The sequence below is a fragment of the Pseudoxanthomonas winnipegensis genome, from assembly GCF_030322905.1.
GTDB classification, from domain to species: Bacteria; Pseudomonadota; Gammaproteobacteria; order Xanthomonadales; family Xanthomonadaceae; genus Pseudoxanthomonas_A; species Pseudoxanthomonas_A winnipegensis.
This window is the reverse complement of sequence record NZ_CP095475.1, coordinates 1-112978: the sequence shown is the minus strand read 5'-3', so window position 1 is coordinate 112978 and position 112978 is coordinate 1. Positions and strand designations below refer to the sequence as shown.

Genomic DNA, 112978 nt, shown 5'->3' with positions numbered 1-112978 from the left:
CCGCGCCGAGAAGCCGTGCTGCTCGTAGTACACCGTGGCGTTGGCCACGATCTTGGACAGCCCCGGGATGGTGTCGGTGCCGGGGGTGTTGTCGTTGGGGTCCGGATCGATCGAGGAGGCGGTGTAGCTGATGTTGAGCTGAGTGCCGAAGCCGGACAGCGCATCGCTGATCAGCCCGCCCGACAGCGCGGTGGACAGCTCGGCGCCACGCATGTAGCCGCCCTTGCCGTTGGCCCAGGTGTTGAAGTTGCCGATGTTGGAGATCGGCTGGGTGCCGTCCGGATCGGGCGTGTAGCCGCTGAAGTCCCAGGTCAGGTTCTGCCGGTAGATGTAGGTCTGCAGGTTCTTGCGGAACAGCGCCAGGCCCACGTAACTGCCCTCGCCGAAGTACTTCTCGAAGGACAGGTCGAAGGCCATCGCCCGGTACGGCTCCAGCCGCGGGTTGCCGCCGCTGCCCGACCAGCGGCCGGCCTCGGCGCCGCTGTCGATCACGCCGGCGCCGGCATCGGCGCTGAGGTAATTGATCGGCGGGCGCATCATCACCTTGGCCGCCGAGGCGCGGATCAGCCAGCCTTCGCCGAAGTCGAAGATCAGGTTCACGCTGGGCAGGAAGTCGCTGTACTGCGTGCCCAGCGTCAGCGGCGTGATCTGCGAGGTGTTGGAGGCGTTGAAGCCGGTGGAGGACTGGTCGGTGGTGATGTACTGCATGCCGGCGTTGCCGCGCACGCGGATGCGGTCGGTCAGGTCCATGTCGAGGTTGGCGCGCACGTAGTAGGTGTTGACCTTTTCCTCGACGGTGAAGTCCTTGCGCTGGTCGTCATTGGATTCGCTCAGCACCACGTCGTAGTAGCGGTCCATCAGCGCCCACGGGTTGAACGCCAGCACGTTGCCCATGCCGGTGAAGTCCAGCGACACCGGCGCGTCCAGCAGCGAAGGATCGACCCGCTGCGGCACCTCGCCCGGCAGGAAGGCGAAGTACACCTCGGCCGACTTCTCCTTGGTGCGCTTGTTGAGGTTGACGCCGACATCGACGCTGCGCACCACGGCGTTGTCCAGCTCATGATTGAAGTTGAAGCGGCCGGCCTTGATGGTGTCCTTCTGCCGCGAGTTCTCCAGGCGCCCGTCGTGGTTGTAGTGCTGTGGATCCCACAGATAGACGGCATTGGGATCGGCCATGTCCGGCAGGGCGAACTGCGAATAGCCCGGCGAGGTCTTCAGGTCGAAGTCGATCGACTGGCCGTCCAGGCGCCCGGCGTACAGCTCCAGCGCGGACTGGTCGCGCTTGGCGCGCGAATAGCTCAGGTCGGCGGTGAGCGTGCTGGCCTGGCCGAGCTTGAAGACGTTGTTCCAGCCGACCGAGAACAGCTTGTCCTGGCGCCGGTTGCTGTCGTTGCGCACCAGCGGCTGCACGTTGTTCAAGGTGCCGCTGGTCACCACCGGACGGCCGTCCTTGTCGGTGGTGGCGGCGTTGGAGAAGCTCACGCCCTGCCCGTTCTCGCCGACGAACCACGGGTCGTTGTTCCACATCGTCCCGTGCATCACCTCGTCCTGGTCGAACTTGGAGTAGTACAGGTCCAGGATCGAGTGGAAGCGGTCGTTGGGCTTGAACTCGAACACGCCCATCACGCCATCGCGCTGCAGGTCGCGCGACTTGATCCAGCCCTCGGCGCCTTCCAGCGTGATCGCGTTGGCCGGGCGCCCGGCCTGCGGCGGATCGCCCCAGTCCACGCCGTCCAGGTCCGCCCACCACCACGACTTGTAGTGCTGCTCCTGGAAGGGCGAGTTGAGCCGCGCCACGCCCAGGGCCACGCCCATGGTGTCGCCCGCGAACTGGTCCACGTACGAGGCGCTGGCGCGATAGCCGCGCTCCTTGCCATCGTCGCTGAGCTTGCCCAGCGAGTTGTACTCGCCCTGCCCGCCGAACACGATGCGGCGCTCGGACAGGTCCAGCGGGCGGATGGTCTGCAGGTCGACCGTGCCGGACAGGCCCTGGCCGATCAGCGCCGCGTCCGGGGTCTTGTAGACGGTGACCGCGTTGATCAGCTCGGACGGGTACTGGTCGAATTCCACGCCGCGGCTGTCGCCGGTGCTGACCTGTTCGCGCCCGTTGAGCAGGGTGCCGGCGAACTGCTCGGACATGCCGCGGATGTTGATCACCTGCGCGCGGCCGTCCACGCGCTGGGTGGCCAGGCCGGGCAGGCGCGAGAGCGAATCGGCGATGGACACATCGGGCAGCTTGCCCAGGTCCTCGGCCGAGATGGTCTCCACGATCGAGGTCGCTTCGGCCTTCTTCTCCACCGCGTTGGCGATGGCCGCGCGGATGCCGGTGACCTTGACGCTGTCCAGGGTCTTGGCGTCCTGCGTCTGGCTTGCAGGGGCCGGATCGGTCTGCTGGGCCTGCGCCTGCAGCGCCAGCAGCGCCAGGCAACAGGCGCTGGCCAGACGGCGAACGACGGGCATGCGACGGGCGGAGGCGCACGGCCCCCGTGATGGAGTGGACGTCATCTTCATTGCCCTCCCAGGCGTCTGACAGGCGCCGTGATACGGCCATCTGCCAAAGCGTGTCAATCGATTGCACGCCTTGAAGCAATCGATTGCACGTGCGCCACGCCAGAACGCCGCCGACACACGCCGCGCGATGCGGATCTTGCGCGGCGCAGCATGTCATTGGCGCAGGCTTGAGGCAGGTTGTGGGGCCGTCGATGAGGCCACGCGGCATGAACCGGCAGTCGTTTCGCGCAGGCCTGCCCGGCCTGTTCCTCGCCTTCGCCCTGTGCGCCACTGCGTCGGAGCCGGCGCCGCTACAGGTACAGGCGTGGCTGACCACGCACGATCACCGCCAGGCGCTGGCGCCGATGGCGCCCATCGCGCTGGGCGCGCCGGTGGCGCTGCCGATCGCGATCGAGGTCCAGGCCGATGCGCCGCGCCAGGCGATGGTCGGCTTCGGTGCCTCGATCACCGATGCCTCCGCGCAGGTGCTGCAGCAGCTGCCGGCGCCCGCGCGCGAGGCGCTGCTGCGCGAGCTGTTCGGCCGCCAGGACGACGGGCTGGGCCTGGGCTTCACCCGGCTGACCATCGGCGCCTCGGATTTCTCGCGCCATCATTATTCGCTGGACGACACGCCGGACGATGCGCCCGATCCGCAGCTGGCGCACTTCTCCATCGCGCCCAATCTGGGCGATGTAGTGCCGGTGACGCGCGCGGCGCTGGCGATCAATCCGCAGCTCAAGGTCATGGCCTCGCCGTGGAGCGCGCCGGCGTGGATGAAGTCCAACCGCAGCCTGGTGCGCGGCACGCTCGACCAGGCGGCCTACGACGCGTTCGCCCGCTATCTGCTGCGCTATGTCGACGCCTACGCACAGCAAGGCATCCCGATCTGGGCGCTGACCGTGCAGAACGAGCCGGACTTCGAGCCCAAGGACTATCCCGGCATGCGCCTCAACGCGCCGGCGCGGGCGCGCTTCATCGGCGAGCACCTCGGCCCGCTGCTGGCGGCGCGCGGCCAGGCGGCGCCGCTGCTGTTCGACTGGGACCACAACTGGGACAAGCCCGAGGAACCGCTGGCCGTGCTGCGCGATGCCAAGGCCAACCGCTACATCGCCGCGGTGGCCTGGCATTGCTACGGCGGCACGCCCGACGCGCAGTCCAGGGTGCAGCAGGCCTTCCCCGACAAGGACGTCTACCTGACCGAGTGTTCGGGCGGCGACTGGGAGCCGCTGCGCAGCGGCGGCCTGACCCTGCAGGCGCGCCGCCTGATCATCGAATCGGTGCGCCACGGCGCGCGCGGCGTGCTGTTCTGGAACCTGGTGCTGGACCAGGACGGCGGCCCGCACGCGGGCGGCTGCGACACCTGCCGCGGCGTGGTCGACGTCGACACCCGCAGCGGCGCGGTCACCCGCACCGACGAGTACTACGCGCTGGCCCATGCCAGCCGCTTCGTGCGGCCCGGCGCGCGGCGCGTGGAGTCCAGCGGCGAGATGGACGGCGTGGACAATGTGGCCTTCGTCAACGCCGACGGGGGACGCGTGCTGGTGGTCACCAACAGTGCGCAGGCGCCGCGCACGTTCTCGGTGCGCGAGGGCGCGGTCGGCTTCCACGCCACCTTGCCCGCGCGCACCCTGGCGACCTTCACCTGGGCGCCGGCGCGCTAGGGCCTGTCCCCAGCCTCAGCGCAGGTGCGTGTCGAGCCAGTCCAGCACGCGCTGCTGGACGTCGCGGCCGGCGGCCTGCTCGGTGAACCAGTGCGGCCCGCGCGGATAGGTCACCATCTCCACCGGCGTGCCATGGAACTTGAGCGCGCGATAGAACATCTGTCCCTGGCTCAGCGGCACGCGCGCGTCGGCCTCGCCGTGCAGGATCAGCACCGGCGCGCTCACCCGGTCCACGTAGCGGATCGGCGAATGCGCGTCGTACTCGGCGCGGTGGGTCACCGGGTCGCCGAAGTAGCCCGGCGCGTAGGTCGGCACGTCAGTGGTCAAGGCCGCCGCGCCGATGTCGATCACGCCCGCGCCGACGATGGCGGTCTTGAAGCGCCTGGACTGGGTCACCGCCCAGGCCGACATGTAGCCGCCGTAGCTCCAGCCGCCGATGCCTAGGCGCTGCGGGTCGATCACGCCTTCGCGTTCGAGCATGTCCACGCCGTCGAGCAGGTCCTGGAAGTCGGCGCCGCCCCAGTCGTGGCGGACCAGCTCGGTGAAGGCGTGGCCCTGCCCTTCCGAGCCGCGCGGATTGGGCAGGAACACGGCATAGCCGCGCGTGGACAGCAGCTGCGCCCAGTCGTGCCAGGAGCCCATCCAGCCCGACCACCAGGCCTCGGCCGGACCACCGTGCACCTGGACCAGCGTGGGCAGCGGCGTGCCGGCCTTCCAGCCGGGCGGGGTGAGCAGCACGCCGGTGATGCGGCGGCCGTCCTTGGAGGACGTCCACGCCAGTTCGCGCACCTGGCCATGCGCCCAGCCGGCGACCTGCGGATTGGTATCGGTGCGCGCGGTGAGCTTGCCGCCGTCCAGGGTCCACACCTCGGCCGGCTGGGCGTCGCGCAGGCCGATGAAGGCGGTGCGGCCGGTGCGCGCGGTGCTGAAGCTGGGATAGGCGATCTGCGGCGTGGCCAGCGTGCGCCATGCGCCGGTGGCGGCATCGACGCGCAGGAATTCGCCGCGCACGCCGTGCAGCCCCTGCGCGATCAGCGTGCGGCTGTCCTGCCAGCGCGCCAGCCACAGCGTGCCGGGCCAGTCCTCGGCCAGCGCCACGCGCTTGCCGCTGGCCAGCTCGTGCGCGTACACCGTGGCGACCATGCCGTAGGGCGCGATGCGGCCGTACAGCAGCCGGGCTCCGTCTGGCGAGAACTGCAGCGGGAACGCCGAGGCCATCGGCTCCAGCGGCGGGCTGAGCGCGCCATCGGCCAGCGACAGCAGCACCACGCGCGACCGGTACCAGTAGCCGTTCAGCGTGGTGTCGTCGGACACGCGCAGCGCCAGCGTGCGGCCGTCCGGCGCCCAGGCCACGTCCTGCACCTGCAGGCCGGGCGGGCTCAGCACGCGCGCCTCACCGCCGGCCAGGTCCTGCACCCACAGGCGCTTGAACAGGCGCGGATGATCGACCTCGACCGCATCGTCCTTGGCGGCGATGCGCGCCTGCATGGCCGGCGAGGGCGGATCGATCGCCAGATACGCCAGCCGCGTGCCGTCGGCCGACAGCGCGAAGCTGGCGACGTCGCTGGCCGCGCGGGTCAGCGCCTGCGCCTGGCGGCCTTCGGCATCGACGCGCCAGACCTGCGTGGCCGCGGGCTTGGGCGCCGCCTCGGCGCCGGGCAAGGCGCGATCGGACAGGAACAGGAGCTGGCGCCCGTCGGCCGACCACTGCGGTGCGCTGTCGTCGGCCTTGCCCGCGCCGTCCAGCGGCCGCGGCGCGGCCTTGCCGGTCGCGGCGATCAGCTGCAGCTGCCGGTGCGCGGGCTTGCCATCGCCCTGCGGCGTGGCCACGCCGTAGGCGATGCGCGCGCCGTCCGGGCTGATCTGCGGATCGCCCACCTGCGCCAGCGCGACGAAGTCGGCCGGCGTCGGCAGATGCGGGGACGCGGGCGTCTGCGCCCCCGCCGACATCCCGCCCATGCCGCAGCACACGGCCAACAGGCAGCTCAACACGATCCGCTTCATGCGGCGCTCTCCTGCGAGGAAGAAACCAGATGGCGGCGCAGCCAGGCCGCGCCCGTGGCCACCGCCGCGCGCGCCTGCTCGGACACGGCCATGGCCTCGACGAAACTATGCGGTGCGCCCAGGTAGCGGCGCAGCTCGACCTGGCCACCGGCCTCGCGCAGACGCTGGGCCATGAGGACGCTCTGCTCGCCCAGCACGTCGCGGTCGCCGTAGAGCAGCAGGGCCGGCGGCAGGCCGTGCAGGTCGGCGCGCAGCGGCTGCGCCAGGGGATCGTCGTTGCTCATCGCGTCGGGGCCGAGGTAGCTGGTCCAGAATTCTTCCATCTCGGCCACGGTCAGCAGATCCTCCGGGGTGCCCAGGCGCGCCGCGGCGGCGGAGATGCGGGTATCGAAGGCCCCGTAATTGAGCAGCAGCGCCCGCACGCCGGACAAGGCCTGCGCCTGGCGCAGCCGCAGCGCGGTGGCGACGGCCAGATTGCCGCCGGCCGAGTCGCCGCCCAGCGCCAGCTGCCCGGCGTCGATGCCCAGCGTTGCGGCCTGCGCGCGCAGCCAGGCCAGCGCGGCCACGCACTGCTGCAGCGCCAGCGGATAGCGATGCTCGGGCGAGAGCGCGTAATCGATCGCGACCACCACCACGCCGGCCTCGTGCGCGTAGGTGCGCAGCAGCCGGTCGTGCGTGTCGATGCTGAACATGCACCAGCCGCCGCCGTGGAGATAGAACAGGGCCGGTGCGTTCTTCGGTGCGGTGGCCGGGCGCAGCACGCGCACGCGGAATGCCTGGCCTTCGGCTTCCAGCCCATGGTCTTCGACGTGCTGCATCGCCGGGCCGCCCGCGCACCAGGGCGCACGCACCTGCGCGGCGATCTCGCGTCGCTGTGGCCAGTCCAGCGCGCGGCCTGCGCGCAGGCGCGCGCCCTCACCGCTAACGTCCTCGACGAAACGACGCAGCTGCGGATCCAGCGCATCCAGCGAGGCGCTCATGCGGCGCCTCCATGTTCGCGCGCGGCGAAGTCGCGCATCCACGCCACCAGCGTGTCCTCGCCGCCGGCGCTCAGCCCGGCCAGGATCTGGGCGAAGTCGTGGCGGGCCTCGTCCTGGCCCAGCTTGAAGGTCGAATGCCGGGCCACGATGCGGCCGCGCAGCGCGGTCACCCCGAGCGCCAGACGCGCATAGCGCTCGCCCATCTCCTCCAGCGCCCAGGCGCGCGCGCGCCCGGCTTCCATCTGCGTGACCAGGGCGTCGAGTTCGGCCGCGATGTCCTGCGGCGCCTCGCTTAAGGTGACCTCCAGCTGGAACACCGCCGCGGCGTAGTTCCAGGTGGGCGCCTGGGTGCGATCGTCCAGCCAGCTCGGCGAGACATAGGCCTGCGGACCCAGCACCAGCGCGGTGGCCCGCGGATCGCGCGCCAGGCGCGCCACGTGCGGATTGCGCCTGGCCAGGTGGCCCATCAGGCCGATCAGTTCGCCGGCCTCGTCTAGCTGCGCGCGCAGCGGCAGCGGGCTGAAGCAGGCATCCTCGCCGCCGGCCGACACCAGCCAGGCCAGCGGCCGGGTGGCGAGCAGGCGCAGCAGGTCGTTGCTGTCGCGCGCGGCGAAGCGGCTGTCGCGGGCATGTCCCATCAGTGTGTGTCCTTGCCGGATTCAGAAGCGGCCACCGACACCGGCGGCCAGCGGTCGCGCCAGGGCGCGGCCGATTCGAGCTGCAGGGCCAGGGCCAGCAGCAGCGGTTCCTGGCCGCGATCGGCGGCGAACTGCACGCCGATCGGCAGGCCGTCCTCGCCGTGGGCCAGCGGCAGGCTGATGGCCGGCGTGCCGGCCAGGTTCTGCAGCGGCGTGTAGCCCATCCAATCGAACATGCCGCCGAACACGGCGGCGAAATCGCCGTCCGGCGCGAAGCTGCCGATCAGCGGCGGCGGCGCGCGCAGGGTCGGCGTCAGCAGCACGTCGTAGCGCGCGTGGAAGGCCTTGAACGCGGCCGGCAGCGCGGCCAGCACCGCATAGGCGCGCTCCAGCTCGGCCACGCCGCAGTGGGCGCGGTTCCAGTCGGACAGGCCGACGGTGAACGGCTCCAGCGCCGTGCGCGCGCCGGCCGCGCCGAAGGCGATCTCGGCCAGGTCCAGCGCATCGGCGCCCAGGTGCGACCACAGCGTCATCGCCGCCTCGAACACCTGCGCGCCGCACAGCGGCAGCGAGGCGAGCTCGACCCGATGTCCCAGCGACTCGCACAGCGCCGCCGCCTGCGCCAGCGCCGCGGCGACCTGCGCATCGGGCGCCACGCCCTGCAGCGTCTCGGCCGCCAGCGCGATGCGCAGCGGACGCGCCAGCGGCGCGGTGACTGGCGCCGGGCGATCCGGATGCAGCGCGGCGAAGGCCCAGGCGCTGTCGCGCACGCTGCGCGACATCAGGCTGTCGGCGACGATCAGGTCCTCGATCGGATGGCGCGCCCGCACGCGCACCGTGGTCCCACGGCCGGGCTTGAGGCCTACCACCCCGCAGGCCGAGGCGGGGATGCGGATCGAACCGGCGCCGTCGCTGCCGTGCGCCAGCGGCACCACGCCCGCGGCCAGCGCCGCGCCGGCGCCGCCGCTGGAGCCACCGGGCGAATGCCTCAGCGACCACGGGTTGCGCGTGACCGGGCCGAGCAGCGGTTCGGTCACGCCCATCAGGCCGAACTCCGGCATGGCGCTCTTGCCCAGCGCGACCAGGCCCGCGTCGGCGCAGCGTTGCGCGAACGCGTGCTGGTCGCTGGCCGGCACGCCGGTGCGGCTGCGCGAACCGCCGCGGGTCGGCATGCCGATCACGCGCAGCGAGTCCTTGGGCAGCCACGGCACGCCGCGCATCGGCGCGTCGGCGTCGGGACGCGACAGCGTGGCGGCCTGCGCCAGCGCGCGCGCGAAATCGGTGTGGCTCAGCGCGCCCAGCGCCGGCTCGAAGTGCTGCGCGCGGGCGATCGCGGCGGCGGTCAGTTCGGCCGGCGACAGCTCGCCGCGCGCCAGCAGTGCGGCCTGGTCGTGCGCGTCGAGGCGTCCCAGCGACAAGGCCTGGGATAGGGGAACTTGCGGGAAGGACATCAGGATTCCGATGCGTGCACGGCGGCATGCGCCAGGCGCCGGGCGCGGCGCTGGCCGTAGAAGACATAGACGAGCGCGCCGGCCAGGACATAGCCGGCCAGGATCAGCGCGGCCAGCGGATCGCCGCGACGCACCTGCTGGACCATGTCGCCCAGCACCGGCGCCATCATGGTCAGACACAGCACGATGCCCAGCACCGGCACAGTGCCGATCCAGGCCTTGCCGATCCACACCCCGCCCAGCGGCACGCGGAAGCCGCCGCGCAGCTCCGGCCGCGCCGAACGCAGCCACATCACCGCGATGCACACCACGATGAAGGCCGAGGCGATGCCGAGGCAGATCAGGTCGCCGAGCACGCCGATCGGCAGCAGCGCCGCCAGCACCGCGGCGATCACGCCGAAGGTCAGATTGCCCAGCCACGGCGTGCGCCGGGTGCGATGCACGCGCGCGAACAGCCCCGGCAGCAGCCCATCGCGACCGATGTTCACCGCCACGCGCGACACGCCATAGCCATTGGCCAGCAGCACCGAGCCCAGGCCGGTGAGCGCGCCGATCTTGATCAGCACCGCGAACCACGGCCAGCCCATGCGATCCACCGCCAGCGCGACCGGATCGGGCACGCCCAGCTCGCGGAACGGCACGATCCCGGTCAGCACCGCGCCGGCGGCGACATACAGCAGCGTGCACACCACCAGCGAGCCGAGGATGCCGAAGGGCACATCGCGGCGCGGGTTGCGCGTCTCCGAGGCCGCCATCGACACGGTCTCGAAGCCCAGATAGGCGAAGAACAGCATCGCCGCCGCGCGCAGCACGCCCGGCCAGCCGTAGGCGAAGCCGCCTTCGTTGGCGGGCAGGAACGGCTGCCAGTGCGCGCTGTCCACGTAGCGCGCCCCGACCGCGATGAAGGACACCAGCACGCCCACCTTGATGACCACCAGCACCGCATTGACCAGCGCCGACTGGCTGACCCCGGCGATCAGCACGCAGGCCGCCGCCAGCACCGCCAGCGCGGCCACCAGGTTGAGGCCGCCGCTGTTCGCCAGCACGGTATGGCCGTCCTGCTGCAGCGCCGTGATGGTGGAGGTGGCCAGCCACGCCGGCACGCGCACGCCGATATCGCCGAGCAGGCTGGTGAGATACCCCGCGAAGCCCGCCGCCACCGCCGAGGCCGACAGCACGTATTCCAGGATCACCATCCAGCCCAGCGCCCACGCGCAGCCCTCGCCCAGGGTCACGTAGCAATAGCTGTAGGCCGAGCCGGACACCGGGATCACCGAGGACAGCTCGGCATAGCACAGCCCGGTGAACCCGCAGGCCAGCGCGGCCAGCACGAAGGACAGCAGCACCGCCGGCCCGGCGAAGCTCGCCGCGGCCTCGCCGGTCATCACATAGATGCCGGCGCCGAGGATGTTGGCGATGCCGAGGATCAGCAGACTGCCGGCGCCGAGCTTGCGCTGCAGGCCGGCGCGTTCGGTGTCGGCCACCACGACGTCGATCGACTTGCGGTGCAGGGCTTGGCGCCAGCGATCCAGCGGGCGGGAGGCGTCAGCCATGGCGGGGATCCTGGGTGTCATGGGGCGTGCGTGCACCATCGCGCGCATCGAGGGCAAAGGAGGCGGACATGGCGTGGAGGCTCAGGCGGCGCATCGATGCGATCCGGGCCGAAGCGCCGCAACGCGGCGACGCATCGACCCGCCGGCGGCTCAGTACTTCCAGTGCACCGTCATGCCGACGGTGCGCGGCCGCACGATGCCCTGGCCGATGCCGTTGACCTCGGCCACCTCGCGGGTGATGCCGCGCTTGTCGGTCAGGTTGGTGCTCCACAGGCTGACCTCGGTGCTGCCGAAGGTCATGCTGTAGCGCAGATCGAACAGGTTGTAGTTGCCCTGCACGTTGGGCGTCATCCCCGGCACGGCCGAGTTGAGATCGCTGATGCCCTTGGACAGGTACTGGTGCGACAGCGACAGGGTCGGGTCGTAGGCCGCATCGAAGTGGTAGCGCAGCGTGTTGTTGATCGACCAGTCGGCCGAGCCCGGCAGCTGCGAGCCGGCCGGCGCGGTGCCGTAGTAGAGGATGAACAGATCCTGGTCCAGACGCGCGTGCTGCCAGGTCACGCTGCCGGCCCATTCGAACTGGTCGGTCGGTCGCCACTGGGTGGACAGCTCGATGCCGCGGCTATAGGCCTTGCCGCCGTTGGCCGCGTAGTTGTAGAAGTCCGGCGTCTGCAGGCGCAGCTGGATGTCCTTCCAGTCCACGTAGAAGGCGGTGGCGTCGAGCAGGAAGCGGCCGCCGGCCCAGCTGGTGCGCGTGCCCAGCTCGTAGTTGACCAGGCTGTCGGACTTGGAGCCGGACGGAATCGGATAGGCGCTCAACCCGCTGGTGTTGGGCGTGCCGAAGCGGAAGCCCTCCGAGACCAGGCCGTAGAACATGACCGTCTCATTGGGCGTGTAGGACAGCGCGACCTTGGGGTTGAAGCCGTCCTCCTTGGTCTGCGACGGGGTGACGATCGGATTGCCCGGATAGGTGGAGAAGCCGACCTGGGTCGAGCGCGAATCGACCTTGGTGCGGAACAGGCGGCCGCCGAGGGTGAGCTTCCACTCCGGAGTGAAGGAGAACGACCCTTCGCCGAACAGCGCCGCCTCCGAGCCCGACAGGTGGGTGTAGTACGCATTGAAGATGCGGCCGTCCGGCGCGATCACCGCACCGGCGCCCGGGCCGTACAGCGAGGACTGGTCGAAGGCCGCGGCCGCCCCGTCGGCGCCGATGGTCTCGTACAGGTCCTTGCTGGTGTCGAAGTACATGCCGCCGACCAGCCATTCGAAGCGGCTGCCCTTGTCCGAGGCCAGGCGCACTTCGAGGCTCTTGCCGGTGCTCTCGCCGCCCGAATAGATCGACAGCGGGCTGGTCAGGTCCAGATCCAGATCGGCGTTGTAGGCGCCGCGGATGGGCGTGTAGTCGAAGCGCCAGTCCTGCTTCTTCTTCTGGTAGGCCAGCAGCGCGGTCAGCGTCATGCCGTCCAGGTCCTGGTCCAGGCGCAGGCTGTGCACGGCGACCTTGGTGTTGGTGTATTCGGGCACCGCGGTCTTGCGGGTCAGGTCGGCCAGGCCCTTGATCTGGTAGGCGTTGTCGTCCGAGTCGGTGTTCTGCAGCAGGCTCAGCCACGACAGCGTGGTGCCCTGCGCCGGGGTCAGCACCGCAGAGAAGCGCCCGCCGGCCAGCGTGGTGGTGTTGGCGCCCTGCTTGCCGGTGCCGATGTTGTCCAGGTAGCCCGGATCGTCGCGATACTGGGCCACGGCGCGGAACGCCAGCAGGTCCTGCTTGACCGGCACGTTGACCATCGCCTTGGCGCCGAAGCCGACATCGGCGTTCCTGGTCTGGCTGACGGTGGCCTCGGCCGCCGCGTCGAAGCCGCTCGTGTCGGCCACGTTGGCGATGTAGTTGATCGCGCCGCCCATCGAGGCCGAGCCGAACAGCGTGCCCTGCGGGCCGCGCAGCACCTCGACGCGGTTGAGATCGAAGGTGTCGATGTCGGGCACCACGATGGTCCAGCCCGGCTCGGTCAGCGGCACCTCGTTGAGGAAGAAGCCGGTGGTGGCCTGGCCCTGCACATTGCCCGCGCTGGTGGCGATGCCGCGCATCACCACCTGCGACACGCCCGGCTGATAGCTGTTGAACACCACGCCGGGCGTGCGCTGGATGTAGTCGGACAGGCTCTGCGCGCCCAGCGCGTCCAGTTCGGCCGCGGTGACGGCGCTGACCGAGCCGGCGATCTCGCGCACCGACTCGTTGCGCTTGCCGGCGGTGACGACGACGGTGTTGAGGTCCTTGGTCTGCGGCGCGGCCGCGCTGTCGCCGTCCTGGGCGAAGGCCGGCGCGGCGCCGGAGGCGGCGATGCCGAGCAGACAGGCGGCGCGCACGGCGCGGGAGAGAGCGGTGATCGGCAACGACTTCATGGCGGACGGTCCCCTTTGGACGGTTGGCGGGTTGGCGGAACCTCCGATGTCCCCCTGATGGCCAGCGCGACCTCCCCATCGCCTGGCAGCGAACTCCTGCTCGGGATCAGTAGTAGGTGAAATCCCGAACCGCGTCCAGCAGAAACCACGGGGCGCATCACGCCCTCAATCGATTGATCTGAAAAGGAATTTATTCCGCACACGCCGCAGGAACGGCGGGTTACCATCGGCAATAACGCAGGATCTGCAGTCCCGGCCCGCCAATTGCGCACATCGTGCAGCGCGGCGCTTGGCCCCAACGCCCCAAGAAGCCCGCCATGTCAGCCAAAGCGCCCGATCGCACCGACCTGAAGATCCTCGACGTCCTGCAGCAGGATGCACGGATCACCAACCAGGCCCTGGCCGACCGGGTGGCGCTGTCGCCCAGCGCCTGCCTGGCGCGGGTGCGGGCGCTGGAGCAGCGCGGCCTGATCCGCAGCTACCGCGCCCACGTGGCGGTCGACCGGATCCGCTCGGCGACCATCGTGCTGGCGCAGGTCACCTTCAAGCAGCACGCCCTGGACGAGTTCACCGAGTTCGACCGCCGCATCCTGGACATGCCCGAGGTGGTCGAGGCCAGCCGCGTCTCAGGCTCATACGACTACCTGCTGCGCGTGATCGTGCACGACGTGCACCACTGGAAGGACATCGCGCGCGGCCTGCTGGGCGGCGACTACGGCGTGGAGAAGATCGTCTCCCACTTCCTGATGGACGAGGTCAAGCCGTTCTCCGGCTACCCGCTCACGCGAGACGCACCGCGCGGCTGACTCACACCGATCAGGTGCCGCCGAACAGGCTGAAAAGCAGCCCTGCCAGCGAGGCGAGCCATGAGATGCCCACGTAGAACCGCAGCTCCCTCGACGTGAGCGCCCAGGCGAACCAGTCCAGCGTCACCAGAGCTCGCCATCCCTCCAGCGTGTCCGCGCCGTCCAGGAACACGACCCAGAAGGAGAAGACCGAATAGAGCGCAAAAAAGAGGATGGCCATGGCGTCGCGAGTCCCTGTGCGTAAGGGGGCATCGCCCCTGCGGCATCCTGCCACAGGATTCGCCGACACCTCGCCGGCAATCAATCAGCGGCAGGCGCGTCTTCGTCCTGCGCATCGCCCGCGTCCATCCACATCGCGCCCCACACGTGGCCATCCGGGTCGCAGAAATCGCGGCCGTACATGGTGCCGTGGTCCTCGACCGGATTGATGTCGGTCGTGCCGCCATGACGGCCGGCCGCCTCGGCCATCGCATCCACCTCCTGGCGCGAGGCGCAGGAGATGTTCAACGCCACCTCGCTCGAGGTGCTCGGCGGGATCGGCCGCGTGGTGAACGTCGCCCAGCGCGCATGGGTCAGCAGCATCACGCTGATGGTCTCGCTCCACTCCATCAGCGCCGCCGTGGGGTCGGCGAACTTCGCGCTGGGCATGAAACCGACGGCCGTGTAGAACGCCCTGGACGCCTCCAGATCGGCGACGGGCAGGCTGATGGTGATGGTCTTGGTCACACGTAGCTCCAGGGGTCCGGGAACGGATTGGCCGGACAGCCGACCATAACGCGTCGGCTTGGCGACGCGCCAGGCGCCGACGCAGAACGAAACGGCGGATTCGTAGAGCGCCGCAGGGCCGACCGACCCATGCCGCCACTGCGCATGAGCGCCCTCGGCGGCCAGAGCCTGCCGAAGGAGAAAGCCACGGGCTGATAGGCCTCCCACGCGGGCTGCCAGCGCGTATGCCCCTTCCGCATCCGATGCTCGATCACGAGCGCGACCACAACCTGTTCGAGCGCGGGAATCCGCGGCGCATGCACCGCACAGCGGATCTCACGCATGAAGCCGTCGTCCTGCAGCAGGCGGGTGGCGCCAGCGGCCGGATCCCTCGCCGCGAAGTGGACGTTGCCGAGCTGCATCATGCGCAGCGCCCCCGCGCACATCGGACACGGCTCCACCGTCACGAAGAGCCGGGCCGCGCGCCGATCCAGCGTCGCCGGGACACCGGCGAAGGCCTCCATCTCGGCATGCGCTAAACGGTGGCTCGAGATCGCGTTCCCACCCCTGGAAACGATCGTGCCAGCCCCGTCCGTGACCACCGCGCCAATCGGCGCAGCGTCCCGCCTGAGGTACGAGTCAACGGCAAGTCCGAATGCGTCTTGCCAGGCGATCGGCAGCGATGACCAGCTTGACTTCATGTGCCTCCCACTCTTGCAGATAAGGCGACTCGCGCACCGGATGCTGCTCCACCGAAGTCCTGGACGTTTGACGCAAACGCTGGCCGGAGAATGTCCCCAATAAGAAGGGCCGACACAGAAATCGCGTAGTCGAAGACCACTAAGGGCATGGAGGGCCAAGCCAATCAACCGCCTAGAGAAATCGTCTGGTTGAACGCAGCTAGAAGCCCAGCGCCAAGATGCCGAAGACCACGCCGAATGTTATGCACATTCTTACGTGACGATCGATGACCTTAAGTACCTCTGCGTGCCCTGGGAGCTGATCATCAAGGCTGGAGTGCGCATACCTCCTCACACGCAGGAGGATGAGCGCATTGACGGCGAGCAGTGCCGGCACGATCCACCAAAACTCAGCGAGTTTTGGGAGATATCTCAAAAGCAGCAACCCGACCCCCATAATGAGGTATGCAGAAGTAGAGGCGATGAACTGCCTGGGTTTGCCCAACCTCGTCCATGCGTCCTGCATGGTTCTCAGCTTGGTGATCTTGTTCTGGTCGCCCGCTGCTCGCTCGATAAAAGCAGGAGAGTCGACTCTGAGGAAACACCCCGTTAGAAATATCAGGCCAAACGTCGTACACAGAAGGCCAAGAGCAATAGTTACCATGATTTCCCCAATGTGCGTGACAACAATAAAGTTGGCTGTCTCACAAAATTTGGCCATTTGGACAAATTTTTCGAGTAAAGAGCAACGAATCCCCTTGACCGCAATTAGCAGAACAACAGCAAAAGGTCCAGATAGGTATGGACAATCCATCCAGACTTAAACGAGCGTGAGTCTCGCTGGTTTCAGATCTATCAAGAACAGATTCGGTTCCAAGAACTCTTAGCTGCCTCCATGCATGACCTCTTCCGCGATCCTTTGCGCCTCCTGGATGGAAAGACCTTCGAAGTAGTGCGTGGCGAGCGGGTGAGCGCTTGGCTCCAACTCAAGGTAGGGCCTCAATCCACCGTTCCGAGGTCGAACCTTCGTCTTGAGGTTCATCGTGTCCGGATAGTAGGGAAGGCGGTTGCTGAACCAGCCGAAGTAGCTGTCAGACTCGTCGTGCTCTCCCCACGTGGACGTGTATCTCGCAAAACTCTCTTCGCTGAGTGAAACCCACACACCCCAGAGAAAGGGTTCTTCCACGCCATGAATCGGCAACTCCAGGACAACGCGGGCGAAGTAGTCGGTTCCTTCAGGGCTGTCTATCTCGCACAGGTCATCGGTGAGTGTGGCGAGCGACTCCTTGTCTCGCTCCGAGAGAACGTCGTAGTGCATCGGAGCCTTGTACCCAAAACTCGGTGATCCCTCATGCCGTTTACCGCAACAGGAGCAGGTGAATTCGAAGATGGCGACCATGTCTGTAGTTAGCCAATACCTAGGTTAGGCCTAGCCGCTGAGCGGTCTTGGCTCAGATGCATTTTCCGGCACTACACCGCCAAAGATAGCGACGAAGAGTGCTTGGGCCCCGCCCGCTACTCCATGGCTTGGAAGAATTTCTGTGTGCTACCCCCGCCCATAAGTCTGAAGCATATGCGACTCGATGCCTGGCGAACCAGTCACTTCCCAGAAAGAAAGGCCAGGGCCACCGACTCAACGCTTCAAGCTGTTCGAACGATAGAAATCATCCAGGGCATTGGGCGAATCGATCAGTACCTTCGCTAGGCCGATGCCGGCGAACATGCTCCGGTAGCGGCTGCGGTTGGCTCTTGTCGCGCCGACGATGTGACGGATCATGTCCCACTTCACGCTGTCCTGTCCGCCCGCCAACGCGCCGCGACGATCGCGCTCGAACCAGCAACGGCGAAAGTAGCGGTAAAGGCTTGTCACCGTGGGAACGTCGAGCAGGATGAGCCCGGTGGCCCTCTCCAACCGTTGCGGAAGCAACCGGGAGTAATTGCCGTCCACCACCCAGTGCGAGTCGGAGACCGCCGCATCGTGAAGCGCCACAAACTCCTCGAACGGCCGGGGAACCCAGTCGGTTTCGGGAAGGTGATGGAGCTGATCGAGGTGGACGACCTTCAGGTTCCGCGCACGACCTATCGCCTCCGCCAGCGTGGACTTGCCGCTGTTGGAGGGTCCCATGATGCAGATCCGTGGCCCCAACGCATCCAGCGTCATGGCGCGGGAACGAGCACGAGAGGGCCATTCGCCTCGGCAGGCCAGTTAGATTTCAGCGCGTGAAGCTGCCCAAAGATCGGCATCTTGTTTACACCGAACCGTATCGCGAAGCGGCATCACGCCGGATGCGCTGCCAGATCTCAAGCCGAGCACTGCAGCGCGAGGCGCAAATCCCTGACGGTCGCCCAGGTCTTTGTATCCACGGTGCCAGTCGCCGTGACCTTATAGCTTCCGCAATCGCTGTTGTCGGGCAGCGGATTGAGCTCGCAGGTGCCGCTGTAAGTGAACTTGCTCGTCTTACCGCGCGACAGCGTTTCCGCGGTGCAAGGCCCGAGCACTTTGACGAACACTTCGTTGGTGGCCTTGATGTGGCCGATAAGGGCCGCGTCGTCCTGGGAGAGATCGGCGCCGCTTGCTGCGCTCGAGAACGCGGCGCAAGCCAGCAGGCCTGCGATGAAGACTTGACGGGCTTTCATGAGGGCCGACACCGCGTGGACTCCGTCCGGAGCATCGCGGCGATTGTTCGGCTGGGAAGATGGAGCCGTCAAGATCATTTCCGCCCTGCAAGCACGATTTTTCTTGCCTCATCGGCGCTGGAAATTCCGCGGCTGCGCGAATATGTCCGCCGCGTCCGCATATGGCTTGTGCAACAAGACGCAGGCATCGCAGGACAAGGACAGCCATCGCTCGTCAAAGCGGATCAGGATGCGCCTGGGCGAGGACCGGCCTGCGCCGCTCCGGCGGTGATACTTTTGATCCAATCCTGGTAATGGCTCAGGCGCACGTTGCAGGTGATCTGGCCATACCGCCCTGGCGTCCTGATGCCGCTCTGCGGGTCCGACCACGAGGTCAGTCCGGCCAGTCGCCAGTCGTTCCCGGCCTGGAGCAGGACCGGACCGCCGCTGTCGCCGCTTCCCGAGCCGCCCTCGAGCGGCAGCGCTGCCGATGGCGGATCGAACATGTAGCAGAGCCAGCGGCCGTCGGCGCTGGTGACCTTGTTGTAGGCGCGACGAAGTTCGGTGCGATGCGGGCTGCTGAATGCGTAGCCCTTGATCCCGTTGCCCGTGGCGCCGGCGCCCAGGATCTTGATGGTCTGGCCGAACTCGTCCTCGCCTACGTTGAGCGCGACGGGCGTGACGTCGGTAACGGGGTGCGCCAGCTTGATCAGTGCGATGTCATCGGAGGAGGAGAGCACCACGCGGAACAGGGTCCAGTCCCAGGTCGCCAGCGCCTGGTCGAGCAACGCCTGCGACGGCTTCCTGTAACCAGGATGGACCACGAGGCGTTCGACCTCCCTGGGCGTCCCGTTCAAGGTCACCTGCTTGATCTCGGTCTGCCACATGACCGCATGGGCGGCGGTCACCACCCATTGCGGCGCGATCAGGACGCCATGTCCTTCGCCAGGCAGGTCGACCAGGGCCGGGAATTCCGACGCCGCGACGCGATACTTCGCATCGTCCACATCGTCGCGTATGACGATCGCGCCCGCGCCGAAGGGCACGGCGAGCAGTGCGAGCAGCAGAATGCGGAGCATGGTGCAGGTCCTTGTTGGTGGTCTCATCCGTTTCTTTCCCTGGCCTTTTGCCGGGCGACAACGAGCGCCGCGACAATCAAATACGCGAGTGCCGCGGCCAGCACGAGGGCGCCGTCTCCGAGAAACCACAGTTCGCCCTGCCCGCCGCGGGCAAGCGTGAGGGCCAGCGGCGCGGCGGCCCACAGGAACAGGGCCACGACCGACGCGGCGATCGCGGTCAGCGCCCAGAACAGGACGCGGCACAGCCAACGCCAGCGATACGCGCGCTCCCTCATGACCAAGGCAGCGGACTCAGTGAAGCCGCACCACCGGTGCCACCAGGACCGCCCACAGCGCCAGCACCGCCAGGAAGTTCACGGTGAACACCAGCCCGCGCAGGCGCAGGTTGGGGATGAAGATCTGCACAAGGCTGTGCAGCACGCGCCCGGCGACGAACAGCCAGGCCAGGCCGACCACCAAAGGCCCCGTCGTACCCTGCATCAGTAGCAGCACACAGGCGACATGGAAGAACAGCGGCCACTCGAACTGGTTGGAGAGGTTGGCGCTGATGCGCGGCTCCAGCTGCGCGAAGGGGTTGCCGCCGTCGCGCGCGCGGCCGATGCCCCACACGGCCGGTGCGCGCGCCACGGTCAGGGCGACGTAGAGCAGGGCGGCCAGCGCGACATGCGCGGCCATCGGCGGGATCAGCGTGGGTGTCATCGGCGATGCGTCCTTGTCCTGGGGCGGTCGTGCGGCGCGGCCGGTTTGCGCTAGGACTTCGGCTGCGCCGCCGCCCAATCCTGCGCCTGCTGCATCACGCGCAGGACGTTACCACTCCAGATATCGGCGATCTGCTGTTCGCTATAGCCCTTGCGCAGCAGCCAGGCGGTGATCTTCGGCAGGTCGGCGACATCCTCCATGCCGGGCAGCCCGCCGCCGCCGTCCCAGTCCATGCCGATGCCCACGTGTTCGGGGCCGATCAGCTTGAGCACATGCTCCAGATGCGCGAAGAAGTCGTCCAGCGTGGCGTGCCTGACCGGGTACTTGGCATCCAGCGCCTTCAGGTCGGCGGCCAGGCGCACGCCGTCGGCCGTCTTCATGCCCGCCTCGCCGCCGTACTTGTCCTGCAGCGCCTGCTCGGCGGCCTTGCGCTCGGGCGTGGCGCCGGTGTCGATCAGATAGCCCTGGTAGGAGTTCATCTGGATCACGCCACCGTGCGCGGCCAGCACCTTCAGGCGCGCGTCGTCGATGTTGCGCGGATGGTCGTGCACGGCGCGCGCGCCGCTGTGCGAGAGCAGGATCGGCACCGGCGAGAGCGCGATCAGCTGGTCGAACACCTCGTCCGAGGCATGCGACTGGTCGATGACGATGCCGAGCCTCTGCGCGGCCTGCACCAGCTGCCGGCCCGCCGGGCTCAGGCCATGCCACTCGGGCCCCTTGGGGTCGGTGGCCGAGTCGGCGAACTCGTTGTTGATGAAGTGCACCGTGCTCATCAGGCGCAACCCCTGCCCGTAGTAGAACGACAGCAGCGTGGGGTCGGCCGCCAGCGGGCTGGCGTTCTCCATGCTGATGTAGACCACGCGCTTGCCCTGCGCCTTGATGCGCGCCGCGTCGGCCGGGGTGGTCGCTTCGGCGAACTGCTGCGGGTGCGCGGCCAGCATCTCGCGGATCTGCGACAGGCGCCTGAGGCCGGCGTCGCGATCCTCCAGATGCGCCCTGGCGCTGCGATCGCCCTGGTCGGTATAGATGGCCCAGAAGCCGCCATCCAGCGCGCCGGCCTGCATGCGCGGCAGGTCCACCTGCGACAGCGCGTTGCCCGGATGCGCGGCCAGGAGGTCGAAGTCCGGCCGCGGGAAGTTGGCCGGCGTGTCCAGGTGCGAATCCAGCGTCAGCAGCCTGCTCTGCAGCGCCTTCGCGCGCGCCAGCTCCTGCGGGCTGAACTCGATGGCGTGTGCGGCCGACAGCGGCAGCAGGGCGAGCAGGCAGGCGGACAACAGCGATGAGCGGGCCATGGCAGAGGTGCGTTGCGGCGGAAGCGGCCAACGCTAGCAGCGTCGCGCTGGACGAACCAGCGCGACGTGGAGGATCACGGCCCGGCGTGCGCCGGTGCCGGCGCCGAGCCCGAGGCAGGCGCCGATGCCGCACCGGCTGCGGTGGGCAGCTGCGTCTGCATCCAGTCCAGCACGCGCCGCAGGATGTCGCGGCGCAGCGCCTGCTCCTGCGGCCAATGCGTGGTACGCGGGTACAGCGTCAGCTCGGCCGGGGTGCCGTTGAAGCGCAGCGCGCGGTAGAACGCCTCGCCCTGGAAGGTCGGCACGCGCTCGTCGGCCTGGCCGTGCAGCACCAGTACCGGCACGTGGACGTCGTTGGCCGCGCGCAGCGGCGAGCGCGCATCCAGCAGCGCGCGGCGATCGAGCGGGTTGCCGTCGAAGTAGCCGGGCAGGAAGTCCAGCACATCGGTGGTCAGGGCCATGGTGTACAGGTCGGTCACGCCGGCGCCGACGATCGCGGTGCGGAAGCGGTCGCTGTGGCCGACCGCCCACGCCGCCAGGTAGCCGCCGTAGCTCCAGCCGCCGATCGCCAGGCGCTGCGGGTCGGCGATGCCCTGCGCGACCACCAGGTCCACACCATCGAGCACGTCCTGGAAGTCGCCGCCGCCCCAGTCGCTGCGGATCGCCTCGGTGAACGCCGCCCCCTGCCCTTCCGAACCGCGCGGGTTGGGCAGCAGCACCGCGTAACCGTGCGAAGCCAGCATCTGCGCCCAGTCGTGCCAGGAGCCCAGCCAGCCCGACCACCAGGCCCAGGCCGGGCCACCGTGGATCTGCACCAGCGTCGGCAGCGGGCCGTCGGCCGGGGTCCAGCCCGGGGGCAGCACGACCTCGCCATGGACCGTGCGGCCGTCATGCGTGTTGTGCCAGGTCAGGGTCTGCAGGCGGCCCAGCGACCAGCCGGCCACCTGCGGATTGGTGTCGGTCAGCGCGCGGGCTCGGCGACCGCGCAGCAGCCAGACCTCGGACGGCTGATGGGTGCCCTGGCCGAGGAACGCCACGGTCCCGTCGTGGGCCAGGCTGAAGGCCTGCCAGGGCGCCTGCACCTGCGCCAGCGGCTTCCAACGGCCATCGCAGGCGCCGGCCTGGAGAAACTGCGCGTCCATGCCCTGCAGGCCCTGCACCACCACGGTGTGCGCATCGCGCCAGCGTCCGCCCCACGGCGTGCCCGGCCAGCCTGGCGCGACCTCGCAGACGCGGTCGTCGGCCAGCGTGCGCACCACCAGCCGATAGGCCATCTTCGAGGCCGATTGCTCGCGGTAGAGCAGGCGCGTGCCGTCGGGCGACCACTGCGCCGCCTCGCCGCCGACGGTGCCGGGCAGGGTCTTGAGCAGGCGGCCATCGCCGGCATCGACGATCACCAGCCGCGCGCGGTTCCAGTGCTCGTTCAAGCCCGGCCGGTCGGCCACCCGCAGCGCCAGGCGCCGGCCGTCGGGCGCCCACGACAGTGCCGAGACCTCCTGCTGCGGCGGGCTGACCGCCACCGGCGCGCCGTCGGGCAGGCGCTTGACCCAGGCCTGGTTGAATTCGCGCGGGTGGTCCACCTCGATCGCGTCGTCGCCGGCCTTGGTGCGCGCCTTCTGCTGCGCCGACGGCGCCTGGCGCGCCAGCCAGGCGATGGACTGGCCGTCGGGCGACCAGGCGAAGTCGGAAAGCCCGCCGGGCGCATCGCTGAGCCGCTGCGCCGCCGCACCCGGCGCATCGACGACCCAGAGCTGCTGCTTCGGCGCGTCGTCCTCGCCTTCGGCCTTGTCGGCGGACGGCGCCGCCACCGGCACCGGCGCCGCGCCCGGCGGCTTGCGATCGGACAGGAAGGCCAGCCGGCGCCCGTCCGGCGACCAGCGCGGGTGGTTCTCGCTGGCGGCCTCCGGCGCGTCCACCTGCCACGACGGCGCGCCGTCGACCCCGACCACCCGCACGCGGTCCTTGGGCGGCTTGCGCGCAGGCCCCGGGGTGGCCACCACATAGGCCACCGCCTTGCCGTCCGGAGCGATCTGCGGGTCGTCGACCTCCTTCAGCGCCACCACGTCGGCCGGCATGATCGGCCGCCCGGACTGGGCAGCGGCCACCGGTATCGCCGCCAGCAGCGCCAGGCAGGCCGTGGCCCGCCACGCCATCGCGGTGGACATGCTCAGAAATCCAGCTTGAGGTTGAGCGCGACGGTGCGCGGCGCGCCGATCGCGAACTCGTTGAAACCGCCCTGCCAGTAGTTGCGGTCGAACACGTTGTCCACGCCCAGGCGGAGCGTCGTCGGGTGGCCGCCCCAGCGCGTGGCGTAGCTGCCGCCCAGGTCGGTCACCGCATAGCCCTTGGCGTAGACCGTGGCCTGCGATGCGACGTTGTTGTAGACGGCGGTCTGTCCGTACCACTTCATGCTGGCATAGGCGGCCAGGCCCGGCACCGCGTCGAAGGCATAGCTGGCATCCGCAGTGGCGCTGAAGCGCGGCGTGCCGGCGAGCTGGCGGCCGACCAGCCACGGCGTGCCGGTCTTGTCGTAGGTCGCATCCATCCAGATCGCCGAGGTACCGACCTCGAACTGCGGGGTGAAGTGGTAGCGCGCTTCCAGCTCCAGGCCGTCGTAGCGCAGGTTGCCGTCCTGCACGTAGACGTTGGCGGCGTTGGCGTATTCGGCACCGCGGTTGATCCGGAACAGCGCCGCGCCCGTGGTCAACGCGCCGGTCTCGAGCTTGTAGCCCAGCTCGTACTGGTCGCTCTGGATCGGCCCGAGCTGCTGGCCCGCGTTGGCATACCAGCTGCCCACGGTCGTGCCCTGTTCCAGCGACTCCACGTAGCTCAGGTACAGGGTCGAGTCGGGGGTGGGCTTGAACATCAGCGCCACCGTCGGCGTCCACACCGGCTTGCGGTAGCGCACGCTCACATCGGTGGTGTCCCAGGTGTAGGCCACCTGGCGGTAGCTGTTGAAGCGCGCGCCCAGCAGCGCCGACCAGCGATCGCTGAAGTGGATCGTGTCGCTGCCGAAGACGGCGAACTGCTCGGTCTGCGAGTACAGGAACATGTTGTGCGTGACGGCGGCGGCGGTCCAGGCCAGCCGCACCCGGTCGGCCAGGCGCGCGCTGCCGATCACCGCCCACGAGCCGATGTTGCCGTCGCCCAGGTCCAGCTTCATCAGCTGCCAGGATGCGCCCACGACCAGATCGTGGCGCAGGGGACCGGTGTCCGCGCTGCCCTGCACCAGCCCCTGGATGAAGCGGAAATCCCAGGCGTCCTTGCCGTCGAACGCCCAGTCGTCGTAGCGCCCATCGGGGCCGTCCAGTTCGAAGTACTCCTGCTTGAGCCGGTAGTGGTCGCGCAGCTCGCCGGCGCTGAGCGTGGCGCTCCAGTTGGGCGCGAAGTCCCAGCGCAGGCTGGAGGTGAGCATCGAAAAGGTGTTGTAGTTCAGCGTCGCCGGCGAGGAATAGTTGGTTCGGCCGGTCACGCCCTTGGGCAGGTACTTCAGGGCGTAGGCCCAGGGGTAGAAGTACGGCGTCGGCTCGTCGATGCGGCGGTCCTGGTAGAGCGCATCGACCGACAGCACCAGATCCGGGGCGATCTTGTACTGCAGCGCGACGGCGGCGTCGCGGTGGATCTCGCCGCCGGAATAGAAGCTGCCGGCCTCGTGCGTGGCATTCAGTCGGTAGCCGAAGCGGCCGTCGTCGCCGGACTGTCCGCCGTAGTCCACATGCGCGCCGAACACCGCGTCGGTGCGGTAGAACAGGTCCACGCTGGCCACATCGCCCGCCGGCTTCTTGGTGACGTAGTTGACGATGCCGCCGGGCTGGCCGAAGCCGTACATGAAACCGCTGGCGCCCTTGAGGATCTGCACCTGGTCCATCATCTCCAGCGGCAGGTTCACGCCGAACAGCGCGGTCGGCATGCCGTTGACCTTCATGCTGTCCTCGAAGCTCAGCGGCAGGCCACGCACGACCAGGCGCGAGGACCAGCCGTTGTAGTCGCTGCCGGCGCTGCGCGAGACGCTGGCGTCGCGCGCGAACACGTCCAGCAGCGAGACCGGCTGGTACTTCTCCAGCTGCTGCGCATCGACGCTGTTGACCGAGAACGGTGTGTCCACCGCGGCCTTGTCGCCCAGCGCGCCGTTGCCTTCGCTTTCGCGCTTGCCCTTGACCTGCAGCTTGTCGAGTTCCTTGACGTCCTTGCCGTCGGTGGTGGATTGGGCGGCCGCCGGCGACGCCGACAGGGCAAGCAGCAGCGCGACAGCCAGCGGGCTGCAGACGAGGGCGGGGAGGCGCGAGGACAGGGAACGACGGGCGGCGGACATGGAGGTCTCCGGGACAGGCAGGCGTGGAGGGACAGGCCGCCACCTCGTCCCCGATCAGGAGACAAGCGGCAGCGGCGCGGGAGGCGGGTGTTGAAACAGGTGGCAGTCGAGGTCCGGCCATGAAGGCCGCGGCAATCGGCGGATCGGTCCCCTTACGCCGCCGACCGCTCCGGTCAGCGGGGATCCGCCTGCGGTCCCTGCACGCACATGGTCTGCGTAAAAACGGCGTGATCGCAATGCAGCATTTCTATCGAATGCATCAGGTCAGCTAATGGATTTCCCGCTGATCCCGAGCCGGTCCAGGGTCCTGGCCTGGCTCGTCTCCATGCGCAGCAGCAGCCAGCGCACCAGCTGCTCGAGCGCCGAGCCGGCGCGCATCGGCGCCAGCGACATCATCCGGTAGTGCGCGCTCGGGACCGGCACCACGCAGCAGGCCGGCACCAGCTGCCGCGACTGCAGCATGCGCTCGACGCTGACCGAGCGCGCCATCGCCAGGCCGTCGCCGTACATCGCGGCCTGGTAGGCCAGATACGCCAGGTTGAAGCGCTGTTCGGCGGTGATCTTCCACGCATCGGCGCAGCGCGCACCGCCCCCTTCGAACCACTCGCGCCACTCGGCGCCCTGGCGCTCGCCTTCCTGCCAGACGTTGTCGTCGTGCAGCGCCAGCACCTCGCGTCCGCTGGTGCAGGTCTCCAGGCGGGAGAGCGTGGCCGGCGAGCACACCGGGAAAATCAGTTCGCGGAAGCTGGCCAGCTGGTGCAGGCCGCTGACCTGCACGTGCGAGTAGCCGATCACCAGGTCGACCCGCTGGTCCTCCATCCAGTAGACGTCCGGCGCGACCATCTCGGCGCGGATGTGCACTTCCAGGCCCGGGCTGCCGCGGTACAGGTCGGGCAGATTGGGCATCAGCCATTCGATGGCCAGGGTCGGCGGGCAGGCGACCACCAGGGTCTGCTGGCGCAGGCGCCCGATCTGCACCAGCGCCTCGTTGACCGTGCCGGAAGCATCGTTGAACGCGGCCAGCAGCACCTCGCCGGCCCGGGTCAGGGAGATGCGGCGGTTGTGGCGCTCGAACAGGGGCACGCCCAGGCGCGCCTCCAGCCGCAGCACGCGCTGGCTGACCGCGCCCTGGGTCACGCTCAGCGCGGAGGCGGCCTGGGTGATGCTGCCCGCGCGCGCGGCCGCGCGGAAAAACCAGAGATCGGACAGCAGCTGGCTGTCCAGCCGCTGCAAAGCAGGTTGGCACCCCTCAAGCGATGGTGTGGACACGCAGCGGCCCCGGATCTGGGTCGCGTACCGCCTCCCCCACGGTCGCCCCCAGGGCCGCATCATGCAGAGCCGACGCGCCGGCGCGCAAGGCACCGCGCGGGCGTCGGCGAGTGGCCTGAGCACGGCGATCCATCCCCTGCACGTTCGGCCGAAGCGCCGCGCGGCGTCGATCTCCCCAGGTTGCACGGCACGGGCCCAGGTGGTTCACTCGGCCCCTCGCCTGGCTGGATGCCACCCTGGGGCCAGCAGCGACCTACCGCTGTGTGAGGATTGCCCGCCCCCATGCGCCTTGCCGCTTCGATCCTTCCCCTGCTGGCGGCCTGCGTGGCATTGCCGGCCTGTTCGCGGGCCCCGCTGTCCGCGCCTTCCAAGGAGGAACCCGCCGTGACCACCGCCCCCCCTTCCGCCGCCGCCACGCCGCCCCCGCAGGCGGGTGCCGTCCTGCAGCGCGTGCTCGACCTGATCCAGGGCAGCCATGCGCTGGCGGATCTGACCCAGGCACGGGTCGAGCAGACGATGGGCATCCGCCTGGAGCGCGCGCGCGACGGCAGCGCCCGCTACGGCGTCGGTGCCGCGCTGGACCCGCCGTGGTCCTACACGATCGAACTGGACGCCACGGCCCCGGATGCGGCCAAGTTCGCGTTCAACTTCACGCCGGCCTCGGCGGACGCGGCGATGACCCCGGTCTGCCAGCTGGACTACGACGCCTTCGGCCAGCGGCTCGAGGCGCTGGGCTTCACCCGCACCCCCTACAACGCCGAGCACGGGCGCCTGGTCAAGGAATGGTTCGACAAGCCGGGCCTGCGGGTGAGCGTCTATCCGCAGGGTGAGTCGGACGGCGCCGCCGAGCATCGCTGCGTACGCACGGTGACCATCCAATAAGGACCCGGGCGTGCCGACGTGCCTCGGACAAAGGCGGGCCGACCCTACAACGCACTCTCCAGGTCGCCTGATATGCCTGTGGTTGGGCCGGCAATGCGTTCGGCCGGGATTGGGCTCGCCGAGGTACCCGAGTGCGGCCGACGCGACCGGCACTTTGAGCCCCATCAACTAGGAGCTGCATCGCCATGCGATTCCACAACCTGATCCCCAAGATCTTCTACGACCGGCTGGAGGATGGGCTGGCCTTCTTCGTCGATGCGCTGGGCTTTGCGGTGCTGTACCAGGACGCGGACATGGCGGTGGTCGCGCGCGACGGGGCCAAGGCCTACCTGGTGGAGAACGCCGAGTGGGCGGCCAAGGACCGGCCCGAACTGGGCATCGAGGTCGACGACATCGAGGCGGTGCACGCCGAGCTGGCCGCGCGCGCGCCGCAGCGGCTGCACCCCAACCTGCCCACGGTGCGACTGCAGCCATGGGGCGCGCGGGAATTCGCGATGCTCGACCCGAGCACGGTGTGCGTGGTCTTCCGTCAGTGGCCCAAGGCCTGAGGCGCTTGGGCCCGCGCCGCTAGAACACCCGGCAGAACACCGCCTTGAGGTAGCGCGATTCCTGCACGTGGGCCATGAAGGGATGGTCCGGGCCGGCGCCGGCGACCTTGAGGATCTGGATGGTGCGGCCGGAGAAGTAGGCCGCGCGGCGCAACATGTCCAGGAACTGCTCCTCGCTCACCAGCCCGGTGCACGAGAACGTGGCGAACAGCCCGCCGGGCTTGACCACGCCCAGCGCGAGCTTGTTCATGTCCAGGTACTTCTTCAGCGCGGCGATGACCTGCTCGCGGTCGCGCGTCATCTTGGCCGGGTCCAGGATCACCACGTCATAGGCATCGCCGCGCGCGGCCGCATCGCGCAGGTAAGGGAAGATGTCGGCCTGCACGAACTTGGGCTTGACGTTGTTCAGGCGCGCATTGCCCTTGGCGATGGCGATCACGTCCTGGTCGATGTCCACGCCCAGCACCTCGCTGGCCCCGCGCGCGGCGGCGTACACGGCGAAGCCGCCGGTGTTGCAGCACAGGTCGAGCACGGTCTTGCCTTCTACGTGCTGGCTCAGCCACTGGCGGTTCTCGCGCTGGTCGGCGAAGAAGCCGGTCTTGTGCGCGCCGGCCGGGTCGGCGCGGAACTTCACGCCGTACTCGGTGATGACCTCGCTCTCGGTGCCCGAGGTGCTGTGGAAGTCGAAGCTCTCCTGCTTCTGCACGTGCTCGTCGGCGAAGCTGTGGAAGCGGCAGCCCGGGAACTGCGCGCGCAGCGCGTCGAAGATCCACTCGCGATGGCGGAACATGCCGGCGGCGAAGAACTCCACCACGATCAGGTCGCCATAGCGGTCCACCACCAGGCCGGACAGGCCATCGCCCTCGGCATGCACCACGCGCCAGGCGTCGGTGGTCTCGTCCAGCCTGAGCACCTCGCGGCGCAGGGACACGGCCTGGGCGATCTTGTCGTGGAACCAGGCCGCATCGACCTGCACGTCCGGATCGGTCTCCAGGATGCGCACGGCGATGCGCGAATGGCCGTTGTAGAAGCCGCGCCCCACCCAGTCGCCGTCCACGCCGAACACATCGACGATGGTGCCCGGCTTGGGCTTCTGCGGCGGCTTGTCCACCAGTTTCTGGAAGATCCACGGATGGCTGGAACGCCAGGCGTTCTTCAGGCGGACGGCAGGATTGGGCATGTTCATCGGCCTATTGTAGAAGGCCGGGCACCTGTAGAGCGGAGCTTGCTCCGCTGGGCCTTCCCGATGATCCGGCTCAAAAGCAGCGGAGCGAGCTCTGCTCTACAAGGGGTCGCGGGCTGATTGGGAGAGGCGGCGGCGCTTACGGCAGCGCACTCGTCCCGGCTGCCGGAACACTGCGGTCCCCGCATGCCGGCTGCGGCGCTTTGCCCCGCCCTGCCCGGGGGGCCACAATGGCGTGCTTGGTCGCCGCCAGCCGCTGCCCCCGCCTCGATGCCCGGGCCGCCTTCGCCACCGGCGGCGTCACCCGTGCAGTCGCCCCCGCGCCTGCTGCCCCTGTCACTGCAAGAGAGACAACGCCCGCAATGTCCAGCACGCCCAAGATCCTGTACACGCTGACCGACGAAGCCCCGTTCCTGGCCACGCAGTCGTTCCTGCCCATCGTCGACGCCTACACCGACACCGCCGGCATCGTGGTCGAGACCCGCGATATCTCGCTGGCCGGGCGCATCCTGGCGCAGTTCCCCGACCTGCTGAGCGATGCGCAGAAGGTCTCCGACGACCTGACCGAACTGGGCGCGCTGGCCACCACGCCCGAAGCCAACATCATCAAGCTGCCCAACATCTCCGCCTCGGTGCCGCAGCTCAAGGCCGCGATCAAGGAGCTGCAGGACCAGGGCTATCCGCTGCCGGCCTACCCCGACGAGCCCAAGACCGACGCGGAGAAGGACGCCAAGGCGCGCTACGACCGGGTCAAGGGCAGCGCGGTCAACCCGGTGCTGCGCGAGGGCAACTCCGACCGCCGCGCGCCGCTGTCGGTGAAGAACTACGCCCGCAAGCACCCGCACCGCATGGGCAAGTGGTCTTCCGATTCGAAGACCCATGTGGCGCACATGGAGTCCGGCGACTTCTACGGCAGCGAGCGTTCGGCCACGCTGGGCGCGGCCGGCGCGCTGAAGATCACCTTCGTCGGCGCCGATGGCAGCAGCACGGTGCTCAAGGACAAGGTGGCGGTGAAGCAAGGCGAGGTGGTCGATGCCTCGGTGCTCAGCCGCAAGGCGCTGGCCAGCTTCATCGATGCGCAGATCGAGGATGCCAAGGCCAAGGGCGTGCTGTTCTCGGTGCATCTGAAGGCCACGATGATGAAGGTCTCCGACCCGGTGCTGTTCGGCATCGTGGTGGGCGAGTTCTACAAGGACGTGCTGGCCAAGCACGGCGAGGCGCTCAAGTCGGTGGGCTTCGACCCCAACAACGGCATCGGCGACCTGTACGCGGTGATCGGCAAGCTGCCGGCCGAGCAGGCCGAGGCGATCAAGGCCGACGTGGAGGCCGAGTACGCCAAGCGCCCGGCGCTGGCGATGGTCAACTCCGACAAGGGCATCACCAACCTGCACGTGCCCAGCGACGTGATCATCGACGCCTCGATGCCGGCGATGATCCGCGACAGCGGCAAGATGTGGAACGCCAAGGGCGAGCTGCAGGACACCAAGGCCGTGATCCCCGACCGCAGCTATGCCGGCGTGTACCAAGTGGTGATCGAGGACTGCAAGACGCACGGCGCGTTCGACCCGGCCACCATGGGCAGCGTGCCCAACGTCGGCCTGATGGCGCAGAAGGCCGAGGAATACGGCAGCCACGACAAGACCTTCGTCATCTCCGGCGACGGCAAGGTGGTGGTGACCGACGATGCCGGCGCGACGGTGTTCGAACACGCGGTGGAAGCCGGCGATGTGTGGCGCATGTGCTGCACCCGCGACGCGCCGATCCAGGACTGGGTCAAGCTGGCCGTCACCCGCGCGCGCCTGAGCGGCACGCCGGCGGTGTTCTGGCTGGATCCGCAGCGCGCGCACGACGCGCAGCTGATCGCCAAGGTCGAGAAGTACCTCAAGGACCACGACACCACCGGCCTGGACATCCGCATCCTCTCGCCGGTGGAGGCCACCGCGCTGTCGCTGGAACGCATCCGCAAGGGCGAGGACACCATCTCGGTCACCGGCAACGTGCTGCGCGACTACCTCACCGACCTGTTCCCGATCATGGAGCTGGGCACCAGCGCCAAGATGCTCTCCATCGTGCCGCTGATGGCCGGCGGCGGGCTGTTCGAGACCGGCGCCGGCGGCAGCGCGCCCAAGCATGTGCAGCAGTTCGTCGAAGAGGGCTACCTGCGCTGGGATTCGCTGGGCGAGTTCCTGGCGCTGGCCGCCTCGCTGGAGCACCTGGGCCAGACCTACGACAACCCCGCGGCGCTGACCCTGGCCAAGGCGCTGGACGTGGCCAACGGCCAGTTCCTGGACAGCAACAAGTCGCCGGCGCGCAAGGTCGGCGAGATCGACAACCGCGGCAGCCACTTCTACCTGGCCCTGTACTGGGCCCAGGCCCTGGCCGCGCAGGACGAGCATGCCGAGCTGAAGGCCAAGTTCGCCCCGCTGGCCAAGGCGCTGGCCGAGCAGGAGGCCACCATCGTGGCCGAGCTCAACGGTGCCCAGGGCCGTCCGCAGGACATCGGCGGTTACTACCACCCGGACCTCACCAAGTGCGCCGCGGCGATGCGCCCGAGCAAGACCTTCAACGACGCGCTGGCCAAGCTCGGCAAATAAGCCCCCTCAACGCTTGACCCGACGGGCCGCCTGCCGCAAAGCAGGCGGCCCGTCTGCGTTTGCGGCCGTCCTCAGCGGAACCCGGTGAGCGGTGCGTTCGCGCGCGCCGACTGGGCCTGCTTGCGCGCCAGGCGCCGCGCGCGCTTGATCCTGCGGGCGCGCTGCGCGGCGGTGTCCTGCGTGGGCTCGACGCCCGCCAGGGAGCGGGCCAGCTCCACATCGACGATATGCCCGTGGTGGAACAGCAGGGCCTTGAACAGGTTCATATCGGCATCTCCACTTGAGTGGAATCGACAATAGGCGCAGGCTCAGGCCCCGAGAAGCGAAGCTTTCGCAAGCGAGTCTTGAATCCAGCTCAAGGGAAGTTCCATGTCGCGTCCCCCGCTGCACGCCCTGCAGGGCTTCGTCATCGCCGCGCGCTTGGGCAACCTCTCGCGTGCCGCCGACGCGATGCATCTGACGGTCAGCGCGCTCAGTCATCAGATGCGCGGCCTCGAGCAGCGCCTGGGCTACCGCCTGCTAGAACGGCACGCACGCGGCGTACGCGTGACCGGGGACGGCCAGCGCCTGCTCGATCGCATCGGCCCGCACCTGGATGCCATCGCCCAGGCCTTCACGCCCTACGCGGCGCGGCGCGAGGACGTGCTGACACTGAGCATCACGCCCTCCATGGCGTCGGCCTGGCTGGTGCCACGGCTGAGCGGATTCCTGGCGCTGCATCCCAAGATCGAGGTCAACCTGCTGTCGAGCGAGGCGCTGGTGGACTTCGCCCGCGAGCCGCAGATCGACGCGGCGCTGCGCATCGGCCACGGCGTCTGGCCCGAAGTGATGGCCGAACCCCTGTTCGAGGAATGGCTCACGCCCATGGCCAGCCCCGCGCTGATCCGGCGCATGGGCGGCAAGCGCCGGCCGCTGGTCGAATGGCCGCTGCTCGGCGACCCGGACGGCGAGTGGGAGCGCTGGTTCGCGCAGGAGGGCCTGACACCGCCTGCGCGCTACGTGGCCGTGCTCAACAGCTCCGAATCGCACCATCGCGCCGCCATGGACGGCGTGGGCGTGGCCCTGGGCCGGATCACGCGTGCGCGGCTGCTGCTGGAGTCGGGCGATCTGGTACCGCTGTCGACGCGGCGGCTGAAGACCGCCTGGTCGCATTATCTCGTCTATCCGGAACGTTCCGCCCACCACAGCGGTTTCCTCGCCTTCCGCGACTGGCTGCGCGGCCAGGCGCAGGAGCACGCGCAACAGACGCAGACGATGCCGGGCAGAACGACGACGGCGAGCGCCGCGCTTCAGCGACGCCGCCGCTGAAGCCGGCATGCGCGTGCAGCAGCGCGGTCAGCCGCGCGCGGGCGCGACGCGTTCCAGCGCGTCGATGTCGCCGGCGACGATCCTGTCCAGGTGCGCGGTGATGTGCGCGACCGGCCAGTCCCACCAGGCGATGGCCTCCAGCCGGGCGACCTGCTCGGGCGCGAAGCGCGCCTTGATCGGCCGCGCGGGGTTACCGCCGACGATGGTGTAGGCCGGCACGTCGGCGGTGACCACCGCGCGCGCCGAGACGATCGCGCCGTTGCCGATGCGCACGCCCGGCATGATCAGGGCCTCGTAGCCGATCCACACGTCGTGGCCGATCACCGTGTCGCCCTTGTACGGCAGCTCGCCCGGTTGCGGCATCACCGCCTCCCAGCCGTGGCCGAAGATCTGGAAGGGATAGGTCGAGATGCCGGACAGCTTGTGGTTGGCGCCGTTCATGATGAACTTCGCGCCGCGCGCGATCGCGCAGAACCTGCCGATCACCAGCCGGTCGCCGATGAAGGGAAAGTGGTAGAGCACGTTGCGCTCGAAGCCTTCGGAGTCTTCCGGGTCGTCGTAATAGGTGTACTCGCCGATCTCGATCAGCGGGTTGCGCACGGTGTTGCGGATGAAGCACACCTGGGGAAAGCCCTGCATCGGATGCGGGGTCTCGGGACTGGGGCCGTGCATGCGGCATGCCTCGTCATCGAAGGAGGGCGCCGATGGTAACCAGTGGCGGGAGGCGAGGCGGTCAGCCGCGCGGAGGCTTCCTGGCGGGCGCTTTCTTGGCCGTGGCCTTCTTTGCCGGCGCCTGCTTGGCCGCCTTCGGCTTGGGCAGGGGCAAGGCTTCGGCGGTGGCGCGCAGCAGGCGCCGCAGCGCGTCGGTGTCCTCCAGCGCATCGGCCAGCAGGTAATGCGGCTTGGCGCCCGGGTACGGCGGCTGTTCGATCACCTCATGCAGCAGGCCCCGGCCGGGCGCGGTCGGCTTGAGGAAGACCTGGTTGTCGCACACCAGCGCGACCACCTTGCCGTCCAGGTACAACGCGTACTCGCCGAACATCTTCTTCGATTCCAATGCCGCGCCCAGCCCGGCCTGGGCGTGCACGTAGTCGATGAAGTCCGCGTCGGTTGCCATGGGTGTCCTCAAGCTTCTTCAGGGAATGCCGTTGCCGCCATGGGCACGATAGCCGGCCCGCGTCTCCAGGCGTGCGATCCAGGCATCGACGGCCGGCAGCACCGGTCGCGCCATCGGCGTCATCCGCCAGCGGTTGGCCGACAGCCCCAGCACGATGTCGGCCAGGGTGAAGTCCGCGCCGGCGACGAAGGCGCCGGTCGTGGCCAGCTGCGCGTCCAGCAGGCCCATCAGCCGGTTCCAGGCCGAGATGCTGGCCTCCACCGCGCTGGCGTCCTGGGTCAGCGGCGTGCGCCGCACCAGCGCCATGAAGGCCGGACGCCACGCGCCGTTGAGCTCGGTGGCCTGCCAGTCCATCCACTGTTCCACCCGCGCCCGCGCCAGGGGTTCGGCGGGCAGCAGGTCGTGACGCCGCTGGCGCGCGGCCAGGTAGCGGCAGACGGTGTTGGATTCCCACAGTACCGCGCTGCCATCGATCAGCACCGGCACCAGGCCGTTGGGATTGAGCGCACGCAGCGCGTCCGCATCGCCGGGGCCGTCCATCGCGTCATGCGCCAGCGCCAGGTCCAGCTCGGCCGCCAGCCACAGCACCTTGCGCACGTTGATCGAGGTGGGCTTGCCGAGCAGTTTCAACATGGCGTCGCTTCAGTCGCTGGCGATATGCCAGCACACGCCGGCCAGGTCGATCATGTGCACTTCGCGGCCCCAGGGGAAGTCGGTCGGCGTGCCGAGGCGGAAGCCGGGAAAGCGCTGCTCCAATCCGCGCCCGGCCATCTCGCCCCACCATGCATCCACGTCGGGCACGACCACGCGCAGCATCAGGTTGTGGGCGACATGGTCGTCGTGGAAGTCCTGCAGGATGAAGGACACCGGGCCGCTGCGGAATCCGCACACATCGCCGGCCTCCCAGTCCTCGACGAAGTCCAGCGCGGCGAACAGGCGCCGGCTGGCGGCGAAATCCGCGCCGCCCGGGACGAAGGGCTGCAACGCGGTCAAGGTGGTGGCCTGCATGTTCGGCTCCGGTCAGGTCGTGGGTAGGGGGATTCCCGCGGCATCCTTGACGGTGCGCAGGACGAAGCTGGAGTTGACGTCGGCCACGCCGGCCTGGGCCAGCAGCCGGTCCAGCAGGAAGCGCGAGAAGTGGTCCAGGTCGCGCACCAGGATGTGCAGCAGATAGTCCATGTCGCCGGTCAGCGCATGGCAGGCGACGACCTCGTCCCAGCTGGTCACGGCGGTGGCGAAGCGCTCGATCGCCGGCTGGTCGTGCTGGGCCAGCTGGACGCGCACGAAGGCCTGCAGGCCCAGGCCCAGCGCGCGCGCCTCCAGCCTGGCGCCGTAGCCGGCGATGATGCCGGCCGCCTCCAGGCGCTGGATGCGACGCAGGCAGGCCGAGGGCGACAGGTTGATGCGCGCGGCCAGCTCGGCGTTGCTGGCGCGGCCGTCGGTCTGCAACAGGGCCAGCAGACGAAGATCCGTGCGATCGAGCGGGCTTGGTACGTCCATTTGTCGCGTCGCAACATGCAATGACGCAACAAGATTGCGCCATGCGAGCTGGATCCTGCAACTTTCGCAAGCCCGTTGCGCGCGCTTGCCGGTAGCGTGGGAGCCTGCCTTTGCTGCCCCCAGGAGACCGCCATGGACACCACGCCGCGCCGCGTCGAGAACCAGCTCACCGACAAGGGCTATGTGCCGGTCTACACCACGGCCGTGGTCGAGCAGCCCTGGGCCAGCTACAGCGCCGCCGATCACCGGACCTGGGGCCAGCTGTTCGGACGCCAGCGCGCGCTGCTGGTGGGCCGCGCATGCGATGAGTTCCTCGCCGCTCAGGATGCGATGGGCCTGAGCGCGGACGAGATCCCGCGCTTCGACGATCTCAACGTGGTGCTGGGCGCGGCCACCGGCTGGAAGCTGGTGGGCGTGGAGGGCCTGCTGCCGGAGCTGGACTTCTTCGAGCACCTGGCGCACCGGCGCTTCCCGGTGACCTGGTGGATCCGGCGGCCCGAGCAGATCGACTACATCGCCGAGCCGGACCTGTTCCACGACCTGTTCGGCCATGTGCCGCTGCTGATGAACCCGCTGTTCGCCGACTACATGCAGGCCTACGGGCGCGGCGGGGTCAAGGCGCATGGCATCGGCCCGCAGGCGCTGGTCAGCCTGACCCGGCTGTACTGGTACACGGTGGAGTTCGGCCTGATCGACACGCCGCAAGGCCTGCGCATCTACGGCGCCGGCATCGTCTCCTCGAAGGGCGAGTCGCTGTACTGCCTGGAGTCGGCCGCGCCCAACCGGATCGGCTTCGACCTGACGCGGGTGATGCGCACGCGCTACCGCATCGACGACTACCAGAAGACCTACTTCGTCATCGACAGCTTCGAACAGCTGATCCAGGCCACCGCGCCGGACTTCACCCCGCTCTACGCCGAGCTCGAGCACGCCGAGGCGCTGCCCGCCGGGCGCGTGCTGGACCGGGATCGCGTGTTCCAGCGCGGCACCGGTGAGGGCTGGGCCGACGGCGGGGACGTGTGAGGCGCGGCGACGCGGGGAAGATGTCGCCACGCTAAGCTCGCCGCATCGGTCCCGGAGGGCGTGGCGATGAAGCGATGGATGCTGCTGCTGGCGTTGTGCTGCGGTGGCGCGGCCGATGCGACCTCGATCGTCCACCTGCCGCTCTCCGAGATCCTGGCCAAGTCCGATCACGTCATCGTCGGCCGCGTCGTCGAGGTGGACATGATCGATGGTCAGGGACGGCCGGTCATCGATCTGGAGGCGCGCACTGGGCCGGGATTCGCGAACCTCATCCGCTATCGCGTGCACGTCGAGGACGTCATGCAGACCAATGCGGCGCGCGTGCCGGCGGTGCTGGTGATCCAAGAATGGCCCGGCTGGATCATGACGCTCGGCGGCATGAAGACATCGGTCACCGGCAAGCAGTTCGTGTTCCTGCTCAGCGGCGCCGATTTCCATCCCACCAATGCGGCGCAGTTCCGCTATCGGCTGGATTCGCAGGAGTGGAAGGACCTGAGCCCATCGCCTTGAGCTTCGCGGCACGTGTCGCGTCCGCGCGACGGCGCGCCATCCGCGGGGGTTAGCATCCGGGCCTGATCATTGGGCAAGGGAAACGGCGATGCGTTGGATGCAGGTCCTGCTGTTGCTGCTCGCGGCGGTCTCGGCGCAGGCCGCCGAGCGGCCTTCGGCCGAAACCCCCGAAGAGCTCAGACACCGGATCCTGCTGTGGCCGGGTGGCACCGGGCCGGGCTCGGAAGGCGCGCCGGCGCAGCCGACCATCGTCGACCACAGCGATGATCCGGCGGTGCCGGACCGCTCCATCCGCGGCATCCGCGCGCCGTACATGATCGTCTACCGGCCGGCGCATCCGAACGGCAGTGCGCTGCTGGTGGTGCCCGGCGGCGGCTATGCGCACATCGTGATCGACAACGAGGGCACCTCGCTGGTGCCGGCCTTCGCCGACCGGGCCGGCATCACCCTGTTCGTGCTGCGCTACCGGCTGCCGGACGAGGGTCATGTCGATGGCCGCGACGCGCCGCTGGCCGATGCGCAGCGCGCGCTGCGCCTGATCCGGGCGCATGCGAAGCAGGACGGCCTGGACCCGGCGCGCGTGGGGGTGATGGGCTTCTCGGCCGGTGGCCATGTCGCGGCCAGTCTGTCCACGCGCTTCGACGATGCGGTGTACGCGCCGGTGGATGCGGCCGACCGCCTCAGCGCGCGCCCGGACTTCGCGCTGCTGATCTATCCGGTGATCGACATGGGCAATGCGATCGGCCATACCGGCTCGCGCAAGCGCCTGTTGGGGCCGCATCCGGATGCGCGGCTGGTGCACGACTACTCCATGCAGAACCGCGTGAGCGCGCGCACGCCGCCGACCTTTCTGCTGGCCGCGCAGGACGACGACGTGGTGCCGGTGCAGAACACGCTGGTGTACGAACAGGCGCTGCTCGGTGCCGGCGTGTCGAGCGAATTGCACATCTTCCCCAAGGGCGGCCACGGCTTCGGCGTGCGCCGCATCCAGGGCCTGACCCTGGCCACTTGGCCGCGGCTGGCGGTGGACTGGATGGCCTGGCAGACGGCGCAGGCACCAGCGCGCTGAGAAAAGCTTTTGGCCCCCTCCCTTTCGCCGCAGGCGAAGGGGAGGGATGGGGAGGGGTCGCTCTTCGCGGGGAGCCTTGGGCGCTGGAGATTCACCGCGAAGAGCACCCCCTCCCAACCTCCCCCTTGCGCTGCGCGCAAAGGGGAGGGGCAGGTCTTGCGAACTGGCGCACCTCGCATGTGGCAGGCGCCGTCCACCTCTCGCACCACGCGCGCTTTTGGCCCCCTCCCTTTCGCCGCAGGCGAAGGGGAGGGATGGGGAGGGGTCGCTCTTCGCGGCGAGCCTTGGGCGCTGGAGATGCATCGCGAAGAGCACCCCCTCCCAGCCTCCCCCTTGCGCTGCGCGCAAAGGGGAGGGGCAGGTCTTGCGAACTGGCGCACTTCACATCTCGCGCTGGTGGGGAGAGGTGCAAACAACGTGTCGGGTCGCGCGCGCCTTCGCGCGTGGCCTGCGGGTGAGGCGGTAGGCTGGTGGGCCCCTGCGTCGCTTCGGTTGTGCTTCTTGAATTTCTCTGCGCTTTATCCCGCCTTCCTGTTCGATATGGATGGCACGCTGCTGACTTCGATCGCCGCCGCCGAGCGCGTGTGGACGCGCTGGGCGCTGCGGCATGGCCTGGACCCGGCCACCTTCGTGCCGACCATCCACGGCGCGCGGGCCATCGACACCATCGCCGGCCTCGGCCTGCCGGGCGTGGATGCGCAGGCCGAGGCGGAAGGCATCACCCGCGATGAGATCGCAGACGTCGAGGGCGTCGCGCCCATCGCCGGCGCAGCGGCGTTCATCGCGGGCCTGCCGGCCACGCGCTGGGCGGTGGTGACCTCGGCGCCGCGGGCGTTGGCGCTGCGCCGCATGCAGGCCGCCGGCCTGGCGCCGCCGGCGGTGCTGGTCACCGCCGAGGACGTGGTCCACGGCAAGCCCGATCCGGCCGGCTATCGCCTGGCCGCCGCGCGGCTGGGCGTGGCCGCCGAGGACTGCCTGGTGTTCGAGGACGCGCCGGCCGGCATCGCCGCGGCCGAGGCCGCCGGCGCGGACGTGCTGGTGATCCAGGCCGCGCATGCGCATCCGCTGGAGACGCCGCACCGGCAGGTGCGCGACTACCTCGCGCTCCAGGCGCGCGTGACGCCCGACGGCCTGCAGTTGCTGGACGCCGGCTGACGCGCCACGCCGCCACCGGGTCGCCCTAACCCGGCGTTCACGGTGCTGACCGGAGGATCCTGCGAACCCCGTTCCTGTTCTGAACAGGGGATCTGCCGGATACGACCGATGCGCCCCAATGCCGATGAGCTGTTCGACGAACTGGCCCAGCTTGACCTGACCCTGGACGCGATCGCCGCCTGCGCCGGCGGCGCCAACCTGGCCTTGCAGCAGGCGCTCCAGCGCCATGTGCGCAGCCTGCGCATCTTCCTGGACATGGACGCGGCGGCGGTGCTGCATGACGTCGCCGAGGCGGCCCAGCGTCTGCTCGAAGCGAACGAGCCGCGCGTGCTGGAAACCGCCCAGCGCGACCTCGCCCGCATGCGCGCCCTGATGGACGCGATGCTGCGTCGGCAGGCAGCGCAGGCGACGGCCGCCTGACGCGTAGAAGCTGCCGTACGGCCTTCGCGCGATGGTCGCGTTTGGCTCATCGGGAAAGCCTCATCGCCGGCCGCTGTCCCAAAGACCAAAGCAGGGGCTCTTCCCTGTAGAGCGGAGCTTGCTCCGCTGGGGCCTTCCCCACGAACCGAACGAAGAGCAGCGGAGTCCCCAAGAGGGGATTGCCACAAGCTCCGCTCTACATGTCGGCTGCTGGGAGCTTCGAGGAGACCGTTGCGCCACGTCCACGATGGCTAGTGCGTGGTATCGCGCAGGTCCTGACCCAGGCGGCGATAGAGGGTGCTGCGGCTGATGCCGAGCTTGCGCGCGGCGCGGGTGACGTTGCCGTCGCAGTCGGCCAGGGCCTGGCGCATCGCGGCTTCGGCCAGGGCGTCCAGGTCCTGCGCGCTGGCCGGGGCGGCGAGCGCGGTCGGGGCGATGGGCAGCGCCGGACGCTGGATGTGCAGATAGGAGGGCAGCATGTCCGCGCCGATGGTCTCGCCCGGTTCGCTGAGCGCCACCAGGGTGCGCAGGCAGGCGCTGAGCTGGCGCAGATTGCCGGGCCAGTCGTAGCTGGCCAGCAGGGCGTGGGCGTCGTCGGTCAGGCGCCGGCCCTGGCCCAGGCGCTGCCAGAGCGCGTGCACCAGCCCGGCGCGATCGCCGTGTTCGGCCAGCGCGGGGATGCGCACGGTGTGATGGGCGATGCGGTAGTACAGGTCGGGGCGGAAGCGGCCCTCGGCGATGGCCTGGTCCAGCTCGCGGTGGGTGGCGCAGATCAGGGCGAAGTCCAGCTTGACCGGCTTGCCGCCGCCCAGCGGCAGCAGCTCGCGCTCCTGCAGGACGCGCAGCAGCCGCGGCTGCAGGGCCAGCGGCATGTCGCCGATCTCGTCCAGGAACAGCACTCCGCCATCGGCCTGGCGCAGCAGGCCGGGGTTGCCGTGCTTGCGCGCGCCGGTGAAGGCGCCGTCCTCGTAGCCGAACAGTTCGGCCTCGATCAGGCCTTCGGGCAGGGCCGCGCAGTTGACCGCGACGAAGGGCCGGCCCGCGCGCGCGCAGCGGCGATGCAGTTCGCGTGCGAAGACTTCCTTGCCGGTGCCGGTCTGGCCCTGCACCAGCACCGGCAGGCCGGCATCGAGCACGCGCCGGGCGCGCGCCAGTGCGGCGTCCTGCTCGGCGTCGAACAACGGCGCGTCGCTGGCCTGCGGGTCGACGGCGGCCGAGACGGTGATCGGCGGCCGCGCGGCCGGGCGCCGGGCACGGGCCTGGCCGTCCTCGACGCGGCCGTGCAGCGCGCGGCCCTGGCGGTCGAGCAGCACGCCGTCGTCGCGCAGCCGGCTGGGCGCGTCGGCGAACAGGCCGGTGTAGGAAGCACGGCCCAGTTCGCCGCGCTCCAGGCCGAACAGCTGCAGGCCGGCCTGGTTGGCGGCCACCAGCTTGCCGTTGCGGAAGGCCAGCAGGCCCTCGCGCGCGGTGCCCAGCAGCGCCGGGTCGCGGTGCAGGCGCAGCAGCTCGGCATCGGGGATGCCGTCGTCGAAGTAGCGATGCTCGATGCTGGCCACCGCCATCCGCGCCAGCCCCAGCGCGTGCATGTGCGAGACGCGCGCATCGCCGGAGATATCCAGCACGCCGATGCGCGTGCCGTAGGGGTCGAAGATCGGCGTGGCCGAGCAGCTCAAGATGCCGTGCGGTGCCAGGTAGTGCTCGCCGCCGTGGACGACCACCGGGCGGCCTTCGACGATGGCCGTGCCGATGGCGTTGGTGCCGACCTGGGCCTCGTTCCAGCAGGCGCCTGGCATCAGCGCCACGCGGCCGGCGCGGTCGAGGAAGCTGGCGCTGCCCTCGGCATCGAGGATCCAGCCGTCCTCGTCGGTGAGGATGACGATGCTGCCGGTGGCCGCCGCGTCGGAGGACAGCAGCTCCAGCTCGGCGCGCGCCAGGCGCCAGAGCTTTTCGTGGCGCTCGCGCATCTCGCTCAGGCGGGCGGCGCTGACCGGCTCGATCTGCGGCGCGCCCTGCGCCGGCAGGCCCAGGCGCTGGCAGCGCACCCAGGAGCGCAGGATGGTGTCGGGCACCTTGCCCACCGGCGCGCCGCCGTGTTCGAAGAACGCGCGGCGCGCGGCCCCCAGGGCGCGATCCGAAGCAGTCAGCGGCTGTGCCATTCCCAACTCCTCAAGGTGTCGCATTTTGCGACAGCGCAACGGGGCGCTGTCCCAATAAACATCACAGCGCGTCGACGCTTGCAACGGGCAGACGTGGTGCGCCGCAACAGCCGCGGGGCATGACCCTCGGCCCGCCGCGGCCCAGGGTCGTGACGCGGCGCAGCACCGCGTTTTTGGCATCGGGCTTGCGCTATTGGGCACACCCATTGGGCGACACACACCCCGCACTAGGAGAACGCCATGAACGCCGTCACCAGCACCAAGCCGATGTCCACCGACCCGCAGTCCATCTTCAAGAAGCGCTACGCCAACTTCATCGGCGGCGCGTGGGTCGAGCCGAAGAGCGGCCAGTACTTCGACAACATCACGCCGGTGACCGGCAAGGCCTTCACCCAGATCCCGCGCTCCAACGCGCAGGACGTGGACGCCGCGCTGGATGCCGCGCATGCCGCCAAGGACGCCTGGGGCGCTACCTCGCCGACCGAGCGCGCCAACATCCTGCTCAAGATCGCCGACCGCATCGAGGCCAACCTCGAGCTGCTGGCCTACGCGGAGACCTGGGACAACGGCAAGCCGATCCGCGAGACGCTCAACGCCGACGTGCCGCTGTGCGCCGACCACTTCCGCTACTTCGCCGGCGTGCTGCGCGCGCAGGAAGGCAGCATCTCGGAGATCGACAAGGACACCATCGCCTATCACTTCCACGAGCCGCTGGGCGTGGTCGGCCAGATCATCCCGTGGAACTTCCCGCTGCTGATGGCGTGCTGGAAGCTGTCCCCGGCGCTGGCCGCCGGCAACTGCGTGGTGCTCAAGCCCGCCGAGCAGACCCCGGCCTCGATCCTGGTGCTGATGGAAGTCATCGGCGACCTTCTGCCGCCGGGCGTGCTCAACGTGGTCAACGGCTTCGGCCTGGAAGCGGGCAAGCCGCTGGCCTCCAGCCCGCGCATCGCCAAGATCGCCTTCACCGGCGAGACCACCACCGGCCGGCTGATCATGCAGTACGCCTCGCAGAACCTGATCCCGGTGACGCTGGAGCTGGGCGGCAAGTCGCCCAACATCTTCTTCGCCGACGTGATGGCCGAGGACGACGATTTCCTGGACAAGGCGGTGGAGGGCTTCGTGCTGTTCGCCTTCAACCAGGGCGAGGTCTGCACCTGCCCCTCGCGCGCGCTGATCCAGGAATCGATCTACGAGAAATTCATGGAGAAGGTCATCGCCCGCGTGGAGGCGATCAAGCAGGGCAACCCGCTGGACCCCAACACCATGATCGGCGCGCAGGCCTCCGGCGAGCAGCTGGAGAAGATCCTGTCCTACATCGATATCGGCAAGCAGGAAGGCGCGGAAGTGCTCACCGGCGGTGCGCAGAACAAGCTGCCGGGCGAGCTGGAGGGCGGCTTCTACGTCAAGCCGACCGTGTTCAAGGGCCACAACAAGATGCGCATCTTCCAGGAGGAGATCTTCGGGCCGGTGGTGTCGGTGACCACCTTCAAGGACGAGGCCGAGGCGCTGGCCATCGCCAACGACACGCTCTACGGCCTGGGCGCCGGCGTGTGGAGCCGCGATGCCTCGCGCCTGTACCGCATGGGCCGCGCGATCCAGGCCGGCCGCGTGTGGACCAACTGCTATCACGCCTACCCCGCGCATGCGGCCTTCGGCGGCTACAAGCAGTCGGGCATCGGCCGCGAGACGCACAAGATGATGCTCGACCACTACCAGCAGACCAAGAACCTGCTGGTGAGCTACTCGCCGAAGAAGCTCGGCTTCTTCTGACCGGTTGGAAGGATCGCATCGCACCTCCCCGCGTCGGGATGCGATCCATCGCCGCGGTGCGCTGACCTGACCCCAGGCCGACGCGCCACGGCCCCTGCAACCGCGCTCAAGGAGCTCCACATGGCCGTCTGCAACGACGACCAGCGGCGAAGCGGTGTCCGGCAGATGCCGGCCGCTGCCCGTCCTCGCACCCCGTCTTCCACCCCTTGCCCGCAGCGGATGCCGTCGCGGCGCGCGCTGAGCCGTGCGCTGACGCTGGCCCTGCTTGGAGCCTGCCCCGCCCTCATGCCCGCGCTGGCCGCCGACACCGCCACACCCGGCATCACCACGCTGCCCACGCTCGACGTGGTCGGCGTGACGCCCAACGGCGATGCCACGCTGCCGGCGGACAAGTCGCCGTATCCGGTGCGTGGGCTGGATGCGGACCAGCTGGACCGCATGACCTCGGTCGACCTGACCGAGGCCATGGATCGCCAGGTGGCCGGCATCAGCCTCAACAGCGTGCAGGGCAATCCGCTGCAGCCGGATGTGCAGTTCCGCGGCTTCACCGGCTCGCCGCTGCTGGGCATCGCCCAGGGCATCGCGGTCTACCAGGACGGCGTGCGCGTCAACGAGGTCTTCGGCGACACGGTCAACTGGGACCTGCTGCCGCAGCAGGGCATCGACCGGCTGGACGTGGTCACCGGTGCCAATCCGGTGTTCGGTCTGAACACGCTGGGCGGGGCGATCGTGCTGCGGTCCAAGAACGGCTTCGACGATCCGGGTACGGCACTGTCGTATGAGGCCGGTTCGTTCGGCCGCGAAGTGGCCAGCGTCGAGTCCGGCGGCAACAACGGCACGCTGGGTTACTACGTGCTGGCCGACAATCTGTACGAACAGGGCTGGCGCGATCTCTCGCCCACCCACGCGCGCCATTACATGGCCAACTTCGGCTGGCGCGGCGAACGCGCCGCACTGGATCTGGATCTGGCCAAGGCCAGGACCAATCTCACCGGCAACGGCGCGCAGTCGATCCAGGCCATGCGCCGCGACTACGCCAGCATCTTCACCGCGCCGGACCAGACGCAGAACGACCTCACCCATGCCAGCCTGCACGGCCGCTACGACATCGCCGACGACCTGGTGCTGAGCGCGATGGCCTACCAGCGCACGGTCAAGACGCGCTCGTTCAACGGCGACACCAGCGACGCGGAAGCCTGCGAGGACGATCCCGCCTTCCTGTGCGAGGACGAGGACGACCAGGGCCAGCAGGCCTTCGTCACCGACCAGAACGGTGATCCGGTCTCCTCCGACTACGACGCGGTGAACAACATCGGCCACCGCCGCCAGCGCGCGCACGGCGGCAACGTGCAGCTGGTGTTCTCGCGCCCGCTCGGCGGCCACGACAACCAGCTGGTGCTGGGCGGCGACTGGCTCAGCGGCAACGTGCGCTATTCCAGCATCGTCGCGCCGGCGGTGCTGCTGGAGGACCGCAGCACCTCGCGCGATTCGGGCCTGCAGATTCCCGACGAGGCGCTGGACGTGTTCGCCAGCACGCGCACCTACGCCTGGTACGCCACCGACACCTTCAGCCTCACCGACGCGCTGGCGCTGACCGTCTCGGCCCGCTACAACCACACCCGCACGCGCATCGCCGATCGCTCGGGCGAGAACCCGGACCTCAACGGCGAGCACACGTTCTCGCGCCTGAATCCGGCCGCGGGCCTGGCCTGGAAGTTGAGCACTTCGCTCACCGCCTACGGCAGCTACAGCGAGTCCACCCGCGCGCCCACGCCGGTGGAACTGACCTGCTCGGACGAGGACGCGCCGTGCAAGCTGCCCAACCAGTTCGTCGCCGATCCGCCGCTCGACCAGGTGGTGGCCAAGAGCTGGGAGGCCGGCCTGCGCGGCCGCGGCGCCGGCGTGCAGTGGCAGGCGGGCGTGTTCCGCACCACCAGCCATGACGACATCCTGTTCCAGGCCGTCGGCGGGGCGACCTCCAACGAGGGTTTCTTCGCCAATGTCGGCGACACCCGCCGCCAGGGCCTGGAGCTGTCCGCGCAGGGCCGCCTGGCGGGCGACCGGGTGGAGTGGTCGGCCAGCTATGTGTGGCTGGATGCGACCTACCAGGACGGGTTCACCGAGAACGCGGTCCACAACCCGCAGGCCGACGCCGACGGGCAGATCACCGTGCAGCGCGGCGATCGCATCCCGGGCCTGTCGCGGCACCAGCTCAAGGCCGGGGTCGAGTTCGCGCTGAGCGACGCCCTGCGCATCGGCATCGATGGCCAGTACCGCAGCAACCAGTACCTGCGCGGCGACGAGTCCAACCAGCTCGCACCGCTCGGCGGCTATGCGCTGTTCGGCCTGCACGCGCGCTGGGACGTGACCCCGCGCCTGCAGCTGACCGCGCGCGTCGAGAACCTCACCGGCAAGCGCTACGCCAGCTTCGGCACGTTGGGCGAGCCGGGCGACGTCTTCCCCGGGGATTCCGATCCCCGGTTCCTGGGGCCGGGCGCCCCGCGCGGTGGCTGGGTCGGGGCCCGCTACCGCTTCTAGTCCACCGCATCCCCAAGGCAACCCATGACCCAGGAGAGCGACACATGCACATCCATCGTCCCACCACCCAGGCGCTCAAGGCGCTGGCCGTGGCCAGCGTGCTGGCCTGCAGCGGCGCGGCCAGCGCCGCCGATGCCCCGTATGCCCCGGTGACCGACGCGCGCCTGAAGGCCGCCGCCAGCGACAGCGGCTGGCTGATGTACCGCCGCGACTACACCAGCCGCGGCTATGCGCCGTTCAAGACCATCGACACCGGCAACGTCGCCAACCTCAAGCCGGCCTGGGACTGGAAGAGCGAGTTCGACATGGGCCACGAGGCCCCGCCGATCGTCAACGGCGACTATCTGTTCATCACCACGCCGAAGAACCACCTGATCGCCTTCCAGGCCAGCACCGGCAAGAAGCTGTGGGAGTACGCCCACGACCTGTCCAACGTCGGCCTGAAGACCATCTGCTGCGACGTGGTCAACCGCGGCGTGGCGCTGTACGAGGACAAGGTCTACATGGCCACCCTGGACAACCACGTGGTCGCGCTGAACGCGCAGACCGGCGATGTGGCCTGGAACGAGCAGCTCAACGCGCCCGACGTGGGCTATGCGATGACCCTGGCCCCGCTGGTGGTCAAGGGCAAGGTGATCGTCGGCGTGTCCGGCGGCGAGTACGGCGCGCGCGGCTTCATCGAGGCGCTGGACGCCAAGACCGGCAAGCAGGTGTGGAAGCTGCACACCATCCCGCTGCCGGGCGAGCCGGGCGGCGACACCTGGCCCAAGGGCGCGGCCGAGACCGGCGGCGGCGCGGCCTGGCTGACCGGCAGCTACGACGCCGATACCGACACGCTGTTCTGGGGCGTGGGCAACCCCGGCCCGTGGCTGGCCACGCTGCGCCCGGGCGACAACCTGTACACCGACTCGGTCATCGCGGTGAACCCGGCCGACGGCAAGATCAAGTGGCATTACCAGTACACGCCCAACGACACCTGGGACTACGACGGCACCAACGAGACGGTGCTGACCGACATCACCTACAAGAGCAAGAAGTACAAGGCCATCGTCAGCGCCAGCCGCAACGGCTGGTTCTATGCGATCGACCGCACCAACGGCAAGCTGATCTATGCCGAGAAGTTCGCCACGGCCACCTCGGTCAGCGGCTTCAAGGACGGCAAGCCGGTCACCGATCCGGCGATGCGCCCGACCGTGGACAAGGAAGTGTTCACCTGCCCCAGCTTCCTGGGCGGCAAGAACTGGTGGCCGATCTCGGTCAGCCCCGACACGCACATGGCCTACGTGCCGACCCTGCACACCTGCATGACCATGAAGGGCGCGGCGGTCAGCTACAAGGCCGGCCTGCCGTTCCTGGGCGAGACCTTCCTGGTCAAGCGCGATCCGGCCTTCCCCAACCACTGGGGCGCGGTGCAGGCGATCGATCTGAACACCGGCAAGCAGGTCTGGAACTTCCCGTCCGAGCTGCCGTGGAACGGCGGCATGTTGACCACCGCCGGCGGCCTGCTGTTCTCCGGCAGCGCCGATGGCTACCTGTACGCCTTCGACGCCAAGACCGGCAAGGTCCTGTGGAAGAGCCCGCAGATGGCCTCCGGCGTGCTGGGCGTGCCCTCCACCTGGACCGTCAACGGCAAGCAGTACGTCGGCGTCTACGCGGGCTGGGGCGGCGGCGTGCCGATCTGGGGCGGCGAGATGGCCAAGGACCCGAAGGTCCGCAACATCCCGCTCGGCGGCCACCTGTACGTGTTCTCGCTGTAAGCATTCGCACCCCGGAGCCAGGCCATGAAACACACCCCGCACCCCACCCTCCTCCGTTCCGTCGTGTCGCTGGCGCTGTGCGCCGGCGGCATCGGCGCCGCCCAGGCCGCCGTCTCGGTCTGCGTGGACAGCTCCAGCCCGACCGCGGCGATGGACAAGGCCATCGCCGCGGCCGTGGCCAAGCAGCAGAAGACCACCTTGTCGGTGCACGAGTTCGACGGCACCGGCGATGACGATGAAGGCTTCGACCTGAAGGAGTTCAACAAGCTGGTGGCCAAGGACTGCCAGCTGGTGCTCGGCTTCCCGGTCGATGCCAGCGCCTCGGGCGTGCCCGAGGGCCTCAAGGCCACCGCCGCCTACGGGCGCACCGGCTTCGTGCTGGTCACCCCGCACGGCAGCCAGGCCCGCTCGCTGGCCACGCTGCCGGCGGGCAGCCCGGTCGCGGTGACCTACCAGACCACGCCCAACCTGTACTTCGCCGATTACCCGAAGCTGCAGGCCGACGTGCACCTGACCAACGACGACGCCATCGAGGCGCTGGAGCAGCACAAGGTCGGTGCGGCCATGCTGTGGCGTCCGGCGGTGGTCGGCTGGCTGAGCGCGCACAAGGACGCCGCGCCGTTCGACTACGCCGAGCTGGACGAGCCGCATGCGCGCTGGAACCTGGTGGCCCTGTACGACCCGGCCAACGCCGCGGCCGCGCAGGCCTTCGAGGCCAGCGTCGCCACGCTCGGCGCCGACGGCACGCTGGGCAGGCTGCTGGATCCCTACGCCGTGCTGGCCACGCCACAAGGCAGCGGCAAGGCGCAGGCCAACGCGACCACGCAGGCGATGTTCAGGCGCGGCGCGCAGCTGGCCTGGAACGGCGCCGGCGCAGGCCCCGCGGCGGCCGCCACGGCCGCGGCCGGCGATGCGCCCAAGCTGTTCACCGCCGCGCAGGCCGACAAGGGCAAGCAGGAGTACGCCGACAACTGCGCGCTGTGCCACGGCGACACGCTGGCCGGCCGCGCCGGCCCGGCGCTGAAGGGCAAGCACTTCGCCAACCCGGCGGCGGGCTTCCACGTGGGCGACATCTTCACCATCGTCTCGCAGAACATGCCCGCCACCCAGCCGGCCAGCCTGGACCATGACACCTACGCCAACATCATGGCCTTCATCCTGCAGGAGAACGGCTACCCGGCCGGCGACAAGCCGCTGACCTTCGACGAGGCCAAGGCCTCCAAGGAGCCGCTGGTCTACCGCGGCAACGAGCCGTAAGCGCAACGCCGCCGCGACGCGGATTCACGCGTGGCGGCCGTGGCCCGGCGATGGGAGATCGACCTGGATCCCTTTCATCCCGGTCGGCCCGCGCCTCTGGCGTTCCACCCCACACCGTGCGTATCCGCGGGGGATGCGCGCGGTGTGGGCCCCATCCGGGAGCGAACCGCTCCAGCCCCACTTCCGCACAAGAAGAGAGGACCACCGACGATGCGCAAGCTGTTTTCCACCCTGGTCTTGCTGTGCCTGGCCTGCATGGCCTCCACCGCGTTCGCCAAGAACTGCAACGTCGCCATCAGCGGCGACGATGCGATGAAGTTCGACAGGACCGAGATCCGGATCGACGCGGCCTGCACCCAGGTGAGCGTGACCCTGACCCATACCGGCAAGCTGGCCGCCAACGTGATGGGCCATGACTGGGTGCTGGCCAGGACCGCCGACATGGCCGGCATCGATGCCGATGGCATGAAGGCTGGCATGGCCGCCGGGTTCATCAAGGCCGGCGACGAACGCGTGATCGCCCATACCAAGGTGATCGGTGGCGGCCAGCGCGACACGGTGACCTTCTCCACGTCCAAGCTGACCAAGGGCGGCGACTACAGCTTCTTCTGCTCCTTCCCGGGCCACGCCATGCTGATGAAGGGCAAGTTCGTCTTCGGCTGAGCCGCCGCGCCGCGGCGCGGCTGGAGCGTCGCGGGTCGGCGATTGACTGGGATCAAGGCGCAGGCTGGTTCGCCGGCCTAGCCTGCCCGAGACGTTTCCCACAGGAGCTGAGAACCATGAACAAGACGATGAAAGCCGCCGTGGTCCGCGCCTTCGGCCAGCCGCTGACGATCGAGGAAGTGGCCGTGCCGCGGCCCAAGGCCGGCGATCTGCTGGTCAAGATCGAAGCCTGCGGCGTGTGCCACACCGACCTGCACGCGGCCGAGGGCGACTGGCCGGTCAAGCCCAACCCGCCCTTCATCCCCGGCCACGAGGGCGTCGGCCATGTCGTGGCCGTCGGCGAAGGCGTCACCCACGTCAAGGAAGGCGACCGCGTCGGCATCCCGTGGCTGTACTCGGCCTGCGGCCACTGCGAGCACTGCCTGGGCGGCTGGGAGACGCTGTGCGAGGCGCAGCAGAACACCGGCTACTCGGTCAACGGCGGCTTCGCCGAGTACGCGCTGGCCAACGCCAGCTATGTCGGCCATCTGCCGAAGAACGTCGGCTTCGTCGAGGTCGCGCCGATCCTGTGCGCCGGCGTCACCGTGTACAAGGGGCTGAAGGTTACCGACACCCGGCCCGGCAACTGGGTGGTGATCTCCGGCATCGGCGGCCTGGGTCACATGGCGGTGCAGTACGCCAAGGCGATGGGGCTGAACGTCGCCGCGGTGGACGTGGATGACGCCAAGCTGGCGCTGGCCACGCGCCTGGGCGCGACGGTGACGGTCAACGCGCGCACCACCGATCCGGTGGCGTACCTGAAGAAAGAGATCGGCGGCGCGCACGGCGCACTGGTCACGGCGGTCTCGCCCAAGGCCTTCGAGCAGGCCATCGGCATGGTCCGCCGCGGCGGCACGGTCTCGCTCAACGGCCTGCCGCCGGGCCAGTTCCCGCTGGACATCTTCGGCATGGTGCTCAACGGGGTGACCGTGCGCGGCTCCATCGTCGGCACGCGCCTGGACCTGCAGGAGTCGCTGGAGTTCGCCCAGGCCGGCAAGGTCGCCGCGACCGTGACCACCGACACGCTGGACAACATCAACGCGGTGTTCGCCAGGATGCACGCCGGCCAGATCGAAGGCCGCGTAGTGCTGGACATGGCGGCATAACAGGCCATGCTTGCGCACCGCGCGCGCCTGCCGGGATCCGCGTCGCGCACGCGGATCTTCACCCTTGCGGTGGACCGGCGTGTTCTCCTTGTCGCGTGCGCCCGGCCTGCCGACGCACGCGCCATCCGCGCGGCCCGAGGCTGCGCGGTGCGCCTTCTTTCCTTCCCCATGATGCCTTGACGTTGATGACCCGTTTTCGCCCTTCTTCGCTGCACGCGGCCTGCCTGGCCGCGCTGTACGCCTCTGCCCCTGCCCTGGCCGATGAGCCCGCCGCGCCCATAGATGCGCTCACCCTGGACCGCATCGTGGTGACCACGCGCCTGGAGCGCGTCCCGGCCTTCCGCGTGCCCGCGTCGGTGTCGAGCATCGACCTGGGCGAAGGCGACCACAACGACGTCAACCTGTCCGACGAGCTGCAGGGCGTGCCCGGCATCCTGGCGCGCGACCGGCAGAACTACGCCCAGGACACGCAGCTGTCGGTGCGCGGCTTCGGCGCGCGCACCACCTTCGGCGTGCGCGGCATCCGCCTGTATGCCGACGGCATCCCGGCGGCGATGCCCGACGGCCAGGGCCAGGTCTCGCACTTCAACCTGCTCGGCGGCGGCCGCGTGGACGTGCTGCGCGGGCCGTTCTCGGCGCTGTACGGCAATTCCTCCGGCGGGGTGATCCAGCTGTGGAGCGCCGCGCCGACCCAGGCGCCCGAACTCACGGTGCAGACCACCTACGGCCGCGACGACAGCTGGACCGCCGGCGCCCGCGTGCGTGGCACCGCCGGCGCGGTGGGCTATAACGTGGCGGTGCAGCGCTTCATGACCGACGGCTATCGCCAGCACAGCGCGGCCGACCGCGATTCGGGCAATGCCAAGTTCACCTTCGATCTGGGCGGCGCCGGCACGCTGGACCTGGTCGGCAACGCCTTCCGCAGCGATGCGCAGGATCCGCTGGGCCTGACCAAGGCGCAGGTCGACGCCGACCGCACCCAGGCCACGCCGCAGGCCGAGCAGTACAACACCCGCAAGTCGGTGCAGCAGAACCAGCTGGGCGCGCTCTACACCCTGCCGCTGAACGCACAGCAGACCGTGCGCGTGTCCGCCTGGGGCGGCAACCGCAAGGTGGTGCAGTACCAGTCCATTCCCGCCGCGACCCAGGTCAATCCGCTGCAGGCCGGCGGCGTGATCGACCTGGACAGCGACTACGGCGGCGCCGACGGGCGCTGGTCGTGGCAGGGCGAGGCGGCCGGGCGGCCGCTCGAGTTCACCGCCGGCACCAATTTCGAGAAGCAGCGCCAGCAGCGGCGCGGCTACGAGAACTTCGTCGGCAGCACGCTGGGCGTGCGCGGCCGGCTGCGCCGCAACGAGCGCGATGTGGTGGAGAACTTCGACCAGTACGCGCAGGCCTACTGGGAATTCGTGCCGCGCCTGTCGCTGCTGGCCGGCCTGCGCCATAGCCAGGTGCGCTTCTCCTCGCGCGACTTCTACATCACCGCCGGCAACCCGGACGACAGCGGCCGGCGCACCTATTCGGAGACCACGCCGGTGGCCGGCCTGAGCTTCGCCGCGCGCGAGGACCTGAGCCTGTACGTGTCGGCCGGGCGCGGCTTCGAGACGCCGACCTTCAACGAGATCGGCTACCGCGCCGATGGCGGCGCGGGGCTGGCCTTCGACCTGCAGCCCTCGATCAGTCGCAATGTCGAGCTGGGCGCCAAGTGGCATGCCCAGTCCGGCGCGCATGCCGAGCTGGCGCTGTTCCGCGCCAACACCGACGACGAGCTGGCCGTGGCCCGCAACGTCGGCGGCCGCAGCAGCTATCGCAACGTCGGCAGCGCGCGCCGCCAGGGCGTGGAACTGAGCGCCGGCCTGCCGCTGGCGCAGGACTGGTCGCTGGACCTGGCCTATACCTATCTGGACGCCACCTTCCGCGACAGCTTCCCGATCTGCACCGCCGCCGGCTGCAACAACCCCACCACCCTGGTGGCCGCCGGCACGCGCATCCCGGGCACCGCGCGCAACCAGCTCAACGCGACCCTGGGCTGGCGCCACGGCGACTGGAGCGCGCAGCTGGACGGCGAAGGCGTGGGCGATGTCACCGTCAACGACGCCGGCACCGCGCGCGCGCCGGGGTATTTTCTGGTCGGAATCGAGGCCGGTTATCGCTGGCGCTACGCCAGCGGCGCGCTGAAGGGCTTCGTACGCGTGGACAACGCGCTGGACCAGCGCTACATCGGCTCGGTCATCGTCAACGAAGGCAATGGCCGCTACTACGAACCCGGCCCGGGCCGCGGCGTCATGGTCGGCGCACGCTGGACCTGGGGCGGCGACGGCTGATCGCCCCTACCCAACCCATCAGGAGCCCGTCATGGACACCCGCCAGGTCATCGCCACCCTGCCCGCCCTGCAGCTGATCGAGCGGCTGCGCGGCCGCCACGGCCCGGTGCTGTTCCACCAGTCCGGCGGCTGCTGCGACGGCTCCTCGCCCATGTGCTACCCGGTCGACGACTTCATCGTCGGCGACCGCGACGTGCGCCTGGGCGAGATTGGCGGGGCGGATTTCTATATCAGCCCTTCGCAGTTCGAATACTGGAAGCACACCCAGCTGATCATCGATGTGGTGCCCGGGCGCGGGGGGATGTTCTCGCTGGACAACGGCGAAGGGGTGCGCTTCCTGGTGCGCTCGCGCCTGTTCGCGGATGAGGAGTTCGAGGTGTTGCGGGGGGAGGGGAAGGTTTAGGTTCCAGCTGCTTTTTCGCGTGTGTGGGCAGCAAAAGCCGCCCGCGTGGGGTCTTTAAGGCAAGAGCTTTCGTGCCGCTTCGCGGCCCGACCTACTTTCTTTGCTCGTGCAAAGAAAGGTAGGCAAAGAAACACGCCCCGGGCGGCGCGCCTGCGCTGCGCGCAGGTCCGCTGCGGGCCGAGGGATTTTTCGAAGGGACATCCTGTCCCCTCGAAAAACGCCGCACATCCATGTGCGGCGCCCTGCGGGTCTGATCCTCGTCCCTCCGCCGTGCCTTACGGGGGTCTGAAAGCATCAGCAAAAGCGAGGAGCGAACAGCAACGTCCCTGGATTCCCGCGCTCGCGGGAATGACAATCTGAAAGGCCTGCTTCGGCTGTTGTTGTTGTTGTTGTTGTTGCTGTTGCTGTTGCTGTTGCTGTTGCTGTTGCTGTTGCTGTTGCTCAAGAGCTTCTGCTTTCGCTGTTGCTATACCTGTCTGAGCCGTAAAGCGAGCCGAGCATCGCAGGAAGTCAGGGCCGAAGAGTCGCCCTGTTTGAGCGAAGCGAGTTTGGGCGACGTGCCCTGACTTCCGAGAAGCGCAGGGGACCGCCGCGTAGCGGCGGCTCGCGTCCCGGCGAGAAGCGGTTTTGGCTACTTTTGACAAGACAAAAGTAGCTCGCGCCCGTAGGCGCGAAAGCCTTTGCATCCAGCGCGCCGCAGGCGCGTGCTCTTAAAGCCTCGAGGCGCCGACGCGGGTGCGCCGAAGCACGTCATCAGAACCGCACGAAGTACGGCACCGCCATCAACCCCACCCCCACCACGAACGTCACCCAAGCGCTATCCACAAACCAAGTGAACACCCCCAACGCCAAGCCACACAACGCCGGCACCAGCGCCCGCTGCCGCACCCCATACACCAGATAGCCGCTTCCGATCGCGCCGAACAGCAACCCCCAGATCAGATTCGCGGTGTCCATCGCGCGCGCGCCGCTAGCCGAGCGGCACACGATGCGCCGCATCGGCGCCGACCACCGTGGTCCACGGCCTCACCGTCCAGCTGGCGACGATGCCCTCGACCACGTAGGGATCGCCTTCGGCGAAACGCCGCGCGGCGCTGTCGTCCTCGCCCTGGAACAGCAGCAGCGCCGACTCGGGCGGATCGCCGACCGCGCCGCCCAGCACCAGCTCCCCGCGCGCCACCGCCTGGCGCGCATAGGCCAGATGGGCGGCCCGATGCAGCGGGCGGCGCTGCAGGTAGTCCGGGGCGGTCTGGTAGAACAGCAGGAAGTGCATGGGCGGCTCCGGCGGGGCGGGCCCCCAGTGTGGTCCCCGGCCAGGCCGGCTTCAATCGCGCCGCGCGGCTGAATGGTGTCGCCCGCAACCACCGCAGGATGGGACAAACCCGCGCCGTTGCGCGCTCTGCGCTTGCCCGCGCCTGCTACGATTGGCGCCCTTTCGCGCGCCGGGGGCCATCGCCGCCGGCACGCGGAACGCGCCGCGTCGCGCCCCCTTCCTCCCGCCATGTCGAGTCACGCCGTGTCTTCTTTTGCATCCGTTGAACAGGTCCCGGGCGATCCCATCCTGGGCCTGACCGAGGCCTACAACCACGATCCCCGCCCGGGCAAGGTCAATCTGGGCGTAGGCATCTACTACGACGAAACCGGCCGCATCCCGCTGCTCAAGGCCGTGGCCAAGGTCGAGGAAGCCCTGGCGCTGGAGGCCAAGCCGCGCGGCTATCTGCCGATCGACGGCCTGCCGGCCTACACCCAGGCCACCCGCGAGCTGCTGTTCGGCAAGGATTCGCCGCTGTTGGCCGCCGGCCGCGTGGCCACCACCCAGACCGTCGGCGGCAGCGGTGCGCTGCGCGTGGGCGCCGAGACCCTGCGCAAGCTGCTGCCGCACGCCACCCTGGCGCTGAGCAAGCCCTCGTGGGAGAACCACCGCGCCGTGTTCGAGGCCGCCGGCTTCGAGGTCGGCGAGTACACCTACTTCGACGCGGCCACCCACGGGGTGGACTTCGCCGGCATGCTGGCCGACCTGAAGGCGCTCAAGCCCAAGACCACCGTGCTGCTGCACGCGTGCTGCCACAACCCCACCGGCGCCGACCTGACCGTCGAGCAGTGGAAGCAGGTGGCGCAGGTGCTCAAGGAGGGCGACCTGTTCCCCTTCATCGACCTGGCCTACCAGGGCTTCGACAAGGGCATCCGCGAGGACTCGGCCGCGCTGCAGGTGATCGTCGACGCCGGCATCAGCGACTTCATCGTCGCCAGCTCGTATTCCAAGTCGTTCTCGCTGTACGGCGAGCGCGTGGGCGCGCTGTCGATCGTGGCGGCCACCGCCGAGCAGGCCAAGGCCGTGCAGTCGCACGTCAAGCGCATCATCCGCACCATCTACTCCAGCCCGTCCACGCACGGCGCCGCCCTGGTGGCCGGTGTGCTGAACAACCCCGAGCTGCGCGCGGAGTGGGAAGACGAGCTGACCGCCATGCGCGAGCGCATCCATTCGCTGCGCGCGGGCCTGGTGCAGAAGCTGGCCGACGCCGGCGCCGGCAACTTCAGCTTCATCTCCAAGCAGGCCGGCATGTTCAGCTACTCGGGCCTGACCCGGGACCAGGTGGACCGCCTGCGCGAGGAACACGCCATCTACGCCATCGGCTCCGGCCGCATCTGCGTGGCCGCGCTCAACGCCGGCAACCTGGAGCGCGTTGCCCAGGCCATCGCCCAGGTGGTCAAGGGCTAGCCGTGCGTGGGTGAGGCGAGGGGTGGGAAGTGAGTGGATGTCTCACCTCTCACCTCTCACTCACCGTCATTCCCGCGAAAGCGGGAATCCATGGACGTTAGCTTCCGCTTGAAAGGCACTGGATGGTCAGACATGCGTCTGCCGAGAAGCACTTCCCGCGTTCGCGGGAATGACGGGGTTGAGCATCGCGCTTGGACCTCGGAAGCGAGCTCAGTCAGGAAGCGGGCGCCGAGTGGGAAGCTGCGCGCACGCGGGGCGCTTGCTCGCTCTTTTTTGCAATCTCGGCGCCACCTGCTCAGTGCCGCCTCGGAGCTCACCATCGTCGTTCCCGCGAAAGCGGGAACCCAGGGACTTTCGCGCCGAAGCGTCAACGTCCATGGATTCCCGCTTTCGCGGGAATGAAGGCGTTGGGCATCGTGCTTGAATGTCGGAAGCAGGCAATGAAGCGAGGAAGGCCACGCAGATCCGCGCAGACGCGGCTCCTGCTCACTCCTCACTCCTCTCCACTCACTCCTCCCTTCGTTCCCCCACCCATCTCCGCCCCCCCTACACCCACCCGCGCCCCCGCGGCGTCTGGCCGATGCCGGGGTTGAAGCGGTTGGTCGGGTCGAGCTGACGGTAGAAGGCGGCCAGCGCCGGCTTGGCGCGGTAGAGGTGGCCGACGTTGTGTTCGGCCGGGTACTCGGCGCCGCGCGCGTCCAGGCGCTTCCACATCGCATGCTCGATCGCCAGCGGGTCGCTGCCCTTGCGCGCGATGTAGTCCTGGTGGAACACGTGGCAGAAGAAGTGGCCGTAGTAGAGCTTGGCGATGAGCTGGTCGTCCAGGTCCGCGGGCAGGGTTTCGACCCAGTCGCGGTCGTCGCGGCGCAGGGCGATGTCGAGCGCGACGATGTCCTCGACGCGGTCGCGGTGCACCTGGCGATAGCGGATCGCCGCGCCGGCGATGGCGAAGCGGTGCAGGAAGGCCTTGCGCCCCTCCTGCGCATCGCACTGGAACCAGTCGCCCTCGCGCCCGGCGAAGTAGGCGCGCAGGAAGGCGGCGGTCGCCTCGACGCTGTCCCGCGCCACCCGGATCAGCAGGTGATGCTCGAAACGCGCGCGGAACTCGCTCATGCGCCGCGGCAGGTGAGGCGGCAGCAGGCCGGCCAGGCGCTGCAGCGCGCGGTCGCTGACCCCGTGCAGCCCCAGCCGCTCGAAGAACGCGTCGACGCGGCTCTTCAGCGCGAACGCCTTGGGCACGCGCGCGGTGCCGAGGCGGTCGATCAGCAGGAAGGTGTCCTTGCCGTAGCGCTCGCCGATGTCGTAGGCGTCGCGATGGATGTATTCGCCGGCCACCGGTAGCGACGGCAGCGCGGTCAGCAGATGGCGGCGCACGGCGGTGAGATCGTCCGGCGCGTTGCTGCCGACGTAGAACACCACCGTGTCCTCCTTCGGGAAGGTGTCCAGGCGCACGGCGAACAGCGCCAGCCTGCCGGCCGAGCCCGAGGCCTCGTGCAGCCGCGTCGGGTCGGCGTTGAAGCGCGCCGGCGTGGCGGCATCGACCTGGCGCACATGCGCGGCATAGGTGTGGTCGGAGGCCGCCCTGGTCGGATCGTTGACGATATCGGCCGCGGTGTAGCGCCCGGCCTGCAGCCGCGTGAGCATGTCCTCCGGGTCCTCGCCCAGCGCGATGCCTAAGTGGTTGACCAGGCGCAGCACGCCGTCGGCGCCCAGCTGCGCGTACAGGGCCAGCTCGGTATAGGCCGGGCCGCGCCGCACCAGCGCACCGCCGGAGTTGTTGCACACCCCGCCCAGCACCGAGGCGCCGATGCAGGACGAGCCGATCACCGAATGCGGTTCGCGCCCCAGCGGCGCCAGCGCGCGCTCCAGCGCATCCAGCGTGGCCCCGGGCAGGCACACCACCTGGGCGCCGTCGTTGATCAGCTGCACCCCGGTCAGGCGCAGCGTGCTGAGCAGCAGGACCGGGCGTTCGTAATCGTCGCCATCGGGCGTCGAACCGCCGGTCAGGCCGGTATTGGCCGCCTGCAGGATCACGATCACATCGGCCGCCACGGCGGCCTGCAGCACGCGCCATTGCTCGACCAGCGTGCCCGGCTGGACCACCGCCAGCACCGGCCCTTCGCCGAAGCGCTGGCCCTTGCGGAAGCGGCGCGTGCGCTTGTCGTCGGTCAGCACGTGGCGGCGGCCGACGATGCCGCGCAACGTGTCCAGCAGGGCCGCGTCGCCGCGCGCGCTCACGGCAGGCGGTCGGCCGGCAGCGCGTCTGCGGGCACCAGCATGTGCGGGCCCATGTCGGCGATGCTGCGCGTGCTGGTGAGCGTCATGGCCACGCGCATTTCCTTCTCGATCAGGCCCAGCAGATGCTCCACGCCGGCGCCGCCGGCCGCAGCCAGCGCGTACAGCCAGGCCCGGCCCAGCAGCACCGCGTCGGCGCCCAGGGCGAGCATGCGCACCACGTCCAGGCCGGTGCGGATGCCGGAGTCGGCCAGCAGCTTGATGTCGCCCTTGACCGCATCGGCGATGGCCGGCAGCGCGCGAGCGCTGGACAGCACGCCGTCGAGCTGGCGCCCGCCATGGTTGGACACCACGATGCCGTCGGCGCCGAAGCGCACCGCATCGCGCGCGTCGTCCGCATCCAGGATGCCCTTGATCAGCATCGGGCCCTTCCAGAACTCGCGTATCCACTCCAGGTCCTTCCACGAGATGGAAGGATCGAAGTTGGCCGCCAGCCAGCCGATGTAGTCCTCCAGCCCGGTCGGCTTGCCCAGGTAGCGCGAGACATTGCCCAGGTCGTGCGGGCGGCCGTGCAGGCCCACGTCCCACGCCCAGCGCGGATGGGTCAGCGATTGCCAGTAGCGGCGCAGCGCCGCGTTCGGCCCGCTCATGCCCGAGTGCAGGTCGCGATAGCGCGCGCCGGGCACCGGCATGTCCACGGTGAACACCAGCGTCCTGACGCCGGCGGCCTGCGCGCGCTCCAGCGCGTGGCGCATGAAGCCGCGGTCCTTGAGCACGTACAGCTGGAACCACATCGGCCGCGTCAGCGTCGGCGCGACTTCCTCGATGGGGCACACCGACACGGTGGACAGGGTGAAGGGGATGCCCTTGCGCGCGGCGGCCCGCGCGGCCTGGACCTCGCCGCGGCGGGCGAACATGCCGGTCAGGCCGACCGGCCCCAGCACCACCGGCATGGCCAGGGTCTCGCCGAACAGGGTGGTGGACAGGTCCAGCCGCGACATGTCCTTGAGCACGCGCTGGCGCAGGGCGATCTCGCCCAGGTCGGTCACGTTGCGCGCCAGCGTGCGCTCGGCGTAGGCGCCGCCGTCGGCGTAGTGGAACAGGAACGGCGGCAGCCGGCGCTGCGCGGCGGCGCGGTAATCGGTAGAGGAGGCGATGATCATGGCAGCGGGCGGTCCGGCGGGAGGCGCGAGGCGCGGGCGCGACGCGCCTCGTCCTCGTCGAGGGTCTTGAGCGAGCCGTGGACGAAGGCCAGGTGCTCGTGCGCGGCATGGCGCGCGCGGTCGGCATCGCCGGCCAGCACCGCGTCCTTCAGCGCGCGGTGCTGGGCCAGCAGCGGTGCGAAGGTCTGCGGCGAGGTGTAGAGCTTCTCGCGGTTCTGCGAGATGTTGGACTGCAGCAGCCGGAACAGCGCGCGCATCACCTGCAGCAGCACCAGGTTGTGCGAGGCCTCGGCGATGGCCAGGTGGAAGTCCGCATCGGCCTGGGCCTGGCGGGCCGCGTCGCCCTGCTCGTGCGCGGCCAGCAGCGCCTCGAAGGCGGCGGCGATGCGCGCGCGGTCGGCCTCGGTCGCGCGCTGGGCCGCGTGCCAGGCGGTCGCGCCTTCCAGCGCATGGCGGATCTCCAGCACGTCGAAGCGGTATTCCGGGTCGCCCTGGAACAGCGGCAGGTACGGCACCAGCTGCGCATCCAGGGCCGCGTCCAGCGGCGCCGGCGCGCGCACATAGGTGCCGCCGCCGACCCGGCTGACCAGCAGGCCCTGGCTGGCCAGCTGGGCGATGCCCTCGCGCAGGGCCGAGCGCGAGACCGCAAGCTCGAGCGCCAGGGCGCGTTCGGCCGGCAGGCGCTCGCCGGGCTTGAGCCCGCGGCGGTCGATCAGCGCGCGCAGCTGGGCCGCCACGCGGTCGGGGACGCGCTCGGCCGGGCGCGTGGCGACGGGCGTGGCATCAGCGGACACGGGGTGGGATCGGGGCATGGCAGGACTCGCGGCAGTGGCCGGGCGCCCTCGCCCGTCCCATCGGCCGGTGGCGCGCCGCACTTGCGTGCGATTGCCACTCAATTGGTCATACCAAATAACGCTCGGCCTGGCGTAAATTAGGCGCTCCCGACTCGATCGGTGTCAATCACAAAGATTGCTTTCTCAATAGGTCCGACCAATCACCACACTCCGGGCCACACCTTCCACGTCCGGCGGGCGTGCGCGTCCCAGGCCGCGCCGAAGGCCTGGGCCAGCACCGCTTCCTCCACCCGCATGCGGCGGGCGAAGGCCGCCGTCGCCGCCAGCGCAATCACCGCCAGCGAGGCCCAGCTGCCCAGGCCCACGCCCAGGCCATAGAAGCACGCCAGCGCGCCGGTATAGGACGGATGGCGCAGCCAGCGGTACGGCCCGGCGGTGATCAGCGCATGGCCGGGCTGGATGCCGACGTCCACCGTGAACTGCCGCCCCAGCACCGCGATCGCCCACAGCCGGAACGCCAGCCCGCCGACCACCATCGCCGTGCCGGTCCCCAGCAGCGGCAGGCGCCAGCCCGGCGGCCAGCGGCCGATGCCCAGCACGCTCAGCACCACGCCGACGAAGATCGCTGCGTACAGCACCGTCCACAGCATGCGCAGCGTGCCGCCGTCGCGCGCCGGATCGTCCTGGCTGCGACGCCGGTGGCTGATGAACACTTCCACCGCCCACCACGCGGCGCAGGCGATCCAGAACAGCAGTTGCGGCAGGTCGATGGTCATGGCGGTGGCCAAGGAAGAAGCGCGGTCTCGCGCGGTGAGGTCAGTGTGCGCCGCGCCTGCGTCAGCGGCAGGTGCCGGCGGCCATCGCCACGCCCTGCCGGAAGTCATCTTGCGCAGGGCAGCTCAGGATCGGTCGCCGGCTGCGGCTCAAGCCGCGAAGCAGCCGTGGAATCCGAGCGGGACCGCATCGGGCAACCAGGCCTGCGCCAGCGGGCCGCGGTCGAGGTGGCGCGCATCGAGGACGGCGATCCCGCTGCGGCCGCGCGCCGCATCCAGCACGGTGCCCACCAGCCAGCCCTCGTCCGCGCGCGCGCTGCCCGGGCGCGGGACGAAGACGTGTTCTTCGGCCAGGACGTGCGGGCCGTAGTCGTGCACCACGCGCCGTCCGCGCTCGACATCGAACACGGCAACCGCATTGAAGTACGGCGCATCGTGTCGACCGACCGTGGTCGGCGCGTACAGCAGAGCGCCGCGCCCGGCGGCCGTCCGCGGGTCGAATACCGGGAACTCCAGCCCCGACAGCCCCGTCGGTTCCCAGCGGGCACGCCCCTGCGCCAGGTCCAGGCGCAGGGTGAGCAGCCGGGTCGCGGCGCCGCGCTGCCCGGCTGCATCGCCATGCAAGGCCGCCTGCATGGGCGAACGCGCCTCGTCCGGATTGTCGTGACCGATGGCCCGCACCCATAGCTCCCCGCTGCGCTCGAAGGCATCGCCGAAGTGATAGATCGCCGCGAACGGCGCCTCGAACCAGCGCGCCTGCCCGGGCCGGTCCTTCTCCACCACCGCGATGCGGCAGGGCTGGTCGGGCGTGAACCGCATGCGCTCGAAGAAGCTGGCCCCGGCCGCCGGATCGAACGCGTAGGGCATCAGCACGAACACCAGCCGCCCGGGCGTCTGCGCGAAGGCGTGCAGGTAGCCGGGGGCCGGAGTGTGGACGATGTCGGCCGACAGCAGCCGGCCGTCGGCACCCAGGTGCCAGATCAGCAGGCCGTTGCCGCCCATCAGGTTGATCGAACCGAAGTTCCACACGCTGCCATCGGCGTCGCGCAGCGGGTGCGCCGAGAACGGCATCGCCGCCAGATCCTCGCGCCAGGTCACCGGCCCCAGCGTGTCCAGCTGGTCCGGGTCCAGCTCGAAGGCCGAACCGGACTCGCACAGCGCGAACAAGCGGCCGTCGATCAGGGTGACCGAGGTATTGGCGGTGTTGGCGCCGTCGTTGTTGCGCACCGGCTGCGCGTCCGGCACCGAGGTGCCGGCGGCCATATACAGGAAACGGCCGGCCTCCTGCTCGCGCGTGAACTTGGGCGTGGCCACCATGCGCGCCTGATGGGTCAGGGTGCCGTCGCCGTTGAAGCGCCAGCGATGCACCATGCCGTCGCCGTCGAACCAGTGGTCGTAGCGGAAGCCCGCACGCTCGGTCCAGGCCGGCCCGTTGCGGTAGAGGCTGCCGGCGAACCCCACCGGCAGACGCCCCTGCACCGGCACCGTCCGCGGCCCCAGCCGCGCGGCCTGCACGCTGCGCCAGCCCACCAGCCAGGGATGCGCCTGGAGGCCCTTGGCGAAGGCCGCCGCCTCCCCGGCCATCGCGCTGGCCGGGCGCAGCGCCAGGCCGCGGATCGCGGCGACCGCGGCACTGCCGAGCAGGGAAGACAGGAAGCGACGACGGTCCATGGCGTGTCCTCCAGGTCGGCTCAGCGCAGCTTGATGACGATGGCGGTGCCCTGGTCTGGCAGGTCGAAGGCCGCCTCGTCGAAGGTCGGCTTGCGCATCACCCGCGGGTTGTTGCTGAAGCCGTAGCCCTCGGTCGGCATGCCGATGATGTTGGTGTCCAGGCGGCCGTTGCCGTTCTCATCGTGCATGACCTGGACCGCGTACCGGCCCGCGGGAAGATCGTGGAAGACCACCTGCTCCTCCCGGCCGCTGGGCGAGCGCATCTGCGCGGCCGCGGCCGGCGCCTTGCCCTCCCAGCCCTCGGCCGAGACCACCGCAACCTTGAGCCGTCCGCCGGGCGCATGGATGTCCTGCAGATCGATGGTGAGATCGGCCGCGGCGGCGGGCAGGGCGAGGAACAGCAGCAGCGAAGCGACGAAGACGATGGGTTTCATGGCGAAGGCCTCGAAAGTGCGGTGGGTGTGCCGCCAGTCTCCCGAGCCGCCCCCGCGCCTTGAATGGCGGTTGGTCATCAATGCGACCTGCCGGAAGTCACGACTTGTCGCCGGCCCATTGCCCACCGCACGAGGACGAGTGAGCATCGCCCCATGCGACCGACCCTGCGCGAGTTCTTCGAGCCCCTCAACATCGCCGGCCTGATCACCATCGCCGCGGTGACGCTGTCGTTCGGCTTCGAGGCCGACGGCGGCGTGCTGCGCTGGTGGCTGCTGGGCGGCTTCGCCGGGCTGTTCATCGCCTACGACTGGATCAAGGGCCACGCCTTCCTCCGCGATGCGGCGCTGTGCGTGCAGGCGGCGCTAGCGCTGTGGCTGGTGTACCTGGAACCGCGCGCCGGCACCGCGCCGGTGCTGCTGGTGATGCTGGTGGCGCATGCGGCCATGTGCTGGCGGCCGGCGGTGGTGCTGGCGTTCGGCGTGGCGATCAATGTGGGCCTGTACCTGACGCTGGATGCGGTGGGTGTCAGGCGGCAGTGGCTGATGGTGGTTATCTACGCCAGCTTCCAGGCGTTCTCGGCGCTGGTGGCCTATTACGCGCGCAATGCCGAACGCACGCGCGACGCGCTGGCCCTGGTCAACGCCGACCTGCTGGCCACGCGCGCGCTGCTGGCCGACAGCGCGCGCGACGCCGAGCGGCTGCGCGTGGCGCGCGAGCTGCACGACGTGGCCGGGCACAAGCTCACCGCGATGAAGCTCAACCTGCGCGCGCTGGCCGGCGACCCGGCCCTGGCCGAACGCAGCGAGGTGCGCATCGCCCAGCAGCTGTCCAGCGAGCTGCTCGACGACATCCGCAGCGTGGTCCAGGCCCTGCGCGATACGCGCGGGCTGGATCTGCATACCGCGCTGCGCGCGCTGGCCGCGCCGCTGCCGCGCCCCGCGCTGGCGCTGGACATCGCCGCCGACGCCACCGTCACCGACCCGGCGCTGGCCGAGACCCTGCTGCGCGTGGTGCAGGAGGCCCTGACCAACACCGCCCGCCACACCGATGCCGACACGCTGCACGTGCGCCTGGCGCGCGAGGGCGAGGCGCTGCTGCTGCGCATCGAGGACAACGGCCAGCGCGCCACGCGTCTGCGCGAAGGCAACGGCCTGTCCGGCATGCGCGAGCGCATCGCCGCCGCGCGCGGCCGCCTGGACATCGATCTCACCCCCCACGGCGCGCTGCGCCTGACCGCCAGGATTCCCGCATGAGCCCCTCCGCTTCCATCACCGTCGCGTTGGCCGACGATCAGGCACTGGTGCGCGCCGGCCTGCGCGCGCTGCTGCTGCAGCAGGGCATCGCGGTGGCGTTCGAGGTCAGCGATGGCGCCGAGCTGATCGAGCGCCTGGCCGCCCAGCCGGTGGACGTGGTGCTCAGCGACATCCGCATGCCCGGGGTGGACGGCATCGAGGCGCTGACCCGGCTGCGCGCGGCCGGCGACGCCACCCCGCTGCTGCTGCTGACCACCTTCGACGATGCCGACCTGCTGCTGCGTGCGACCGAGGCCGGCGCGCAGGGCTTCCTGCTCAAGGACGCCGCGCCGGAGGATCTGCGCGATGCCATCGTGCGCGTGGCCGGCGGCGACACGCTGCTGCAGCCGGTCAGCACCGAGCCGGTGCGCGCGCGCTATGCCTACCGCGAGCAGGACGCCCCGCGCGAGCCGTTCAACGAGCGCGAGGTGGCGATCCTGCGGCTGCTGGCCGGCGGGTATTCCAACAAGGAGATCGCGCGCACGCTGTTCCTGGCCGAAGGCACGGTGAAGAACTACGTCTCGGTGATCCTGGACAAGCTCGGCACCCGCGACCGCACCCGGGCGGTGCTCAAGGCGATCACGCTGCGGGTGATTTGAGGCGTTGCGCCGCGCGCGTTAGGAACCGGCAACGCGCTCCTGCCCCCTCCCTTTCGCGCAGCGAAGGGGAGGGCTGGGGTGGGGTGTTTTTGCTTTTCGCTTGGGCGACAGCAACAGCTAGCAGCAAAACCAAAAGCAAAAGCCAACCCCTCCCCAGCCCTCCCCTTCGCTTCGCGAAAGGGAGGGGGCAGGAGCAGAAGCAAAAGCAGCGGCAAGCGCGACGGCGGGTGCGTCGCCGGACGACGAGATTCGTCGCTGACATATCCGCGGTCACACGATTGCGGCGACAATGCCGGCCCCCACGTCGCCCGAAGGTCCCCACCACGATGCAGCCCGTCACCCTGACCCGCTACCTGGTCGAAGAACAGCGCGCCGGCCGTATCAGCGCCGAACTGCGCCAGCTGATTTCCGTCGTCGTGCGCGCCTGCACCAGCATCTCGGTGGCGGTGAGCAAGGGCGCGCTGGGCGGGGTGCTGGGCGAGGCCGGCACCGGCAACGTGCAGGGCGAGGCGCAGAAGAAGCTGGACGTGATCAGCAACGACATCCTGCTGGAAGCCAACGCCTGGGGCGGCCACCTGGCCGCCTGCGCCTCGGAGGAGATGGACCACGCCATGCCGGTGCCGGACGAGTATCCGCACGGCGAGTTCCTGCTGCTGTTCGACCCGCTGGACGGCAGCTCCAACATCGACGTCAACGTCTCGGTGGGCACCATCTTCTCGGTGCTGCGCTGCCCGAAGGACCATGTCGAGTCGCCCACCGACGCCGACTTCCTGCAGCCGGGCCGCGACCAGGTCGCCGCCGGCTACTGCATCTACGGGCCGCAGACCATGCTGGTGCTGACCACCGGCCACGGCACCCACGGCTTCACCCTGGACCGCGAGCAGGGCCTGTTCGTGCTGACCCAGCCGCGCATGCAGGTGCCGGCGCAGACCGCCGAGTTCGCCGTCAACATGTCCAACCAGCGCCACTGGGAGCCGCAGATGCAGGCCTACGTGGCCGACCTGCTGGCCGGCCGGGACGGCCCGCGCGGCAAGGACTTCAACATGCGCTGGATCGCCTCGATGGTGGCCGACGTGCATCGCATCCTGACCCGCGGCGGGATCTTCATCTATCCGCGCGACCTCAAGGACCCGTCCAAGGCCGGCAAGCTGCGCCTGATGTACGAGGCCAACCCGATGGGCCTGCTGATCGAGCAGGCCGGCGGCCTGGCCAGCACCGGCCGCGCCCGCATCCTGGACCTGCAGCCCGAACAGCTGCACCAGCGCGTGCCGGTGTTCATCGGCTCGCGCGAGGAAGTCGAGGCGGCCGAGCGCTATCACGCCGACTGAAGGCCTGGCGCCGCGGGCCGCGGATGACCGCCACCTGACGTCGGCGTCAGCTTCCTGAGACAATCCCGGGCTTCCGGCCGCGTCCAGGCGGCGTCCGAACAGGTGCTTGTCCCATGGCTTCAGCTTCCCCGCGCCGCGATGTCGGCCCCTTCGCGCTCATGCTCACCGGCCTGGGCTCGATCATCGGCTCGGGCTGGCTGTTCGGCGCCTGGCGCGCGGCTGGCCTGGCCGGTCCGGGCGCGATCTGGGCCTGGGTGTTCGGCGCGGCCATCATCACCACCATCGCCCTGACCTATGCCGAGCTGGGCGCGATGTTCCCCGAATCCGGCGGCATGGTGCGCTACAGCCACTATTCGCACGGCGCCCTGGTGGGCTTCATCGCCGGCTGGGCCAACTGGATCGCCATCGTCTCGGTGATCCCGGTCGAGGCCGAGGCCTCGGTCCAGTACATGGCGTCCTGGCCCTATCCCTGGGCGCAGGCGCTGTACATGCATCTGCCGGGTGGCCAGGGCGAGCTGGCCGAGCCCGGGCTGTTGATCGCCGCCGCGCTGGTGCTTGTGTACTTCTTCCTGAACTTCTGGAGCGTCAAGCTCTTCGCCCACTCCAACACGGCCATCACCGTGTTCAAGCTGGTGGTGCCGGCGGCCACCGGCGTGGCGCTGATCGCCAGCGGCTTCCACCAGGAGAACTTCGCGGTCGGCGTGCACGGCGGGCGCGACACCCTGGACCTGGCGGCGGTGCTGACCGCGGTGGCCACGGCCGGCATCGTGTTCAGCTTCAACGGCTTCCAGAGCCCGGTGAACCTGGCCGGCGAGGCGCGCAACCCGGGCCGCAGCATCCCCTTCGCCGTGCTCGGCTCGATCGCGCTGGCCACGGTGATCTACCTGATCCTGCAGGTGGCCTACCTGGGCGCGGTGCCGCCGGACCTGCTGGCCAAGGCCGGCTGGCACGGCATCGACTTCCGCTCGCCGTTCGCCGAGCTGGCGATCATCGTCAACCTGCACTGGCTGGCGATGCTGCTCTACGCCGATGCCTTCATCAGCCCCTCGGGCACCGGCATCACCTACACCGCCACCACCTCGCGCATGATCTACGGCATGGAGCGCAACGGCACCCTGCCGGCGCTGCTGGGCCGACTGCATCCGCGCTGGGGCGTGCCGCGCCCGGCGATGTGGCTGAACCTGGTGGTGTCCTACCTGTTCCTGTTCTTCTTCCGCGGCTGGGGCACGCTGGCGGCGGTGATCTCGGTGGCGACGATCATCTCCTACCTCACCGGTCCGGTCAGCGCGATGGCGCTGCGCCGCAGCGCGCCGGACCTGCCGCGTCCGCTGCGCCTACCCGGCCTGCCGCTGCTGGCCGGCGTGGCCTTCGTCATGGCCACCGAACTGCTGTACTGGGCGCGCTGGCCGCTGACCGGGGAGATCATCCTGCTGATGGCCGTGGCCCTGCCGGTGTACGCCTGGTCGCAGCACCGCCGCGGCTGGCCGGACCTGCGCCGCCAGCTGCGCGGCGCGGCCTGGCTGCTGACCTACCTGCCGGCGGTGGCACTGCTGTCCTGGGGCGGCAGCACCACCTTCGGCGGCCACGGCTACCTGAGCTACGGCATGGACCTGGCCGTGGTGGCGGTGGTGGGCGTGGTGTTCTACCTGTGGGGCGTGCGCGCCGGCTGGCGCACGCCGGCGCTGGGCGAGGCCACGAATCGCTGAGCGCTGCTATCGTGCAGGCCATGCACGAACAGGATCTCATCGCGGTGATCGACGGGGCCGTCCCCGCCGACACCTGCGCCGCCATCGTCGCCCGCTTCGAAGCCAGCGGTCAGGAAGCGCCGGGCCGGGTCGGCGGCGGCCACTTCCCTGAGCTCAAGCGCTCCAGCGACATCGCCATCAGCGGCCAGCACGGCTGGGCCGACGTGGAGCAGGCGCTCAACCAGGCGGTGTTCGCCGGGCTCAAGGAATACCTGCGCACCTATCCCTTCGCGCTGATCGCGCCGGTGATGCTGCAGTACACCCCGCAGGGCGGCAGCGCGCGGCGCATCGGCTACGAAGACCTGGAGACGATCGACGACGCCACCCTGTCCGACCTGATGACGGCGGTGTTCCGCCCCGGGCGGATCAACCTGCAGCGCTACCGCGCCGGCGAAGGCGGCTACCCCTACTGGCACTGCGAGCTGTACCCGAAGGACAAGCAGGCCGAGACGCTGCACCGCCACCTGCTGTGGACGCTGTACCTCAACGACGGCTTCCAGGCCGGCGAGACCGAGTTCTTCCACCAGCAGCGCAAGATCGCTCCGCGCACCGGCAGCCTGCTGATCGCCCCGGCCGCCTTCACCCACACCCACCGCGGCAACCGTCCGCAGGGCGGCGACAAGTACATCGCCACCAGCTGGGTGCTGTTCCAGCCCGCGACCAAGCTCTACGGCGGCTAAGCCCCGGTGCTGTCGCGGCATCAGGCGCGCTAGCGCTGTTCGGCCAGCAGCAGGCTGGTCTCGGAGGCGGCGATGCCTTCGATGTCGCGCAGGCGGCGCAGGGCCTGGTCGAAGCCGGCCAGGTCGTCGGTGCGCACCTCGGCCACCAGGTCCCAGCGGCCGTTGGTGGAATAAACGCTTACCACCTCCGGCAGGCGGCGCAGAGCGGCCACGACCTTGTCGGTGGCGCCGCCGCGGACTTCGATCTGGGTGATGGCGCGCACGCCGTGCAGGCCGTCCTCGTTGGCCAGGCGGATGGTGAAGCCCAGCAGCAGGCCGCTGCGCTGCAGGCGGGTGATGCGGTTCTGCACGGTGCTGCGCGAGACCTTGAGCTGCTTGGCCAGCAGCGCGGCAGGCGTGCGGCTGTCGGCCCGTAACAAGGCGATGAGATCCTGGTCCAGGGCGTCGAGGGCTTCGGCCATGGCGGGCCTCCGGAGGGCGAATGGAAGTCTGGCGATTCGCCAGCGCCTGTCATCGATTTGACAGAAATCCGGCAAACACTGGCGATCTGCGCGCTTCTTGCTGGTTTGCGCGCGGCCTAGGATGCCACAACGCCAATCACGAGACGCTTGCCCATGTCGACCTCGCCCCGCCCGCGCGTGCTGATGTGCCCGCCCACGCACTTCTCCGTGGACTACGACATCAACCCCTGGATGACCGGCAACCGCGACCAGGCCGACCGCGGCCGCGCGCAGCGCCAGTGGGAGAACCTGCACGCCCTGGTGGCCGATGCGGCCGACGTGGAACTGATCCCGCATGTGCCGGGCCTGCCGGACATGGTGTTCACCGCCAACGCCGGGCTGGTCTATCGCGACCTGGCCGTGCCCAGCCGCTTCCGCCATGCCGAGCGCGCCGGCGAGGAGCCGCATTTCACCCAGTGGTTCGCCGGGGCGCGCTTCGCGGTAGACCTGCTGGACGGGATCGAGTTCGAAGGCGCCGGCGATGCGCTGCTCGATCGCGCCGCGCCGCGGCTGTGGTTCGGCTATGGCCACCGCAGCGATGCGCGCGCCGCCGCCGCGCTGCAGGAACGGCTGGGCCTCGAGGTGGTGCCGCTGCGGCTGGTCGATCCGCGCTTCTATCACCTGGACACCTGCCTGTGCCCGCTGTCAGGCGGCGAGTTGCTGTACTTCCCCGCGGCCTTCGACGAGACCGCACAGGCGGCCATCGCCGCGCGCGTGCCGGATGACAAGCGCATCGCGGTGTCCGAGGAAGACGCGCTGGCCTTCGCCTGCAACGCGGTCAACCTGGACAACGTGGTGATCCTCAACCGTGCCAGTGCCGCGCTGCGCCAAGCGCTGGCCACGCACGGCTATCGCGTGCGGGAGACACCGCTGGATGAGTTCCTCAAGGCCGGCGGCTCGGCCAAGTGCCTGACGCTGCGACTGGACGAGCCGGGGCTGAACTAGACCTGCCCGGCGCGTTCAGGCGGCGCGACGAAGCGCAAGCGCTTTCAGTCACTGGCGTTGAATGCGGGGACGTGCACCGTGGCGCCACACCAAAGCGCCAACTAAGGAGCGCGCCATGAAACTCCGCAACCGTACTTCGCTCGCCATCGCCACCCTGCTCACCGTGAGCCTGTCGGATCCGGTCTGGGCGCAGAGCGCGCAGACCGACAAGCCGATGGACCACGCCGGCATGCAGCACAGCGACGCCATGCCGCCGGACAAGTCCGACCAGCCGGGCACCGACACCTGGATCACCACCAAGGTCAAGGCCGATCTGCTGGCCAGCAAGGGCGTCTCGGGCACCGACGTGTCGGTGGAGACCAAGGACGGCGTGGTCTGGCTGAGCGGCACCACCGCCACCAAGGCCGAGAAGGACCGCACCGTCGCCAAGGCCAAGGCCATCGAAGGCGTCAAGAGCGTCAACGCGACCAAGCTGAAGGTCGTCGCGGCGACCAAGAAGTAAGCCGCGTCCATCAGCTTCGGACAAAGGACGGCGCCTTTCGGCGCCGTCCTTTTTTTGTGCAGCTGCAGGGCGATGCGCGCGGTTCGAACGGTTCACGCTTTCCCGCTGCGCAGCGTCCACAGCGCCGCGCCCACGATCAGCACGCCGCCCAGCCAGCCGGCCAGGGTGAGCCGTTCGCCCAGCCACACCACCGCGAACAGCGCGCCCCACACCGGCTCGGTGCCCATCAGCAGGCCTACGCGGCTGGGCGTGCCGCGGCGCAGCGCCCAGTTCTGCGCCACCAGGGCGAACACCGTGCAGCCCAGCACCAGGTAGAGACAGGCCCACCAGAAGGCGCCGGCCTGCGGCAGTGCGGGCAGGCCGGCGGGCAGCAGGACCCACGCCAGCGCCAGGCAGCCGGTGCCCACCACGGCGGACTGCACGGCGGTCAGCAGCAGCATCGGTGCCTGCGCATGCCGGCGCGCGAGCCCGCTGGTGGCACAGGCCGTGATCGCCCGCAGCACGGCGGCGGCCAGCATCAGCGCATCGCCCCAGCCCCAATGCATCCGCGGGCCGCCGGCGAGCAGGGCCGCCCCGGCCAGGGAGACCGCCGCACAGGCCACCACCACCGCGGCCGGCCGCCGGCCCAGCAATGCCCATTCGGCGAATGGCGTAAACACCACGCACAGGCTGATCAGGAAGGCCGCGTGGCTGGCCTGGGTGTGCGCCACGCCATAGGTCTCGCACAGGAAGATCGCCAGCAGCAGCCCGCCCAGCGGCAGACCGGCGCGCACGGCGCCGCGCCACTGCGCCGGGGTGGCGCGCAGACACGCCGGCGCCAGCAGCGCGGTGGTCAGCAGGAAGCGCACGGCCAAAAAGCCCAGCACGGGGTAGAACGCCAGCGCGCCCTTGGCCACGCCGTAGCTGGTGCCCCAGACGATGGCGACCAGCAGCAGGGCGGCGTCGGCGGCACGCAGCAGCCTGGGCGCGGCTGGCGAGGGCGAAGATGCGAGGGTGGGAGCGGAAGTGGACATGGGCGCAGCGTATATTCGCGATCCTGCCGCGATAATCCGCCGCTCCAGCACAGGTTCTGTTCCCCATGCGCACGAATGAGGCCCTCGACAGCCTGTCCGACATGGCGGTGTTCGCACGCGTGGTGGCGGCCGGCAGCTTCTCCGCCGCAGCGCGCGGGCTGGGGCTGACGCCATCGGCCGTGAGCCGGCAGGTCGCGCGGCTGGAACGCGCGCTGCGCGTGCGCCTGCTGGAGCGCTCCACGCGCCAGCTGCGCCTGACCGAGGCCGGACGCGCCGCCCATGCCCGCTGCCAGCAGCTGGAGAGCGCCGCGCGCGAGGTGTTCTCGCTGGCCGGCGATGCCGACGGCGCGCCGCGCGGGCTGGTGCGCATGAGCGCGCCCAAGGCCTATGGCCGGCTGCGCATCCATCCGCTGGTGCCGGCCTTCCTGGCCGCGCACCCGCAGGTGGACCTGCAGCTGGTGGTGACCGACCGCACGGTGGACCTGTTCGCCGAGGACATCGACCTGGCCGTGCGCATCACCGACACCCCGCCGCCGGGGTTGGCGGGCCGGCCGCTGGAGACCGTCGAGCACCTGGTCTGCGCCAGCCCGGCCTACCTGGCGCGGCGCGGCCTGCCGGAGCACCCGCGCGAGTTGGCCCAGCACGACTGCATCGTGCTGGGCGAGGACGAGCGCGACCGGCACTGGCGCTTCGAGCGCGCCGGCGGCGGCGAGGCGGCCAGCGCCAGCGTGGCGGTGCGCGGCCGCTACCAGGCCAACCACTCCGAGATGCGGCGCGAGGCGGCCCTGGCGGATCTGGGCATCGCCTCCCTGCCCGGCTTCACCGCCCGCCCCGCGCTGGAGGCCGGCACGCTGGTGCCGGTGCTGACCGGCTGGCGCCACGTCACGGCCTACTCCGGCACCGCCTGGCTGCTGTACCCGCCCAACCGCTTCCTGCCGGCGCGCGCACGCGCCTGGATCGACCACCTGGCCGCCGGCCTGGCCGCGTCCTGAGGCATGCCCTTGGCGTCCTGAATGCCGCGCCGGCCTGGGCCTCCGGCAGCCCGAGCACGCCCAAGCGGCCCGCCGAACCGGCTGGCGGCAGACCGCCCGGCCACAGCTGCACACCGAGGCCAAGGAGGAAAGCGGCGCGGGCGGTCCTTCGCCCGCGCCGTGATCCTAGAAACTGAAGACCAGACCGAAATCCACGCCGTTGACGCCATAGCCGCCGGCATCGCCCGCGCCCTGGTCGGCCGAGGTCGCCTCGTTGCTGTAGGCGATGGTGCAGGTGCCGTTGCGATCGTTGCGGATGTGGGCGTAGTCGGCGTAGAGGTAGGTGCGCTTGTCCAGCGTGTGCTGGTAGCCGATGCCCCACTTGCTGCAGACGTTGTCCACCGCGGCGGAATCGCGCCTGTTCCAGGACGCCTTCCACAGCCCCTTCTCGCCCATCGGCACGGTCACGCCGAACAGGTAGCCGGTGTGGTCGTCGTAGAAGCCCAGCGCCGGCGACACCGGCGATTCCACCGTGGTGCGGTCGCGGTAGGCCCATAGCTTGAGCGGCCCGAAGTCGTAGCTGGCCGCGGCCACGTTGACCTTGAGCCGGGTCAGGCCGGGCACGCGGTTCCACCACTCTTCCTCGTGGTCCCAGGTCAGGCTCAGCGGGCCCTGCTTGTAGGCCAGGATCACCGCATACACCGGGCTGCGCGCGTCGTGGTCGCTGACGCCGTTGAGGTTGGGCGTGTAGGCCAGCGTGGCGTTGAGGCCCTTCCAGCTGGGCGTGACATAGGCCACAGCCTCCTCGGCGCGCGAGGTCACCACCTGCAGGGCGCCGCCGGCGGCCACCGAGCGGCCCTGGAACGGGTCGAAGGCCTTGAGCACCGAGGCGCGGCCGCCGTCGATCTTGCCGGCCAGCAGCGTGCCCCACTTGCCGGTCGCGCCCAGCCAGGTGTGGCGGTTCCAGTAGGTGTCGCCGCCGCTGCCGTAGTCGTGCTGCCCGGTGTAGTTGATGCCCAGCTCGGACTCGCCGATCAGGGTGACGCTGTCGTTGAGCGCGTAGGCCAGCTTCAGGCCGACGCGGCTGCCGTCGGAGCCGGCCGCGCTCTGGATGTCGTGTTCGGTGCCGTTGTCGGGCACCAGGCCGTTGCCGCCGCCACGGCCGACATAGCCGATATCCAGGGTGCCGTAAAAGGTGACGCTGGCCTTGCCGTCGCTCCATTTGAGGGCGGAAGCGTCTTCTTGCTGGGCGTGGGCCAGCGGGGCGGCCGACAGGCCGGCCAGCAGGGTGGTCAGGGCGCATGCGGTTCTGCTGTACATCGCGTTCTCTCCGGAAGATGGGCAAAGCGATCCCGTGGCACCGGCGCCAGGGCCGGACCAGGACATGTGGGGGGCGGGGTGTCGTCCGGCGCGCAGGCGCGGACGCAACGCGGGGCCGCCCCGCGTGCGCGGGACGCAAAGACCTCCTCTTCGGCCTGCCGCGTGGGCGGGCCGGGCATGGGTGGGCGGGATGTGGTGGCCCGCGCGCGGTCAGCGGCGCGTGGGCGCGGCGGTCATTCCATTTCGAGCATGAAGTAGAGCCGGGTGCCGATATCGGCCAGCAATCGGTCCTGGTGCCGGGCCAGCTTCAGCCCGGTCAGGCGGCCGATCTTGGACAGGCGGTAGGCGATGGTTTTCTGATGCGTGCCCAGCGACAGCGCGGTGGCCGCCTGCGAGCAGTCGCATTCGAAGAAAGTGCGCAGCGTGCCCAGCAGCATCTGCCGCGACGCGTCGGGTTCGGCCATGAGCTCGCCGAGGATCTCGCGCGTGACCCGACGCACGTCGGCCTCGCTGCGCAGGTTGATCAGCAGGCCGAGCACGCCGCTCTCGCTGTAGGCGGCGACCGCGCCGTTGCGGCGGTAGCGCGCCACTTCCAGCGCGATGGAGGCCTCGCGCAGATGCGAGGGCAGCTCGCGCATGTCCGCGCACGGGCCGCTGAGGCCAGCGGCCAGCGACAGGTGCGGCACGCGCGCGGTGACCTCGCCGATCATGCGCAGCGCCAGCACGCGCAGGCGGCCGGTGTCGCCGGCGCGGCACAGCATGCGCAGCTGGTTGCCGCGCACGCCGTGCAGCAGGCTGGCGCGGCCCAGTTCGCTCTGCTGCACGGCCTCGAGCAGGGCGTCGCGATCCTCCTGGTCCAGGCTGTCACTGTTGAGCGTGGCCAGCAGCACGCAGGCCGGGCCCTTGAGCGCCACGCGCAGCTCGCGCGCGCGGTCCAGCGCGGCGGCGCGCACCTCGTCGCTGCCCTCGAGCAGGTCCCACAGCACTTCCTGCAGGGTCTGGGCGCGGGCGCGGGCCATGTTGCGCCGCTCCAGCAGGTGCATGGCCACGGCCAGGCAGACGTGGCTGAGCACCAGGCGGGTGGACTCGGCCGGCTCGGTGGCGCCGTACCAGGCGATCCAGCCCAGCATCTCGCCGCCGGCCAGGATCGGCTGGGCGTAGAGGTAGCCGTCCTGCAGCGGTTCGAGCACGCCGTTCTCCGGCGTGCCGGCCACGTCGCCGACGATGCGGCGCACGCCTTCGAGCAGGCGCTCGCCGCGCTCGCCCTGGCTGGGGCGGGCGACTTCGACGGCCAGGTCGCGGTCGAGCACGATGATGGTGCCGCCGGTGTGCTGGGCGGTCTCGGTGGCCACCGCGGCGAGCGCGCCGCCGCCGAGCATGGTGTTGACGACCTGCTTCTGGAAACGCGCCGAGTCCTCGATGGCACGGATACGCTGGGCCAGCTCGGTGTTGGCCTCGGCCAGGCGCGCGGCGGCGCGTGCGCGCGACTGCTGCAGGCGGGCGTTGTCGATGGCCAGCGCGGCCAGGCCGGACAGGGCCAGCAGCAGGCCGTGGTCCTGCTCGGTATACAGCGAGGGGCGGCGGCGCCAGACCTCGAGCACGCCGATGATCGCCTCGCGCGCGCGGATCGGCACGGCCAGCGCCGAGCGCACCTTCTCCAGCCGCGCCAGCGGCATGAAGTCCTGGCTGATCGACTCGCTCTCGATGTAATTCTCCACCCCGCACGGCGCATCGGTGGCCAGCGCCTGGCCGGCCACGCCGACGCCGGCGTGCATGCGCAGCTTGGCCGTCTCCACCGAGAAGTGGCCCACGCTGCAGCGCATGACCAGTTCCTCGTCCTCCAGCATCAGCACGCCGCAGATGTCCGAGGCCAGCAGGCGCTTGGTCTCGTGGGTGACCAGCAGCAGGATCTCGTCCAGGTCGGCGCTGCGCAGGATGCGGGTGGCCACGTCCTGCAGCACCTGCAGCTCGTGGGCGTTGCGCGCGGCGCTCTCGTGGCGCTCGGCGATGGCGATGGCCAGGTCGACGTAGCGCGCGGCCAGGGCCATGGTCTGCAGGTCCGGGGCGGTGGCGATGCCCTCGATCCAGGCCACGATGCTGCCGGCGCGCACCGGTAGAGTGAGGCGATCGCCCTGCAGGGTCGGCTCGGACTGCGCATCGCGCGGCGCGGCAGGCCAGCCTTCCTCGCGCGGGGAATCCAGCGCCACGTCCAGCTGGTGCCAGTCGCGCCAGCCCACCGCCGATTGCAGCAGGATGCGGCCGCTGCGCCCGCCGGCCAGTTCGGCCAGGCTGTGCTCGGCCTCGGCGAACACCGCCTGCAGGCCGTTGTCGTGCAGCGCCGACAGCCGCTGGGCGAACAGGTCCAGCCGCGCGATGTCGCCGGCCTGGCCGGCCTGGGGCATCCGGGTCCGCTGGCGCACCACTTTCAGCTCGGGCTTGCTCATCGTCGCCTCCCTCGGTTGCCAGGCCAGGCTCAGCCCTGGGCGGTGGCCTGCTGACCCAGCATCAGCCGGATCAGATCGCGCTGCTCGTGCGGCACGCTGAAGCGGTGCACGCCCAGGCGCAGCAGTTCGCCGGCCAGCTCCGGCAGCACCTGCGCGCCGCAGGCCGCGCCCAGCGGTTCGCCATTGTGCCCCCGGGCCTGCACCAGCGCCTGCACCAGCGCGCGCAGGAACGGGCGCAGCCGTGCGTCCGGCCGCGCGCTGATCGCGCCCTGGGCCACGTAGGCATCCAGCACCGCCCCGGCCACGTTGGGCACCGAGACCGAGCCATAGGCCGAATGCACCAGCTCGTCCATGTCCAGCCAGACCTGGGCGCCGCCGGCCAGCATGGCCGGGGCCTGCTCCAGCGCGGCCACGTTCTGCACCAGCACGCCGGGCTCGACCGCGGCGAAGGACGCGGCCGCCTCGCGGAACAGGCGCCATTCGCCGTCCTCGACCAGACCGCCCAGCAGCACGGTGATGCGGCGCCCGGCGGCGCGCGCGGCCGCGTCCAGGCCGCTGAGCCAGGCGCGGATATAGGCCGGGTTACCCATCGGCAGGAACAGGTGCGGGTCGAACTCTTCCCAGTCCGGCAGCAGCACCCGGGCGCGCGCCGAGGCGACCACCGGGATGCGCACGTGCAGCGGGCGCTGCCCGGCCGCGGCCAGGGCCGGCGCGGCCAGCGCCTGGGCGATGTCGGCCAGCGCCTGTTCGGCCTGGGCGCCGCCGCCGCGGCCGACGTCGCGCACGCGCTGGGCCATGTCCTGCAGCCGGCCCAGGCTGCCGGCGATGTCGGTCAGCGACACCACGCCCAGGCCGGGTGCGGCGCTCGCGCCCAGGCCCTGGCTCCAGACCTGCGCGCCGCTGGCCGCCTCGGCCGCCAGCAGCAGGCGCTCCAGCCCGTCGCTGGCCTGCTCAGGCGCGGCCAGGGCGATGGCCTGCGCATAGACCTCGCCGCTGCCGCCGTCGATGGCGATGGCATCGCCTTCATGCCAGGTGCGGCCGGCGGTGGAGAAGGTGCGCGCATCCGGGTCGATGACCAGCGCCTCGCAGCCGACCACGCAGGGCTTGTCCAGCGCGCGCGAGACCACCGCGGCATGGCTCAGCGCGCCGCCGCGCGCGGTCAGCACGCCTTCGGCGGCGAGCATGCCGCGGATGTCCAGCGGGCTGGTGGTCGGGCGCAGCAGCACGACCTTCTCGCCGGCCGCGGCGCGTTCGGCGGCGCGGTCCGAATCGAGCACCGCGATGCCGCTGGTCTGGCCCGGCGAGGAGCCGATGCCCCGCGCGATCGGCGTGGCCGCGGCCAGCTGGGCCGGATCGAACACCGGCCGCAGCAGCTTGCGCACCTGATCGGCGCTGACCCGGGACACGGCGGTGGCCGCGTCGATCATGCCCTGTTCGACCAGGTCGGCGGCGATGCGCACGGCGGCCTCGGCGGTGCGCTTGGCCGGGCGCACCTGCAGCAGATACAGCGTGCCGGCCTGCACGGTGAACTCGATATCCACCGCGTCGCGGTAGAGCGCCTCCAGCACGTCCGCGTAGCCGTCCAGGCGGCGGCGCAGCTCCTCGTAGCCCGGCTCGTCGCGCGACAGGTCCACCGGCGTGGCGGCGCCGGAGACGATGTCCTCGCCCTGGCGGCCGACCAGGTATTCGCCGTACAGCGCCGGGGTGCCGTCGTTGGGATTGCGCGAGAACGCCACGCCCGAGCCGGAGTCCGCGTCGGCGTTGCCGAACACCATCGCCTGCACGGTCACCGCCGTGCCCAGGTCGTGCGGGATGCCGTGGTGCTCGCGGTAGGCCTTGGCGCGCGGGCTGTCCCAGGAACGGAAGACCGCGGCGATCGCCTCGCGCAGCTGCTCGGCCGGGGCGGTGGCGGTGCTCTCGGCGCCCTGCTCCTCCAGCCAGGTCACCACGGCCTGCTCCAGGGCGGCCAGGTCGAGCGCGCCGGACTCGGCCCGGGCGCGCACCGGCGCCAGCGCCTCGACGAAGTCCTCGCCGTCCAGCCCCAGCACGATCTCCGAATACATCTTCCAGAAGCGCAGCCAGGTGTCGATGACGAAGCGCCGGTCGCTGCCCTGGGCGATCAGCCATTCGGCCGCGGCCGCGTCCAGGCCCAAATTGAGCACGGTGTCCATCATGCCCGGCATGCTGACCTGGGCGCCGGAGCGCACCGAGACCAGCAGCGGCTGCGCGCCGGCACCACCGCCGAAGCGGCGGCCCAGCGTTTCGCCCAGCGCGGCCACGGCCTGATCGACCTGCGCATGCAGGCCGCGCGGCAGGCGCCGGCCGCCCTCGGCGAAGGCGCGGAACGCGTCGGTGCTGACCACGAAGGCCGGCGGCACCGGGATGCCGGCGGCGACCATGCGCGCCAGGCCCGTGGCCTTGCCGCCGAAGCGCCGGCTGTCGCTGGCATCCAGCGCCGCGACGTCCCAGACGAAGGCGTCGGTGTGCATGACGGCGGCCTCAGACATCGCGCGGCCGCCCCACCACGGCCAACACATCCTCGTGGAACTCGAACCAGATGTTGTGCATCGAATCGACCGTGGGCCGGCACACGAACTCGCTCTGGCCCTGGTCGGCCTTGGCCATCGCGCGGGCGAAGCGGTCGGCATAGCGCTGGTAGCGCGGGATGTCGTCGGTGACCTGGCCGAGCGCGCGGATCATGCGCTCGACCAGCTTGGTCATCTTCTCCTGCGCGCGCGCATCGCCGCCTGAGGTCTGCCAGTCCGAGACCGCCTTGATGAACTGCGGATTGAGCGTGGCCTCGAAGCGCTCGTACCAGACGATGATGTCGCCCTGCTCGCGCAGCGGCGCATAGGTCTGCCGATAGAACGCCAGCACCTTGGCGGTGCCGGGTTCCATCAGCAGCCAGGACCCCTCCATCCCCAGCACCGCCTCGGCCTGCGCTTCCTGCGTCAGCGCCTGCTCGACCGACGCCAGCGGCTGCCCGGTGACCTCGGCCACATGGGCGGCCGTGGCCATCTTGCGCAGGTAGATGGCGTTGAGCAGCTCGAAGCGGTCCGCGTCGGGCACCGACGCGGCGGGTGCGGAAGTGTCGGGTAAAGCGTGCATCGCTTCAGCTCCAGAAGTACTTGGACCGGCGCAGGTCGGTGCCCTCGGGGAAGGGCAGATAGCCCTCGCCGGAGAAGATCTTCTGCGGCACCACCGCCTGGGCGAAGCCGCGCTTGTTGATCTCGTAGTAGTAGTTGGCCACGCGCTGGTCGATCTCCCAGAAGTCGTAGTCCACGCACGCCTTCTCGTAGGTCCCGGCCAGGCGCAGGTGCGGCAGGATCATGTCGATGTAGTAGGTGTACATGCCATTGGTGATCAGCTGCCGCCGCGACATCCGCGCCAGCTTGGAGTACAGGCCGAAGGTGGCCTGCTGGATACCCTCCAGGCGCTTGCCCAGGTCCTTGATCGGCACCTGGTAGACCTCCTCCATCGGCGTGTTCCACTTCTCGCGGGCGAACACCGCGCCACCGACGATGGCCTCGATGTAGTTCTTGGGCCGGGTAAAGGTGGTGGAGATGTCGTTGACGCGGATCTCGTCGAGCTTGAGCAACGTCGGGTCGATCACCAGCAGCAGCGAATAGGCGTGCGGCACGCCGTTGGCGTCGCACACGTCGCTCCAGTGATAGATCTCCTCGTTGGTGAACAGGTCGCGGATGATCATCAGCTTGCCGTCGGGCAGCTCGTAGGGGCCGGTATCGCCCAGGCCCAGGCGGTTGTCGAAGTGATCCAGGAACGCCAGCAGCTCGGCCGAGGCGTTGAACTGGGTGAACTGCGCGTGCTGGTCGCTCTCCGGCTCGAACCACTCCACCTGCGAGGCCAGGCGCTCGATCACGTCGGCGTCGTGGATGGCGCAGCGATAGCGATCCTGCGAGTTGAGGATGTAGCCGTCCTGGCGCTTGCCCCACAGCACGCGCTGCATGAACTTGAGGATGGTGTTGCTCTCCTCGACGTAGTCGTTGGGCTTGATCGCCTCCAGCGCCAGCAGGCCGCAGCGGCCCATGCCGAAGCCGACCGCGCCGATGCACCAGTCGTGCACCGCGTTGACCTTGATGCCGATCTCGCGCTTGGCGGTGGCGCCGATCTGCATCACGCCCTCGGCGCCCACCTCGTCGGTGGTCATGCGCAGGATCTCCGGCCAGCGGTAGAACTCGTTCATGAAGGCCAGGATCTCGTATTCCTGGCGCGGGATCATGCCCGACACGCCCTCGGTGGCGCGCATCACCAGCACGTCCCAGATGTTCCAGGCCAGGTAGTTGTTGAGGTCGTTGAGTTCGTCCAGGGTGAACTGGTCGCGCAGCACGTCCTCGCGCGAGACCTTCTCCAGCACGCGGCTCTTGGCGCGGCTACGCATCACGCGGTCGCCGATGATGCCGTCGCGCACCGGCTCCATGCCCTTGAAGTTGCCGACGTAGGTCAGGTCCTGGAACCGCAGGCCGTCGTCGTCGGGGGTGTAGCGCTGCTTGTAGTTGCTCATGTGTGGATCCTCCCGGATACCGGCGATGGGGTCAGGCTTCGACGACGCGGCCGAACTCGGCGTCGGTCACGTCCAGGCGCACGCGCTTGCCTTCCAGGCGCTCGATCATGGCCTTGAAGTGCGCGTCGTTGTCGCCGCCGGTGACGTAGCGGGCATCGCTGTCGAGCAGGTAGGTGGTCATGATGCAAGGCATCTGGAACTCGCGTGACAGGATCCCCAGGTGCGACTCCGGCGCGCCGGACAGGGTGATCACGCCGATGGCGCCCATGCTGATGGCCGGCGAGAGGAAGGTCGTGGTGCCGCCCTGGACCAGCAGGATGTGCTGCTTGAGCTTGCCGCTCTGGATCAGCTTGATCACCGACTGCGGATTGGGCAGGTAGATCACCTCGCCCTCGGGCGACTTCTTGCTCTCGAAGCTGTTGTAACCCTGTGCGATGACACTCATCGTTGTTCCCTCCCAGGAACGCGTATTGGGATCGGCCGCCCGCGAGGGCGTCCTACGAAGTGGGGTGTTTCTTGCCGGCGATGCGGGTGACGGTGGCGCCGCCGTCGGCCGGCGCGGGCGAGGCATGGCCGGCGGCGTCCTGAGCCTGGATGGCGCGGATGGAAGGGGCCAGCCAGGACAGCAGCTCCTGCGGCCAGTGCGCGATGGTCTCGGCCCCGGCGTCGCGCAGCGCGCCGGCCTCGTGCAGGCCCCAGGTCACGCCGATCACGCGCACGCCGCATTCGCGCGCATGCAGGGTGTCGCCGACGGTGTCGGTGACCAGCACGACTTCGTCCGGCGCCAGGCCGCGCGGCGACTTCTCCTCGTAGGCGTCATGGCCCTGGCGGCGCGTGGCATAGGACGGGTCGGCGAGGAACTTGCGGATCGCCTCGCGCTTGTCCGGCTCGATATCGCCGCCGAAGATGTGGGCGAAGTACGACTCCAGCCCCGATTCGCGCACCACCCGCGCGATGGCCTCGGTGCTGTTGGTCGAGACGATGCCCAGCACCATGGTCTGGGCCAGCGTCTTGACCACATCGGCGATGCCCGGCACCAGCGGCGGCGCGTACTCGCGGCGCAGCAGCTCCAGGAAGTGGGCGATGGCCGCATCGCGCTTGGCCTGGTCCGGCACCAGCTTGGCCAGCGAGACGAACATGTTCTCCTTGAACACCGCGAAGTATTCCTCGCGCGTGTCGATGCCCAGCGCGAACTCCCGGTTGGTACGCTCGAACAGCACCCAGGACGACTCCCGCGTCTGCACCAGCGTGCCGTCGAGGTCGAACAGGACGGCGCGCACGGGGGTGGGAGCGTTCATGGGCCTGGGCGTCCTCAAGGCTCAGGCGTGGATCAGGCGGCGGGTGCGCGCATCGGCGTTGAGCCGGGTCAGCGCAGGCAGTTCGAAGAATTCCTGCAGCTCGCCGTAGCCCACCTCGCCATTGACGTCCCAGCGCGCCAGCACGTTGAAGCCCACCGTATTGGCGTAGCACTGCCACGGGAAACTGGTCATGCCCTTGCCGCGCAGCTTCCAGACCCGATCCTCGCTGTCGGTCAGCTCCAGCTCGACGGTGTCGGCATAGCGGTCGACCTTGCGCAGCACCTTGCCCTTGCCGGCCTTGAAGCCGAAGACCTGGCCCCGCTCGACCACATAGCCATGGGTCAGCGACAGCGCGCCATCGTCCACGGCCGGGTCGAAGCCGAAGATCGCGTGCACGGCCAGGTCCTTGGACACGTGCGCATGCAGCCAGGACATGTTGGGCGCGCCGCGCTCCGGGCGCGGGCCCCAGCTGTGGTCCATGGTCGACACGCAGTCGATCGGGATCTGTTCGCCGCGCAGCACCACCTGGCCTTCGAAGTGCCCGCTCTGGTCGAAGTGGCCGTTGTAGGCCGTGCCCCAGGCGAACTTGCCGGCCGCACTGGCGGCGGCCACCATCGGATCCTGCTCCGGATCGTGGATGTCGAAGGGCGGCATGATCGCGCGATAGGTCACGTCGATCTTCAGCTGATCGGCATCGTCGAAGCGGATGTGCCAGGCCATGTTGGGCTCCAGCGTCTTCACCCGCAGGCCGTTGGGCAGGCTGTAGTCGAGCAGGTCGCAGTCGGCCGGCATCGGGATCGAGGCCTGCCAGTCCACGTAGTCCGCTTCCCACGGCGTCACCGCGAAGCGGCTGCTCACGCAGATCGAGGAATTGACCGTGCGCAGCTGGGTGCGGAACAGCGCATAGACGCCGATGTTGATCCCACGCTGCGCATTGTAGAAGCCGAAGTAATTGGTCTCGGCCCACAGCGGCTTGTCGGCGTCGGGGGCGTGGAAGCGGGCGTCTTCGGGCTTGATCATGGGGCAGGCTGCGTACGGTTGCGGCGTGGGATCAGGCTATGGGTTGGCTGCGCGGCTGCACATGGCTGGTGGGGACAAAAACGCGCGCGTGGCTTGCCGTGGTGGATTGTGCTGTGCAGCGTGGGATCGCGTTCTCGCATCGAAAGACAGCGCCGGATTCCCTCGCCCATCGGCAGGCGGCAGCTGATGTCCCTTCTCCCATCGGGAGAAGGTGCCCCGAAGGGGCGGATGAGGGTCCGGGCCAAGCCCGCCCCTTCTTCGACCGCATGAGGCTTCACCCGCGCCCCAACCCCTCTCCCAACGGGAGAAGGGCGCAAAGCTCACAGCGCCAGGTCGTAATGCGCGGTGGTGCGCTCGCGCACATCCTGGGCGCTGACGCCCGGCGCCAGCTCGACCAGCGCGAAGCGCCCGCCGCGCTCGCGCGCGAACACGCACAGGTCGGTGACGATCATGTCCACCACGTCCTGGCCGGTCAGCGGCAGCGTGCATTGGGTCAGGAACTTGGGATCGCCGTTGCGCGCGGTGTGCTCCATCACCACCACGATGCGCTTGACCCCGGCGACCAGGTCCATCGCGCCGCCCATGCCCTTGACCATCTTGCCGGGGATCATCCAGTTGGCGATGTCGCCGGTCTCGGAGACTTCCATCGCGCCGAGTACGGCCAGGTCGATATGGCCGCCGCGGATCATGGCGAAGCTGTCGGAGGAGGAGAAATAGCTGCTCGACGGCAGCTGGCTCACGGTCTGCTTGCCGGCGTTGATCAGGTCGGCATCCACCTCATCCGGATACGGGAACGGGCCGATGCCGAGCATGCCGTTCTCCGACTGCAGGGTGACCTCGATGCCGGCGGGCACGAAGTTGGCCACCAGCGTGGGAATGCCGATGCCCAGGTTGACGTAATCGCCATCGCGCAGCTCGCGCGCGGCGCGCGCGGCCATCTGCTCGCGGGTCCAGGCCATGCTCAGTCCTCCCTGGCGCGGGTGGTGACGAATTCGATCTGCTTCTCGTAGGGCGCACCCACGATCAGGCGTTCGACGTAGAGGCCGGGCAGGTGGATCGCATCTGGGTCCAGCGTGCCGACCGGCACCAGTTCCTCGACCTCGACCACGGTGTAGTGGCTGGCCGTGGCCACCGGCGGATTGAAGTTGCGCGCGGTCTTGCGGAACACCAGGTTGCCGGCGGTGTCGGCCTTCCATGCCTTGACCAGCGACAGGTCGGCGCGGATGCCGCGCTCCATCACATAGCGCTTGCCGTCGAACTCGCGGACCTCCTTGCCCTGGGCCACCTGCGTGCCGACGCCGGTGGCGGTGTAAAAGGCGGGGATGCCCGCGCCGCCGGCGCGCAGGCGCTCGGCCAGCGTGCCCTGCGGGCAGAACTCCACCTCCAGCTCGCCGGACAGGTACTGGCGCTCGAATTCCTTGTTCTCGCCCACGTAGGAGGCGACCATCTTGCGCACCTGGCGCGTGCGCAGCAGCTTGCCCAGGCCCTGGCCGTCGATGCCGGCGTTGTTGGACACGCAGGTCAGGCCCTGCACGCCGGTGTCGCGCAGCGCGTCGATCAGGCGCTCGGGGATGCCGCACAGGCCGAAGCCACCGGCCGCGACGGTCATGCCGTCGAACACCAGGCCCTGCAGCGCCGCCGCGGCGCTGTCGTAGACCTTGCCCATCAATGCTCTCCTGCCTGCGCGAGGAGGCGCCGGGCCTGCTTGAGATGCGGCGCATCGACCATGCGCCCGTCGACCTGCAATGCGCCGGCGCCGGGCGCGGCGGCGAACGCGGCGACGATGCGGCGCGCGTGCGCCACGGCCTGCGCATCGGGGGTGAAGGCGCGGTTGATGATCGGCACCTGCGCCGGATGCAGGGCCAGCATGCCGGTGAAGCCGTCGCGCGCCGCGCGCGCGGCGTAGACGGCCAGGCCGGCCTCGTCCTGCAGCGCCGGATACACCGTGTCGATGGCCGGCACGCCGGCGGCATGCGCGGCGAACAGCGCCAGCGCGCGCACGGTCTGATAAGGCGGCGTGTACTGGCCGTCGGCCTCGCGGCTGGTGGCCGCGCCGATGGCCGCCGGCAGATCCTCGGCGCCCCAGGTCAGCCCGAACAGGCGCTCGGCGACCTGCGCATAGCTGCCCAGCTGGAAGATGGCAGCGGGCGTCTCGGTGGCGATGGGCAGGATCGGCGCGGGCGCATCGCCCAGATGCGTCGCCAGCGCGCGCACCGTGGCCGCGCCTTCGGCCTTGGGCAGCACCAGCGCATCGGCGCCGTGCGCGGCGGCCAGATCGCGCGCCAGGGCCTCGCCATCGATGGGATTGATCCGCACCAGCACCGTGCCGCCCTGCGCGGGCGGGCGCGCCTGCAGGAACGCGGCCACCGCCGCGCGCGCGGCGTCCTTGTTCTCCGGCGCGACGGCGTCTTCCAGGTCCAGGATGATCGCGTCGGCGCCGCTGGCCTGCGCCTTGGCGAAGCGCTCCGGGCGGTCGCCGGGCACGAACATCAGCGAGCGCAGCCTCATGCCGGCGCCTGATCCGAGCGCGTCAGGAGCGCGGTGCGCAGGCATTCGCATACCACCTCGTCGCGCTGGTTGAGCATGCGGTGGCGGAAGGTCACCAGCCCCGCCTCGGGCCGCGAGCGGCTGGGCCGCAGGTCCACCACTTCGGTCTGCGCACGCAGCGTGTCGCCGATGAACACCGGCTTGGGCATCACCACCTTGTCGTAGCCCAGGTTGGCCACCAGCGTGCCCAGCGTGGTGTCGCCCACCGACAGCCCGATCATCAGCGCGAAGGTGAAGGTGCCATTGACCAGGATCTGGCCGAACTCGCTGGCGCGCGCGGCCTCGGCGTCCAGGTGCAGCGGCTGCGGGTTGTGGGTCATGGTGGAGAACAGCAGGTTGTCGGTCTCGGTGACCGTCCTGCGCATCACGTGGTCGATGCGATCGCCGATCGCCCACTGCTCAAAGTGCCGTCCGCCGCTCACGCCGCCTGCTCCTGTTCGATCACCAGCAACACCTTGCCCTCGCTCACCTGCGCGCCGACCTGCACGCTCAGCTCGCGCACCGTGCCGGCGAAGGGCGCCTGCAGGGTCTGCTCCATCTTCATCGCCTCCAGCACCACCAGCGCCTGGCCGCGCGTCACCTGCTCGCCCTGCGCCACCTGCACCGCGACGATGCGTCCGGGCATCGGCGCCAACAGCGCGCCGTCGCCGGTCTCGCCCGCCGCGCCGGCCTCGCCCAGCGTCGGCGCCGCCACCGGCCAGGCCTGGCCGGCGTCGAACAGCAGCTGCGTGCCCTCCACCGTCACCAGCGCGGGCGCCGGGCCGGCATGCCATTGCGCCAGGTGGATCGCCTCGCCCACGCGCACCGCGGCGCGATGCTCGCGCGACGCATTGGCGCGGAAGCCGCGCAGCGCCGTCCACGGGCTGCCGTCCGGCGCCGGCAGCAGCGCAGTGGCGGCCTGGTCCAGCAGCGCCGGCGGCGGCACGGCCGGCGGCAGCAGCGCGTCCAGATGCCGCGCGATGAAGCCGGTATCGACCTGCCCGGCGACGAACTGCGGATGCGCCGCGGTGCGCGCCAGGAACGCCGCATTGGTGCGCACCGGCCACACCTGCACCTGGGCGCAGGCCTGCGCCAGGCGGCGCGCGGCCTGCGCGCGCGTGGGCGCATGGGCGATGAGCTTGGCGATCATCGGGTCGTAGAACGGGCTGACCTCACCACCTTCCTCCACGCCGCTATCCACGCGGATGCCCTCTGGCAGGCGCAGGCGCTCGAGCGGACCGATCGACGGCAGGAAGCCGTTGGACGGGTTCTCCGCGTACAGCCGCGCCTCCATCGCCCAGCCATGGATCGCCAGCTGGTCCTGCGCCAGCGGCAGCGCCTCGCCCGAGGCCACGCGCAACTGCCACTCCACCAGGTCCTGCCCGGTGATCGACTCGGTCACCGGATGCTCGACCTGCAGCCGGGTATTCATTTCCATGAACCAGATCGCGTCGGCGCGCAGGCCCTGCGAGCCATCGGCGATGAACTCGATGGTGCCGGCGCCCACGTAATCCACCGCGCGTGCGGCCTTCACCGCCGCCGCGCACAGCGCCTGGCGCGTGGCCGCATCCATGCCGGGCGCGGGCGCCTCCTCGATCACCTTCTGGTGGCGGCGCTGCAGCGAGCAGTCGCGTTCGAACAGGTGCACCACGTTGCCGTGCGTGTCGCCGAACACCTGCACCTCGATGTGGCGTGGATTGCTGACGTACTTCTCCAGCAGCACGCGGTCGTCGCCGAAGGCCGCGGCGGCCTCGCGCCGGCAGCTGTCCAGCGCGGCGGCGAAGTCGGCCGCCGCATCGACCTTGCGCATGCCCTTGCCGCCGCCGCCGGACACGGCCTTGATCAGCACCGGATAGCCGATGGCATCCGCCTCGCGCTGCAGGCGCGGCGTCGACTGGTCCTCGCCCAGATAGCCCGGCGTGACCGGCACGCCGGCCGCCTGCATGCGCGCCTTGGCCGCGTCCTTGCGCCCCATCGCGCGGATCGACGCCGGCGGCGCGCCCACCCAGACCAGCCCGGCGGCGATCACGGCGTCGGCGAATTCGGCGTTCTCCGACAGGAAGCCGTAGCCGGGATGGATCGCGGCCGCGCCGGTCTGGCGCGCCGCGGCGAGCAGCTTGTCGGCGGACAGATAGCTCTCGCGCGCCGGCGCCGGGCCGATGCACACGGCCTGGTCGGCCTCGCGCACGAACGGCAGGCCGGCATCGGCCTCGGAGTACACGGCGATGGTGCGCACGCCCAGGCGCTGGGCGGTGCGCAGGATGCGGCGGGCGATCTCGCCGCGGTTGGCGATCAGCAGGCTCTCGATCATGGGACTCTCCTGGCGATCACATGCGGAACACGCCGAAGCGTGCGGCCTGCGGAATGGGTGCGTTCAAGGTGGCCGAGAACGCCAGCCCCAGCACGTCGCGGGTCTGCGCCGGGTCGATGATGCCGTCGTCCCACAGGCGCGCGGTGGCGAAGTAAGGATTGCCCTCGCGCTCGTAGACCTCGCGGATGGGCGTCTTGAAGGCCTCCAGCTGCTCGGGCGTCCAGCTGGCCGCGTCGCGGTGCACGGTGGCCAGCACCGAGGCGGCCTGCTCGCCGCCCATCACCGAGATGCGCGCATTGGGCCAGGTGAACAAAAAGCGCGGACTGTAGGCACGCCCGCACATGCCGTAGTTGCCCGCGCCGAAGCTGCCGCCGATCAGCACGGTGATCTTGGGCACGCTGGCGGTGGCCACCGCGGTGACCAGCTTGGCGCCGTGCTTGGCGATGCCCTCGGCCTCGTACTTGCCGCCGACCATGAAGCCGGAGATGTTCTGCAGGAACAGCAGCGGCACCCGGCGCTGGCAGGCCAGTTCGATGAAGTGCGCGCCCTTCTGCGCGCTTTCGGAGAACAGCACGCCGTTGTTGGCCAGGATCGCCACCGGGATGCCCCAGATGCGCGCGAAGCCGCACACCAGCGTGGCGCCGTACAGCGGCTTGAACTCGTGCAGCTCCGAGCCATCGACCAGGCGCGCGATCACCTCGTGCACGTCGTAGGGCGCGCGCACGTCCTGCGGAATGATCGAGTACAGGTCCTCGGCCGGCAGGCGCGGCGGCCGCGGCGGCTGCAGGTCGATGTCCACTGTCTTGGGATGGTTGAGCGTGGCCACGATCTGGCGCACCAGCAACAGCGCGTGTTCGTCGTCCTCGGCCACGTGGTCGACCACGCCCGAGCGCCGGCCGTGGGTGTCGGCGCCGCCCAGCTCCTCGGCCGAGATCTCCTCGCCGGTGGCCGCCTTCACCAGCGGCGGGCCGGCCAGGAAGATCGTGCCCTGGCCGCGCACGATGATGGTCTCATCGCTCATCGCCGGCACGTAGGCACCGCCGGCGGTGCAGCTGCCCATCACGCAGGCGATCTGGGCGATGCCCTTGGACGACATCTGCGCCTGGTTGTAGAAGATGCGGCCGAAGTGCTCGCGGTCGGGGAACACCTCGGACTGGTGCGGCAGGTTGGCGCCGCCCGAATCGACCAGGTAGATGCACGGCAGGTGGTTCTCCAGCGCGATCTCCTGCGCGCGCAGGTGCTTCTTGACCGTCATCGGGAAGTAGGCGCCGCCCTTCACCGTCGAATCGTTGGCCAGGATCATCACCTCGCGCCCGCTGACCCGGCCGATACCGCCGATCACCCCGGCGCCGGGCGCGCTGTCCTCGTACATGCCGTTGGCCGCCAGCGCGCCGATCTCCAGGAAGGGCGAGCCCGGGTCGAGCAGGCGGTTGACCCGTTCGCGCGGCAGCAGCTTGCCGCGGGCCAGGTGGCGCTCGCGCGCCTGCGCCGAGCCGCCCAGGGCGGCGCTGGCCACGCGCTCCCGCAGCTGCTGGGCCAGGGCGCGGTTGTGCTGGGCATTGGCTTGGCTGGAGGCGGCGTCCAGGTCGATCAGGCTGGTGAGGACAGTCACATCGGGTCTCGTGTTGCGAAACGTGCGGGCACGCGCAGGGTGGCAGCGGCGCGAGGCAAGACGCATCGCGCACTGCACAACGAACGCATCGATGCCCGGCCTGGCGGCGCCGGGCGTGGCCGCCCTCAGGCGGCCTTGCGCCCCGCGTCGCTGGCCTGCGCGCGATTGATGGCCAGGGTCTGCACCGCAGTGTATTCGGCCAGGCCTTCCAGCGCGTTCTCGATGCCGATGCCGGACTGCTTGCGCCCGCCGAAGGCCACGTGCGGGGAGAAGGTGTGGATCTCGTTGATCCACACCGTGCCGGCGTCGATGCGCTCGGCCACCTTGCGCGCGGCCTCCACGTCGCGCGACCAGACCGAGGCGGCCAGGCCGTATTCGGTGTCGTTGGCGCGCGCGACCACCTCGTCCACGTCCTTGAACTTCAGCAGCGGCAGCACCGGGCCGAAGGCCTCCTCGCGCACCACGCGGCTGTCGTCGGGCGGGTTGTCGATCAGGGTGATCGGCACCAGGTAGCCGGGCTGGTCGGGGATGTCGCCGCCGAGCAGGAAGCGCAGCTTGTTGGCCTTGGCGTCGGCCAGCAGGTTCTTGAGCTTTTCGAACTGCATGCGGTTCTGGATCGGGCCCAGCTGGGTCTGCGGCAGCGCGCCGTCGCCGACCTGCACGGTCCTGGCGTAGGCCACCAGGGCCTTGGCCAGGTCGTCGTAGATGTCCTCGTGCACGTACAGGCGCTTGGCCGCCACGCAGAACTGCGCGCTGTTCTGGAAGCTCGCCCAGAACAGCTTCTCGGCCACCTCCTCCACGTCCACGTCCGGCAGCACGATGGCCGGGTCGTTGCCGCCCAGTTCCAGGGTGATGCGCTTGAGGTTGCCCGAGGCCGATTCCATGATCTTGCGCCCGGTCGCGGTCGAGCCGGTGAAGCTGACCTTGGCGATGTCCGGGTGCGCGGTGATCCAGGCGCCCAGTTCGTTGCCGCCGGAGACGATGTTGAGCACGCCGTCGGGCAGCACGCCGCGCAGCAGCTCGCCCAGCTTGAGCGTCGTCAGCGGGGTGTAGGGCGAGGGCTTGAGCACCATGGTGTTGCCGGCCACCAGCGCCGGGGCGATCTTCCAGATCGCCAGCAGCACCGGGAAGTTCCACGGGGTGATGCCGCCGACCACGCCCAGCGGCACGCGGCGTGTCTCCACCCGGCGCGTGCCGGTGTCCTCGACCACGTGCAGCGGCAGCTCCTGCTTGGCGATCTCGTGGCACCAGATCGCCGCGCCGCCGATCTCCCATTCGGCGCCCTGGCGCGCCTTGCCCTGCTCCAGGGTGAGCAGCTTCATGAAGTCCTCGGCGTGGCGCTCGATCGCATCGCCGATGCGCGCGACGTAGCGCTGGCGCTCGGCCAGCGGCAGCGCGCTCCACGCCGGGAAGACGCGCTTGGCCGCGGCCACCGCGGCATCGAGCTGGTCGCGGCTGGCGTCGGGCACGCGCGCGATCACCTGCTCGTTGGCCGGGTTGATCACCTCCAGCGTCGCGGCCGAGGTCGCGGCCTGGCCGTCGATGGTCAGGGTGTAGTCCTTGAAGAAGTCGATGGGCATGGCAGGTCACCTCATGCGGGTAGGGGTGCGGAACGGGAAGGAGCGTCGTCAGGCGATGTCGGCCAGCGCACGGCGCATCAGCTTGCCGGTGCTGGTCTTGGGCAGGTCGTGGACGAAGCGCACCGAGCGCGGCACCTTGTAGGCGGCCAGGTGGCGGCGGCAGTGGCTCAGCAGCGTGGCCTCGTCCAGGGCCGCGCCCTGACGGCGCACGACGAAGGCCACGGCGATCTCGCCCTTCTCCTCGTCGGGAAAGCCGGCCACGGCGGTCATCACCACGTCCGGGTGCATGGCCACCACCTGCTCCAGCTCGGCCGGGTACACGTTGTAGCCGGCGGTGATGATCATGTCCTTCTTGCGGTCGACCACGAACAGATAGCCGTCGGCGTCGGCGTAGGCGATGTCGCCGGTGGCCAGCCAGCCCTGCGCGTCCAGCGCCTGCGCGGTGGCGGCCGGGTTGTTGTAGTAGCCGGTGGTGACCAGCGGGCCGCGCACCAGCAGCTCGCCGGGCGTGCCGGGCGCGGCATCGCGGCCGGGTTCGTCCAGGTCGGCGATGCGCGCCTGCATGCCGGGAAACGGCAGCCCGATCGAGCCGGGCCGCGGCGCCCAGTACGGCGAATGGCTGGTGGCCGGCCCGGCCAGCTCGGTCATGCCCCACAGCTCCAGCAGCGGGCAGCCGAACCTGCGCACCACCGCCTCGAGCTTGGCCACCGGCATGGTCTGCCCGCCCACCGTGCAACGGGTCAGGCTGGACAGATCGGCGCTGCCGAGGTCGGCGTGCGCCAGCAGCTGGTAGTACATGGTCGGCACGCCTTCGAACAGCGTCACCCGCTCGCTGGCGATCAGCGCCAGCGCCGTGCCGGGGTCGAACTTCGGCGTGGCCACCAGCCGCGTGCCGGCCAGGAACATCGCGTTCATCACGATGTTGCCGTACACGTGCGGGAAGGGCAGGCAGGACAGCACCACGTCGTGCTCGTGGCGCACGTGCACGGTGGCCGTGCCGGACAGGCTGGCGAACAGGCAGCGATGGGTCAGCATCGCGCCCTTGGGCTTGCCGGTGGTGCCGGAGGTGTAGCCGATGGTGAACAGATCCTCTGGGTCGCGTTCCACCGGCAGCCGGTAGACGCCGTCCAGGACCTCGTCGAAGGAATGCGCGCCCTCGGCCCGGCCCAGCGCGATGCGGAGCACCGCCGCGTCCAGGCTCACCGCCGCGTTGCGCTCGGCCGGCAGGATCACCGCCACCGCCTGCGCATCGCTGGCCATGTAGGACACCTCCTGCGCGCTGAGCAGGATGTTCGCCGGCACCACCACCGCGCCGAGCCGCGCGATGGCGTGGTAGGCGGCGATCCACTGCCAGCCATTGGGCAGATACAGCACCACCCGATCGCCGGCACCGACGCCCAGCGCCGCCAGCCCCCCGGCGAAGCGCCCGGCCAGGTCGTCGAGCTGGCCGTAGGTGTACTGGCCCTCGCCGGGCAGGGTCAGCGCCACGCGCTGGCCGAAACGTTCGGCCGCCGCGCGCACCAGATGGGTCATGGTCGGCCGCAGCATGGCCTTCAGGCTCCCGCGCCCTCGGGGATCAGCACCGCCTTGAGCACCTCGCCGGATTCGGAGGCGTGCGCGGCCGCGTCGATCTGCGACAGCGGGTACTTGCGGATCAGCCGGTCGAACGGGAAGCGGCCCTGCTTCCACAGGTCCACCAGCTGCGGGATGAACACGTCCGGCACGCTGTCGCCCTCGATGATGCCGCGCACCGTGCGGCCGAACAGCAGGCCGTTGATGTCCAGCGAGACCTCGGTGCCCAGCGGCGCCACGCCGATGATCCCGCACACGCCGGTCAGGCGCAGGCTGTCCACCGCCTGGCGCAGCACCTTGGGCAGGCCGGTGCATTCGAGCGAGTACTGCACGCCCTCGCCGGTGATGGCCTGGATCGCGGCGACCGCGTCCTCGCGGCCGTTGATCGCATGCGTGGCGCCCAGTTCCCTGGCCAGGGCCAGGCGGCCTTCGTTGAGGTCCACCGCGATGATCGTGGTGCAGCCCACCACCTTGGCCGCCATCACCGCGGCCAGGCCGACCGAGCCGGCGCCGAAGATCGCGATCGAGGTGCCCGCGCCGGGCTTGAGCGCGTTGATCACCGCGCCGGCGCCGGTCTGGATGCCGCAGCCCAGCGGACCCATGATCTCCACCGGCACATCGTCGGGGATCTTCACCACGTTGCGCTCGGTCGCCAGGGCGTATTCGCCGAAGGAGGACTGGGCGAAGAAGTAGGCGCTCACGCGCTGGCCGTGCGCATCGCAGCACGGGCTGGAGCCATCCGGACGGCCGCCGCTGAAGTTGCGCCCGTACAGGTCCGGGCAGTAGCCGTACAGGCCCTTCTGGCAGTTCGCGCAGACCCCGCAGCTGGCATAGCTGAGCACCACGTGGTCGCCCGGCTTGACCTTGGTCACCCCCGCGCCGACCTGTTCGACCACACCCGCGCCCTCGTGCCCGAGCACGGCCGGCAGCGGCGTGGGGAAGTACTGGTCGCGCACCACCAGATCGGTGTGGCACATGCCCACGCCCAGGATCCGCACCAACACTTCGTTGTCGCGCGGCGCCTCCAGCTGGATCTGCTCGATGGCGAAGCTGCCGCCCTGCTCCCGCACCACTGCCGCCTTCATCGTGACCATCGATCAAGCTCCGTCGAGATGGCCGGGCAGCGCCCGACCGTGGCAGGCACGCTACAAAGAAGGCCTGCCGCCCGACACGGCCGGCGGGGACAAAGAACCGCGGCCGGCCTATCCACCATGCTGGCGCGGCGCAACAAAGATCCGCGCTCGGTCGTCTGCGCGTCGCACGCGCCTTCTACAATCCCCCGATGCTCGACGCACTCGCCACGCTGTGGCACGACATCGCGGACATCCCGCACCTGAAGACCTACCTCACCACCGCCTGGGTGGTGTACCTGCTGGTGCTGGCCGGCTGGATCATCCTGCAGAAGCGCGAGCCGGCGGCCACGCTCAGCTGGCTGCTGTCGCTGGCCGCCCTGCCCTACATCGGCTTCCTGATCTACTTCGCGCTGGGCCCGCAGAAGATCAAGCGCCAGCGCCTGCGCCGCCACCGCTCACGCGACGGCATGGACGCGCACGAGGCGATCTGCCCGCCCGACCAGCTGTGCACCGAGCTGGCCCTGCTCGGCCAGGCGGTGACCGGCCTGCCGCCCTCCTCGGCCACGCGCGCGGACCTGCTGGTCGATGGCGCGGCCACCTACGAGGCGCTGCTGGCGGCCATCGCCGCCGCCACCAACCACGTGCACCTGGAGTACTACATCTTCGAGCGCGACCGCACCGGCACGCGCGTGCGCGATGCGCTGATCGAGCGCGCCCGCGCCGGCGTGCGCGTACGCCTACTGCTCGACGCGGTCGGCGCCGGCAAGGCCAACCGGCGCTTTCTCAAGCCGCTGCTGGACGCCGGCGGCGAGCATTGCTGGTTCCACCCGACCCAGTTCAAGCCCTTCAGCCGGCCCTGGGTCAACCTGCGCACGCACCGCAAGATCGTAGTGATCGACGGCACGGTCGGCTTCGCCGGCGGCATCAACATCACCGACGAGGAGAACGACGCCCTGCGCCCCGACGCCTACCGCGACCTGCACCTGCGCGTGGAGGGCGAAGTCGTGCGCGGCCTGCAGCAGGTGTTCGTCGAGGACTGGATCTACGCCAGCGGCCAGGGCCGCGCCGACTTCGCCGGCACCGTGCTGTGGGCGCCGAAGGAAGACGCGCCACCGGGCGAGATTCCCGTGCAGGTGCTGACCTCCGGGCCGGACTCGGACTGGGAGGCCATCCACCGCCTGCAGGTCGGCGCGATCCACGACGCCGACGAGCGCGTCTGGCTGGTGACGCCCTACTTCGTGCCCGGCGAGGCGGCGATGATGGCGCTGACCTCGGCCGCGCTGGCCGGCCTGGACGTGCGCCTGCTGGTGCCCAAGCTCAGCGACTCGCGCTTCGTCACCTACGCCGCGCGCTCCTACTTCGACGAACTGCTGGCCGCCGGAGTCAAGGTCTACGAATACGGCCCGCGCATGCTGCACACCAAGGCCCTGCTGTGCGACGAGCGCCTGGCCGTGCTGGGCAGCGCCAACTTCGACCATCGCAGCTTCCGGCTGAACTTCGAGGTCGGCCTGCTGTTCCGCGACGAGGGCTTCGGCCGCCGCCTGGCCGCGCTGCTGGAAGGCGAGTTCGCCAGCGCCACGCCCGTGCACAACGCCCGCAACCGCTCGCTGTGGCGCAACCGCCTGCCTGAGGCCCTGGCCCGCCTGGCCTCGCCGCTGCTGTAGCGCGGCCGCAGCGCCCGCCGCGCGCACGGGACGGTAGAATCCAGGCCGTCCTCCCGGCCTGCGCGGTATCCCATGTACTGGCTCTTTCTGCTGCTTTCGCTGGGCGCGATGGGCGTGGCCCTGCGCACCACGTCGATGGCGCTGATGGTGGTGATGCTGCTGGCCGCGCTCGGCCTGCTGGTGGCCTGGGCACTGGGCTGGTACGCCGCCCGCGCCGGCAACGGCAGCGCCGATGGCCGCGGCATGATCGACCCGGTCGAACTGCACCGCCTGCGCGAGCAAGCCAAGGCGCGCAAGGCCGCCGAACACGCCCCCACCGCGGACCCGCGCAATGGCCCCTGAGCCGCATACCGCCCTAAGCGTCAACGTCAACAAGATCGCCGTGCTGCGCAACTCGCGCGGCGGCGAGGAGCCCGACGTGCTGCGCGCCGCGCGCACCTGCCTGTCGGCCGGCGCCCAGGGCATCACCGTGCATCCGCGCCCCGACCGGCGCCACATCACCGCCGAGGACGTCATCGCCCTGGCCGCGCTGACCGCGCAGTTCCAGGTCGAGTTCAACGTCGAGGGCAATCCCTTCGCACCCCCCAGGCCCGGCTATCCCGGCCTGGTCGCGCTGTGCGAACAGGTCCGTCCGGCCCAGGTCACCCTGGTGCCCGACGCCGACGGCCAGCTCACCTCCGACCACGGCTTCGATTTCGCCCGGGACGGTGCGCGCCTGGCGCCGCTGGTGGCCCAGTTCAAGGCACTCGGCTGCCGCGTCAGCCTGTTCGTCGACGCCGGCTGCCGCGAACTGGCGCAGGCCGCCGCGATGGGTGCCGACCGCATCGAGCTCTACACCGGCCCCTACGCCGAGGCCTGCGCCGCAGGCACGCCGCAGCCGGCGCTCGACGCCTTCGCCTCCACCGCCCGCGCCGCCCAGGCACTCGGCCTGGGCGTCAACGCCGGCCACGACCTGAGCCAGGACAACCTGGGCTTGTTCCTGGACACCGTGCCCCACGTGCAGGAAGTCTCCATCGGCCACGCCCTGATCTCCGAAGCCCTCTACGACGGCCTGGACACCACCGTGCGCCGCTACCTCGCCATCACCGGCGCCACCCCGTAGCCCTGACACCGCCAAGCACGCACGCGCCAATGGATCGAGGCTTCTTCGCGCCGAAGTCCCCTGACGTAACGCGCGCGGCAGCGGGCTGGCGGGCGGTGGCCGCAGACGAGCGAGGCAGGAAGCCGAGCGCCCGAGTCAGGGCAGGATGCCCTGACCGAGGGATAAGCGGCCGCCGCCCGCCGGACCGCTGCCCCCAACGAAGCCGGCACGCACCCGCGCCGTGATCATCGATCGCGAGAAGCGCCCGAGGTCGCACCGACCAGACACGCCGATCGTCGCGGCACAGCCGCCGCACGATGTCGAACAGACGAAGGAGAAATCCACGGAGCTCAGCAGCACGACAGCCTGCTGCACCAGCCGCCGCCTCCCACAAGGCGACGACTGGTGCAGCCCTTCCCCAACCCAAGGGGCGCGTCACGTGGATCGCAACTCCAGTAAATCCTGAGGCACGCGCCGCGACAAATTCCGAGCACGCATGAACTCCTGGCAAACCGCGCGACTCAGTCGAGCCTGACCATCCGCCTGCCGAACTTCTTCCCGTCCAGCACATCCGCCAGCGCCAGACGCATGCGATCGGGCGCAAGATCCGCGCTTTCGATCCGCTGCCGCGGGTTTCGCTGCACGCTTATCCATCACCTCGATGGGCCGGCGCCCTTCAGAACGCCGGCAGCACCGCGCCCTTGTACTTGGACTCGATGAAGGCGCGCACCTCCGGACTGGTCAGTGCCTTGGCGAGCTTCTGCACGCGCGGATCGTCCTTGGCGGCGGGCAGGCCGACCAGGAAATTGACGTAGGGCGAGTCTCGGCTTTCGATGGCCAGCGCATCGCGCGTGGGGTCTAGGCCCGCGTCCAGCGCGTAGTTGGTGTTGATCAGCGCCAGGTCCACCTGGTCCAGCACGCGCGGCAGCATCGCCGAATCCAGCTCGCGGAACTTGAGCTGCTTGGGGTTGGCCACGATGTCGCGCAGCGTGGACAGCGGATTGCCCGGATCCTTGAGTTTGATCACGCCGAACTTGTCCAGCAGGATCAGCGCCCGGCTGTTGTTGCTGGGGTCGTTGGGGATCACGACATCGGCGCCGTTGGGAAGCGCATCGAGCGACTTGAAGCGCCGCGAATAGGCGCCGAACGGCTCGATGTGCACACCGACGATGGTCTGCAGATCGGTGCCGCGATCCTTGTTGTAGGCGGCCAGATACGGCTCGGTTTGGAAGTAGTTCACGTCGATATGCCCCTGCACGACCTGATCGTTGGGCTGGACATAGTCGTTGAAGACCTTGATGTCCAGCGCCACGCCTTCCTTGGCCAGGATCGGCTTGACGACCTCCAGGATCTCCGCGTGCGGCACCGCCGTGGCGGCGACAGTGAGCGGCGCGCTGTGCGCATCACCGGTGGAGGGCGTGCCGTTGCCGCAGCCGGCCAGCGCCAGGGTGGTCAGCACGCCAAGAAGTCGCAGGAGGTTCATGGAGATTCCAGGGTTGAGGGGGAAGATCTCAGCGATGGTTGAAGCGCGCGGCCAGGCGCTCACCGGCGACCTGGACCAGCTGCACCATCGCCACCAGCAGCACGACGGTGACCACGGCCACGTCGGTGTGCGAGCGCAAATAGCCCTCGCGATAGGCCAGGTCGCCCAGACCGCCCGAGCCGATCGCACCGCCCATCGCGGTGAAGCCGATCAGCGCGATCGCGGTGACGGTGGCACCGGCGATCAGGCCCGGCAGCGCCTCGGGCAGCAGCACGCGCAGGATCAGCTGGCGCGTGGTCGCGCCCATGGCCTGGCTGGCCTCCAGCACGCCGCGGTCCACTTCGCTCAAGGCCGATTCCACCAGGCGCGCGTAGAACGGCGCGGCGCCCACCACCAGCGGCAGGATGGCGCCCTTGACGCCCAGCGACGTGCCGGCCACCCACAGCGTGATCGGGATCAGGCAGATCATCAGCAGGATGAAGGGCACCGAGCGCAGCACGTTGACCACGAAGGCGACGACGGCGTTGAGCACGGGCCGGGCGCCCGGCTGCTGGCGCCCGGTCAGGAACAGCACCAGCCCCAGCGGGATGCCCACAGCCAGCGTCAGCGGGAACGCGAGCCCGAGCATCACCAGCGTGTCCTTCAGCGCAATGGCGATCTCGCCCCACTTCTGCGCATCCAGATGCGAGAACCAGCCGGCCGGCAGCAGTCCGATCACGGCGTCACCGCCTGGGCGTGGACGCCCTGCTCGGCCAGCCGCTGCACGACCGCGTCGCTGAGCTGCGCGTCCACCGACAGCGTGACCTGGCCATACGGCAGGTGCTTGAGCGTATCGACGCGACCGGAGGTGATGAAGTACTCGGCGCCCAGCGCGCGCAGGGTCGCGCCCAGCACCGGGGAATGGACCTGCTCGCCCACCAGGGTCACCCGCAGCAACTGCTGCCCCTCGCCGGCGCGGATGCGCTCGACCCCGGCCGCATCGTCGTGCAGGAAGGTCCGCGTCGTCGGATGCTGCGGATGCAGGAACACCTCGCTGACCGCGCCCTGCTCCACCACGCGGCCGCCATCCAGCACGACGACGCGGTCGCAGATGCGGCGCACCACTTCCATCTCGTGGGTGATCAGCACGATGGTGAGCCCGAGCTCGCGATTGAGGTCGGACAGCAGGTCCAGCACCGAGGCGGTGGTCTGCGGATCCAGCGCACTGGTCGCCTCGTCGCACAGCAGGATCGAAGGGCCAGTCGCCAGCGCACGCGCGATGCCGACCCGCTGCTTCTGCCCGCCGGACAGCTGCGCCGGATACGCCGTGGCCTGCTGCTCCAGCCCGACCCGCGCCAGCAGTTCACGCACCCGCGCCTGGACCTGGGCCTGCGGCAGGCCCGACAGGCGCAGCGGAAACGCGACATTGCCCGCGGCGGTCTGCGCGCTGAGCAGGTTGAAGTGCTGGAAGATCATCCCGATCCGGCGCCGCAGCGCGATCAGCGCGGCCTTGGCCTTCGGGTCCACGGCCTGCCCTTCGACCCGCGCCGCGCCCGAGGTCGGCGTTTCCAGCCCGTTGATCAGGCGCAGCAGCGAAGACTTGCCCGCGCCCGAGTGGCCGATCACGCCCAGCACCTCGCCACGGTGGACTTCCAGATCGATGCCGCGCAGGGCGTGGATCTCGCGGCCGCCGCTGCGGTAGGACTTGCTGACGTGCTGGAAGGAAATCACGGGCTGCGCAGGCGAAAGGGCCGGCAAGTAGAAGGGCCAAATTTCATTCTGGCAAATGGTCCGTGGTGATGTGCTGATATCCCGGCGGCGCTCGACGCCCACGCATCGCATCGCGTCTCTTGCCGCACACCCGGCGGGAACAGATCCGACCGGACGCAACTTGCAGCCGCGCGCCGCACAAACGACGACGCCGCCCCTTGCGGAGCGGCGTCGAAGCGAACTGGCGAACAAAGCCGATCGATTACTGCTGCATGAAACCGATCTTCATCATCTGCGCGTTCTTGGCGGCGGCGAGCACCTGGGCCATCGTCTCGTACTGGGAGTCCGGGTTGGCGTCGATGCGCAGCTGCGGCTGGTTGGTCGGATCCTTCTGGACCTCGTTCTCCATCATGCTCTGCAACGCGCTCACGGCCACCGGATTGTTGTTCCAGTAGATCGTGTTGGACGCGTCGATCCGCAGGTCGATCGGCGGCGGCGGCTCTGTCGTCGGCGGCGGGGTCTGCGACCGCTGCGGCAGGGCGACGTCGATCGGGTAGGTCATGATCGGCGCGGTCACGATGAAGATGATCAACAGCACCAGCATGACGTCGATCAACGGCGTCACGTTGATCTCGGCCATCGCGCCCTTGCCACTTCCACTGCTAAAGGCCATGGATCAGCCCCCCTTCTTCGGCTTCGTGGAAACGAACCCGACGTCCAACATGCCCTGACCCTGCGCGATGCGGGTGATCTCGTTGATCGTGGACATCTTGGTGGTCTTGTCGCCACGCAGGTTGATCGACGGCTGCGGCGTCTGCTGGGCCGCCGAGGAGAAGCGCGACTCGAGCACATCCTTGGTGACCGGCTCGTCGTTCCAGTAGATCGAGCCGTCCTCGGTGACCGCGATGTTCACTGGCGGCGCACGCTTGGCCAGTTCGTCCGGGTTCGGCAGGAAGGTGGTCTCGGGCAACTGCACCTTGACCTTCTGCTGCATCAGCGGCGTGGTGATGATGAAGATGATCAGCAGCACCAGCATGACGTCCACCAGGGGCGTCACGTTGATGTCTACCATGGGGCCGCCACTGCCGCCCCCGCTACTGAATGCCATGTGGCCTCCGGATACCTGTCGGTAAGTTCGTGTCTAGGCCGGATCAGCGCACGCGGGCGCCGGTGGCGAAGAAGTCGTGCAGGTCGTGCGCGAACGTGTCGAACTTGGCGATGGTGGTCGCGTTGAGCTTGCTGAAGAAGTTGTAGGCGAACACGGCCGGGATCGCGACGAACAGACCGATGGCGGTCATGATCAGCGCCTCACCCACCGGGCCGGCCACCGCGTCGATGCCGGCGTTGCCGGTGGCGCCGATGCGGATCAGGGCGCCGTAGATGCCCCACACCGTACCCAGCAGACCCACGAACGGGGCGGTCGCGCCGACGGTCGCCAGCCAGATCATGCCGCTCTGGATCTTGGTGCTCTCGCGGGTGACGGCCTGGCGCAGGGCGCGGTCGACGAATTCCGAACGGCTCAGCGTCTCACCGGCACCGGTGGACTCGGCGCGCTGGTGGTGCGCGGCGGCCTGGGCGGCGTCCAGGGCGATCTTGGAGAACGGCTCGTTACGCGGCTGCTCTTCCATCACGCGGATCGCGTCCTGCGCGTTGGGGGTTTCCCAGAACGCGGTGGTCACGCGGTCGGCCTGCGAACGCAGACGCACGGCCTTGATGATGTTGACGATGGTCCAGTACCAGGAGCCGGCCGACATGAAGACCAGCGTCAGCAGCACCACCCACGACACCACGAAGGCGCCCGGGTTGGAGGTCATTTCGTGGATCAGGTGGGAGAAGCCCATCTGGTTCAGGGCAGCAGCGGCGTTGTTGCCCCCCGAAGCGGCGGCGATCAGAGTTTCCTGCAGCATGACGCTTACCTTTGTTGAAAATTGAATGGAGAGGTGGTGGTGACGCTAAATGGGTGAAACGGGTCCGGCTCAGCCGCCCATGCTGAAGTCGACCGGGACGCGGACGCGACCGGCCACCTTCTGGCCATTGGACTGGCCGGCGTTGAAGCGCCACTTGCGTGCTGCTTCCATCGCGGCGCGGTCGAGATCGCGGTTGCGACTGGACTTCTCGACCGAGACGTTGGTGACGTTGCCACTGGCATCGACATCAATGATCAGCACCACGGTGCCCTCGATGCCCGAACGTGCGGCCGACGGCGGGTAGCGCGGCGGATTCATGTTCTTGGACGAGATGTCCACGCTGGCGCCGATGTCAGGCGACGGGGCCGGCGGAGCGGGCGGGGCAGGCGGGGTGTAGGTATCCACCGGACGCGGATCGGGCACTTCCACGGGCGGGGCTTCCGGCGGCGGCGGGACCGGCGTCGGCTTGGGCGGGGACAGCTCCTTGACCGGCGGCGGCGGCGTGTCCTGCTTCGGCGGCGGCGGCGGCGGAGGGGGCGGCGGCGGCGGCGGATCGACGATCTGCACCAGCATCTTCTGCTCCTCCTCCTTCTGGGCCGGCGGTGCGACGGCGGGAATCAGCAGCAGCAGGAAGACCGCGACATGCAGGGCGATGACGAAGGCATAGCCGATGATGCGCGACCAGTTCAGACCGGAGTCTTCTTCCTGATCCTTGTAACGGTTGATGACAAGTTGTTCAGCCATGCGCCAGTGGACTCGATGGAAACGGGGTGTGCGCCGCGACGCACACCGATGTCGGTTCGTAGGATTCCACCGCGAGAAAACGCAGGGGAATCGTGAGCTTAACCCAATCCTTCACCGCTTTCATAGCAGTTATCCACTGCTTTGTAAGCGCTTCCAAGCGATCACTTGGAGCCGATGATCGCCTTCGCGTCCTGCGGTTTTTTGACCCCCTTGTCCAGCGCCGACTGAGCGGCCTTCTTGGCCTCGGCGGGACGATTCTCCTGCATCAGGACACGCGCGAGATTGAGATACGTCTCGCCGGTGGTGTCCAGAGGTGCCGCCTTCTGCCAGGCGTCGATAGCCTGAGCGATCTGGGGCGGTTCCGAATAGTAGTACGACTGGGCCAGGATCTGATACACCTCGAGGTTCGGCTTGAGGATGCCCTTGGCCAGGCCGTCGTTGATGACCTCGATCGTGTCCTTCTCGTGCTTGTCCATGTTGGAGAAGGTCGCGTACAGCTGGCGGTATTCCTTGTCCGTGGTCAGCTGGCCGGAGGCGCGCAGCTTGTTGAGGATCTCGGCGGCCTTTTCCGGCTGGTCGTTCTGCGAGTAGACCACCGCCAGGTTCATCTGCGCGGTCTTGTCGTTGGGCGCCTTGGCGGCCATGTCCTGGGCGAGCTTGAGCGCCTCGCCGGACTGGTTGCTGGCCTCGTAGCTGGCCATCAGCACCTGGCTCCACTGCGGCTTGGGATCCGACGAGGTGGCGATGGCCTGCTTGAGCGGCTCGATCGCCTCGGCGTAGCGCTCGGCCTGGTACAGGGCCTGACCCTTGAGCGCCAGGTCCTCGGGCTTCTTGGACTTGGTTTCGGCCAGGTACTTGTCCAGCGTGGCCAGGCCGTCGGCGTACTGCTCGTCCTGCAGCTGCAGCTGGGCCAGCATGAACATGGCCTGGTAGTGGCCGTTGTTGTCCAGCGCGTTGAGGTCGATGGCCTGCTTGAGATAAGCCTTGGCGGCGGCCTCGTCGTCGGTGCTGTAGGCGGCCTGCGAGGCGATCTGCGCGGCCAGGGCCTTGTCGTAGTCGTTGGAATCGGGGCTGGCGATCAGCGCATCGGCGTCGGCGCGCGCCTTGGCCCAGTCCTGATCGTTGTAGGCCTTGATCATCTTCTCGGCCATCGGGCCGCCCTTGCGCGAATTCTTGCCTTCCGGCGCGACGCGGGTCGCATCCGGATAGAGCACCTGCTGCTTGGCGTCGTCGCCCTTGTTGCGGCCGGCGCGCTCACGCGTCTGCTGGGCCGAGGCTTCGACGGACACCGTGCCGGCCAGCAGGCCGATGACGGCCAGGGACAGCAGGGCACGCTTGGGGGTGCGCAACAACATGGATCACCTCGTGTGGATCGGTCTTGCGTGAGTGCGGGGGGCTGAACAGCAGGCCAACAAGTGACCGGGTCGGCGAAACTAGCAGAATCGCCAGCGCAATGTGTGCGGATTTCGTTGTGCCGGGCCTACAAATGGCCGGTTTCGCTGTTCAACCGCAGCGGGGCTTGCGGCCGGCGGCGCGCGCGGCCTCGTAATCGGGCACCAGCGTGTCGGCGCGCGTGGACAGTTCGCGGATGCGCGACTGCGGATCGGGATGGGTGGAGAGCCACTGCGGCGGGCGGGCGCCGCCGGCGGAGAGCATGTTCTGCCACAGGTTCACCGCCTGGCGCGGGTCGAAGCCGGCCTGCGCCATCAGCCGCTGGCCGACCACGTCGGCCTCGCTCTCCTGGCGGCGCGAGTTGGGCAGCAGGAAGCCGGCGTTGGCCGCCATGCCGCCGCCTTCGGTCACCAGCTGGCCGTAGTCGCCGGCCAGCGCGCCGAGGATGGCCAGCGCCTGCGAGGTGCGGACCTGGTTGGTGATGCGCTCGTCGAAGTGATGTTCCACGACGTGGCCGATCTCGTGGCCGATCACCGCCGCCAGCTGGTCCTGGTTCTTGGCCACCGTGAAGATGCCGCTGTTGACGCCGACCTTGCCACCGGGCAGGGCGAAGGCGTTGGGCTCCTTGTCCTCGAACACCGCCGTTTCCCAGGCGATGCCGCGCTCGCTGGCCGGAAGCTGGGCGACCAGGGCGTTGACCACGCAGCGCACGTAGGCGATCTGCTTGGGGTCCTTACTCAGCGGCTGCTTCTGCTTGGCCTCGGCGAAGGCCTGGGCGCCGAGCTGGTCCAGCTGGGCCTGGGAGACGGCGCCGACGTTCTGGCGGCGGCCGGTCGAGGAGGTCGTGGTGGCGCAGGCCGCCAGCAGCGCGGCCATCAGACCGGCACAGAGCGGGGCGAGCAGGGCGCGGGGACGGTGGGTCATGGGGCGGGAGTCTTGCCGGCGCCCGGTGACGCCCTTGTCAAGCGCGGACACGCTCAGGCATCGATGCCGAACAGCAGCAGCATGCCGATGGCGAAGGCGTTGTTGAGCGCGTGCGCCAGCACCGCCGCCCACAGCGAGCCGGTGCGCCGGTAGACCCAGGCGAACGCGATGCCCATGCCGGTGTAGACCAGCCACAGCGGCGCGGCGGCGATCAGCGGCTTGCCGCCCAGGATCGGCGGCTCATGCATCAGGGCGAAGAGCACGCCGCTGAGCACCATGCCCAGGCGCGGCCAGCCATCGCGCCACAGGCGCCGGAACAGCACCCGCCGGAACAGCACTTCCTCGTACAGCGGCGCCAGCACCACCGCGAACAGCACCAGCAGCAGCGGATGGCGGCCCACGGTGCCGCGCACCAGCTCCAGATTGCTCGGCTGCAGGGTCTCCTGGAAGGCGGCGGCGAGCTGGGCCCCGACGATGCTGCAGGTGATCGTGGCCGCGGCGGTGAACAGCACCAGCAGCCAGGTCGGGACCCGGCGCAGGGCGGCGGCGGCGGCCTGGCGCTCGCCCTTGCGCGCCGGGGCGCGCCAGGCCATCGCCAGCAGCGCCGTGCCGCCGACGGACAGCACGCTCATGGCCATCACCGCCAGCGGGCCGGGCCGGCCGATGGCCTGCATCATCGCCGCCGCATCGGCCGGCGCCGTGCCGTGGATGGCCAGCATCAGCCCGCGCCACAAGCCCCAGGCGACCGCGCCCACCAGCGAGAGCAGGGCGAACAGCACGCCCATGATCAGCACTTCCAGCCCGAACCGGCGCAGCGCCAACGCCAGGGGCAGGGGAGCCGGGACCGCCGCCGCGGGCAGCGGCGGTGGGGCGCCGGGCAGGGCGGGCGCCTCCGTGCGCGCGTTCGTCACGGCGTCAGATGTCGAGATTGGTGACCTTGAGGGCGTTGGCGTCGATGAACTCGCGCCGCGGCTCGACCACATCGCCCATCAGCGTGCTGAAGATCTCGTCGGCGGCGACCGCGTCCTCGATCCGCACCTGCAGCATGCGGCGCGTGTCCGGATTCACCGTGGTATCCCACAGCTGCTCGGGGTTCATTTCGCCCAGGCCCTTGAAGCGCTGGATCTGGCGGCCCTTCTTGGCTTCCTCCAGCAGCCAGGCCTGGGCCTGGGCGAAGCTGGAGACTTCCTGGCTGCGGGTGCCGCGCTGGATCTGCGCGCCTTCGCGCACCAGGCCGTACAGCTGGGCTGCGACATCGCGCACCGCGCGCAGTTCACCGGTCTCGAACGAAGACAGCGGCAGCACCTGGGTCAGCTCTTCGCCCATGTGGCGGCGGTGCGAGAGCAGGGCCGCAGGACGCTGGTCGTTGGCCGGCTGCAGCTCCAGAGTGTAACGAGGACTACCGATGCTGCTGCTGTTGAGGGCCGCTTCCAGCTTGCCCAGTTCGCTGCGCAGGGCATCGTCGGCCAAGCCGACCAGCGCATCGACCGGCGCGGCGTCGATCAGCGCTTCCAGCAGCGTGGTGTCGAAGCGATGGGCGTTGCGGCCGATCGCCTCACGCGCGTTGGCATAGAGGATCAACAGCCGCTCCAGCACTTCGCCGGAGATCGGCGGCTCGCCGGTGGCCGGAATCAACGAGGCGCCCTCGACCGCGCTGTTGGCGAGGTAGGCGTTGAGCGCCGCGTCGTCCTTCAGGTACAGCTCCTGCTTGCCCTGCTTGAGCTTGTACAGCGGCGGCAGGCCGATGTAGACGTGGCCGCGCTCGATCAGCTCGGGCATCTGCCGGTAAAAGAAGGTCAGCAGCAGGGTGCGGATGTGCGCGCCGTCCACGTCCGCGTCGGTCATGATGATGATGCGGTGGTAGCGCAGCTTGTCCGGGTTGTACTCGTCCTTGCCGATGCCGGTGCCCAGCGCGGTGATCAGCGTGCCGACCTGATCGGAGGAGAGCATGCGGTCGAAGCGCGCGCGCTCGACGTTGAGGATCTTGCCGCGCAGCGGCAGCACCGCCTGGTTCTTGCGGTTGCGGCCCTGCTTGGCCGAGCCGCCGGCCGAGTCGCCCTCGACGATGAACAGCTCGGACAGCGCCGGATCCTTCTCCTGGCAGTCGGCCAGCTTGCCGGGCAGGCCGGCGATGTCCAGCGCGCCCTTGCGGCGGGTCAGGTCGCGCGCCTTGCGCGCGGCCTCGCGGGCGCGGGCGGCATCGACGATCTTGCCGGCGATGGCCTTGGCCTCGTTCGGGTTCTCCTGCAGGAACTCCTCCAGGCGCGCGCCGAAGGCGTTCTCGACCGCCGGGCGCACGTCCGAGCTGACCAGCTTTTCCTTGGTCTGGCTGGAGAAGCTGGGGTCGGGCACCTTCACCGACAGCACCGCGATCATGCCTTCGCGCATGTCATCGCCGGTCAGGTTGATCTTGGCCTGCTTGGCGATGCCGTTCTGCTCGATGTAGGTGTTGAGCACGCGGGTCAGCGCGCCGCGGAAGCCGGCCAGGTGGGTGCCGCCGTCCTTCTGCGGGATGTTGTTGGTGAAGCAGTACATCGTCTCCTGGTAGGAGTCGGTCCACTGCAGCGCCACCTCCACGGTGATGCCGTTGTGCTCGCCGGTCACCGAGATCACGTTGGGGTGCAGCGGGGTCTTCAGCTGGGCCAGGTGCTCGACGAAGCTGCGGATGCCGCCCTCGTAGTGGAAATCGTCGCGGCGGCCCTCGCCGCGCTCGTCGGCGAGCACGATCTTGACGCCGGAATTGAGGAAGGACAACTCGCGCAGGCGCCGGGCCAGGATGTCGTAGTGGAATTCCACGTTGTTGTGAAAGGCCACGACCGAGGGCCAGAAGCGCACGGTGGTGCCGCGCTTGGTGGTCTCGCCCAGCTGCTGCAGCGGGGCCACCGCCGCGCCGTTGCTGAATTCCTGCTGGTAGTGGGCGCCGTTCTGGAACACGTCCAGCAGCAGCTTTTCCGACAGCGCGTTGACCACGCTGACGCCCACGCCGTGCAGGCCGCCGGAGACCTTGTAGCTGTTGTCGTCGAACTTGCCGCCGGCGTGCAGCACGGTCATCACCACCTCGGCGGCGGAGACCTCGCGGCCCAGCTTGGCGCTCATCTGCGCGTGCTTGCCGACCGGGATGCCGCGGCCGTTGTCGGACACCGACACCGAGCCGTCGGCGTGGATGGTCACGGCCACATGGTCGGCGTGGCCGGCCAAGGCCTCGTCGATGGAGTTGTCGACGACCTCGAAGACCATGTGGTGCAGGCCGGTGCCGTCGTGTACGTCGCCGATGTACATGCCGGGGCGCTTGCGCACGGCCTCCAGGCCTTCCAGGGCCGTGATGCTGTTGGCGTCGTAGTTGCCGTTCTGGCCGGGAGTGGTCGGCGGGTTCTGCTCGGTCATTCGCGTATCGATTGCCTGCACGGCCGGTCCGCCACGCGGCATGCGCAGGCGCGACCGGCACTGGGAAAGGACGCGAATTATAGCATTGGCCGGGGTTGGCCCCCTGATGGCCCCTGTCCTAGCGAGGCGCCACCGCGCCGTGTTCCACGTGGAACCAGGCCCCGGGCGTGCGGTCTCCAAGCCCGGCAGGCGGCTCGGTCCCGGTCAGGAAGATCTGGGCGCCGCTGCCGAGCAGGCGGTCCAGCACGCGCTGCTGGTGCCGGCGGTCGAGCTCCGAGGCGAGGTCGTCCAGCGCGATCACCGGCCATTCCCCGCGCTGGACGGCGTAGTCCTGCGCCTGGGCCAGCAGACAGGACAGGGCGGTGAGCTTGGCCTGGCCGCGCGACAGGGTCTCGCGCTGGGGCAGGGCGGCGTAGTCGATGCGCCAGTCGGCGCGATGCGGCCCCACGCCGGTATGGCCGAACTGCCGGTCGCGATCGCGCGTCACCAACAGCGCGTCGGCCAACGACAGCTCCTGGCGCTTCCAGCCCGGCGCAAAAGCCAGCTGCGCGCGCCCCAGCATGGGCACCAGCGCGTCCGCGGCCTCCGAGAGCTGCGTCTGCAGGCGGTCGAGGTAGGCCAGACGATGTGCGGTGACCGCTTCCCCGGCATCGGCCAGCTCCGCATCCCAGGCGTCCAGCTGTGCCAGGCTGCCGCCGGACTTCAGCAGGGCGTTGCGCTGCTTGAGGGCGCGGTTGTAGCGCCGCCAAGTCGGCAGAAAGTCCTGTTCCACGTGGAACAGCCCCCAATCCAGGAAGCGCCGGCGCGGCTCGCCGCTGCCGGTCACCAGCGCGTGACTGCCCGGTTCGAAGCTCACCACGGCCAGTGCAGCGCACAGATCGCCGAGCTGGGCGACGTTGTTACCGTCCAGGCGTCCCTGCCACTCCTGACCGCTGTGGCGCAGGCCGGCCTTGCGCAGCCGCTCCTGGGCGGCTTCGGTCCATTCGACGAAGACTTCGACCGCGTCGCTGCCGGTCCGGATCAGTCCGTCGCGGACGCGTCCACGGAAGCTGCGCCCCCAGGCCATCAGGTGCAGGGCTTCGAGCAGGCTGGTCTTGCCGGCGCCGTTGTCGCCGGTGATGAGGTTCAGGCCTTGGGCAGGCGTCAGCTCGACCCGTTCGAACCGGCGTAACCCGCCCACGACCAGTCGCGTCACGTCCAAGGTCGAACGCTCCCAAACGGCGACGCCCGGAAAACTCCGGGCGTCGCGTCGTGTTTCACGTGGAACAGCACTGGGGTCAGAGGCGCAGCGGCATGACGACGTGGCGCGAACGCTGGCTGCCCGCCTCACGCACCAGCGCCGAGGAATTCGCATCCCGCAGCTGGATCACGATGTGCTCGTCGCGCAGGGCGGACAGGGCATCGAGCAGGTAGTTGACGTTGAAGCCGATCGCCAGCGACTCGACCTTGGTGTCGGCCTCGATCTCTTCCTGCGCCTCTTCCTGCTCAGGATTGTGCGCGCTGACCTTGAGCTGGCCCGGCGAGAGCTCCACGCGGACGCCGCGGTACTTCTCGTTGGACAGGATCGCGGCGCGCTGCAGGGCGGCGCGCAGGACCTCGCGGTCCAGCTTGACCTCGATATCGGCGCCGATCGGGATCACCGCCTCGTAGTCGGGGAAGCGGCCGTCGATCAGCTTGGAGGTGAAGGTGACATCGTCGCGCTTGACGCGGATGTGGCTGCGGCCGACTTCCAGCTCCAGCACGCGGTCGCCGCCTTCCAGCAGGCGCTGCAGCTCGGTCACGCCCTTGCGCGGGACGATGATCTGGCGCTTGGTCAGGCTACCGCCGGTTTCCAGGCCGGATTCGCACAGCGCCAGGCGGTGGCCGTCGGTGGCCACGCAGCGCAGCGAGGTGTCGCGCAGGTCGAACAGCAGGCCATTGAGGTAGTAGCGCACATCCTGCTGCGCCATGGCGAACGCGGTGCGCTCGATCAGCTCCTTCAGCGCCGCTTCCGGCACGGTGACGCGCTCGGTGGCCTCGACCTCGTCGACCGACGGGAAATCGTTGGCCGGCAGCGTGGCCAGGGTGAAGCGGCTGCGCCCCGCAGCCACGCTGACCTTGTCGCCGGTCTGGCTGACGGTGATGCGGCTGCCATCGGGCAGGGCGCGCACGATTTCGAACAGCTTGCGTGCCGGGATCGTGGTCTCACCGTCCTGGGCGTCCTCGACCGCGCTGCGCGCAATCATTTCGACTTCCAGATCGGTGCCGGTCAGCGAGAGCTGACCGTTGTTCACCTGCACCAGGAAATTGGCCAGCACGGGCAGGGTCTGGCGACGCTCCACCACATTGACCACTTGCGCCAGGGGTTTGAGGAAAGCTTCTCGCTGCAGGCTGAAACGCATCGTGGGTGTCCCGGTGCTCTAGGTTTTTAGAAGTGTATAAATCTTAAAAGCTGATGGTGATGGTTGCCGCGGATTTCCGGGAAAACCGATCTAACCAATTGATCAGCCTCGTTTTTATTCGCTTGAAACCCGGTGGATGGCGTGTCGGTTTGCTGCGGGAAAAACTGTGGACAACTTTCATCGTCAAATCGATCCACGCCTTATCCACAGCTTCGACCCCCTACCGCCCACCGGATGTTCCATGAATGCGGCGACCCGCACAGCATAGCCACCGCGGGGCCCGCCCGCTCACTCGCTGAGCTTGCGGATCAACTTGTCCCAGTCTTCCTTGAGCTTGCCGTCGGACTCCATCAGCGTGCGGATCTGCCGGCAGGCGTGCAGCACGGTGGTGTGGTCGCGTCCGGCGAAGGCGTCGCCGATCTCGGGCAGGCTGTGTTCGGTCAGCTCCTTGGTCAGGGCCATGGCCACCTGGCGCGGGCGCGCCAGCGAGCGGGTGCGGCGCTTGGACAGCAGATCCTTGATCTGCAGGCCGTAGTAGTCGGCCACGGTCTTCTGGATGTTGGGGATGCCGATGGCCTGCTGCTGGGCGCGCAGCAGGTCGCGCAGGGTCTCCTGGGCGAACTCCGGCGTGATCGCCCGGCCCAGGAAGTTGGCGCGCGCGGCCAGCGTGTTGAGCGCGCCTTCCAGGTCGCGCACGTTGGAGCGCATCTTCTTGGCCAGCAGGAAGGCCACATCGTCGGGGATGTGGGTGCCGCGCTCGGCCGCCTTGGACAGCACGATGGCCGCGCGGGTCTCGAAGTCGGGCGGGTCGATGGCCACCGACAGGCCCCAGGCCAGGCGCGACTTCAGCCGCGGCTCCAGGCCCTCCACCTCGCGCGGGTAGCGGTCGCAGGTCAGGATGATCTGCTGGCGGCCGTCGAACAGCGCGTTGAAGGTGTGGAAGAACTCTTCCTGGGTGCGGTCCTTGCCGGCGAAGAACTGGATGTCGTCGATCAGCAGCGCGTCGACCTGCTGGAAGCGGCGCTTGAACTGATCCATGGTCCGCTCGATCAGCGCCTTGGTCATGGCGCTGAAGAACTGCTCCGAGCGCAGGTACAGCACACGCGCGGCCGGATTCTGCCGGCGCATCTCGTTGCCGGCCGCGAACATCAGATGCGTCTTGCCCAGGCCGGTGCCGCCGTACAGCAGCAGCGGGTTGTGGGCGCGATCGCCAGGCTTCTGCGCGGCCTGCCAGGCAGCGGCGCGGCCGAGCTGGTTGCTGCGCCCTTCGACGAAGTTGTCGAAGGTGTAGTGCGTATCGAGGTTGCCGGCGAAGGGCTCGACCGGCGCGGTGGCCGCGGTGGTCAGCGAGGCGCTCGCGCCGTTGCCCGAGGCGGCGGCCGGCTCGGCCGCCTTGGCCCGCGAGCCCACCGCCAGCGAGACCTGGTCGAAGCCGGCGTAATGGTCGATCAGCTCACGGATGCGCGGCAGGTAGCGCTCGCGCACCTGGTCGACGATGAAGGCGTTGGGCGCATACAGCACGACCGCGTCGGGACGCTGTTCGGCCTGCAGCGGCTTGAGCCAGGTGTGGACATCTTCGGCCGGCAGTTCGGCTTCCAGGCGTTCTAGGCAGCGGGGCCAGGCATCCATCTTTAAGAGATCGGTCATCCAGCGCCGGGCCAGCTCGCGCAGCCCGACGGCACGTGGAAAAGAGGGTCGGGCAGGGTACCACGTCGTCCGCTTTGCCCAC

103 protein-coding genes (1 of these 103 cut by a window edge) are annotated in these 112978 nt (G+C 69.7%); 31 read left to right on the top strand and 72 right to left on the bottom strand.

What is annotated here, in order from left to right; genetic code table 11:
• On the bottom strand, positions 1 to 2460 hold the 5' portion of the coding sequence (locus MWN52_RS00515) for a TonB-dependent receptor (RefSeq protein WP_286576037.1). 288 nt of this gene lie to the left of the window's left edge; the window shows 2460 of its 2748 coding nt (coding positions 1–2460); it begins with the start codon at positions 2458 to 2460; its stop codon lies beyond the left edge, outside the window.
• Positions 2461 to 2717: 257 nt separating this feature from the next.
• Between MWN52_RS00515 and MWN52_RS00510 the strand changes: the two genes are divergently transcribed.
• On the top strand, positions 2718 to 4151 hold the full coding sequence (locus tag MWN52_RS00510) for a glycoside hydrolase family 30 protein (protein WP_286576035.1): 1434 nt from the start codon (positions 2718 to 2720) through the stop codon (positions 4149 to 4151).
• 15 nt (positions 4152 to 4166) lie between these two features.
• Here the strand turns inward: MWN52_RS00510 and MWN52_RS00505 are convergent, their stop codons facing one another.
• The 6 genes from MWN52_RS00505 to MWN52_RS00480 form a co-directional block, all read right to left on the bottom strand.
• Positions 4167 to 6155 carry a S9 family peptidase gene (locus MWN52_RS00505; RefSeq protein ID WP_286576033.1) on the bottom strand — a complete coding sequence of 663 codons (1989 nt, stop codon included), beginning with the start codon at positions 6153 to 6155 and terminating at the stop codon, positions 4167 to 4169.
• Positions 6152 to 7135 (bottom strand): alpha/beta hydrolase, encoded by a 984-nt coding sequence (locus MWN52_RS00500; RefSeq protein ID WP_286576032.1) that lies wholly within the window; start codon positions 7133 to 7135, stop codon positions 6152 to 6154. The genes MWN52_RS00505 and MWN52_RS00500 overlap by 4 nt, the downstream gene beginning before the upstream one ends.
• Positions 7132 to 7773, bottom strand: coding sequence for an FMN-binding negative transcriptional regulator (locus MWN52_RS00495; protein WP_286576031.1), 642 nt, complete (start codon positions 7771 to 7773; stop codon positions 7132 to 7134). Before MWN52_RS00495 ends, MWN52_RS00500 begins: the two co-directional genes overlap by 4 nt.
• Complete coding sequence (locus tag MWN52_RS00490) at positions 7773 to 9224, bottom strand: amidase family protein (protein ID WP_286576030.1); 1452 nt, start codon at positions 9222 to 9224, stop codon at positions 7773 to 7775. The genes MWN52_RS00495 and MWN52_RS00490 overlap by 1 nt, the downstream gene beginning before the upstream one ends.
• Entirely contained in the window at positions 9224 to 10777 is a 1554-nt protein-coding gene (locus MWN52_RS00485; protein ID WP_286576029.1) for an APC family permease, read from the bottom strand. The genes MWN52_RS00490 and MWN52_RS00485 overlap by 1 nt, the downstream gene beginning before the upstream one ends.
• 150 nt (positions 10778 to 10927) lie before the next feature.
• Positions 10928 to 13177, bottom strand: a complete 2250-nt coding sequence (locus MWN52_RS00480; RefSeq protein ID WP_286576028.1) for a TonB-dependent receptor — start codon at positions 13175 to 13177, stop codon at positions 10928 to 10930.
• 317 nt (positions 13178 to 13494) lie between these two features.
• On the opposite strand from MWN52_RS00480, the gene MWN52_RS00475 reads away from it, so the two are divergent.
• Entirely contained in the window at positions 13495 to 13983 is a 489-nt protein-coding gene (locus MWN52_RS00475; RefSeq protein ID WP_130520497.1) for an Lrp/AsnC family transcriptional regulator, read from the top strand.
• Positions 13984 to 13993: 10 nt separating this feature from the next.
• On the opposite strand, the gene MWN52_RS00470 is transcribed toward MWN52_RS00475, so the two are convergent.
• The 14 genes from MWN52_RS00470 to MWN52_RS00405 all read right to left on the bottom strand — a co-directional run bounded on the left by MWN52_RS00470 (position 13994) and on the right by MWN52_RS00405 (position 26599).
• Positions 13994 to 14203, bottom strand: coding sequence for a hypothetical protein (locus MWN52_RS00470; protein WP_286576027.1), 210 nt, complete (start codon positions 14201 to 14203; stop codon positions 13994 to 13996).
• An 80-nt stretch (positions 14204 to 14283) separates the two neighbouring features.
• On the bottom strand, positions 14284 to 14709 hold the full coding sequence (locus tag MWN52_RS00465) for a VOC family protein (protein WP_286576026.1): 426 nt from the start codon (positions 14707 to 14709) through the stop codon (positions 14284 to 14286).
• On the bottom strand, positions 14706 to 15389 hold the full coding sequence (locus MWN52_RS00460; RefSeq protein ID WP_286576025.1) for a nucleoside deaminase: 684 nt from the start codon (positions 15387 to 15389) through the stop codon (positions 14706 to 14708). Before MWN52_RS00460 ends, MWN52_RS00465 begins: the two co-directional genes overlap by 4 nt.
• Before the next feature lie 199 nt (positions 15390 to 15588).
• The gene (locus MWN52_RS00455) at positions 15589 to 16182 is read right to left on the bottom strand and encodes a hypothetical protein (RefSeq protein ID WP_286576024.1); all 594 of its coding nucleotides are present in this window, start codon (positions 16180 to 16182) and stop codon (positions 15589 to 15591) included.
• A gap of 69 nt (positions 16183 to 16251) precedes the next feature.
• The gene (locus tag MWN52_RS00450) at positions 16252 to 16686 is read right to left on the bottom strand and encodes a DUF2199 domain-containing protein (protein ID WP_425608062.1); all 435 of its coding nucleotides are present in this window, start codon (positions 16684 to 16686) and stop codon (positions 16252 to 16254) included.
• Positions 16687 to 17001: 315 nt separating this feature from the next.
• Positions 17002 to 17529 (bottom strand): P-loop NTPase family protein, encoded by a 528-nt coding sequence (locus tag MWN52_RS00445; RefSeq protein WP_286576022.1) that lies wholly within the window; start codon positions 17527 to 17529, stop codon positions 17002 to 17004.
• A 140-nt stretch (positions 17530 to 17669) separates the two neighbouring features.
• Entirely contained in the window at positions 17670 to 18005 is a 336-nt protein-coding gene (locus MWN52_RS00440; protein ID WP_286576021.1) for a hypothetical protein, read from the bottom strand.
• A gap of 224 nt (positions 18006 to 18229) precedes the next feature.
• Positions 18230 to 19063 (bottom strand): trypsin-like serine protease, encoded by an 834-nt coding sequence (locus MWN52_RS00435; protein ID WP_286576020.1) that lies wholly within the window; start codon positions 19061 to 19063, stop codon positions 18230 to 18232.
• Positions 19064 to 19086: 23 nt separating this feature from the next.
• Positions 19087 to 19338: a hypothetical protein gene (locus MWN52_RS00430; RefSeq protein WP_286576019.1), complete on the bottom strand. Its 252-nt coding sequence runs from the start codon at positions 19336 to 19338 to the stop codon at positions 19087 to 19089.
• 16 nt (positions 19339 to 19354) lie between these two features.
• Positions 19355 to 19762 carry an MAPEG family protein gene (locus MWN52_RS00425; RefSeq protein ID WP_286576018.1) on the bottom strand — a complete coding sequence of 136 codons (408 nt, stop codon included), beginning with the start codon at positions 19760 to 19762 and terminating at the stop codon, positions 19355 to 19357.
• Between the two features lie 50 nt (positions 19763 to 19812).
• The gene (locus MWN52_RS00420) at positions 19813 to 21054 is read right to left on the bottom strand and encodes a dipeptidase (RefSeq protein ID WP_286576017.1); all 1242 of its coding nucleotides are present in this window, start codon (positions 21052 to 21054) and stop codon (positions 19813 to 19815) included.
• Between the two features lie 74 nt (positions 21055 to 21128).
• Positions 21129 to 23219, bottom strand: a complete 2091-nt coding sequence (locus tag MWN52_RS00415) for a S9 family peptidase (protein ID WP_286576016.1) — start codon at positions 23217 to 23219, stop codon at positions 21129 to 21131.
• 2 nt (positions 23220 to 23221) lie between these two features.
• Positions 23222 to 25366: a TonB-dependent siderophore receptor gene (locus MWN52_RS00410; protein ID WP_286576015.1), complete on the bottom strand. Its 2145-nt coding sequence runs from the start codon at positions 25364 to 25366 to the stop codon at positions 23222 to 23224.
• 264 nt (positions 25367 to 25630) lie between these two features.
• The gene (locus tag MWN52_RS00405) at positions 25631 to 26599 is read right to left on the bottom strand and encodes a LysR family transcriptional regulator (protein ID WP_286576014.1); all 969 of its coding nucleotides are present in this window, start codon (positions 26597 to 26599) and stop codon (positions 25631 to 25633) included.
• Positions 26600 to 27019: 420 nt separating this feature from the next.
• On the opposite strand from MWN52_RS00405, the gene MWN52_RS00400 reads away from it, so the two are divergent.
• On the top strand, positions 27020 to 27517 hold the full coding sequence (locus MWN52_RS00400) for a hypothetical protein (RefSeq protein ID WP_286576012.1): 498 nt from the start codon (positions 27020 to 27022) through the stop codon (positions 27515 to 27517).
• 185 nt (positions 27518 to 27702) lie between these two features.
• Positions 27703 to 28065, top strand: a complete 363-nt coding sequence (locus tag MWN52_RS00395; RefSeq protein WP_130520471.1) for a VOC family protein — start codon at positions 27703 to 27705, stop codon at positions 28063 to 28065.
• A gap of 19 nt (positions 28066 to 28084) precedes the next feature.
• On the opposite strand, the gene MWN52_RS00390 is transcribed toward MWN52_RS00395, so the two are convergent.
• Positions 28085 to 29251, bottom strand: a complete 1167-nt coding sequence (locus MWN52_RS00390; protein ID WP_286576010.1) for a class I SAM-dependent rRNA methyltransferase — start codon at positions 29249 to 29251, stop codon at positions 28085 to 28087.
• A gap of 359 nt (positions 29252 to 29610) precedes the next feature.
• Between MWN52_RS00390 and MWN52_RS00385 the strand changes: the two genes are divergently transcribed.
• Positions 29611 to 31842, top strand: a complete 2232-nt coding sequence (locus MWN52_RS00385; RefSeq protein ID WP_286576008.1) for an NADP-dependent isocitrate dehydrogenase — start codon at positions 29611 to 29613, stop codon at positions 31840 to 31842.
• Positions 31843 to 31913: 71 nt separating this feature from the next.
• Here the strand turns inward: MWN52_RS00385 and MWN52_RS00380 are convergent, their stop codons facing one another.
• Positions 31914 to 32108 carry a hypothetical protein gene (locus tag MWN52_RS00380; protein WP_286576007.1) on the bottom strand — a complete coding sequence of 65 codons (195 nt, stop codon included), beginning with the start codon at positions 32106 to 32108 and terminating at the stop codon, positions 31914 to 31916.
• Positions 32109 to 32211: 103 nt separating this feature from the next.
• Here MWN52_RS00380 and MWN52_RS00375 point away from each other — a divergent pair, with 103 nt between their 5' ends.
• Positions 32212 to 33150 carry a LysR substrate-binding domain-containing protein gene (locus MWN52_RS00375; protein WP_286576005.1) on the top strand — a complete coding sequence of 313 codons (939 nt, stop codon included), beginning with the start codon at positions 32212 to 32214 and terminating at the stop codon, positions 33148 to 33150.
• 27 nt (positions 33151 to 33177) lie between these two features.
• Here the strand turns inward: MWN52_RS00375 and MWN52_RS00370 are convergent, their stop codons facing one another.
• From MWN52_RS00370 to MWN52_RS00350, 5 genes are all read right to left on the bottom strand, one after another.
• Positions 33178 to 33822, bottom strand: coding sequence for a Vat family streptogramin A O-acetyltransferase (locus MWN52_RS00370; protein ID WP_286576004.1), 645 nt, complete (start codon positions 33820 to 33822; stop codon positions 33178 to 33180).
• 61 nt (positions 33823 to 33883) lie between these two features.
• The gene (locus tag MWN52_RS00365) at positions 33884 to 34267 is read right to left on the bottom strand and encodes a TfoX/Sxy family protein (protein ID WP_286576003.1); all 384 of its coding nucleotides are present in this window, start codon (positions 34265 to 34267) and stop codon (positions 33884 to 33886) included.
• An 18-nt stretch (positions 34268 to 34285) separates the two neighbouring features.
• Positions 34286 to 34900, bottom strand: coding sequence for a glutathione S-transferase N-terminal domain-containing protein (locus tag MWN52_RS00360; RefSeq protein WP_286576002.1), 615 nt, complete (start codon positions 34898 to 34900; stop codon positions 34286 to 34288).
• A 9-nt stretch (positions 34901 to 34909) separates the two neighbouring features.
• The gene (locus tag MWN52_RS00355; protein ID WP_130524089.1) at positions 34910 to 35275 is read right to left on the bottom strand and encodes a VOC family protein; all 366 of its coding nucleotides are present in this window, start codon (positions 35273 to 35275) and stop codon (positions 34910 to 34912) included.
• 12 nt (positions 35276 to 35287) lie between these two features.
• Entirely contained in the window at positions 35288 to 35767 is a 480-nt protein-coding gene (locus MWN52_RS00350) for an Lrp/AsnC family transcriptional regulator (protein ID WP_130520454.1), read from the bottom strand.
• A gap of 132 nt (positions 35768 to 35899) precedes the next feature.
• Between MWN52_RS00350 and phhA the strand changes: the two genes are divergently transcribed.
• The 5 genes from phhA to MWN52_RS00325 all read left to right on the top strand — a co-directional run bounded on the left by phhA (position 35900) and on the right by MWN52_RS00325 (position 39944).
• Positions 35900 to 36790 carry a phenylalanine 4-monooxygenase gene (phhA, locus tag MWN52_RS00345; protein WP_286576000.1) on the top strand — a complete coding sequence of 297 codons (891 nt, stop codon included), beginning with the start codon at positions 35900 to 35902 and terminating at the stop codon, positions 36788 to 36790.
• A gap of 66 nt (positions 36791 to 36856) precedes the next feature.
• Complete coding sequence (locus MWN52_RS00340; protein ID WP_286575999.1) at positions 36857 to 37300, top strand: hypothetical protein; 444 nt, start codon at positions 36857 to 36859, stop codon at positions 37298 to 37300.
• 88 nt (positions 37301 to 37388) lie between these two features.
• Positions 37389 to 38369 (top strand): alpha/beta hydrolase, encoded by a 981-nt coding sequence (locus MWN52_RS00335; protein WP_425608061.1) that lies wholly within the window; start codon positions 37389 to 37391, stop codon positions 38367 to 38369.
• 501 nt (positions 38370 to 38870) lie between these two features.
• A complete protein-coding gene (locus MWN52_RS00330; protein ID WP_286575997.1) occupies positions 38871 to 39524 on the top strand; it encodes an HAD-IA family hydrolase in 654 nt (217 codons plus the stop codon).
• 108 nt (positions 39525 to 39632) lie between these two features.
• Positions 39633 to 39944, top strand: coding sequence for a hypothetical protein (locus MWN52_RS00325; protein ID WP_130520448.1), 312 nt, complete (start codon positions 39633 to 39635; stop codon positions 39942 to 39944).
• Positions 39945 to 40195: 251 nt separating this feature from the next.
• On the opposite strand, the gene MWN52_RS00320 is transcribed toward MWN52_RS00325, so the two are convergent.
• Positions 40196 to 42100 carry a sigma-54-dependent Fis family transcriptional regulator gene (locus MWN52_RS00320; protein ID WP_286575995.1) on the bottom strand — a complete coding sequence of 635 codons (1905 nt, stop codon included), beginning with the start codon at positions 42098 to 42100 and terminating at the stop codon, positions 40196 to 40198.
• Between the two features lie 240 nt (positions 42101 to 42340).
• Between MWN52_RS00320 and adh the strand changes: the two genes are divergently transcribed.
• The 8 genes from adh to MWN52_RS00280 all read left to right on the top strand — a co-directional run bounded on the left by adh (position 42341) and on the right by MWN52_RS00280 (position 53957).
• The gene (adh, locus tag MWN52_RS00315) at positions 42341 to 43870 is read left to right on the top strand and encodes an aldehyde dehydrogenase (RefSeq protein ID WP_130532266.1); all 1530 of its coding nucleotides are present in this window, start codon (positions 42341 to 42343) and stop codon (positions 43868 to 43870) included.
• 285 nt (positions 43871 to 44155) lie between these two features.
• Positions 44156 to 46408 (top strand): TonB-dependent receptor, encoded by a 2253-nt coding sequence (locus MWN52_RS00310; RefSeq protein WP_286575992.1) that lies wholly within the window; start codon positions 44156 to 44158, stop codon positions 46406 to 46408.
• Between the two features lie 44 nt (positions 46409 to 46452).
• Positions 46453 to 48165 carry a methanol/ethanol family PQQ-dependent dehydrogenase gene (locus MWN52_RS00305; RefSeq protein WP_286575990.1) on the top strand — a complete coding sequence of 571 codons (1713 nt, stop codon included), beginning with the start codon at positions 46453 to 46455 and terminating at the stop codon, positions 48163 to 48165.
• Between the two features lie 24 nt (positions 48166 to 48189).
• A complete protein-coding gene (locus MWN52_RS00300; RefSeq protein ID WP_286575988.1) occupies positions 48190 to 49422 on the top strand; it encodes a c-type cytochrome in 1233 nt (410 codons plus the stop codon).
• 210 nt (positions 49423 to 49632) lie between these two features.
• Positions 49633 to 50085, top strand: a complete 453-nt coding sequence (azu, locus tag MWN52_RS00295; protein WP_286575987.1) for an azurin — start codon at positions 49633 to 49635, stop codon at positions 50083 to 50085.
• Positions 50086 to 50201: 116 nt separating this feature from the next.
• The gene (gene adhP / locus MWN52_RS00290) at positions 50202 to 51230 is read left to right on the top strand and encodes an alcohol dehydrogenase AdhP (protein WP_286575986.1); all 1029 of its coding nucleotides are present in this window, start codon (positions 50202 to 50204) and stop codon (positions 51228 to 51230) included.
• Between the two features lie 185 nt (positions 51231 to 51415).
• Positions 51416 to 53554 carry a TonB-dependent receptor family protein gene (locus MWN52_RS00285; RefSeq protein WP_286575985.1) on the top strand — a complete coding sequence of 713 codons (2139 nt, stop codon included), beginning with the start codon at positions 51416 to 51418 and terminating at the stop codon, positions 53552 to 53554.
• A gap of 31 nt (positions 53555 to 53585) precedes the next feature.
• Complete coding sequence (locus MWN52_RS00280) at positions 53586 to 53957, top strand: DUF779 domain-containing protein (RefSeq protein ID WP_286575984.1); 372 nt, start codon at positions 53586 to 53588, stop codon at positions 53955 to 53957.
• Positions 53958 to 54710: 753 nt separating this feature from the next.
• On the opposite strand, the gene MWN52_RS00275 is transcribed toward MWN52_RS00280, so the two are convergent.
• Both MWN52_RS00275 and MWN52_RS00270 read right to left on the bottom strand, forming a co-directional pair.
• On the bottom strand, positions 54711 to 54914 hold the full coding sequence (locus MWN52_RS00275; RefSeq protein ID WP_130534218.1) for a hypothetical protein: 204 nt from the start codon (positions 54912 to 54914) through the stop codon (positions 54711 to 54713).
• Between the two features lie 13 nt (positions 54915 to 54927).
• Positions 54928 to 55230 carry a YciI-like protein gene (locus MWN52_RS00270; protein ID WP_130520427.1) on the bottom strand — a complete coding sequence of 101 codons (303 nt, stop codon included), beginning with the start codon at positions 55228 to 55230 and terminating at the stop codon, positions 54928 to 54930.
• A 243-nt stretch (positions 55231 to 55473) separates the two neighbouring features.
• Here MWN52_RS00270 and MWN52_RS00265 point away from each other — a divergent pair, with 243 nt between their 5' ends.
• A complete protein-coding gene (locus MWN52_RS00265; protein WP_286575983.1) occupies positions 55474 to 56676 on the top strand; it encodes an amino acid aminotransferase in 1203 nt (400 codons plus the stop codon).
• A 546-nt stretch (positions 56677 to 57222) separates the two neighbouring features.
• Here the strand turns inward: MWN52_RS00265 and dld are convergent.
• From dld to MWN52_RS00235, 6 genes are all read right to left on the bottom strand, one after another.
• Entirely contained in the window at positions 57223 to 58914 is a 1692-nt protein-coding gene (dld, locus tag MWN52_RS00260; protein WP_286575982.1) for a D-lactate dehydrogenase, read from the bottom strand.
• Positions 58911 to 60074 carry an FMN-dependent L-lactate dehydrogenase LldD gene (gene lldD, locus MWN52_RS00255; RefSeq protein ID WP_286575981.1) on the bottom strand — a complete coding sequence of 388 codons (1164 nt, stop codon included), beginning with the start codon at positions 60072 to 60074 and terminating at the stop codon, positions 58911 to 58913. The genes dld and lldD overlap by 4 nt, the downstream gene beginning before the upstream one ends.
• On the bottom strand, positions 60071 to 60886 hold the full coding sequence (gene lldR / locus MWN52_RS00250) for a transcriptional regulator LldR (protein WP_425608060.1): 816 nt from the start codon (positions 60884 to 60886) through the stop codon (positions 60071 to 60073). Before lldR ends, lldD begins: the two co-directional genes overlap by 4 nt.
• Before the next feature lie 182 nt (positions 60887 to 61068).
• A complete protein-coding gene (locus tag MWN52_RS00245) occupies positions 61069 to 61644 on the bottom strand; it encodes a methyltransferase family protein (protein ID WP_286575979.1) in 576 nt (191 codons plus the stop codon).
• Between the two features lie 147 nt (positions 61645 to 61791).
• Positions 61792 to 63312 (bottom strand): carotenoid oxygenase family protein, encoded by a 1521-nt coding sequence (locus MWN52_RS00240; protein WP_286575978.1) that lies wholly within the window; start codon positions 63310 to 63312, stop codon positions 61792 to 61794.
• 20 nt (positions 63313 to 63332) lie between these two features.
• On the bottom strand, positions 63333 to 63746 hold the full coding sequence (locus MWN52_RS00235; RefSeq protein ID WP_286575977.1) for a DUF2141 domain-containing protein: 414 nt from the start codon (positions 63744 to 63746) through the stop codon (positions 63333 to 63335).
• A gap of 63 nt (positions 63747 to 63809) precedes the next feature.
• On the opposite strand from MWN52_RS00235, the gene MWN52_RS00230 reads away from it, so the two are divergent.
• From MWN52_RS00230 to MWN52_RS00210, 5 genes are all read left to right on the top strand, one after another.
• Positions 63810 to 65000, top strand: coding sequence for a sensor histidine kinase (locus MWN52_RS00230; protein WP_286575976.1), 1191 nt, complete (start codon positions 63810 to 63812; stop codon positions 64998 to 65000).
• Positions 64997 to 65638 carry a response regulator transcription factor gene (locus MWN52_RS00225; protein ID WP_130520415.1) on the top strand — a complete coding sequence of 214 codons (642 nt, stop codon included), beginning with the start codon at positions 64997 to 64999 and terminating at the stop codon, positions 65636 to 65638. The genes MWN52_RS00230 and MWN52_RS00225 overlap by 4 nt, the downstream gene beginning before the upstream one ends.
• Before the next feature lie 326 nt (positions 65639 to 65964).
• Entirely contained in the window at positions 65965 to 66966 is a 1002-nt protein-coding gene (locus tag MWN52_RS00220; protein WP_130532252.1) for a class 1 fructose-bisphosphatase, read from the top strand.
• A 113-nt stretch (positions 66967 to 67079) separates the two neighbouring features.
• Positions 67080 to 68672, top strand: a complete 1593-nt coding sequence (locus MWN52_RS00215) for an APC family permease (RefSeq protein WP_286575975.1) — start codon at positions 67080 to 67082, stop codon at positions 68670 to 68672.
• A 20-nt stretch (positions 68673 to 68692) separates the two neighbouring features.
• Positions 68693 to 69391 (top strand): 2OG-Fe(II) oxygenase, encoded by a 699-nt coding sequence (locus MWN52_RS00210; RefSeq protein ID WP_130524113.1) that lies wholly within the window; start codon positions 68693 to 68695, stop codon positions 69389 to 69391.
• 29 nt (positions 69392 to 69420) lie between these two features.
• On the opposite strand, the gene MWN52_RS00205 is transcribed toward MWN52_RS00210, so the two are convergent.
• On the bottom strand, positions 69421 to 69852 hold the full coding sequence (locus tag MWN52_RS00205) for an Lrp/AsnC family transcriptional regulator (protein WP_130524115.1): 432 nt from the start codon (positions 69850 to 69852) through the stop codon (positions 69421 to 69423).
• A gap of 153 nt (positions 69853 to 70005) precedes the next feature.
• On the opposite strand from MWN52_RS00205, the gene MWN52_RS00200 reads away from it, so the two are divergent.
• Both MWN52_RS00200 and MWN52_RS19520 read left to right on the top strand, forming a co-directional pair.
• A complete protein-coding gene (locus tag MWN52_RS00200) occupies positions 70006 to 70836 on the top strand; it encodes a dimethylarginine dimethylaminohydrolase family protein (RefSeq protein WP_286575974.1) in 831 nt (276 codons plus the stop codon).
• A gap of 115 nt (positions 70837 to 70951) precedes the next feature.
• Positions 70952 to 71338 (top strand): BON domain-containing protein, encoded by a 387-nt coding sequence (locus tag MWN52_RS19520; RefSeq protein ID WP_345783502.1) that lies wholly within the window; start codon positions 70952 to 70954, stop codon positions 71336 to 71338.
• A 92-nt stretch (positions 71339 to 71430) separates the two neighbouring features.
• Here the strand turns inward: MWN52_RS19520 and MWN52_RS00190 are convergent, their stop codons facing one another.
• The gene (locus MWN52_RS00190; RefSeq protein ID WP_286575973.1) at positions 71431 to 72351 is read right to left on the bottom strand and encodes a DMT family transporter; all 921 of its coding nucleotides are present in this window, start codon (positions 72349 to 72351) and stop codon (positions 71431 to 71433) included.
• Positions 72352 to 72416: 65 nt separating this feature from the next.
• Here MWN52_RS00190 and MWN52_RS00185 point away from each other — a divergent pair, with 65 nt between their 5' ends.
• On the top strand, positions 72417 to 73343 hold the full coding sequence (locus MWN52_RS00185) for a LysR family transcriptional regulator (protein WP_286575972.1): 927 nt from the start codon (positions 72417 to 72419) through the stop codon (positions 73341 to 73343).
• A gap of 165 nt (positions 73344 to 73508) precedes the next feature.
• Here MWN52_RS00185 and MWN52_RS00180 read toward each other — a convergent pair whose 3' ends face one another.
• From MWN52_RS00180 to MWN52_RS00100, 17 genes are all read right to left on the bottom strand, one after another.
• Positions 73509 to 74642, bottom strand: coding sequence for a porin (locus MWN52_RS00180; protein ID WP_130524120.1), 1134 nt, complete (start codon positions 74640 to 74642; stop codon positions 73509 to 73511).
• 233 nt (positions 74643 to 74875) lie between these two features.
• On the bottom strand, positions 74876 to 77086 hold the full coding sequence (locus MWN52_RS00175) for a helix-turn-helix domain-containing protein (protein ID WP_130524121.1): 2211 nt from the start codon (positions 77084 to 77086) through the stop codon (positions 74876 to 74878).
• Between the two features lie 29 nt (positions 77087 to 77115).
• The gene (locus MWN52_RS00170; RefSeq protein WP_286575971.1) at positions 77116 to 79593 is read right to left on the bottom strand and encodes a pyruvate, phosphate dikinase; all 2478 of its coding nucleotides are present in this window, start codon (positions 79591 to 79593) and stop codon (positions 77116 to 77118) included.
• Positions 79586 to 80194 (bottom strand): hypothetical protein, encoded by a 609-nt coding sequence (locus MWN52_RS00165; RefSeq protein WP_286575970.1) that lies wholly within the window; start codon positions 80192 to 80194, stop codon positions 79586 to 79588. The genes MWN52_RS00170 and MWN52_RS00165 overlap by 8 nt, the downstream gene beginning before the upstream one ends.
• A gap of 4 nt (positions 80195 to 80198) precedes the next feature.
• Positions 80199 to 81608 carry a hypothetical protein gene (locus tag MWN52_RS00160; protein WP_286575969.1) on the bottom strand — a complete coding sequence of 470 codons (1410 nt, stop codon included), beginning with the start codon at positions 81606 to 81608 and terminating at the stop codon, positions 80199 to 80201.
• A 31-nt stretch (positions 81609 to 81639) separates the two neighbouring features.
• Positions 81640 to 82053 (bottom strand): PEP-utilizing enzyme, encoded by a 414-nt coding sequence (locus tag MWN52_RS00155; protein WP_130524124.1) that lies wholly within the window; start codon positions 82051 to 82053, stop codon positions 81640 to 81642.
• A 52-nt stretch (positions 82054 to 82105) separates the two neighbouring features.
• Complete coding sequence (locus tag MWN52_RS00150; protein ID WP_130524125.1) at positions 82106 to 82906, bottom strand: HAD family hydrolase; 801 nt, start codon at positions 82904 to 82906, stop codon at positions 82106 to 82108.
• A 21-nt stretch (positions 82907 to 82927) separates the two neighbouring features.
• A complete protein-coding gene (locus MWN52_RS00145; RefSeq protein WP_286575968.1) occupies positions 82928 to 83926 on the bottom strand; it encodes a DUF7064 domain-containing protein in 999 nt (332 codons plus the stop codon).
• A 320-nt stretch (positions 83927 to 84246) separates the two neighbouring features.
• Positions 84247 to 84885, bottom strand: coding sequence for a 3-oxoacid CoA-transferase subunit B (locus tag MWN52_RS00140; RefSeq protein WP_130534204.1), 639 nt, complete (start codon positions 84883 to 84885; stop codon positions 84247 to 84249).
• Positions 84886 to 84887: 2 nt separating this feature from the next.
• The gene (locus MWN52_RS00135) at positions 84888 to 85592 is read right to left on the bottom strand and encodes a CoA transferase subunit A (protein ID WP_286575967.1); all 705 of its coding nucleotides are present in this window, start codon (positions 85590 to 85592) and stop codon (positions 84888 to 84890) included.
• Positions 85592 to 86434, bottom strand: coding sequence for an HpcH/HpaI aldolase/citrate lyase family protein (locus tag MWN52_RS00130; RefSeq protein WP_286575966.1), 843 nt, complete (start codon positions 86432 to 86434; stop codon positions 85592 to 85594). The genes MWN52_RS00135 and MWN52_RS00130 overlap by 1 nt, the downstream gene beginning before the upstream one ends.
• The gene (locus MWN52_RS00125; RefSeq protein ID WP_286575965.1) at positions 86431 to 86895 is read right to left on the bottom strand and encodes a MaoC family dehydratase; all 465 of its coding nucleotides are present in this window, start codon (positions 86893 to 86895) and stop codon (positions 86431 to 86433) included. Before MWN52_RS00125 ends, MWN52_RS00130 begins: the two co-directional genes overlap by 4 nt.
• The gene (locus tag MWN52_RS00120; RefSeq protein ID WP_286575964.1) at positions 86892 to 88763 is read right to left on the bottom strand and encodes an acetyl/propionyl/methylcrotonyl-CoA carboxylase subunit alpha; all 1872 of its coding nucleotides are present in this window, start codon (positions 88761 to 88763) and stop codon (positions 86892 to 86894) included. Before MWN52_RS00120 ends, MWN52_RS00125 begins: the two co-directional genes overlap by 4 nt.
• Before the next feature lie 16 nt (positions 88764 to 88779).
• Positions 88780 to 90375 carry a carboxyl transferase domain-containing protein gene (locus MWN52_RS00115; protein WP_286575963.1) on the bottom strand — a complete coding sequence of 532 codons (1596 nt, stop codon included), beginning with the start codon at positions 90373 to 90375 and terminating at the stop codon, positions 88780 to 88782.
• Positions 90376 to 90500: 125 nt separating this feature from the next.
• Entirely contained in the window at positions 90501 to 91955 is a 1455-nt protein-coding gene (locus MWN52_RS00110; RefSeq protein WP_286575962.1) for an aldehyde dehydrogenase family protein, read from the bottom strand.
• Between the two features lie 48 nt (positions 91956 to 92003).
• On the bottom strand, positions 92004 to 93503 hold the full coding sequence (locus MWN52_RS00105; protein ID WP_286575961.1) for an AMP-binding protein: 1500 nt from the start codon (positions 93501 to 93503) through the stop codon (positions 92004 to 92006).
• A gap of 5 nt (positions 93504 to 93508) precedes the next feature.
• A complete protein-coding gene (locus MWN52_RS00100) occupies positions 93509 to 94621 on the bottom strand; it encodes an NAD(P)-dependent alcohol dehydrogenase (RefSeq protein ID WP_130532236.1) in 1113 nt (370 codons plus the stop codon).
• Positions 94622 to 94809: 188 nt separating this feature from the next.
• Here MWN52_RS00100 and cls point away from each other — a divergent pair, with 188 nt between their 5' ends.
• The 3 genes from cls (at position 94810) to MWN52_RS00085 (ending at position 97366) form a co-directional block, all read left to right on the top strand.
• Positions 94810 to 96264 carry a cardiolipin synthase gene (gene cls, locus MWN52_RS00095; RefSeq protein ID WP_286575960.1) on the top strand — a complete coding sequence of 485 codons (1455 nt, stop codon included), beginning with the start codon at positions 94810 to 94812 and terminating at the stop codon, positions 96262 to 96264.
• 72 nt (positions 96265 to 96336) lie between these two features.
• Positions 96337 to 96606, top strand: a complete 270-nt coding sequence (locus MWN52_RS00090; protein ID WP_286575959.1) for a hypothetical protein — start codon at positions 96337 to 96339, stop codon at positions 96604 to 96606.
• Complete coding sequence (locus MWN52_RS00085; RefSeq protein WP_286575958.1) at positions 96596 to 97366, top strand: pyridoxine 5'-phosphate synthase; 771 nt, start codon at positions 96596 to 96598, stop codon at positions 97364 to 97366. The genes MWN52_RS00090 and MWN52_RS00085 overlap by 11 nt, the downstream gene beginning before the upstream one ends.
• Before the next feature lie 135 nt (positions 97367 to 97501).
• Here the strand turns inward: MWN52_RS00085 and MWN52_RS00080 are convergent, their stop codons facing one another.
• The 16 genes from MWN52_RS00080 to dnaA all read right to left on the bottom strand — a co-directional run bounded on the left by MWN52_RS00080 (position 97502) and on the right by dnaA (position 112878).
• Positions 97502 to 97720 (bottom strand): hypothetical protein, encoded by a 219-nt coding sequence (locus MWN52_RS00080; RefSeq protein WP_286575957.1) that lies wholly within the window; start codon positions 97718 to 97720, stop codon positions 97502 to 97504.
• A gap of 146 nt (positions 97721 to 97866) precedes the next feature.
• A complete protein-coding gene (locus MWN52_RS00075) occupies positions 97867 to 97989 on the bottom strand; it encodes a hypothetical protein (protein ID WP_286575956.1) in 123 nt (40 codons plus the stop codon).
• A 32-nt stretch (positions 97990 to 98021) separates the two neighbouring features.
• Entirely contained in the window at positions 98022 to 98828 is an 807-nt protein-coding gene (locus MWN52_RS00070; RefSeq protein ID WP_286575955.1) for a MetQ/NlpA family ABC transporter substrate-binding protein, read from the bottom strand.
• 28 nt (positions 98829 to 98856) lie between these two features.
• On the bottom strand, positions 98857 to 99543 hold the full coding sequence (locus MWN52_RS00065; protein WP_425478583.1) for a methionine ABC transporter permease: 687 nt from the start codon (positions 99541 to 99543) through the stop codon (positions 98857 to 98859).
• Positions 99543 to 100538, bottom strand: coding sequence for a methionine ABC transporter ATP-binding protein (locus MWN52_RS00060; RefSeq protein WP_425608059.1), 996 nt, complete (start codon positions 100536 to 100538; stop codon positions 99543 to 99545). The genes MWN52_RS00065 and MWN52_RS00060 overlap by 1 nt, the downstream gene beginning before the upstream one ends.
• Positions 100539 to 100779: 241 nt before the next feature.
• Positions 100780 to 101190 (bottom strand): ExbD/TolR family protein, encoded by a 411-nt coding sequence (locus MWN52_RS00055; RefSeq protein WP_130520376.1) that lies wholly within the window; start codon positions 101188 to 101190, stop codon positions 100780 to 100782.
• A 3-nt stretch (positions 101191 to 101193) separates the two neighbouring features.
• Positions 101194 to 101625 (bottom strand): ExbD/TolR family protein, encoded by a 432-nt coding sequence (locus MWN52_RS00050; RefSeq protein ID WP_130520374.1) that lies wholly within the window; start codon positions 101623 to 101625, stop codon positions 101194 to 101196.
• A 43-nt stretch (positions 101626 to 101668) separates the two neighbouring features.
• Positions 101669 to 102424, bottom strand: coding sequence for a TonB-system energizer ExbB (gene exbB, locus MWN52_RS00045; protein ID WP_130524139.1), 756 nt, complete (start codon positions 102422 to 102424; stop codon positions 101669 to 101671).
• Between the two features lie 69 nt (positions 102425 to 102493).
• Positions 102494 to 103168: an energy transducer TonB gene (locus MWN52_RS00040; RefSeq protein WP_130520369.1), complete on the bottom strand. Its 675-nt coding sequence runs from the start codon at positions 103166 to 103168 to the stop codon at positions 102494 to 102496.
• A 161-nt stretch (positions 103169 to 103329) separates the two neighbouring features.
• Complete coding sequence (locus tag MWN52_RS00035) at positions 103330 to 104523, bottom strand: heme biosynthesis protein HemY (protein ID WP_130520367.1); 1194 nt, start codon at positions 104521 to 104523, stop codon at positions 103330 to 103332.
• 148 nt (positions 104524 to 104671) lie between these two features.
• A complete protein-coding gene (locus MWN52_RS00030) occupies positions 104672 to 105463 on the bottom strand; it encodes a M48 family metallopeptidase (RefSeq protein ID WP_286577807.1) in 792 nt (263 codons plus the stop codon).
• 74 nt (positions 105464 to 105537) lie between these two features.
• The gene (locus tag MWN52_RS00025; protein WP_286575953.1) at positions 105538 to 106395 is read right to left on the bottom strand and encodes a CPBP family intramembrane glutamic endopeptidase; all 858 of its coding nucleotides are present in this window, start codon (positions 106393 to 106395) and stop codon (positions 105538 to 105540) included.
• 4 nt (positions 106396 to 106399) lie between these two features.
• Complete coding sequence (gyrB, locus tag MWN52_RS00020) at positions 106400 to 108868, bottom strand: DNA topoisomerase (ATP-hydrolyzing) subunit B (protein ID WP_130561321.1); 2469 nt, start codon at positions 108866 to 108868, stop codon at positions 106400 to 106402.
• Positions 108869 to 108986: 118 nt separating this feature from the next.
• The gene (gene recF, locus MWN52_RS00015) at positions 108987 to 110069 is read right to left on the bottom strand and encodes a DNA replication/repair protein RecF (protein ID WP_286575952.1); all 1083 of its coding nucleotides are present in this window, start codon (positions 110067 to 110069) and stop codon (positions 108987 to 108989) included.
• Between the two features lie 76 nt (positions 110070 to 110145).
• Positions 110146 to 111249, bottom strand: coding sequence for a DNA polymerase III subunit beta (dnaN, locus tag MWN52_RS00010; RefSeq protein WP_130520359.1), 1104 nt, complete (start codon positions 111247 to 111249; stop codon positions 110146 to 110148).
• A 288-nt stretch (positions 111250 to 111537) separates the two neighbouring features.
• Complete coding sequence (gene dnaA / locus MWN52_RS00005; RefSeq protein WP_130520358.1) at positions 111538 to 112878, bottom strand: chromosomal replication initiator protein DnaA; 1341 nt, start codon at positions 112876 to 112878, stop codon at positions 111538 to 111540.
• Between the last annotated feature and the right edge of the window lie 100 nt (positions 112879 to 112978).

Excerpts from the sequence above, each read along its gene's own strand:
- MWN52_RS00510 (WP_286576035.1), top strand. The coding sequence starts at position 2,718 with ATGAACCGGCAGTCGTTTCGCGCAGGCCTGCCCGGCCTGTTCCTCGCC.
- MWN52_RS00505 (WP_286576033.1), bottom strand. The coding sequence starts at position 6,155 with ATGAAGCGGATCGTGTTGAGCTGCCTGTTGGCCGTGTGCTGCGGCATG.
- MWN52_RS00500 (WP_286576032.1), bottom strand. The coding sequence starts at position 7,135 with ATGAGCGCCTCGCTGGATGCGCTGGATCCGCAGCTGCGTCGTTTCGTC.
- MWN52_RS00495 (WP_286576031.1), bottom strand. The coding sequence starts at position 7,773 with ATGGGACATGCCCGCGACAGCCGCTTCGCCGCGCGCGACAGCAACGAC.
- MWN52_RS00490 (WP_286576030.1), bottom strand. The coding sequence starts at position 9,224 with ATGTCCTTCCCGCAAGTTCCCCTATCCCAGGCCTTGTCGCTGGGACGC.
- MWN52_RS00485 (WP_286576029.1), bottom strand. The coding sequence starts at position 10,777 with ATGGCTGACGCCTCCCGCCCGCTGGATCGCTGGCGCCAAGCCCTGCAC.
- MWN52_RS00480 (WP_286576028.1), bottom strand. The coding sequence starts at position 13,177 with ATGAAGTCGTTGCCGATCACCGCTCTCTCCCGCGCCGTGCGCGCCGCC.
- MWN52_RS00475 (WP_130520497.1), top strand. The coding sequence starts at position 13,495 with ATGTCAGCCAAAGCGCCCGATCGCACCGACCTGAAGATCCTCGACGTC.
- MWN52_RS00470 (WP_286576027.1), bottom strand. The coding sequence starts at position 14,203 with ATGGCCATCCTCTTTTTTGCGCTCTATTCGGTCTTCTCCTTCTGGGTC.
- MWN52_RS00460 (WP_286576025.1), bottom strand. The coding sequence starts at position 15,389 with ATGAAGTCAAGCTGGTCATCGCTGCCGATCGCCTGGCAAGACGCATTC.
- MWN52_RS00455 (WP_286576024.1), bottom strand. The coding sequence starts at position 16,182 with ATGGATTGTCCATACCTATCTGGACCTTTTGCTGTTGTTCTGCTAATT.
- MWN52_RS00450 (WP_425608062.1), bottom strand. The coding sequence starts at position 16,686 with ATGCACTACGACGTTCTCTCGGAGCGAGACAAGGAGTCGCTCGCCACA.
- MWN52_RS00445 (WP_286576022.1), bottom strand. The coding sequence starts at position 17,529 with ATGACGCTGGATGCGTTGGGGCCACGGATCTGCATCATGGGACCCTCC.
- MWN52_RS00440 (WP_286576021.1), bottom strand. The coding sequence starts at position 18,005 with ATGAAAGCCCGTCAAGTCTTCATCGCAGGCCTGCTGGCTTGCGCCGCG.
- MWN52_RS00435 (WP_286576020.1), bottom strand. The coding sequence starts at position 19,063 with ATGCTCCGCATTCTGCTGCTCGCACTGCTCGCCGTGCCCTTCGGCGCG.
- MWN52_RS00430 (WP_286576019.1), bottom strand. The coding sequence starts at position 19,338 with ATGAGGGAGCGCGCGTATCGCTGGCGTTGGCTGTGCCGCGTCCTGTTC.
- MWN52_RS00425 (WP_286576018.1), bottom strand. The coding sequence starts at position 19,762 with ATGACACCCACGCTGATCCCGCCGATGGCCGCGCATGTCGCGCTGGCC.
- MWN52_RS00420 (WP_286576017.1), bottom strand. The coding sequence starts at position 21,054 with ATGGCCCGCTCATCGCTGTTGTCCGCCTGCCTGCTCGCCCTGCTGCCG.
- MWN52_RS00415 (WP_286576016.1), bottom strand. The coding sequence starts at position 23,219 with ATGTCCACCGCGATGGCGTGGCGGGCCACGGCCTGCCTGGCGCTGCTG.
- MWN52_RS00410 (WP_286576015.1), bottom strand. The coding sequence starts at position 25,366 with ATGTCCGCCGCCCGTCGTTCCCTGTCCTCGCGCCTCCCCGCCCTCGTC.
- MWN52_RS00395 (WP_130520471.1), top strand. The coding sequence starts at position 27,703 with ATGCGATTCCACAACCTGATCCCCAAGATCTTCTACGACCGGCTGGAG.
- MWN52_RS00390 (WP_286576010.1), bottom strand. The coding sequence starts at position 29,251 with ATGAACATGCCCAATCCTGCCGTCCGCCTGAAGAACGCCTGGCGTTCC.
- MWN52_RS00385 (WP_286576008.1), top strand. The coding sequence starts at position 29,611 with ATGTCCAGCACGCCCAAGATCCTGTACACGCTGACCGACGAAGCCCCG.
- MWN52_RS00380 (WP_286576007.1), bottom strand. The coding sequence starts at position 32,108 with ATGAACCTGTTCAAGGCCCTGCTGTTCCACCACGGGCATATCGTCGAT.
- MWN52_RS00375 (WP_286576005.1), top strand. The coding sequence starts at position 32,212 with ATGTCGCGTCCCCCGCTGCACGCCCTGCAGGGCTTCGTCATCGCCGCG.
- MWN52_RS00370 (WP_286576004.1), bottom strand. The coding sequence starts at position 33,822 with ATGCACGGCCCCAGTCCCGAGACCCCGCATCCGATGCAGGGCTTTCCC.
- MWN52_RS00365 (WP_286576003.1), bottom strand. The coding sequence starts at position 34,267 with ATGGCAACCGACGCGGACTTCATCGACTACGTGCACGCCCAGGCCGGG.
- MWN52_RS00360 (WP_286576002.1), bottom strand. The coding sequence starts at position 34,900 with ATGTTGAAACTGCTCGGCAAGCCCACCTCGATCAACGTGCGCAAGGTG.
- MWN52_RS00355 (WP_130524089.1), bottom strand. The coding sequence starts at position 35,275 with ATGCAGGCCACCACCTTGACCGCGTTGCAGCCCTTCGTCCCGGGCGGC.
- MWN52_RS00350 (WP_130520454.1), bottom strand. The coding sequence starts at position 35,767 with ATGGACGTACCAAGCCCGCTCGATCGCACGGATCTTCGTCTGCTGGCC.
- phhA (WP_286576000.1), top strand. The coding sequence starts at position 35,900 with ATGGACACCACGCCGCGCCGCGTCGAGAACCAGCTCACCGACAAGGGC.
- MWN52_RS00340 (WP_286575999.1), top strand. The coding sequence starts at position 36,857 with ATGAAGCGATGGATGCTGCTGCTGGCGTTGTGCTGCGGTGGCGCGGCC.
- MWN52_RS00335 (WP_425608061.1), top strand. The coding sequence starts at position 37,389 with ATGCGTTGGATGCAGGTCCTGCTGTTGCTGCTCGCGGCGGTCTCGGCG.
- MWN52_RS00325 (WP_130520448.1), top strand. The coding sequence starts at position 39,633 with ATGCGCCCCAATGCCGATGAGCTGTTCGACGAACTGGCCCAGCTTGAC.
- MWN52_RS00320 (WP_286575995.1), bottom strand. The coding sequence starts at position 42,100 with ATGGCACAGCCGCTGACTGCTTCGGATCGCGCCCTGGGGGCCGCGCGC.
- adh (WP_130532266.1), top strand. The coding sequence starts at position 42,341 with ATGAACGCCGTCACCAGCACCAAGCCGATGTCCACCGACCCGCAGTCC.
- MWN52_RS00310 (WP_286575992.1), top strand. The coding sequence starts at position 44,156 with ATGCCCGCGCTGGCCGCCGACACCGCCACACCCGGCATCACCACGCTG.
- MWN52_RS00305 (WP_286575990.1), top strand. The coding sequence starts at position 46,453 with ATGCACATCCATCGTCCCACCACCCAGGCGCTCAAGGCGCTGGCCGTG.
- MWN52_RS00300 (WP_286575988.1), top strand. The coding sequence starts at position 48,190 with ATGAAACACACCCCGCACCCCACCCTCCTCCGTTCCGTCGTGTCGCTG.
- azu (WP_286575987.1), top strand. The coding sequence starts at position 49,633 with ATGCGCAAGCTGTTTTCCACCCTGGTCTTGCTGTGCCTGGCCTGCATG.
- adhP (WP_286575986.1), top strand. The coding sequence starts at position 50,202 with ATGAACAAGACGATGAAAGCCGCCGTGGTCCGCGCCTTCGGCCAGCCG.
- MWN52_RS00285 (WP_286575985.1), top strand. The coding sequence starts at position 51,416 with ATGACCCGTTTTCGCCCTTCTTCGCTGCACGCGGCCTGCCTGGCCGCG.
- MWN52_RS00280 (WP_286575984.1), top strand. The coding sequence starts at position 53,586 with ATGGACACCCGCCAGGTCATCGCCACCCTGCCCGCCCTGCAGCTGATC.
- MWN52_RS00275 (WP_130534218.1), bottom strand. The coding sequence starts at position 54,914 with ATGGACACCGCGAATCTGATCTGGGGGTTGCTGTTCGGCGCGATCGGA.
- MWN52_RS00270 (WP_130520427.1), bottom strand. The coding sequence starts at position 55,230 with ATGCACTTCCTGCTGTTCTACCAGACCGCCCCGGACTACCTGCAGCGC.
- lldD (WP_286575981.1), bottom strand. The coding sequence starts at position 60,074 with ATGATCATCGCCTCCTCTACCGATTACCGCGCCGCCGCGCAGCGCCGG.
- lldR (WP_425608060.1), bottom strand. The coding sequence starts at position 60,886 with ATGCCCCGATCCCACCCCGTGTCCGCTGATGCCACGCCCGTCGCCACG.
- MWN52_RS00245 (WP_286575979.1), bottom strand. The coding sequence starts at position 61,644 with ATGACCATCGACCTGCCGCAACTGCTGTTCTGGATCGCCTGCGCCGCG.
- MWN52_RS00240 (WP_286575978.1), bottom strand. The coding sequence starts at position 63,312 with ATGGACCGTCGTCGCTTCCTGTCTTCCCTGCTCGGCAGTGCCGCGGTC.
- MWN52_RS00235 (WP_286575977.1), bottom strand. The coding sequence starts at position 63,746 with ATGAAACCCATCGTCTTCGTCGCTTCGCTGCTGCTGTTCCTCGCCCTG.
- MWN52_RS00230 (WP_286575976.1), top strand. The coding sequence starts at position 63,810 with ATGGCGGTTGGTCATCAATGCGACCTGCCGGAAGTCACGACTTGTCGC.
- MWN52_RS00225 (WP_130520415.1), top strand. The coding sequence starts at position 64,997 with ATGAGCCCCTCCGCTTCCATCACCGTCGCGTTGGCCGACGATCAGGCA.
- MWN52_RS00220 (WP_130532252.1), top strand. The coding sequence starts at position 65,965 with ATGCAGCCCGTCACCCTGACCCGCTACCTGGTCGAAGAACAGCGCGCC.
- MWN52_RS00215 (WP_286575975.1), top strand. The coding sequence starts at position 67,080 with ATGGCTTCAGCTTCCCCGCGCCGCGATGTCGGCCCCTTCGCGCTCATG.
- MWN52_RS00210 (WP_130524113.1), top strand. The coding sequence starts at position 68,693 with ATGCACGAACAGGATCTCATCGCGGTGATCGACGGGGCCGTCCCCGCC.
- MWN52_RS00205 (WP_130524115.1), bottom strand. The coding sequence starts at position 69,852 with ATGGCCGAAGCCCTCGACGCCCTGGACCAGGATCTCATCGCCTTGTTA.
- MWN52_RS00200 (WP_286575974.1), top strand. The coding sequence starts at position 70,006 with ATGTCGACCTCGCCCCGCCCGCGCGTGCTGATGTGCCCGCCCACGCAC.
- MWN52_RS19520 (WP_345783502.1), top strand. The coding sequence starts at position 70,952 with ATGAAACTCCGCAACCGTACTTCGCTCGCCATCGCCACCCTGCTCACC.
- MWN52_RS00190 (WP_286575973.1), bottom strand. The coding sequence starts at position 72,351 with ATGTCCACTTCCGCTCCCACCCTCGCATCTTCGCCCTCGCCAGCCGCG.
- MWN52_RS00185 (WP_286575972.1), top strand. The coding sequence starts at position 72,417 with ATGCGCACGAATGAGGCCCTCGACAGCCTGTCCGACATGGCGGTGTTC.
- MWN52_RS00180 (WP_130524120.1), bottom strand. The coding sequence starts at position 74,642 with ATGTACAGCAGAACCGCATGCGCCCTGACCACCCTGCTGGCCGGCCTG.
- MWN52_RS00175 (WP_130524121.1), bottom strand. The coding sequence starts at position 77,086 with ATGAGCAAGCCCGAGCTGAAAGTGGTGCGCCAGCGGACCCGGATGCCC.
- MWN52_RS00170 (WP_286575971.1), bottom strand. The coding sequence starts at position 79,593 with ATGTCTGAGGCCGCCGTCATGCACACCGACGCCTTCGTCTGGGACGTC.
- MWN52_RS00165 (WP_286575970.1), bottom strand. The coding sequence starts at position 80,194 with ATGCACGCTTTACCCGACACTTCCGCACCCGCCGCGTCGGTGCCCGAC.
- MWN52_RS00160 (WP_286575969.1), bottom strand. The coding sequence starts at position 81,608 with ATGAGCAACTACAAGCAGCGCTACACCCCCGACGACGACGGCCTGCGG.
- MWN52_RS00155 (WP_130524124.1), bottom strand. The coding sequence starts at position 82,053 with ATGAGTGTCATCGCACAGGGTTACAACAGCTTCGAGAGCAAGAAGTCG.
- MWN52_RS00150 (WP_130524125.1), bottom strand. The coding sequence starts at position 82,906 with ATGAACGCTCCCACCCCCGTGCGCGCCGTCCTGTTCGACCTCGACGGC.
- MWN52_RS00145 (WP_286575968.1), bottom strand. The coding sequence starts at position 83,926 with ATGATCAAGCCCGAAGACGCCCGCTTCCACGCCCCCGACGCCGACAAG.
- MWN52_RS00140 (WP_130534204.1), bottom strand. The coding sequence starts at position 84,885 with ATGGCCTGGACCCGCGAGCAGATGGCCGCGCGCGCCGCGCGCGAGCTG.
- MWN52_RS00135 (WP_286575967.1), bottom strand. The coding sequence starts at position 85,592 with ATGGGCAAGGTCTACGACAGCGCCGCGGCGGCGCTGCAGGGCCTGGTG.
- MWN52_RS00130 (WP_286575966.1), bottom strand. The coding sequence starts at position 86,434 with ATGAGGCTGCGCTCGCTGATGTTCGTGCCCGGCGACCGCCCGGAGCGC.
- MWN52_RS00120 (WP_286575964.1), bottom strand. The coding sequence starts at position 88,763 with ATGATCGAGAGCCTGCTGATCGCCAACCGCGGCGAGATCGCCCGCCGC.
- MWN52_RS00110 (WP_286575962.1), bottom strand. The coding sequence starts at position 91,955 with ATGCCCATCGACTTCTTCAAGGACTACACCCTGACCATCGACGGCCAG.
- MWN52_RS00105 (WP_286575961.1), bottom strand. The coding sequence starts at position 93,503 with ATGCTGCGGCCGACCATGACCCATCTGGTGCGCGCGGCGGCCGAACGT.
- MWN52_RS00100 (WP_130532236.1), bottom strand. The coding sequence starts at position 94,621 with ATGGTCACGATGAAGGCGGCAGTGGTGCGGGAGCAGGGCGGCAGCTTC.
- cls (WP_286575960.1), top strand. The coding sequence starts at position 94,810 with ATGCTCGACGCACTCGCCACGCTGTGGCACGACATCGCGGACATCCCG.
- MWN52_RS00090 (WP_286575959.1), top strand. The coding sequence starts at position 96,337 with ATGTACTGGCTCTTTCTGCTGCTTTCGCTGGGCGCGATGGGCGTGGCC.
- MWN52_RS00085 (WP_286575958.1), top strand. The coding sequence starts at position 96,596 with ATGGCCCCTGAGCCGCATACCGCCCTAAGCGTCAACGTCAACAAGATC.
- MWN52_RS00070 (WP_286575955.1), bottom strand. The coding sequence starts at position 98,828 with ATGAACCTCCTGCGACTTCTTGGCGTGCTGACCACCCTGGCGCTGGCC.
- MWN52_RS00055 (WP_130520376.1), bottom strand. The coding sequence starts at position 101,190 with ATGGCCTTTAGCAGTGGAAGTGGCAAGGGCGCGATGGCCGAGATCAAC.
- MWN52_RS00050 (WP_130520374.1), bottom strand. The coding sequence starts at position 101,625 with ATGGCATTCAGTAGCGGGGGCGGCAGTGGCGGCCCCATGGTAGACATC.
- exbB (WP_130524139.1), bottom strand. The coding sequence starts at position 102,424 with ATGCTGCAGGAAACTCTGATCGCCGCCGCTTCGGGGGGCAACAACGCC.
- MWN52_RS00040 (WP_130520369.1), bottom strand. The coding sequence starts at position 103,168 with ATGGCTGAACAACTTGTCATCAACCGTTACAAGGATCAGGAAGAAGAC.
- MWN52_RS00035 (WP_130520367.1), bottom strand. The coding sequence starts at position 104,523 with ATGTTGTTGCGCACCCCCAAGCGTGCCCTGCTGTCCCTGGCCGTCATC.
- gyrB (WP_130561321.1), bottom strand. The coding sequence starts at position 108,868 with ATGACCGAGCAGAACCCGCCGACCACTCCCGGCCAGAACGGCAACTAC.
- dnaN (WP_130520359.1), bottom strand. The coding sequence starts at position 111,249 with ATGCGTTTCAGCCTGCAGCGAGAAGCTTTCCTCAAACCCCTGGCGCAA.
- dnaA (WP_130520358.1), bottom strand. The coding sequence starts at position 112,878 with ATGGATGCCTGGCCCCGCTGCCTAGAACGCCTGGAAGCCGAACTGCCG.